This window comes from Mesorhizobium sp. M0217, assembly GCF_040321955.1.
Taxonomy (GTDB): Bacteria; Pseudomonadota; Alphaproteobacteria; order Rhizobiales; family Rhizobiaceae; genus Mesorhizobium.
Genome location: NZ_JAMYSN010000006.1, coordinates 171365 through 286707 on the forward strand (window position 1 = coordinate 171365; position 115343 = coordinate 286707).

99 protein-coding genes, 1 tRNA gene, 1 other RNA gene and 3 pseudogenes (2 of these 104 running past the window's edge) are annotated in these 115343 nt (G+C 63.1%); 54 read left to right on the forward strand and 50 right to left on the reverse strand.

Annotated features, from left to right (window positions below):
• The 3 genes from NKJ18_RS13140 to NKJ18_RS13150 all read left to right on the forward strand — a co-directional run.
• Positions 1-682, forward strand: partial view of a glycosyltransferase family protein gene (locus tag NKJ18_RS13140; RefSeq protein ID WP_023725833.1) — the 3' portion only. 500 nt of this gene lie to the left of the window's left edge; the window shows 682 of its 1182 coding nt (coding positions 501-1182); the start codon falls outside the window, past its left edge; its stop codon occupies positions 680-682.
• Positions 683-826: 144 nt separating this feature from the next.
• On the forward strand, positions 827-3106 hold the full coding sequence (locus tag NKJ18_RS13145; RefSeq protein ID WP_352758375.1) for an NADP-dependent malic enzyme: 2280 nt from the start codon (positions 827-829) through the stop codon (positions 3104-3106).
• A 207-nt stretch (positions 3107-3313) separates the two neighbouring features.
• A complete protein-coding gene (locus tag NKJ18_RS13150) occupies positions 3314-4387 on the forward strand; it encodes a diguanylate cyclase domain-containing protein (protein WP_352758376.1) in 1074 nt (357 codons plus the stop codon).
• 98 nt (positions 4388-4485) lie between these two features.
• Here the strand turns inward: NKJ18_RS13150 and NKJ18_RS13155 are convergent, their stop codons facing one another.
• The 3 genes from NKJ18_RS13155 to NKJ18_RS13165 form a co-directional block, all read right to left on the reverse strand.
• A complete protein-coding gene (locus tag NKJ18_RS13155; RefSeq protein WP_352758377.1) occupies positions 4486-5652 on the reverse strand; it encodes a porin in 1167 nt (388 codons plus the stop codon).
• Positions 5653-6032: 380 nt separating this feature from the next.
• Positions 6033-6737, reverse strand: coding sequence for an antitoxin Xre/MbcA/ParS-like domain-containing protein (locus NKJ18_RS13160; protein ID WP_023806134.1), 705 nt, complete (start codon positions 6735-6737; stop codon positions 6033-6035).
• 390 nt (positions 6738-7127) lie between these two features.
• A complete protein-coding gene (locus tag NKJ18_RS13165) occupies positions 7128-8120 on the reverse strand; it encodes an adenosine kinase (protein ID WP_352758379.1) in 993 nt (330 codons plus the stop codon).
• A 215-nt stretch (positions 8121-8335) separates the two neighbouring features.
• Here NKJ18_RS13165 and NKJ18_RS13170 point away from each other — a divergent pair, with 215 nt between their 5' ends.
• Complete coding sequence (locus NKJ18_RS13170) at positions 8336-9238, forward strand: DMT family transporter (RefSeq protein ID WP_023672873.1); 903 nt, start codon at positions 8336-8338, stop codon at positions 9236-9238.
• Positions 9239-9436: 198 nt separating this feature from the next.
• Positions 9437-10137 (forward strand): annotated as a pseudogene (locus NKJ18_RS13175) (sulfate transporter family protein).
• A gap of 5 nt (positions 10138-10142) precedes the next feature.
• On the opposite strand, the gene NKJ18_RS13180 reads toward NKJ18_RS13175, so the two are convergent.
• The 6 genes from NKJ18_RS13180 to NKJ18_RS13205 form a co-directional block, all read right to left on the reverse strand.
• Positions 10143-11141 carry a proline racemase family protein gene (locus NKJ18_RS13180; RefSeq protein WP_352518561.1) on the reverse strand — a complete coding sequence of 333 codons (999 nt, stop codon included), beginning with the start codon at positions 11139-11141 and terminating at the stop codon, positions 10143-10145.
• Positions 11142-11153: 12 nt separating this feature from the next.
• Positions 11154-11957, reverse strand: a complete 804-nt coding sequence (locus NKJ18_RS13185) for an isocitrate lyase/PEP mutase family protein (protein WP_023672876.1) — start codon at positions 11955-11957, stop codon at positions 11154-11156.
• Positions 11958-12033: 76 nt separating this feature from the next.
• On the reverse strand, positions 12034-12750 hold the full coding sequence (locus tag NKJ18_RS13190) for a hypothetical protein (RefSeq protein WP_352758380.1): 717 nt from the start codon (positions 12748-12750) through the stop codon (positions 12034-12036).
• Between the two features lie 85 nt (positions 12751-12835).
• A complete protein-coding gene (locus NKJ18_RS13195) occupies positions 12836-13495 on the reverse strand; it encodes an HAD family hydrolase (RefSeq protein WP_023713561.1) in 660 nt (219 codons plus the stop codon).
• Between the two features lies 1 nt (position 13496).
• Positions 13497-13982 carry a dUTP diphosphatase gene (gene dut, locus NKJ18_RS13200; RefSeq protein WP_023672879.1) on the reverse strand — a complete coding sequence of 162 codons (486 nt, stop codon included), beginning with the start codon at positions 13980-13982 and terminating at the stop codon, positions 13497-13499.
• 85 nt (positions 13983-14067) lie between these two features.
• Positions 14068-14538 (reverse strand): Lrp/AsnC family transcriptional regulator, encoded by a 471-nt coding sequence (locus NKJ18_RS13205; protein WP_023672880.1) that lies wholly within the window; start codon positions 14536-14538, stop codon positions 14068-14070.
• A 113-nt stretch (positions 14539-14651) separates the two neighbouring features.
• On the opposite strand from NKJ18_RS13205, the gene NKJ18_RS13210 reads away from it, so the two are divergent.
• The 3 genes and pseudogenes from NKJ18_RS13210 to NKJ18_RS13220 all read left to right on the forward strand — a co-directional run bounded on the left by NKJ18_RS13210 (position 14652) and on the right by NKJ18_RS13220 (position 17393).
• Positions 14652-14906 carry a DUF6356 family protein gene (locus tag NKJ18_RS13210; RefSeq protein ID WP_023685117.1) on the forward strand — a complete coding sequence of 85 codons (255 nt, stop codon included), beginning with the start codon at positions 14652-14654 and terminating at the stop codon, positions 14904-14906.
• 15 nt (positions 14907-14921) lie between these two features.
• A pseudogene (locus NKJ18_RS13215) lies at positions 14922-15718 on the forward strand (class II glutamine amidotransferase).
• A gap of 301 nt (positions 15719-16019) precedes the next feature.
• Entirely contained in the window at positions 16020-17393 is a 1374-nt protein-coding gene (locus NKJ18_RS13220) for an amidase (RefSeq protein WP_023816919.1), read from the forward strand.
• Here NKJ18_RS13220 and NKJ18_RS13225 read toward each other — a convergent pair.
• Positions 17387-18460 carry an NAD(P)/FAD-dependent oxidoreductase gene (locus NKJ18_RS13225; RefSeq protein WP_352758382.1) on the reverse strand — a complete coding sequence of 358 codons (1074 nt, stop codon included), beginning with the start codon at positions 18458-18460 and terminating at the stop codon, positions 17387-17389. The genes NKJ18_RS13220 and NKJ18_RS13225 overlap by 7 nt on opposite strands.
• A 140-nt stretch (positions 18461-18600) precedes the next feature.
• Between NKJ18_RS13225 and NKJ18_RS13230 the strand changes: the two genes are divergently transcribed.
• Positions 18601-20193, forward strand: a complete 1593-nt coding sequence (locus NKJ18_RS13230) for a peptide chain release factor 3 (protein WP_023692644.1) — start codon at positions 18601-18603, stop codon at positions 20191-20193.
• 163 nt (positions 20194-20356) lie between these two features.
• Here NKJ18_RS13230 and NKJ18_RS13235 read toward each other — a convergent pair whose 3' ends face one another.
• Positions 20357-20842: a VOC family protein gene (locus tag NKJ18_RS13235; RefSeq protein ID WP_023715581.1), complete on the reverse strand. Its 486-nt coding sequence runs from the start codon at positions 20840-20842 to the stop codon at positions 20357-20359.
• Between the two features lie 271 nt (positions 20843-21113).
• Between NKJ18_RS13235 and ilvD the strand changes: the two genes are divergently transcribed.
• Complete coding sequence (gene ilvD, locus NKJ18_RS13240; protein ID WP_023702645.1) at positions 21114-22958, forward strand: dihydroxy-acid dehydratase; 1845 nt, start codon at positions 21114-21116, stop codon at positions 22956-22958.
• Between the two features lie 68 nt (positions 22959-23026).
• On the opposite strand, the gene NKJ18_RS13245 is transcribed toward ilvD, so the two are convergent.
• Entirely contained in the window at positions 23027-24784 is a 1758-nt protein-coding gene (locus NKJ18_RS13245; protein WP_352758384.1) for an ABC transporter ATP-binding protein, read from the reverse strand.
• A 175-nt stretch (positions 24785-24959) separates the two neighbouring features.
• Here NKJ18_RS13245 and NKJ18_RS13250 point away from each other — a divergent pair, with 175 nt between their 5' ends.
• The gene (locus NKJ18_RS13250) at positions 24960-26240 is read left to right on the forward strand and encodes an amidohydrolase family protein (RefSeq protein WP_352758386.1); all 1281 of its coding nucleotides are present in this window, start codon (positions 24960-24962) and stop codon (positions 26238-26240) included.
• Positions 26241-26312: 72 nt separating this feature from the next.
• Entirely contained in the window at positions 26313-27236 is a 924-nt protein-coding gene (locus tag NKJ18_RS13255) for a DMT family transporter (protein ID WP_352758387.1), read from the forward strand.
• Between the two features lies 1 nt (position 27237).
• Here NKJ18_RS13255 and NKJ18_RS13260 read toward each other — a convergent pair whose 3' ends face one another.
• A complete protein-coding gene (locus NKJ18_RS13260; RefSeq protein ID WP_023692640.1) occupies positions 27238-28140 on the reverse strand; it encodes a phosphotransferase family protein in 903 nt (300 codons plus the stop codon).
• 106 nt (positions 28141-28246) lie between these two features.
• On the opposite strand from NKJ18_RS13260, the gene NKJ18_RS13265 reads away from it, so the two are divergent.
• Entirely contained in the window at positions 28247-28879 is a 633-nt protein-coding gene (locus NKJ18_RS13265) for a class I SAM-dependent DNA methyltransferase (RefSeq protein ID WP_023692639.1), read from the forward strand.
• A 12-nt stretch (positions 28880-28891) separates the two neighbouring features.
• On the opposite strand, the gene NKJ18_RS13270 is transcribed toward NKJ18_RS13265, so the two are convergent.
• Entirely contained in the window at positions 28892-31345 is a 2454-nt protein-coding gene (locus NKJ18_RS13270; RefSeq protein ID WP_352758390.1) for a GcvT family protein, read from the reverse strand.
• Complete coding sequence (locus NKJ18_RS13275; RefSeq protein ID WP_023703531.1) at positions 31342-32226, reverse strand: phosphotransferase family protein; 885 nt, start codon at positions 32224-32226, stop codon at positions 31342-31344. Before NKJ18_RS13275 ends, NKJ18_RS13270 begins: the two co-directional genes overlap by 4 nt.
• Before the next feature lie 420 nt (positions 32227-32646).
• On the opposite strand from NKJ18_RS13275, the gene NKJ18_RS13280 reads away from it, so the two are divergent.
• From NKJ18_RS13280 to NKJ18_RS13320, 9 genes are all read left to right on the forward strand, one after another.
• A complete protein-coding gene (locus NKJ18_RS13280; protein WP_352758391.1) occupies positions 32647-33411 on the forward strand; it encodes a DeoR/GlpR family DNA-binding transcription regulator in 765 nt (254 codons plus the stop codon).
• A 406-nt stretch (positions 33412-33817) separates the two neighbouring features.
• Positions 33818-34429: a DedA family protein gene (locus tag NKJ18_RS13285; RefSeq protein ID WP_023685101.1), complete on the forward strand. Its 612-nt coding sequence runs from the start codon at positions 33818-33820 to the stop codon at positions 34427-34429.
• 79 nt (positions 34430-34508) lie between these two features.
• Positions 34509-35420 (forward strand): LysR family transcriptional regulator, encoded by a 912-nt coding sequence (locus tag NKJ18_RS13290; RefSeq protein WP_023673412.1) that lies wholly within the window; start codon positions 34509-34511, stop codon positions 35418-35420.
• Positions 35421-35631: 211 nt separating this feature from the next.
• Positions 35632-36786 (forward strand): ABC transporter substrate-binding protein, encoded by a 1155-nt coding sequence (locus NKJ18_RS13295; RefSeq protein ID WP_023692632.1) that lies wholly within the window; start codon positions 35632-35634, stop codon positions 36784-36786.
• Between the two features lie 210 nt (positions 36787-36996).
• Positions 36997-37995 carry an ABC transporter ATP-binding protein gene (locus NKJ18_RS13300; RefSeq protein ID WP_352543461.1) on the forward strand — a complete coding sequence of 333 codons (999 nt, stop codon included), beginning with the start codon at positions 36997-36999 and terminating at the stop codon, positions 37993-37995.
• 220 nt (positions 37996-38215) lie between these two features.
• Complete coding sequence (locus tag NKJ18_RS13305; RefSeq protein WP_023749986.1) at positions 38216-39181, forward strand: ABC transporter permease; 966 nt, start codon at positions 38216-38218, stop codon at positions 39179-39181.
• Positions 39171-39986, forward strand: coding sequence for an ABC transporter permease (locus tag NKJ18_RS13310; RefSeq protein ID WP_023703527.1), 816 nt, complete (start codon positions 39171-39173; stop codon positions 39984-39986). Before NKJ18_RS13305 ends, NKJ18_RS13310 begins: the two co-directional genes overlap by 11 nt.
• A 105-nt stretch (positions 39987-40091) precedes the next feature.
• Positions 40092-41519, forward strand: coding sequence for a gamma-aminobutyraldehyde dehydrogenase (locus tag NKJ18_RS13315; protein ID WP_023702661.1), 1428 nt, complete (start codon positions 40092-40094; stop codon positions 41517-41519).
• Positions 41520-41672: 153 nt separating this feature from the next.
• On the forward strand, positions 41673-42371 hold the full coding sequence (locus tag NKJ18_RS13320; RefSeq protein WP_023738142.1) for a hypothetical protein: 699 nt from the start codon (positions 41673-41675) through the stop codon (positions 42369-42371).
• Positions 42372-42399: 28 nt separating this feature from the next.
• On the opposite strand, the gene NKJ18_RS13325 is transcribed toward NKJ18_RS13320, so the two are convergent.
• From NKJ18_RS13325 to NKJ18_RS13370, 10 genes are all read right to left on the reverse strand, one after another.
• On the reverse strand, positions 42400-42714 hold the full coding sequence (locus tag NKJ18_RS13325) for a hypothetical protein (protein ID WP_023738143.1): 315 nt from the start codon (positions 42712-42714) through the stop codon (positions 42400-42402).
• A 55-nt stretch (positions 42715-42769) separates the two neighbouring features.
• Positions 42770-43132, reverse strand: a complete 363-nt coding sequence (locus NKJ18_RS13330) for a nuclear transport factor 2 family protein (RefSeq protein WP_023688799.1) — start codon at positions 43130-43132, stop codon at positions 42770-42772.
• Between the two features lie 76 nt (positions 43133-43208).
• Positions 43209-43688, reverse strand: coding sequence for a carboxymuconolactone decarboxylase family protein (locus NKJ18_RS13335; protein WP_023688798.1), 480 nt, complete (start codon positions 43686-43688; stop codon positions 43209-43211).
• 110 nt (positions 43689-43798) lie between these two features.
• A complete protein-coding gene (locus tag NKJ18_RS13340; protein ID WP_352758392.1) occupies positions 43799-45352 on the reverse strand; it encodes an alpha/beta fold hydrolase in 1554 nt (517 codons plus the stop codon).
• 134 nt (positions 45353-45486) lie between these two features.
• Positions 45487-45801 carry a formate dehydrogenase subunit delta gene (locus tag NKJ18_RS13345; RefSeq protein WP_023688796.1) on the reverse strand — a complete coding sequence of 105 codons (315 nt, stop codon included), beginning with the start codon at positions 45799-45801 and terminating at the stop codon, positions 45487-45489.
• The gene (fdhD, locus tag NKJ18_RS13350) at positions 45791-46621 is read right to left on the reverse strand and encodes a formate dehydrogenase accessory sulfurtransferase FdhD (protein ID WP_031244879.1); all 831 of its coding nucleotides are present in this window, start codon (positions 46619-46621) and stop codon (positions 45791-45793) included. Before fdhD ends, NKJ18_RS13345 begins: the two co-directional genes overlap by 11 nt.
• 346 nt (positions 46622-46967) lie before the next feature.
• The gene (gene fdhF / locus NKJ18_RS13355; protein WP_023688793.1) at positions 46968-49880 is read right to left on the reverse strand and encodes a formate dehydrogenase subunit alpha; all 2913 of its coding nucleotides are present in this window, start codon (positions 49878-49880) and stop codon (positions 46968-46970) included.
• A gap of 10 nt (positions 49881-49890) precedes the next feature.
• The gene (locus tag NKJ18_RS13360) at positions 49891-51447 is read right to left on the reverse strand and encodes a formate dehydrogenase beta subunit (RefSeq protein ID WP_352758393.1); all 1557 of its coding nucleotides are present in this window, start codon (positions 51445-51447) and stop codon (positions 49891-49893) included.
• Positions 51444-51923, reverse strand: a complete 480-nt coding sequence (locus NKJ18_RS13365; protein ID WP_352758394.1) for a formate dehydrogenase subunit gamma — start codon at positions 51921-51923, stop codon at positions 51444-51446. Before NKJ18_RS13365 ends, NKJ18_RS13360 begins: the two co-directional genes overlap by 4 nt.
• Before the next feature lie 193 nt (positions 51924-52116).
• On the reverse strand, positions 52117-53016 hold the full coding sequence (locus NKJ18_RS13370) for a LysR family transcriptional regulator (protein ID WP_023688790.1): 900 nt from the start codon (positions 53014-53016) through the stop codon (positions 52117-52119).
• A gap of 158 nt (positions 53017-53174) precedes the next feature.
• Here NKJ18_RS13370 and NKJ18_RS13375 point away from each other — a divergent pair, with 158 nt between their 5' ends.
• The 3 genes from NKJ18_RS13375 to NKJ18_RS13385 all read left to right on the forward strand — a co-directional run bounded on the left by NKJ18_RS13375 (position 53175) and on the right by NKJ18_RS13385 (position 56092).
• Complete coding sequence (locus NKJ18_RS13375; RefSeq protein ID WP_023755757.1) at positions 53175-53816, forward strand: DUF47 domain-containing protein; 642 nt, start codon at positions 53175-53177, stop codon at positions 53814-53816.
• A 3-nt stretch (positions 53817-53819) separates the two neighbouring features.
• A complete protein-coding gene (locus NKJ18_RS13380; protein WP_352758396.1) occupies positions 53820-54824 on the forward strand; it encodes an inorganic phosphate transporter in 1005 nt (334 codons plus the stop codon).
• Between the two features lie 77 nt (positions 54825-54901).
• The gene (locus NKJ18_RS13385) at positions 54902-56092 is read left to right on the forward strand and encodes an Mrp/NBP35 family ATP-binding protein (protein ID WP_352758397.1); all 1191 of its coding nucleotides are present in this window, start codon (positions 54902-54904) and stop codon (positions 56090-56092) included.
• 161 nt (positions 56093-56253) lie between these two features.
• Here NKJ18_RS13385 and NKJ18_RS13390 read toward each other — a convergent pair whose 3' ends face one another.
• Positions 56254-56712 (reverse strand): SRPBCC family protein, encoded by a 459-nt coding sequence (locus tag NKJ18_RS13390; RefSeq protein WP_023688787.1) that lies wholly within the window; start codon positions 56710-56712, stop codon positions 56254-56256.
• 143 nt (positions 56713-56855) lie between these two features.
• Here NKJ18_RS13390 and NKJ18_RS13395 point away from each other — a divergent pair, with 143 nt between their 5' ends.
• The 3 genes from NKJ18_RS13395 (at position 56856) to NKJ18_RS13405 (ending at position 60947) form a co-directional block, all read left to right on the forward strand.
• Positions 56856-58661 (forward strand): IlvD/Edd family dehydratase, encoded by a 1806-nt coding sequence (locus NKJ18_RS13395; RefSeq protein WP_023806313.1) that lies wholly within the window; start codon positions 56856-56858, stop codon positions 58659-58661.
• 331 nt (positions 58662-58992) lie between these two features.
• Complete coding sequence (locus NKJ18_RS13400; protein WP_023745243.1) at positions 58993-60474, forward strand: flavin monoamine oxidase family protein; 1482 nt, start codon at positions 58993-58995, stop codon at positions 60472-60474.
• A gap of 110 nt (positions 60475-60584) precedes the next feature.
• On the forward strand, positions 60585-60947 hold the full coding sequence (locus NKJ18_RS13405; protein WP_081727415.1) for a hypothetical protein: 363 nt from the start codon (positions 60585-60587) through the stop codon (positions 60945-60947).
• Positions 60948-60964: 17 nt separating this feature from the next.
• Here the strand turns inward: NKJ18_RS13405 and NKJ18_RS13410 are convergent, their stop codons facing one another.
• Together NKJ18_RS13410 and pdxR are read right to left on the reverse strand one after the other, a co-directional pair.
• Complete coding sequence (locus NKJ18_RS13410) at positions 60965-62584, reverse strand: trimethylamine methyltransferase family protein (RefSeq protein WP_023816158.1); 1620 nt, start codon at positions 62582-62584, stop codon at positions 60965-60967.
• Between the two features lie 206 nt (positions 62585-62790).
• Entirely contained in the window at positions 62791-64284 is a 1494-nt protein-coding gene (gene pdxR, locus NKJ18_RS13415; RefSeq protein WP_023669484.1) for a MocR-like pyridoxine biosynthesis transcription factor PdxR, read from the reverse strand.
• A gap of 391 nt (positions 64285-64675) precedes the next feature.
• Between pdxR and pgi the strand changes: the two genes are divergently transcribed.
• Both pgi and NKJ18_RS13425 read left to right on the forward strand, forming a co-directional pair.
• Complete coding sequence (pgi, locus tag NKJ18_RS13420) at positions 64676-66319, forward strand: glucose-6-phosphate isomerase (RefSeq protein ID WP_502903045.1); 1644 nt, start codon at positions 64676-64678, stop codon at positions 66317-66319.
• A complete protein-coding gene (locus tag NKJ18_RS13425; protein ID WP_352500256.1) occupies positions 66316-67047 on the forward strand; it encodes an HAD family hydrolase in 732 nt (243 codons plus the stop codon). Before pgi ends, NKJ18_RS13425 begins: the two co-directional genes overlap by 4 nt.
• A gap of 136 nt (positions 67048-67183) precedes the next feature.
• Here NKJ18_RS13425 and NKJ18_RS13430 read toward each other — a convergent pair whose 3' ends face one another.
• The 3 genes from NKJ18_RS13430 to NKJ18_RS13440 all read right to left on the reverse strand — a co-directional run bounded on the left by NKJ18_RS13430 (position 67184) and on the right by NKJ18_RS13440 (position 70569).
• On the reverse strand, positions 67184-67489 hold the full coding sequence (locus tag NKJ18_RS13430; RefSeq protein WP_023669488.1) for a hypothetical protein: 306 nt from the start codon (positions 67487-67489) through the stop codon (positions 67184-67186).
• Between the two features lie 352 nt (positions 67490-67841).
• On the reverse strand, positions 67842-68549 hold the full coding sequence (locus tag NKJ18_RS13435) for a class I SAM-dependent methyltransferase (protein WP_031251211.1): 708 nt from the start codon (positions 68547-68549) through the stop codon (positions 67842-67844).
• Positions 68550-68577: 28 nt separating this feature from the next.
• Positions 68578-70569, reverse strand: coding sequence for a long-chain fatty acid--CoA ligase (locus NKJ18_RS13440; RefSeq protein WP_023746668.1), 1992 nt, complete (start codon positions 70567-70569; stop codon positions 68578-68580).
• Between the two features lie 476 nt (positions 70570-71045).
• Here NKJ18_RS13440 and NKJ18_RS13445 point away from each other — a divergent pair, with 476 nt between their 5' ends.
• The 5 genes from NKJ18_RS13445 to NKJ18_RS13465 are packed head-to-tail and all read left to right on the forward strand — an operon-like array spanning position 71046 to position 76285.
• Complete coding sequence (locus NKJ18_RS13445) at positions 71046-72644, forward strand: ABC transporter substrate-binding protein (protein WP_023669491.1); 1599 nt, start codon at positions 71046-71048, stop codon at positions 72642-72644.
• 47 nt (positions 72645-72691) lie between these two features.
• Positions 72692-73699, forward strand: a complete 1008-nt coding sequence (locus NKJ18_RS13450) for an ABC transporter permease subunit (protein ID WP_023669492.1) — start codon at positions 72692-72694, stop codon at positions 73697-73699.
• Positions 73700-73725: 26 nt separating this feature from the next.
• Complete coding sequence (locus NKJ18_RS13455; protein WP_050485757.1) at positions 73726-74610, forward strand: ABC transporter permease subunit; 885 nt, start codon at positions 73726-73728, stop codon at positions 74608-74610.
• Positions 74610-75455 (forward strand): ABC transporter ATP-binding protein, encoded by an 846-nt coding sequence (locus NKJ18_RS13460; protein WP_023688781.1) that lies wholly within the window; start codon positions 74610-74612, stop codon positions 75453-75455. The genes NKJ18_RS13455 and NKJ18_RS13460 overlap by 1 nt, the downstream gene beginning before the upstream one ends.
• Positions 75455-76285, forward strand: coding sequence for a dipeptide ABC transporter ATP-binding protein (locus NKJ18_RS13465; protein ID WP_023688780.1), 831 nt, complete (start codon positions 75455-75457; stop codon positions 76283-76285). The genes NKJ18_RS13460 and NKJ18_RS13465 overlap by 1 nt, the downstream gene beginning before the upstream one ends.
• Before the next feature lie 123 nt (positions 76286-76408).
• Here NKJ18_RS13465 and NKJ18_RS13470 read toward each other — a convergent pair whose 3' ends face one another.
• The 6 genes from NKJ18_RS13470 to NKJ18_RS13495 form a co-directional block, all read right to left on the reverse strand.
• Complete coding sequence (locus tag NKJ18_RS13470) at positions 76409-78205, reverse strand: ABC transporter ATP-binding protein (RefSeq protein ID WP_027049321.1); 1797 nt, start codon at positions 78203-78205, stop codon at positions 76409-76411.
• Positions 78205-79251, reverse strand: a complete 1047-nt coding sequence (locus tag NKJ18_RS13475; protein WP_352671712.1) for a glycosyltransferase family 2 protein — start codon at positions 79249-79251, stop codon at positions 78205-78207. Before NKJ18_RS13475 ends, NKJ18_RS13470 begins: the two co-directional genes overlap by 1 nt.
• Entirely contained in the window at positions 79248-80360 is a 1113-nt protein-coding gene (locus tag NKJ18_RS13480; protein ID WP_023669498.1) for a glycosyltransferase family 2 protein, read from the reverse strand. The genes NKJ18_RS13475 and NKJ18_RS13480 overlap by 4 nt, the downstream gene beginning before the upstream one ends.
• The gene (locus tag NKJ18_RS13485) at positions 80357-81538 is read right to left on the reverse strand and encodes an acyltransferase family protein (RefSeq protein ID WP_023740784.1); all 1182 of its coding nucleotides are present in this window, start codon (positions 81536-81538) and stop codon (positions 80357-80359) included. The genes NKJ18_RS13480 and NKJ18_RS13485 overlap by 4 nt, the downstream gene beginning before the upstream one ends.
• On the reverse strand, positions 81538-81726 hold the full coding sequence (locus tag NKJ18_RS13490; protein WP_023682045.1) for a hypothetical protein: 189 nt from the start codon (positions 81724-81726) through the stop codon (positions 81538-81540). Before NKJ18_RS13490 ends, NKJ18_RS13485 begins: the two co-directional genes overlap by 1 nt.
• Positions 81727-82218: 492 nt before the next feature.
• A tRNA-Thr gene (locus NKJ18_RS13495) sits at positions 82219-82294 on the reverse strand.
• Positions 82295-82366: 72 nt separating this feature from the next.
• Between NKJ18_RS13495 and NKJ18_RS13500 the strand changes: the two genes are divergently transcribed.
• Together NKJ18_RS13500 and NKJ18_RS13505 are read left to right on the forward strand one after the other, a co-directional pair.
• Entirely contained in the window at positions 82367-82588 is a 222-nt protein-coding gene (locus NKJ18_RS13500; RefSeq protein ID WP_155921595.1) for a hypothetical protein, read from the forward strand.
• Between the two features lie 57 nt (positions 82589-82645).
• Positions 82646-83869 carry a hypothetical protein gene (locus tag NKJ18_RS13505; protein ID WP_023669501.1) on the forward strand — a complete coding sequence of 408 codons (1224 nt, stop codon included), beginning with the start codon at positions 82646-82648 and terminating at the stop codon, positions 83867-83869.
• Between the two features lie 7 nt (positions 83870-83876).
• On the opposite strand, the gene NKJ18_RS13510 is transcribed toward NKJ18_RS13505, so the two are convergent.
• Both NKJ18_RS13510 and NKJ18_RS13515 read right to left on the reverse strand, forming a co-directional pair.
• Positions 83877-85475, reverse strand: a complete 1599-nt coding sequence (locus NKJ18_RS13510; protein WP_352758402.1) for a cisplatin damage response ATP-dependent DNA ligase — start codon at positions 85473-85475, stop codon at positions 83877-83879.
• Positions 85476-85719: 244 nt separating this feature from the next.
• On the reverse strand, positions 85720-86730 hold the full coding sequence (locus NKJ18_RS13515) for a ligase-associated DNA damage response exonuclease (protein ID WP_023708191.1): 1011 nt from the start codon (positions 86728-86730) through the stop codon (positions 85720-85722).
• Positions 86731-86835: 105 nt separating this feature from the next.
• Between NKJ18_RS13515 and NKJ18_RS13520 the strand changes: the two genes are divergently transcribed.
• Together NKJ18_RS13520 and NKJ18_RS13525 are read left to right on the forward strand one after the other, a co-directional pair.
• Complete coding sequence (locus NKJ18_RS13520) at positions 86836-87768, forward strand: class I SAM-dependent DNA methyltransferase (protein WP_352758404.1); 933 nt, start codon at positions 86836-86838, stop codon at positions 87766-87768.
• A 104-nt stretch (positions 87769-87872) separates the two neighbouring features.
• A complete protein-coding gene (locus tag NKJ18_RS13525; protein WP_352758405.1) occupies positions 87873-88229 on the forward strand; it encodes a hypothetical protein in 357 nt (118 codons plus the stop codon).
• Positions 88230-88241: 12 nt separating this feature from the next.
• Here the strand turns inward: NKJ18_RS13525 and NKJ18_RS13530 are convergent, their stop codons facing one another.
• From NKJ18_RS13530 to NKJ18_RS13560, 7 genes are all read right to left on the reverse strand, one after another.
• Positions 88242-89183, reverse strand: coding sequence for a 2-hydroxyacid dehydrogenase (locus NKJ18_RS13530; RefSeq protein ID WP_352758407.1), 942 nt, complete (start codon positions 89181-89183; stop codon positions 88242-88244).
• A gap of 19 nt (positions 89184-89202) precedes the next feature.
• Positions 89203-90831 carry an ABC transporter ATP-binding protein gene (locus NKJ18_RS13535; protein ID WP_352758408.1) on the reverse strand — a complete coding sequence of 543 codons (1629 nt, stop codon included), beginning with the start codon at positions 90829-90831 and terminating at the stop codon, positions 89203-89205.
• Entirely contained in the window at positions 90828-91967 is a 1140-nt protein-coding gene (locus tag NKJ18_RS13540) for an ABC transporter permease (RefSeq protein ID WP_023682037.1), read from the reverse strand. Before NKJ18_RS13540 ends, NKJ18_RS13535 begins: the two co-directional genes overlap by 4 nt.
• Positions 91967-93064, reverse strand: a complete 1098-nt coding sequence (locus tag NKJ18_RS13545) for a microcin C ABC transporter permease YejB (protein ID WP_352758409.1) — start codon at positions 93062-93064, stop codon at positions 91967-91969. Before NKJ18_RS13545 ends, NKJ18_RS13540 begins: the two co-directional genes overlap by 1 nt.
• 174 nt (positions 93065-93238) lie before the next feature.
• Positions 93239-95107: an extracellular solute-binding protein gene (locus tag NKJ18_RS13550; RefSeq protein ID WP_352758411.1), complete on the reverse strand. Its 1869-nt coding sequence runs from the start codon at positions 95105-95107 to the stop codon at positions 93239-93241.
• A complete protein-coding gene (locus NKJ18_RS13555) occupies positions 95107-96984 on the reverse strand; it encodes an extracellular solute-binding protein (RefSeq protein WP_352758413.1) in 1878 nt (625 codons plus the stop codon). Before NKJ18_RS13555 ends, NKJ18_RS13550 begins: the two co-directional genes overlap by 1 nt.
• 151 nt (positions 96985-97135) lie before the next feature.
• Complete coding sequence (locus NKJ18_RS13560; RefSeq protein ID WP_023669512.1) at positions 97136-97801, reverse strand: c-type cytochrome; 666 nt, start codon at positions 97799-97801, stop codon at positions 97136-97138.
• Between the two features lie 193 nt (positions 97802-97994).
• On the opposite strand from NKJ18_RS13560, the gene NKJ18_RS13565 reads away from it, so the two are divergent.
• On the forward strand, positions 97995-98720 hold the full coding sequence (locus tag NKJ18_RS13565) for a 3-deoxy-manno-octulosonate cytidylyltransferase (protein ID WP_023669513.1): 726 nt from the start codon (positions 97995-97997) through the stop codon (positions 98718-98720).
• Between the two features lie 23 nt (positions 98721-98743).
• Positions 98744-99607, forward strand: coding sequence for a prephenate dehydratase (locus tag NKJ18_RS13570; RefSeq protein WP_023682034.1), 864 nt, complete (start codon positions 98744-98746; stop codon positions 99605-99607).
• 7 nt (positions 99608-99614) lie between these two features.
• Here the strand turns inward: NKJ18_RS13570 and NKJ18_RS13575 are convergent, their stop codons facing one another.
• The 3 genes from NKJ18_RS13575 to NKJ18_RS13585 all read right to left on the reverse strand — a co-directional run bounded on the left by NKJ18_RS13575 (position 99615) and on the right by NKJ18_RS13585 (position 101392).
• On the reverse strand, positions 99615-99920 hold the full coding sequence (locus tag NKJ18_RS13575; RefSeq protein WP_023669515.1) for a Dabb family protein: 306 nt from the start codon (positions 99918-99920) through the stop codon (positions 99615-99617).
• A gap of 75 nt (positions 99921-99995) precedes the next feature.
• Positions 99996-100937, reverse strand: a complete 942-nt coding sequence (nudC, locus tag NKJ18_RS13580; protein WP_023751922.1) for an NAD(+) diphosphatase — start codon at positions 100935-100937, stop codon at positions 99996-99998.
• A gap of 35 nt (positions 100938-100972) precedes the next feature.
• The gene (locus NKJ18_RS13585) at positions 100973-101392 is read right to left on the reverse strand and encodes an HIT domain-containing protein (RefSeq protein ID WP_023669517.1); all 420 of its coding nucleotides are present in this window, start codon (positions 101390-101392) and stop codon (positions 100973-100975) included.
• Between the two features lie 157 nt (positions 101393-101549).
• Between NKJ18_RS13585 and ffs the strand changes: the two genes are divergently transcribed.
• From ffs to NKJ18_RS13645, 12 genes are all read left to right on the forward strand, one after another.
• Positions 101550-101646: signal recognition particle sRNA small type (ffs, locus tag NKJ18_RS13590), an RNA gene on the forward strand.
• Between the two features lie 204 nt (positions 101647-101850).
• Positions 101851-103662, forward strand: a complete 1812-nt coding sequence (locus tag NKJ18_RS13595) for a DNA polymerase III subunit gamma/tau (RefSeq protein WP_023669518.1) — start codon at positions 101851-101853, stop codon at positions 103660-103662.
• A 31-nt stretch (positions 103663-103693) separates the two neighbouring features.
• Positions 103694-104017, forward strand: coding sequence for a YbaB/EbfC family nucleoid-associated protein (locus NKJ18_RS13600; RefSeq protein ID WP_023669519.1), 324 nt, complete (start codon positions 103694-103696; stop codon positions 104015-104017).
• 215 nt (positions 104018-104232) lie between these two features.
• Positions 104233-105201, forward strand: a complete 969-nt coding sequence (locus tag NKJ18_RS13605; RefSeq protein ID WP_352758415.1) for a cell wall hydrolase — start codon at positions 104233-104235, stop codon at positions 105199-105201.
• 112 nt (positions 105202-105313) lie between these two features.
• On the forward strand, positions 105314-105919 hold the full coding sequence (gene recR / locus NKJ18_RS13610; protein WP_023669521.1) for a recombination mediator RecR: 606 nt from the start codon (positions 105314-105316) through the stop codon (positions 105917-105919).
• Positions 105920-106094: 175 nt separating this feature from the next.
• Entirely contained in the window at positions 106095-107372 is a 1278-nt protein-coding gene (locus NKJ18_RS13615) for a lytic murein transglycosylase (protein WP_352758416.1), read from the forward strand.
• A gap of 264 nt (positions 107373-107636) precedes the next feature.
• Positions 107637-109280, forward strand: a complete 1644-nt coding sequence (locus tag NKJ18_RS13620) for an ABC transporter substrate-binding protein (protein ID WP_023682026.1) — start codon at positions 107637-107639, stop codon at positions 109278-109280.
• Between the two features lie 19 nt (positions 109281-109299).
• Positions 109300-110367 carry an ABC transporter permease gene (locus tag NKJ18_RS13625; RefSeq protein ID WP_023669524.1) on the forward strand — a complete coding sequence of 356 codons (1068 nt, stop codon included), beginning with the start codon at positions 109300-109302 and terminating at the stop codon, positions 110365-110367.
• Positions 110364-111284, forward strand: coding sequence for a nickel transporter permease (gene nikC, locus NKJ18_RS13630; RefSeq protein ID WP_023682024.1), 921 nt, complete (start codon positions 110364-110366; stop codon positions 111282-111284). The genes NKJ18_RS13625 and nikC overlap by 4 nt, the downstream gene beginning before the upstream one ends.
• Before the next feature lie 10 nt (positions 111285-111294).
• The gene (locus tag NKJ18_RS13635) at positions 111295-112131 is read left to right on the forward strand and encodes an ABC transporter ATP-binding protein (RefSeq protein WP_023682023.1); all 837 of its coding nucleotides are present in this window, start codon (positions 111295-111297) and stop codon (positions 112129-112131) included.
• Positions 112128-112877 carry an ABC transporter ATP-binding protein gene (locus NKJ18_RS13640; RefSeq protein WP_023692596.1) on the forward strand — a complete coding sequence of 250 codons (750 nt, stop codon included), beginning with the start codon at positions 112128-112130 and terminating at the stop codon, positions 112875-112877. The genes NKJ18_RS13635 and NKJ18_RS13640 overlap by 4 nt, the downstream gene beginning before the upstream one ends.
• A 14-nt stretch (positions 112878-112891) precedes the next feature.
• Positions 112892-113230, forward strand: a complete 339-nt coding sequence (locus NKJ18_RS13645; protein ID WP_023736153.1) for a hypothetical protein — start codon at positions 112892-112894, stop codon at positions 113228-113230.
• A 10-nt stretch (positions 113231-113240) separates the two neighbouring features.
• Here NKJ18_RS13645 and NKJ18_RS13650 read toward each other — a convergent pair.
• A pseudogene (locus tag NKJ18_RS13650) lies at positions 113241-114017 on the reverse strand (efflux RND transporter permease subunit); the annotation flags it as partial.
• Positions 114018-114212: 195 nt separating this feature from the next.
• Between NKJ18_RS13650 and NKJ18_RS13655 the strand changes: the two are divergent.
• On the forward strand, positions 114213-115343 hold the 5' portion of the coding sequence (locus tag NKJ18_RS13655; RefSeq protein ID WP_023692593.1) for a 4-aminobutyrate--2-oxoglutarate transaminase. Its footprint extends 147 nt past the window's final position; 1131 of the gene's 1278 nt are visible here — the first part of the coding sequence; it begins with the start codon at positions 114213-114215; the stop codon falls past the right edge of the window.

A 115343-nucleotide genomic window follows, 5' to 3' on the forward strand; every position in this document is an offset into this window, starting at 1 on the left:
GGAGGATATATTCCGGCCGCTGCCGGACGTGCCGGTCGAATTCGACGCGGTCTACAATGGCCGCATCTCGCCGATCAAACGCCATCACCTGGCCTTCGACATAGAGCGGCTGGCCCACATCACCTATTCGATCGGCGAATTGCCGCCGGTTGCCGCCCGCGCCTTTGTTCGGCGACTGCAGGCGCGTTCGCCGCTCCACCAGATCGCCAATCCGCTCGTCGACGGCTGGCCGGGCAAGCTGACGGCGCAACAGGTCAACCGCGTCTACAACCAGGCCGCCGTCGGGCTGTGCCTGTCGGCCCTGGAAGGAGCGATGTACTCCTCGATGGAATATCTGATGGCCGGCCTGCCGATCGTCAGTACGCCGAGCCTTGGCGGTCGCGACGTCTATTTCGATCCGGATTATTGCATCGTCGCCGATCCGGAACCGGCTGCCATTCGCCGCGCGGTCGAGACGCTGCGAGATCGTGCCATACCGCGTCAGCACATCCGCCGCCGCACGCTGGAGAAGGTTCACGCCCAGCGCATCGAACTCATGGCGTTCCTGACTGCATTGCTGCGGCGCAAGGGAAGTCGTGCGCCACCCATCGAGACGTGGCCTTTCCCCGGCACAGACGGCATGATGCGACGGGGAACGGTGCGCGAAATCGCTGCTTTCGTCAGCGAGCCAGAGCCGACGTGACGTCATCCGACCCTCGGGAGATTTCGCTGCGGGCGTGAAGATCGCTTGGCGATTTACAGCGGTGGCGTGTAGCCTTAATTCGGAAGTTTCAAAAACACGCACCCGTCTCAAGGGGGCGACACCGGCGAGGAAATCAAAAGCATCATGGCCAAGAAAACCGAAAATAGCGGCCCCTCCGTCAGCGCCGAGGAGGCGCTGGAATTCCACGCCATGGGCCGCCCCGGCAAGCTGGAGATCGTCGCCACCAAGCCGATGGCGACGCAGCGCGATCTGAGCCTCGCCTATTCGCCGGGTGTCGCGGTTCCTGTGCTGGCCATTGCCGAAGACCCCAGCCGCGCTTTCGACTACACGACGCGCGGCAACATGGTCGCCGTCATCTCCAACGGCACCGCCATTCTCGGCCTCGGCAATCTCGGCGCGTTGGCCTCCAAGCCGGTGATGGAAGGCAAGGCGGTGCTGTTCAAGCGCTTCGCCGATGTCGATTCCATCGATCTCGAGGTCGACACCGAGGATGCCGACGAATTCATCAATTGCGTGCGCTTTCTCGGCCCGTCCTTCGGCGGCATCAACCTGGAAGACATCAAGGCGCCGGAATGCTTCATCATCGAGCAGCGGCTGCGCGAACTGATGGACATCCCGGTCTTCCATGACGACCAGCACGGCACCGCCATCATCTCGGCCGCCGGGCTGATCAACGCGCTGGAGATCACCGGCCGCGACATGAAGACCACGAAAATGGTCTGCAACGGCGCCGGCGCCGCCGGCATTGCCTGCATCGAACTGATGAAGGCGATGGGTTTCGCCCCGGAAAACATCATCTTGTGCGACACCAAGGGTGTCGTCTACCAGGGCCGCACCGAAGGCATGAACCAGTGGAAGTCGGCGCATGCGGTCAAGACCGCCACGCGCAGCCTGGCCGAGGCGCTGGATGGCGCCGACGTCTTCCTCGGCCTGTCGGCCAAGGGCGCATTGACCACCAGGATGGTGCAATCGATGGCCAAGAACCCGATCATCTTCGCCATGGCCAATCCCGACCCGGAGATCACGCCGGAGGAAGTGGCCGAAATCCGCACCGACGCCATCATGGCCACCGGGCGTTCCGACTACCCCAACCAGGTCAACAATGTGCTGGGCTTTCCCTACATCTTCCGCGGTGCGCTGGATGTCAGGGCCACCACCATCAATGACGACATGAAGATCGCCGCAGCGAGAGCGCTGGCCGACCTGGCGCGCAAGGACGTGCCCGACGATGTCGCCGCCGCCTATCAGGGCAACCGGCCGAAATTCGGCCCGAACTACATCATCCCGGTGCCGTTCGATCCGCGCCTGATCTCGGCCATCCCGCTCGCGGTGGCCAAGGCGGCGATGGAGTCGGGCGTCGCCCGCAAGCCTATCCTCGACCTCGACCGCTACGCGCAGGAGCTGTCGGCCCGCCGCGACCCGATCGCTTCGACCTTGCAGCGCATCTACGATCGCGTCCGCCGCCAGCCCAAGCGCATCGTCTTTGCCGAGGGCGAGGAAGAACAGGTGATGCGCGCCGCCGTCTCCTATGTGAACCAGAAGCTCGGCACCGCGATCCTGCTCGGCCGCGACGATGTAATCAAGGAAAACGCCAGGCACGCCGGCATCGACCTGAACAAGCAAGGCATCGAGATCATCAATGCCAGGCTTTCGCGCCGCAACGGCATCTACACCGATTATCTCTACGAGCGCATGCAGCGCAAAGGCTTCCTGTTCCGCGACTGCCAGCGGCTGATCAACAACGACCGCAACCATTTCGCTGCCTGCATGGTGGCGCTGGGCGATGCCGACGGCATCGTCACCGGCGTCACCCGCAACTATTCCACGGCGCTTGACGATATCCGCCGCGTCATCGACGCCAAGCCCGGACACCGCGTCATCGGCGTCTCCATCGTGCTCGCGCGGGGCAAAACAGTCCTCGTCGCCGATACCGCCGTGCACGACATGCCCAATGCCGAGCAGATCGCCGACATCGCCGAAGAGGCGGCGGGATTTGCCCGCCGCATGGGCTACGAGCCGAGGCTCGCCATGCTTGCCTATTCGACCTTCGGCCACCCGCAGGGCGAACGTTCCGAGCGCGTGCAGGAAGCGGTGCGCATCCTCGACAAGCGCCGCGTCGATTTCGAATATGACGGCGAGATGGCCGCCGACGTGGCGCTCAACGCCCGCGCCATGGCGCAATATCCGTTCATCCGGCTGACCGGCCCTGCCAATGTGCTGATCATGCCGGCGTTCCACTCGGCCTCTATCTCGACCAAGATGCTGCAGGAACTCGGCGGCTCCACCGTCATCGGCCCGCTGCTGGTCGGCTTGAACAAACCGGTCCAGATCGTCTCGCTCAACGCCAAGGATTCGGACATCGTCAACATGGCTGCGATCGCGGCGTATACGGCGGGTGCTTGAGGGGCGGTCCGCGCCGCGGACTGTCTTTTTCCTGCTTGGGCGGAGTCGCTGGCGTTGCAGCGGCTCGTGTCGCCGAACGCTTGCACCGATGGCCTATTCGCGCCACCCCATAAGAGATTGATAACATTCACCTGATATAGAACCCCTCTCGCCGACCTGCCGTAACGGCATTTATGGCGCGCTCAGACCGCTAACGGGGGTGCGGCCATGAAGCATGACGGGGTTTCTGCATCCGCGGTTGGCCAGGGGGTCTACCACGACGAGCGGCTAGACGCGCTGCTCAGCATCACCGGCCGCATGGACGGTTATCTCTACCGTTGCCGCAACGATGCGTCCTACACCATGCTCTACATCAGCGACGGCATCTTCACCGTCAGCGGCTACCGGCCGAGCAATTTCATCCACAACGCGGTGCGCGACTATGTCTCAGCCATCCACCCGGACGATCTCGCCGCCGTCTATGCCGCCGTCGACACCGCGATCGAGGCGCGGTGTAACTGGAATGTCGACTACCGCATCGTACCGCAGGTCGGCGAGCCGCTCTGGGTCCGCGAGATCGGTGGCGGCGTCTGGGATGAAGCCGGCGAACTGGAATTCCTCGAAGGCTTCGTCGTCGACATCAGCGACCGCAAGGTCGTCGAGGATCTCAACGCCGAACTGCTTTTGGAGCTGAAGGCTGCCAATGAGGAGCTGTCAGCGCAAAAGCGCGAGATCGAGCTGGCCAAGCAGCAGAGCGACCATTCGGCCAACCACGACGCGTTGACCGACCTGCCCAACCGGCGCGCCTTCCACAACGAACTCAAATTGGTGATCGACCGTTGCGCCGGCACCGGCGATGCAGCCGGTCTTCTGTTCATCGACCTCGACCGGTTCAAGCAGGTCAACGACACGCTCGGCCACGAGGCTGGCGATGCGCTGCTGCAGCGCGTGTCGGACAAGCTGCGCACGATCCTGCGCAGCGCCGATTTCGTCGCGCGGCTCGGGGGTGATGAGTTTGCCTTCCTGTTTTCGGGGAACGCGGAGCAGGCCAGGGAGAAGGCCGTGCGCGTGGCGGAGCGCGTGCTGGAGCGGCTGCGCATCAAGGTTCCCGCTCCGGGTGGCGACATCCATGTCGGCTGCACTGTCGGCGTTGCGATCTATCCGACGGAGGCTGCCGATCCGGATGCGCTGGTCGCGCTCGCCGACCGGCTCATGTACATCGGCAAGAAAAACGGTCGCGACCGGCTGGTCACCACCGACGCTTTGGGGCTCGAAGCCGGCGAGCTTCGCCAGTCCGCCTGAACGAAGCGCTCATCGCGACGACACAGCGACGCCCGGTGCTCGAATGAAAAAGGCCCACAGCGTGCGCTGCGGGCCTTTTCCTATGATGGGTCGGTAGATCAGAACGAGCGCTGGAAGCGGAGGATGCCGCCAAGGCTGCTCTTCTTGTTGGCCTTGGTCCAGTTGTTGAAGTCAGCGTCGCCGAATTTTCCGGCATTGAGGTAATCGACTTCAGCCGTGACGGTAAAGCCAGGCACGACGGTATAGGCAACGTTAGCGGCGACGCCGAGGTTCTTCCAGTCGTCATAAGAGACCTGAGCGTTGAACGACGTCTTGTCGTTGAACTTGTAGGTGCCGCCACCCCAGATTGCCCAGTTGCCGCCCCACTGCTTGTAGAAGCCGCGACCGTGAGCATCGATAGTGTTGCCCGCGTCGTCGGTGAGGTTGTCATCGGTGCCGTAGCCGCCCATGACGAAGAGCGTGAACTCCTTGCTGACATTGACGTCCAAGCGGACCTTGCCTGCCACTTCCTCGTAGTTGCTGTCATAGGCGACGACGCCCGTGACCGAACCCCAGTCGCTCTTGTACTTCAGGCCGCCGACGACATGCGGAACGTAGCTGTCGATGGTGCCAACCGCGCCCGCGCCTTCTTCGAGAGAGACCACGGCGGAGAAGCCATTGCCTGCGTCGAAGTAGTACTGAACGACGTTGCTCTCCTGTCCGCCATACGGAACCAGCGTGTCCTGGATGACGGCGCCGGCATAGTTGGTGAACGTATCGAAAGCCGTGTCGTCCTTACCGACGCGCAGGCCACCGAGCTGAATGTAGGCGTAACGCAGCGACAGCGCCTTGTTGCGGCCCTGCCAGTCGTTAGCATTGGAAGAGGCTTGATTAAGATAGTCGCCATTGCTGTTGCCGAAATTGAAGCGGGTCTCGGTGTAGGTCTTAAAGGTGCCGAGTTCGGTTTCCTGGCCGGTCCAGGTCTTCAGCGTGAAGCGGGCGTTCTTGGAGAAACTCGAATTCGTACCGTCCTCATGGTCAGGGACATGGTTGGCACCATCGAATGAGCCGGCATCGCCGGCGCCGATGTCGTAACGGACGTAGCCGGCGATGCGCAGGCAGGTCTTGGTGCCGGGGATGTAGAAATAGCCCGAGCCGTAGACGTCGCAGATCTTGACGTATTCGGCCGGTTCCGGCTCGGCGACGACGACCGCGTCGGCGGCGCGTGCGCCCGAAACCGCGATCAGTGCCGCGGCGGAGCCGAGCAGAAGGCTCTTGATGTTCATTTTCTTGAATCTCCAGTCAAAGGTTCAAATCAGGTCGGACATGGCTCTGCGGCCTGCCGCTTCACCCCATACTGAAAGCCGCGCATCGCGCCGTGCTCCCGCCTCCGACATGGCCCATGCCGAGGCGGCGATCAACAGAGATTGTGTCGGGAAAGCGCCTTTCCGACTCTTCAAAAAGTATTGTTGCGCAATTATCACGTCATGTTTCTGACATGATGGCACATGTGGCACAATCGGTACATAAAGGACGGTGATATATAGAATTATGGAGTAGAATTTGATCTGCGAAGCCGGTTATAGTTCGCTTTGACGCTTATTTACCCGACTTACTATTTCCCGAGGCTAATCGGTGGGGGATCGATCGAAATCCCCACGGAAAATCAGACCGGCGAAAAATCGCGTGCGGCCAGCACGACCTGCTGCACCATGTCCTGTTTGAGCATGTCGATCGGGATGCGGCCGCCGAGTTCCGGCGCGGCGCGGTTCAGCCAGAACCAGGCAAGCCTTGGATTGGCGATCGCCGACAGCACCTCGCTGATTCCCGTAGCTGGCCTGCCGTCGACGAACTGGGCCAGCGGGAAGACATGCTTGCGGCCGCCCTTGCGCAGCGCAATGACCTCGCCCCGTCTTTGCCAGCGATGCAACGTCGAGCGTGGAATGCGGAATTTCTCTTCCAGATAGGTCGACCCGGCGACTTCGCCGGCCCAGTCCTCGATCAGCATCGATTGAAGCATGCGCTCGCCCGGCGGGTGGGATGCCACCTTGCCGGGTTCGGCTGCCGTCGTCGGCTCGTCAACCGCGACGATTGCCGCGTCGCGGCGCGTCGCCTTGCCGGCAATAGACTGGACGAAGTCGGTGGCGAGCGCAGTCCACTCGCCTCGGAAGGCATCGACCGCAAGCAGCTGCGCCTGCGAAAGGAAAGTCAGCGCGGCGGCAACGCTGCCGGCAATGGCGCCGGCCGAAGCCAATGCCTGCGGGTCCATGGCTATGCCGTGCTGGACCAGTGCCTGCTGCACCGCCTCGGCCACGAGGCCTGCCAAGGCCTCCTGCGAAATCCCGTCCGTCTGGTTCTGAAATCTGGTCATGCATCTGTCTTGCTGGCCACACGCTCCTCCCAGGCTGTGGCCGGTTGGTTGAACGGCTATAGCGGAGAGCTGAAAGCGCGGCGACAACAGACGCAGCGACCCGACAGGTTGCTGTCTTGCATTTTGACACCCCAACGGTCTGTGGGCGCTTCGAAATGTCAGTCGCGAGACGCCTCACTGTGCGTGTAGGTCTGCTCTGTGACAAGCGCACGACAGGTGGGCTTCTTCCTTCTCCCCTTGTGGGAGAAGGTGGATCGGCGCGGAGCGCCGAGACGGATGAGGGGTGTTCCAGCTTGGCGCCAGCTTACCCCTCACCCGGATTGCCAGCCGATTTGTGAAGGACAAATCGGGGCAATCCGACCTCTCCCACAAGGGGAGAGGTAAGAGGCGCTATAGCAGTCCGGCCAGTTGGGCCGCGCTGCGCAGGTTCTGCCGCGGCCGTGGCCCGAGCTGCTGGATCACCAGCCCGGCGGCCAGCGAGCCGAGATCGCCGCAATCCTGCAGGCTGCGCCCCGAGGTGTAGCCGTAGAGGAAACCGGCGGCGTAGAGGTCGCCGGCGCCGGTGGTGTCGACCAGTTCGCGGATCGTCGTCGCCTGGATGGTGACAGTCTCGTCGCCGCGCACGATCACCGAGCCTTTTTCGGAGCGGGTGACGGCGGCGATCTTGCAGTCTTTGCGGATCGCCGCCAGCGCCTCGTCGAAGGATTTGGTCTGGTAGAGCGACTTGATCTCGTGGCTGTTGGCAAAGACGACGTCGACAGTGCCCGAGCGCATGAGGTCGAGGAACTCGTCCCGGTAGCGGTCGACGCAGAACGAATCAGACAACGTCATCGACACTTCGCGCCCGGCCTCGTGTGCGAGCTTCGCCGTCTGCCGGATCGCCTCCTTGGCGCGCGGCGGATCCCACAGATAGCCCTCGAAATAGGTAACCTTGGCGCCGGATGCCTTGTCGGCCTCGACGTCTTCCGGCCCGAGTTCGATGCAGGCGCCGAGATAGGTGTTCATCGAGCGCTCGCCGTCGGGGGTGACGAAGATCATCGAGCGCGCCGTCGGCGGCTGGCCCTCGAGCGGCCGGGTGTCGAAGGCGACGCCCTGGGCATGGATGTCATGGGCGTAGATTTCGCCGAGCGGATCGTTCGACACCTTGCCGAAGAAGGCGGCGCGGCCGCCGAAGCTGGCAATGCCCGCCGCCGTATTGCCGGCGCTGCCGCCGGAGGCCTCGATCGCCGGCCCCATGCGGCTGTAGAGGAGCTCGGCGCGCTTGGTGTCGATGAGGTTCATCGCACCCTTGATGATGCCGTTGGTCTCGAGAAAAGCGTCGTCGCACTGGGCGATGATGTCGACAATGGCATTGCCGATGCAAAGCACGTCATAATCCGGCATCAATGTCTCCGCCCTGGAACCTGCCGGCTTTCTGCCGCGCCCGGGCGGGTCTACAGCATCACCCCGAAAAATGGCAACCGATTTCCATCCTTTGCCGGCCCAAGCCGGCGCGCGCCTCTGGGACGAGGCTCCATCACAGTTCGACCGTGGCCGAAGCATCTGACCGCCGGGTCGCCTACAAGCTTGGCGTCAAATCAAGCGCTGGAAGCACCCGCATGCAAGCAAAGACCGACATGACCACCGAACTGGCGCTGCTTGGCGTGCTGGCCGCCCTGTGGGGCGCGTCCTATACCTTCATCAAGATCGGTGTCGAGACGATCCCGCCGATATCCTTCATCGCTGCCCGCACCTTGATTGCCGGCGCCATCCTGCTCGCGCTGATCCGCTGGCGCGGCCTCGCCATGCCCAAGGACAGCGCGACCTTGTGGCGGTTCATGGTCCAGGCCTGCCTCAACAGCGTCGTGCCGTTCACGCTGATCGCCGCCGCCGAGCGCTCCATCGACGCCGGTCTGGCCACCATTCTCAACGCGACCTCGCCGATCTTCACCTTCCTGCTGACCGCGCTTATCACCCGCCATGAATCCGTGACCGCACGCAAGCTGTTCGGTGTCGGTGCCGGCATCGCCGGCATTTGCCTGATCGTCGGCACCCAGGCGCTTGGCGGGCTCGGCCATCAATTGTGGGCGCAGCTTGCCGTCATTGCCGCCACGGTCTGCTATGCCGGCGCCGCCATTTTCGGCCGCAGCTTTAGGGGACTCGACCCGATGCTGCCGGCCGCCGGCTCGATGCTGTGCGGCGCGGTCATCCTCGTCCCCTTGAGCCTGGCCTTCGACCGCCCGTGGACGCTGTCGCCTTCAATGGCGTCGATACTGGCCTTGTTGGCATTGTCGGTGTTCTCCACGGCGCTGGCCTTCTGCATCTTTTTCCGCCTCATCCACACGCTTGGTTCGGTCGGCACGACGTCGCAGGCCTATCTGCGCGTGCCGATCGGCGTCGGCATCGGCGTCCTGTTCCTCGGTGAAAGCCTTGGGCCGACAGCTTTCTGGGGCATGGGCTGCGTCGTCGCCGGCGTTGCGGCAATGACCATCCCCGCCCGCTCCCGGGCGCTGGCGCGCTAGATCGTGATGAGATTTGGTTGAAATCTCATCATGATCTAGCCCTTTGTTGGAGCATGATCTTTTCCAAAAACCGGTACCCACTTTTTGGGATCATGCTCTAGTTCCCGTCCGGAATTGCGCCCGCTCCAGCAGGCTTGCGGCTGACAGGGTCTCCGCCTATGTCGGAGATATCCGTTTGTTCCTGGGGGTGGAAACGCCGTGATCTCCAACGCTGCCCGCGCCGCCTTCAGCCGGCTGTTTTCTCCCGAATTCCGCGCGGTTTTCCTGAAGACGCTGGGCTTGACCGTCCTGGCGCTGGTCGCCTGTGGTTCGTCTTGACCGGGCTTGTCGATTGGCTGGCCCTGCCATGGGTTCACTCCTTGCTGCCCGGCCTGCCGTCCTGGGCCGGATGGCTGAGCGGCATCATCGCTGCCATCGCGCTTGCCTTCGGGATGGCGCTGCTGATCGCGCCGGTGACGGCAATCGTGGCGGGCCTGTTTCTCGACGACATCGCCGAAGTGGTCGAGCGCACCGACTATCCGGCCGATCCCGTCGGACGCGCCATGCCGGCGCTGCGCTCGCTCGTGTTGTCGGTGAAATTCTTCGGCGTCGTCATCCTGGGCAACATCGTCGCCTTGCTCCTTCTGTTGGTTCCAGGCGTCAACATCGCCGCCTTCTTCATCGTCAACGGCTATCTGCTCGGACGTGAATTCTTCGAATTCGCCGCCATGCGCTTCCGCCCGGAAGATGAGGCGAGGGCGTTGCGCCGGAAATATGCCGGCACCGTCTTTCTGGCCGGGCTGCTCATCGCTGCCTTCCTCGCCGTGCCCCTGCTCAACCTGCTGACGCCGCTCTTTGCCGCCGCCATGATGGTGCATCTGCACAAGGCGGTCGGCGCGCGGGAGAGCGCCGGGCGATAGGCCTATCAACGCAGAAGAAAACCGCGTCCCAATTCGTCATCCGGCTCGACGGTGAATTCCGCCCGGCCCGAATAGTAGGCGCGGCCGCCGACGCGGGCGATGATCGCATCATGCGGGCCGGCCATGGTCGTGCGCGCCACCGCTCCGGAAAAGCGCGAGCCGGCGATGCTTTCGAAGGACCGCTCCTGACCAGGGTTGATTTCACCCTTGGCATGCATTGCCGCCAGCCGCGCGGTGACGCCGGAGCCGGTCGGCGAGCGGTCGACCTCGGCATCGGCAAAGACGCAGATGTTTTTCGTTGCCTCGCTGGAGAACGCATCTCGTCCATCGGTGAGGATGGTGCCGTAGAGGAAAGCGAGATCGGCATGGTCGGGATGCGATAGAGGGAACTCCGCCTTCAGCCGCTCGGTCAGCGCGGTTGCCGCGTCGACGAAATCGCGCACCCGGCTGCGGCCGAACTCCAGGCCGAATTGATGGCAGTCGGCCAGCGCGTAGAAGGCGCCGCCATAGGCGATGTCGAACGCAATCTTGCCGTATCCCGCCAATTCGATTTGTTGGTCATGGGCAAACAGAAAGGCCGGCACGCTTTCGAACGACACGGATCCCGCTTTGCCGTCCTTGACCTCCACCGAAGCGACGACCATGCCGCACGGCGCCTCGATGTTGACCATGGTGATTGGCTCCTGTTTCGCCACCAGTCCTTCGTCGACGGCGTAGCGGCCAAGCGCGATGATGGCGTGGCCGCACATGGTGGAATAACCCTCATTGTGCATGAACAGCACGGCCAGGTCGGCGCCGGGCAGGTCGGGCTCCACCAGCAGCGCGCCATACATGTCGTAGTGGCCGCGCGGCTCGAAGATCAGCAGCTTGCGCAAATGGTCGAGGTGGTCGCGCACATAGGCGCGCTTTTCCAGGATCGTGCCTTTGGGAATGTCTGGATAGCCGTCCGTGACGATCCTGACCGGCTCACCGCCGGTGTGCATGTCGACGACGGTGAGCGTCATGCGCCGGGACCCCTACCCTGAGGATTTGGAAAACAGCGCCTGCAATTTGCCGAACGGCATGGCGGCGCGGGTGAAGCCGAACGTGCCGTCCTGCTGGATCTCTCGCGCCGCGGTTTCCAGCATGCCGAAGGCGAAATTGGTCAGCCACGGCCCAAGCGAGATGCGCTTGACCCCGGCCATGGCGAGGTCGGCGATGGTGAAGGCCGGGAGTGCCATGACATTGACCGGCCTGCTCACTGCCGAGCAGACGTTCCGGATGGTCTCGACATCTTTGAGGCCCGGCGCATAGAGCACGTCGGCGCCGGCCTTTTCGAAGGCCTGCAGCCGCTTGATCGTGTCGTCGAGATCCGGTTTGCCCCAAAGGAAATTCTCGGCCCGCGCGGTGAAGACGAAATCATGCTTGAGCGCCCGTGCGGCTTCAGCAGCAGCTGCAACGCGCTCGACGGCGTGTGAAAACTCATAGATGGGCTTGTCGGGATCGCCGGTATGGTCCTCGATCGAGCAGCCGGCGAGACCTGCCGCTTCGGCCGCAAAAACCGTCTCGGCGGCACTCGTCGCGCTGTCGCCCTTGCCTTTCTCGAGATCGGCCGACACCGGCAGGCTGGTTGCCGCCGTCAGCTCGCGGCAATGGTGGATCATCGCCTCGAAGGTCACTGCGCCATCGGGCAGGCCGCGCGAGAAGGCAAAACCGGCGCTGGTGGTCGCCAGCGCCTTGAAACCGAAGGACGCCAGGAGCTTGGTCGTGCCGACATCCCAGGGGTTGGGCATGACGAAGGTCGAGGCGTGCAGGTCGCGAAAGATCTTGCCCTTGTCCATGAGTGCTCCCTTCAGATGCGAAATGCCGGCAGATTCTATCGTGCAGCAATGCACCGAGCAAACGAATGCGGTTGGCTCAGAAGCGTTTGGCGTTCTCTCCTGCCAATCTGTCCAGCGCATCGGAATCCTTGACATAGTGCAACGTTTTTTTGTCCCAATGATAGGTGACGGAAATTGCGTGGGCTTCAGGCTTGGGCGGCTGGTCGTCGCAGCTCTCGCCGTTGAGCACCGTGGCGTCGGTCACCGTCACTTTGACCGCGGCATAAGGCTGTCCGTCAGCGATCGTCTGGAAAGCAACGTCCTGCTTCCGGCTGTAGGCGCACAGGTTCTCATCGAAGGTGAAGATCATGTCGATCAGTTGGAATTTGTCGTCGCGCACCATGATCAGCGGCGTGATTGCGTAGTTTTGGCTTGAATTGAAATGCGCGCTCATGGTGATCACGATGTCGTCGTTCGGCCCAACGGAAAGCTTGCCCGGTTCACGGAAATAGGTGCCGCGGTCGAGCGCGACATTGACGGCGTCGAGCAGCTTCGGCTTGTCTGTGATGTCGTAGAGCGCCAGCACGGCATAGCCTTCGGCGCTGTCGGGAGAGTCGCCGAGGTCGTAGAGCATCGCCAGCCGGTCCTTGCCCCCGGCCTTGATGGCGAGCACGCCGGCGTTGGAGAGGCCCGATGTCTCAGGCGGCGAACCGCCGCCATCCGGTCCCTCGATGTGGCGCATCTCGATCGGCAATCCACCCCGGTAGAAACCGTTGCTGTAAAACAAAAAGATAGAGCGGTTCGCCGTTTCCATGAAACGGTGAAACGCTTTAGGATGGAGCGAAGCAGGTTCGTTGGCATGGGCGCCTCAGGCTGGCCGCGCGGAACCTAACACAGCTTCAGTGGATCGGCACCAGCCCGGCAAGTTCGCGCATGTCGTCGAACAGGACGCCGCCGGCGCTGGCCAGGCCATCGCGGTCGGAATAGGGATCGCCATGATAGGAATAGACACGCATGCCGGCGGCAATGCCGGCCTGCGTGCCGGCAACGCTGTCCTCGATGACGATGCAGTCGGCGGGCACAAAGCCCATGGTCTTTGCCGCATGCAGGAACAGGTCCGGGAACGGCTTGCCGCGGCTGACCATGGTCGAAGAGAACATGCCATGCTCGAACAGCGGCAGCAGCCCGGTCTGGCCGAGCGTGATGTGCATCTTCGAGATACGCGCGGAAGTGGCGACGCAATAGGGAATGCCGGCCGCGCGAACCGCCTCGATGAAGTCGCGCACATAGGGGATCGCCTCGACGCCATGCGCAAACAGATCGGGCAGGCCGGCATTCCAGCGATCGACGAAATCGGCGCCGAGCCGCACCGTGGTCGTCTCTTCGATTTCCTTCTGCACCGAAGCCATGCTGCGGCCGGAAAAATATTTACGGCAATATTCGAATGTGGTGGGATAACCGGCGGCAACAAACCACTCGGCAAGCCGCCGGTTGGCAAGGTTCTCGGTGTCGACCAGGATGCCGTCGCAGTCGAAGATGACCAGTTTCGGTATGCTCATTTCAGGCGGTGCCGGTCGATCCGAACCCGCCCGCGCCGCGCGTCGTGGCGCCGGCCAGCGAGCGCTCCTCAACCGTCACCTGCGTCACCGCGGCAAAGACGATCTGGGCAATGCGCATGCCGCGCGTCACCGCGAAATCCTCGTCGCCAAGGTTGATCAGCAGCACCTTGACCTCGCCGCGATAGTCGCTGTCGACCGTGCCCGGTGAATTGAGGACGGTCAGCCCATGCTTGAAGGCAAGGCCGGAGCGCGGCCGCACCTGGCCTTCCATTCCTTCGGGAATTTCCAGGATCAGACCGGTCGGCACCAAGGCGCGCTTGCCAGGCAGGATCAGCAGCGGCCGGTCTTCCGGCACCGCGGCGCGCAGATCCATGCCGGCGGCGCCGGTGCTTTCATAGGCGGGAAGGGGAAGTCCATCTCCATGCGGCAACCTGACGAAGCCGACAGTGGGACCAATGACGGAGGAATTTTGGAAGGCTGCGCGCATAAAATCGATCCTATCGGCGCGAACGGCGATTCGGTCAACTCGTCCGCAGGCCTATCAACGGCTTTCTTTCAGGCGTCAGTGTGACCTAGCGCAATTCCATCGGAACGACGGTCGTCTCCTTGATCTCCTCCATGACGAAGGAGGCCGAAACGTCCGACAGCGCCACCTTGGCGATCAGCCGCTGATAGAGCCGGTCATAGGCCTTCATGTCAGCGACGCGGGCGCGCAGCACGTAGTCGAGATCGCCGGACATGCGATAGACCCCGGTGATCTCGGGAAAACCGGTCACCGCCGCACGGAACTTCTGCAGCCAGTCCGGGTCATGATTGGAGGTGCGGATCAGGATGAACACCGAAAGTCCGAGCCCGAGCTTGTCGGCATCGACCAGCGCCACCCGTCCGGTGATGACGCCGTCCTCTTCCAGCCGCTTGACCCGGCGCCAGCAGGCGTTGCGCGACAGCGACACTTTTTCGGAGAGCTGATCGACCGATAGTGTGCCGTCGCGTTGCAGCTCGGCCAGCAATCTTCGGTCGATTTCATCAAATTCAAGCGCCATGTGGGATGAATGTCCCGAACCACGGCGTTAGACAAGGACAAATTGAGACCGATGAACCTTTACCCCGTGGCAGGATACCCACATCGGGGCTTATCCCGGCAGGAGGGATCACCATGACGACGCTGTTTTCGAAGCTGTTCACCTCTCACCCGGCCAAGGTGGGCGAGACCTATTTCAGCCATATGGCCTTTGCCGCCTGGTTCTGCTCGCGCCTCCTGATGGCCGCTGGTGCGGCACTCGTTCACGCTTTCTTGCCGTTTCTCTTCGAAACTACGGCAAGCCGAATCGTTCGCGAACTCTACGAGCGGACGCACAACAGAGGCTCGCACGCGGTCAAGGAGCCCCAGGCTCTCTTGGATCGCGCCTAGGATTGGTTAGAAGCCATGTGCCGATGGGCGGCCTATCTGGGTGAAGCGGTCTTCCTCGAAGACGTCGTCACCGCACCTTGCCACTCGCTGATCGCCCAGAGCCATTGCGCCCAGGAAGCCAAGTCGCCGACCAATGGCGACGGTTTCGGCCTTGCCTGGTATGGCGACCGGCCCGAGCCCGGCCTCTACCGCGACATCCTGCCGGCCTGGTCGGATCCCAATCTGAAAAGCCTATGCCGGCAGATCAAATCCGGCCTGTTCCTCGCCCATGTCAGGGCGTCGACCGGCGGCGCCACCAGCCGCATGAACTGCCATCCCTTCATCTCCGGCAACTGGTCGTTCATGCACAACGGCCAGATCGGCGGCTTCGAAAAGATCCGCCGCGCGCTGGAGAACTCGCTCTCTGACGCCGTCTTCGACCAGCGCGAGGGCACCACCGATTCCGAATTGTTTTTCCTGGTGATGATCGACGAGGGTCTTGCTGGCGACCCGCAAGGGGCAGTATCGCGCGCCACCGCTCGGGTTCTCTGGAGGCGTCACGCCACGCCGGTCTCGAACCGGCCTTGAAACTCACTGCAGCCCTTTCCGATGGGCGCGCGCTCTATGCCGTGCGCTACGCAAGCGATGCCCACGCACCGACGCTGTACACGTCGCTCCGCAACGGCGGTCGTTGCATCGTGTCCGAACCCTTCGACCGCGAAGGCGGCGACTGGCAGGCGATCCCGCCGGCGAGTTTTGTCACGATCACTGGCGATGGGATGAGCATTCGGCCGTTCGTGCCGGCTGTGGCAAGGCTGGCACTGGTCGTCTAGGCACTAGTCTAAGCCGCATTCCTTCGCGCCCCCCTCTGTCCTGCCGGACATCTCCCCCACGAGGGGGGAGATTGGAGGTCACGGCGGCCTTCGCCAATTTTCAACGCAGGAAAAGGGGCGCCGAAGCCAAAGCTGCCAATCTCCCCCCAAAGTGGGGGAGATGTCCGGCAGGACAGAGGGGGGCGCCGTAGAGCGCCAACCTCAACCGACCGGCAAGCGCAATTTTGATCAAGCGCCGATGATCTCCGAATGCTGAACTTGGTTTTAAACCGCGATACGTTTGGCAGCAGCCGGAGCAATCATGGACCTCGCCTTTTCCTCTACCATCGATCTCGCCGCCGCAATCGCGGCGCGAAAGATCTCCGCCGTCGAAGCTCTGGACGCCCATCTGGTCCAAATCGACCGACACAACGAGGCCGTCAACGCCATCGTCAATCTCGACCTCGAAGGCGCCCGTGAGCGCGCTGAAAACGCCGACGTGGCATTGGCGCATGGCGATGCGCTCGGCTCGCTGCATGGCGTGCCCTTCACCCTGAAGGATACGCACGAAACGGCCGACATGAAGACCACGGTTGGTTTCGCACCATTCGCCGACTATGTGGCAAAGGCAGACAGCCCGGTCGTCGCCCGATTGAAAGCCGCAGGCGGCATCCTGATTGGAAAGACCAATGTCGCGACGATGCTGGGCGACTGGCAATCGGACAATCCGCTGTTCGGTCGCACCAGCAATCCGTGGAACCGATCGCGCACGTCAGGCGGGTCCAGCGGTGGCGCAGCGGCAGCGGTGGCGACCGGCATGACGCCGTTCGATGTCGGCACCGACATGCAGGATTCGATCCGCCTGCCGTCGGCTTTTTGCGGCGTCTACGGGTTGAAACCGACCGAGCACCGCGTGTCCCTGGCCGGCGCCTTCCCCGATCCGAACGGCGCGGCGCGTAGCGTGCGGCTGATGTCCTGCCTCGGCCCGCTGGCGCGCAGCGTGGAGGATCTTGCGCTGATCTACAAAATCATCGCCGGCCCGGACGGAGCAGACACCGACCTCGCGCCGGTGCCCGTAGAGGCCATGCCCAGGCTCGACCTCAAGACATTGCGCATCGCCGTCGCGCCCTCCTTCCCCGGCTTTCCGGTGGCTGGTAAAATCGCTGCCGCGGTCGAAAGCCTGGCCAAGCGGTTGCAATCAGCAGGGGTGATTGTGGAAGAAGCGAACTTGCCTGAGATCGATCTGCATGACGATCTGGAGCAGGGCGGCGATCTGATCGGCATGATGCTGGAGGCAGCGCAGCCCGAACCGCCGGAGCAGCCAACGCCGATCACCAATTGGTTCGAGGCGCTCGCTCGCCGCGACCGCTCGATCCTGGCCTGGGACAGGTTCTTCGAAACCTGCGATGCCTTGCTGTGCCCGGTCGCCATGACCACGGCCTTCGCGCATTGTGAGCCCGGCACGCCGATCGAAGTCGACGGCAAGGAGCAAAGCTATTGGATGCTACCGGCCTATGGCGCGGTCTTCAATTATTCCGGCCATCCGGCACTCTCGCTGCCCTGCGGGCAAGACCGCGACGGCCTGCCTATCGGCCTGCAACTGGTCGGCAAGCGCTGGTCGGAATCGCGGCTGCTCGGCATCGCCAAGGCGATCGAAGCGCTGACCGGCGGCTTCAAGCGTCCGCCGGGCTACTGAGCAAACCGACCCAACCCATAAGGCGTCAGCAGCGGATCACGCTCGCCGTCGAGAATTTCGCGCGTGGCGAACAGCCCGACCGCGGGCGCCAGCGTTATGCCGGAATGCATGACGGCGACATAGAGACCTTCCGTGCCCTCGGCGCGGCCGATGATCGGAAAGCCGTCGATCGGCGTCGGCCGGTAGCCAACCGTGTGGAAATCGAATTCCAGTTCGTCGGCGCCGCGCAAAGCCGCCTTCATTGCTGCAAACAGCTCGCGCGCCGTGGCGTCGGGATTCTCACCGGGATCGCTCCCCGCGAAATCCGAGCCGGCGATGATGCGGCCCTCCGCCGTCTGGCGCATATGCAGCTTTTCGGCATGCACCAGCCCGTTGAGGAGCTTCTTGTAGGGCTGCGAGTGGACGATCAGACCGGGCGGCGTCTCGATTGGCAGCTTGATGCCGGCGGTAGCGGCAATATCGGGCGCCCCGACACCGGCTGCGATCACCACCTCTTCGGCTGGCATCAGCCCATGCGATGTATCGACACCGGCAATCCTGCCATCGGTCTGGACAAGTGCGGTTACAGAACTGGAGAGAACGCGCGCACCTTGCCGTTCTGCGTGGGCCAGCAGCGCCTTGGCCGCTGCGACCGGTTCGGCCACGCCTTCCTCCGCGACATAGACAGCGAATTCCGGCGGCTCGACGAGATTGGGCTCGATTTGCGCTGCCCGCCCGGCGTCGACGCGTTCGATGCCGTAACCCCAGCAAGCGTGCTCAGCCGCGTAGGCTTCGAGCCTGTCGGCCGGCAGATCCCAGCACAGCCCGCCGCACCAGGCGAGCGGCAGGCCGGGCAGCTCGTTTGCCAGCCGCTTCCATTCGGCCATCGCACGGATGCGCAGCCGGAAATAGATTTCGGGATTGCCCCAGCTGGCGTTGATCCAGGCAAAGGAGTTTGGCGTGGCGACGCCGCCGGCACCACTATCGGAAATCACAGTCACCCGCGCCCCGGCCTTGGTCAGGTGCCAGGCGATGGAAGCGCCGACAATGCCGGCGCCGATGACGATGACTTCTTTAGCGCTGCTCATACCGGACCTCTCAAAATGGGCTCCTCTGATGCCACCGCAGCGGGTTAAGCTCAAGGGCGGTCGAGGCCTGCCGGCCCGAAACGGTCGACAGGCTGGCAATGCGCTGCTAGAAGCCCGCGCCACAGACAGGATTCCAGAAATTGGCTGAAGACATCGAACAGGCGGTATCGCGCCGCCGCACTTTCGCGATCATCGCCCACCCCGACGCCGGCAAGACGACGCTCACCGAAAAGCTGCTGCTGTTCGGCGGCGCCATCCAGCTTGCCGGCGAGGTCAAGGCCAAGAAGGACCGCATCCAGACCCGGTCCGACTGGATGAAGATCGAGCGCGAGCGCGGCATTTCGGTCGTCACTTCGGTGATGACCTTCGAATACGAGGACAATGTCTTCAACCTGCTCGACACGCCAGGTCACGAGGATTTCGCCGACGACACCTATCGTACGCTCTCGGCGGTCGACTCGGCCGTCATGGTCATCGACGCCGCCAAGGGCATCGAGCCGCGCACGCTGAAACTGTTCGAAGTCTGCCGGCTGCGCGACATCCCGATCATCACCTTCATCAACAAGATGGACCGCGAAAGCCGCGACCCGTTCGAAATTCTCGACGAGATCGAGCAGAAGTTGGCGCTGGACACCGCCCCCATCACCTGGCCGATCGGCCGCGGCAAGACTTTTGCCGGCACCTACCACCTGGCGCTCAACGCTGTGCGCAGGGGCGATGCCGAGAAAGACCGCACGCCGGTCAACGGCCCCGACTCCAACCGCGTCGCCGGCCTGCTGCCGGAAAACGAGCGCGAGGCCTTCATCGAGGAGCTGGAGCTCGCGCGCGAAGCTTGCCGCCCGCTCGACATCGACGCCTTCCGAGAAGGCCATCTGACACCGGTCTATTTCGGCTCCGCGCTGCGCAATTACGGCGTGCGCGACCTGATCGAGGCGCTCGGCGCCTTCGGGCCGCCGCCGCGCGCGCAGGAGGCAGACACCCGCAAGGTCGAGGCGACGGAGGAGAAGATGACGTCCTTCGTGTTCAAGATCCAGGCCAATATGGACCCCAACCATCGCGACCGCATCGCCTTCGTGCGCGTCTGTTCGGGCAAGCTCGAGCGCGGCATGAAGGCCAAGCTGGTGCGCACCGGCAAGCCGATGAGCCTGTCGGCGCCGCAGTTCTTCTTTGCCCGCACCCGCGTCACCGCCGACGAAGCGTTTGCCGGCGATGTCGTCGGCATTCCCAACCACGGCACGCTGCGTATCGGCGATACGCTGACCGAAGGCGAGGAGATACTGTTCCGCGGCGTACCTAACTTCGCGCCGGAAATCCTGCGCCGTGTGCGCCTCGGCGACGCGATGAAGGCGAAAAAACTCAAGGAAGCGCTGCACCAGATGGCCGAGGAAGGCGTCGTGCAGCTGTTTTCGCCGGAAGACGGCTCACCTGCCATCGTCGGTGTCGTCGGCGCGTTGCAGCTCGACGTTTTGAAGGAGCGGCTGAATTTCGAATACACGCTGCCGGTCGAATTCGAAATGTCGCGCTTTTCGGTCTGCCGCTGGATTTCGGCCGACGACAAGGCCGAAACACTTCGCTTCATCGAAGCGCATCGCGGCGACATCGCCCGCGACCTCGACAACGACCCTGTGTTTCTGGCCCAGCACGCCTTCTCGCTGAACTACGAAGCCGAACGCTGGAAGGCGATCCGCTTCGCCACCATCAAGGACTACCAGGTCCGCGACAAGGCGGCGTAAGGCGCCCCTTTTCCTTCTGCCCGCTTACGCGGAGAAGGTGCCCGAAGGGCGGATGAGGGGCAGCGCCGACCTTGAAGGGTCAATTGGCTCCAACGCGCGCCGGCCGTTCGCATGGCTCAGGGCGTTCGAAGCTCGAAAAGCCAACCAATTGGCTTTTCGTCCGCTACGCGGACCCCTTCTCACCCTCCGCAGCTTCCTCGATCTTGGCAATATCGATCTTGCTCATCTGCATCATCGCCGACATCACCCGCCCGGCCTTGGCCCGGTCCGGATCCAGAAGCAAGCGCGGCAGTTGCTCCGGCACGACTTGCCAGGAGACGCCGAACTTGTCCTTCAGCCAGCTGCATTGCGACGGTTCGCCGCCGCCTTCGATGAGCTTGTCCCAGAAATAATCGACCTCTTCCTGGGTCTTGCAGTCGATCGACTGTGACATCGCCTCGTTGAACTTGAATTGCGGTCCGCCGTTGAGTGCCTGGAACTGCACGCCGTCGAGTTCGAACGTGGTCACCAGCGCCTTGCCGGCATCGGCATGGCCTTCGGGCCAACGCAGCACGCTCAGCACCTTCGAATTCTTGAAGATGGAGACGTAGAAATTCATCGCCTCTTCGGCCTGGCCATCGAACCACAGGCAGGTGGTGATCTTTTGCATGTCATGCTCCTCGGGGTGTTTTGTTGCGGTTACAGGTGAAGCGGCTGACTTATAGAAATGGTGCCATTCCCTTGCCGTCGTCCCAAGGACGAATGCCGGGCTAGCGATCCGACACTGGCCGGCAATCTTTTTCGAACCCTGATTTTCAGCGAGACTCTGGCGCATTGCAAAAATGTGGTCAGACCATACTTGCCGGTCTATAAACCCTGCGATCCAAGTTCCGCGCCGCCACGCTCCGCACCGGGCGCAGCCAGCCAGCCAAGGAAAATTCATGCCTGCCTATCGCTCCCGCACCACCACCCACGGCCGCAACATGGCCGGCGCCCGCGGCCTGTGGCGCGCCACAGGCATGAAGGATTCGGATTTCGGCAAGCCGATCATCGCGGTGGTCAACTCCTTCACCCAGTTCGTGCCCGGCCATGTGCATCTGAAGGACCTTGGCCAGCTGGTGGCGCGCGAGATCGAGAAGGCCGGCGGCGTCGCCAAGGAATTCAACACCATCGCCGTCGATGACGGCATCGCCATGGGCCATGACGGCATGCTCTATTCGCTGCCGTCGCGCGAGCTGATCGCGGACTCGGTCGAATATATGGTCAACGCGCATTGCGCCGATGCCATGGTCTGCATCTCCAATTGCGACAAGATCACGCCCGGCATGCTGATGGCCTCCTTGCGCCTCAATATCCCAAGCGTCTTCGTCTCCGGGGGGCCGATGGAAGCCGGCAAGGTGGTGCTCGCCGGCAAGACACAAGCGCTCGACCTGGTCGACGCCATGGTTGCCGCCGCCGACGACAAGATCTCCGACGAGGACGTCAAGGTCATCGAACGCTCAGCCTGCCCGACCTGCGGCTCGTGCTCCGGCATGTTCACCGCCAATTCGATGAATTGCCTGACCGAGGCGCTCGGCCTGTCGCTACCCGGCAACGGCTCGACCCTGGCAACCCACGCCGACCGCAAGCGGCTGTTCGTCGAGGCCGGCCATCTCATCGTCGATCTCGCCCAGCGCTACTACGAGCAGGATGATGAGTCGGCACTGCCGCGCAGCATCGCCTCCAAAGGCGCCTTCGAGAACGCCATGACGCTCGATATCGCCATGGGCGGCTCGACCAACACCGTGCTGCATATCCTGGCCGCCGCCCATGAGGGCGAGGTCGATTTCACCATGGAAGACATCGACCGGCTGTCACGCCGCGTTCCGGTGCTGTGCAAGGTCGCACCGGCCAAGTCCGACGTGCATATGGAAGATGTCCATCGTGCCGGCGGCATCATGGCGATCCTCGGCCAGCTCGACAATGCCGGGCTGCTCAACCGCAACCTGCCGACGGTGCATACGGCAAGCCTCGGCGAAGCGCTCGACCATTGGGACATTTCCCGCACCTCAAGCCAGAGCGTCCGCGACTTCTTTCTCGCCGCTCCGGGTGGCGTGCCGACACAGGTCGCCTTCAGCCAGGACCGCCGCTGGGACGAGCTCGACCTCGACCGCGAGAAGGGCGTCATCCGCTCAGCCGAGACGCCGTTCTCGAGAGACGGCGGCCTTGCCGTGCTGAAAGGCAATCTGGCGCTCGACGGCTGCATCGTGAAGACGGCCGGCGTCGACGAGTCGATCCTGAAGTTCACCGGCCCGGCCCGCGTGTTCGAAAGCCAGGACGCTTCCGTGAAGGCGATCCTGTCCAACGAAATCAAGGCCGGCGATGTCGTCGTCATCCGCTATGAAGGACCGCGCGGCGGTCCCGGCATGCAGGAAATGCTCTACCCCACCAGCTATCTGAAGTCGAAAGGCCTCGGCAAGGCCTGCGCGCTGGTCACCGACGGCCGCTTCTCCGGCGGCACATCAGGCCTGTCGATCGGCCATGCCTCGCCCGAAGCAGCGGAAGGCGGCACGATCGGACTGGTGCAGGAAGGCGATACGATCGAGATCGACATCCCCAACCGCACGATCCGGCTTGCTGTCAGCGACGCTGAACTCGACGCGCGCCGCGCGGCCATGGAGGCAAAGGGCGCCATGGCCTGGAAGCCCGAGGAAAAGCGCAAGCGCAAGGTGACGACCGCGCTGCGCGCTTACGCCGCCTTCGCCACCAGCGCCGACAAGGGCGCGGTGCGGCACGTGCCGGAGTGAGGGGTGCGGCGCCGACCCCTACCCCGCCGCTGCGTAGCGACCCTCCCCACAAGGGGGGAGGGTAAAGCTCACGGCATCAGCTGATACTCATAAAGCTTCTGATACAGCCCGCCCTGGTTGAGCAGCGTGCGATGCGCGCCGCTTTCCACCACCTTGCCGGCCTCCAGCACCACGATCGTGTCGGCCTGGTGCACGGTCGACAGGCGGTGGGCAATGACGATGGTGGTTCGCCCGACCGTCAGCTGCTGCAGCGCGTCGCGGAACAGCGCCTCGGATTCGGCGTCGAGTGCGCTGGTCGCCTCGTCGAGCAGCAGGATCTCCGCATTGCGCAGCATGGCGCGCGCGATCGAGATGCGCTGGCGCTGGCCGCCTGACAGCAGCGCGCCATTCTCGCCGACATCCGTGTCGTAGCCTTTCGCCTGGGCGCTGATGAAGTCATGTGCATTGGCGGCCCTTGCGGCGGCCATTACTTCCTCGTCCGTGGCGCCCTCGCGCCCGAGCCTGATGTTGTGCATGATCGTGCCGGCAAACAGGAACGTGTCCTGGCTGACATAGGCGATCTTTTCCCTGACCGAGGTGAGCGTGGCACAAGAAATGTCCTGCCCGTCGAACATCACCTTGCCGACCTGCGGGTCGTACATGCGCATGATCAGGTTGAGGATGGTCGACTTGCCACTGCCCGAGGGCCCGACGAGCGCCGTCATCTTGCCGGCGGCAAGCGTCAGGTCCAGTCCCTCGAACACCGGCGCGCTTTCCGGGTAGGCGAAGCTGACATCGTCGAAATGAATCTCGCCCGGCCCGGCCCGCAGCGGCTTTGCATCCGGCTTTTCGGCCAGCGTCAGCGGCCGGTCGGCGAGCTGGAACATCATGCGCACGCCGACAATGCCGGTTTCAAGCGAGATGCGTACGCGGGCCAGGCGCTTGGCCGGCTCATAGGCCAACAGCAGCGCCGCGATGAAGGCCATGATGTTGCCCGGCATCTGACCGCCGCCGCCCAGAACCAGGAAGCCGCTGACAAAAACGGCGCCAGCGATGGCCAGCCCCGCAAGCGTTTCCATAACCGGGCTGGTGGCGGCCTCCAGCGTGGCGATGTTGTTGGCGCGGCTCTCCACGTCCGACACGGCCTTGTACATGCGCTTGCGCATGGCGCCTTCGAGGCCGAAGGATTTGACGACGCGCACGCCGATCGCCGTTTCCTGCATCACCTGCACGATCTGGCCGAGCGAACGGAATTCTTGCGAGGCAATTTTTCGGACACGCTTCAGGATACGATTGACGCCGTAAATGGCGATCGGCCCGATCACCAGACAGATCAGGGACAGCGCCGGCTGCTGCCAGACCATCACCCCCACCAGCGCAGCCAGCGTCACCAGGTCGCGAACATAGGACGTGACGATTTGGTCGAGCACGCTGCGCGCGGCCTGGGCATTGTTCGTCATGCGCGAAATCAGTTCGGACGAAGAGGTCGAATGATAGAATTCGATGCCTTGCGCGAGAATGCTGTCATAGATCTTGCGCTGCCGGTCGGCGATGATGGCATTGCCGACCCTGCTCATGAAGTAGGCCTGGATGAAGTTTGCGAAGCCCTTGAGAATGAAAATCGCTCCGGTCGCCGCCGCGATCAGATTGACCTGCTCAATCCTCTTGTAAACCACGAATTCATTGGTGATTTCGCGCAGCATATAGGCGCTGGCTGCTGTCGTTGCCGCCACAACCAGCATCGACAGAATGGCCGCAGCGTAGCCAAATCTATGCGCGTGAAAGGATTCCCGCAAAAGCCTTGCGATAAGGCGCTGGTTTTCCGTCGAACGGAAGAAGCGAAACAAATGGCCGATCCCATGCCTGACTGACGAATTTCGGATTCGCCACCGGGGCGAAAGGCGGCTTATAGAGCGAGTTGTGGCCGGATGGAACCTTTCGCTGTCGCGGAGACAATCGGCTGCGGCACGGTGTCTTTTGCGCCACGATTGCGGCGACTGATCTGCAGGGAGATGACGACAGATGGATTTCGACCTTGTTGTACGTGGCGGAACGCTGCCCGACGGCACCGTCGCCGACCTCGGCATCATCGGCGAGACGATCGTCGCCATCGAGCCCGAACTGCATGTCAGCGCCGGCACGTCGATCGACGCCCGTGGCAATCTGATCTCGCCGCCCTTCGTCGATCCGCATTTCCATATGGATGCGACGCTGTCCTACGGCATTCCACGCATCAACGCTTCGGGTACGCTGCTGGAAGGCATTTCGCTGTGGGGCGAGCTGAAGCCGCTCCTGACGCATGACGCGGTTCGCGAGCGGGCGCTCGCCTATTGCGACTGGGCGGTCTCGATGGGCCTGCTCGCCATCCGTACCCATGTCGATGTCTGCGATGACAGGTTGCTCGCGGTCGAGGCGCTGCTCGACGTCAAGAAGATTGTCGCGCCCTATATCGACCTGCAATTGGTCGCCTTCCCGCAGGACGGGTTTTATCGCTCGCCGACGGCGCGCCACAACACCATCCGCGCGCTCGACATGGGCGTCGACATCGTCGGCGGCATCCCGCATTTCGAACGCACCATGGCCGACGGCACGCGCTCGGTGACCGAATTGTGCGAAATCGCGGCTAAGCGCGGGCTGATGGTCGACCTGCATTGCGACGAGACCGACGATCCGCTGTCGCGCCACATCGAGCAGCTTGCCTATGAGACCCACCGCCTTGGCCTTCAGGGCAAGGTGGCCGGCTCGCACCTGACTTCCATGCACTCGATGGACAATTATTACGTCTCCAAGCTCTTGCCGCTGATTGCCGAGGCCGGTGTGTCGGCGATCCCCAATCCGTTGATCAACATCATGCTGCAGGGCCGCCACGACACGTTTCCCAAACGCCGCGGGATGACCCGGGTGAAGGAGATGCTGGCGCTCGGCATCCGCGTCGGTTGGGGCCAGGATTGCGTTCTCGACCCCTGGTATTCGCTGGGCACCGCCGACATGCTCGACGTCGCCTTCATGGGGCTTCACGTCGCTCAGATGTCGAGCCCTGCCGACATGGCACGCTGCTTCGACATGGTCACCAATGTCAACGCCGCCATCATGGGCCTCGATCATCTCGGCCTTGCCTCGGGCAAGCGCGCCAGCTTCGTCATCCTCGATGCCGGCAACCCGATCGAGGCCTTGAGGCTGCGTGCCGAACGGCTGTGCGTCGTCGCCAGGGGCAAGGTGGTGGCCGAGCGCACGAAGCAGGAGACACGGCTGTCGATCGCCGGCCGTCCCGGACAGGTGAACCGGCGGCACAAAACTGCGTAGAAACAGCCGATTTCCGCCGCTGGTCTTACCGATTTGCCTCGTCAAAGCGGCCGCTTGCAGCTAGGGAGCCGCATGGCCCAGTCGCTCGTCCGCACCTTTACCATCAGGAACGTGCTTTTGGCCGGCATCCTTTTGATGCTGGCCGGCGACTTCATGTTCGCGCTGAACGACGCGATGGGCAAATGGCTGGTCGCCAGCTTCTCGGTGGGGCAGGTGGTGCTGATCCGATCGATCGGGGCCTTCATCGTGCTCGGCCCGATGATCGCCAACCAGGGCGCCGGCAGACTGTTCCAGATGGAGCGGCCGGTCCTCCAGATTCTGCGCGTGCTGGCGACCACGGTGGATACAGCCTTGTTTTACGCGGCCGTCGTCTATCTGCCGCTGGCCGATGTGATGAGCTTCTACATGGCCGGGCCGATCTATGTGGCGGCGCTGTCGCATTTCCTGCTCGGCGAAAAGGTCGGCTGGCGCCGCTGGGCCGCCATCATGGTCGGCTTCTGCGGCGTGCTGATCATCTTGAAGCCGTCTTCGGCGGCGTTCTCGCAGTCCTCGCTGTTCGCACTGGTCGGCAGCATTGCCTTCGCCTTCGCCATCATCCTCAGCCGCCGCCTGCGCGGCACCAGCGACACAACGCTGGTCACCTGGCAGACTATCGGCACGCTGCTGGTCGGCGGCGTGATGACCATAGGCGCCTGGCAGACGCCCTCGGCACTCGATTTCGGCGCCATGCTCCTGCTCGGCATCGTCTCCTGCAGCGCGCATCTGATGATTACCAGGGCGCTGAAACTGGCCCCTGCCTCGACGCTGGCGCCGCTGCACTACAGCCTGCTTCTATGGGCGGTGATCTTCGGCCTGGCCTTCTTCGGCGACCTGCCGGGACCGCGCATCCTGATCGGCTCGGCCATCGTCGTGCTCGCCGGCCTGTTCATCTTCCACCGCCAGAAGGTGGTCGAAACAGTCGTGCCGCCGGAGAACGTGCCGAAAGGCGTGAATTGACCTAACCTTGGCGCACCGCCGCCAGATGCCGCAAAAACTCAGGCGTTTCCATCAGCGCCTTGCAACGGGCGAAGCGGCCGTCGGCATAGGCGCGGAAGTCCTCGACCGGGTTGTTGTTGGCAAGCTGGATCAGCCCCCACAGCGTCCACAACAGGTCGCACATCGCCTTGTAGATAACGACGCGGCCGCGCTCGGCCGGTTTCGCCTCGCCGCCGAAATAGGCGCGCATCATCTCTTCCTCTTGCGCGGTGTGGAACCGGCCTTCGACCGAGAGGTCGCCGAGGTCCCAGAGCGGATCGTTCATCCCCGAATATTCCCAGTCGACGATCCACATCCGCTCGCCCGTATCGAGAAAATTCTCGCACAGCGGATCGCAATGGCAGGCCGCAAGCGGCAGTCTATGCGCGGCAAGGGCGGCACGCACGGTGTCGGATTCGCGCACCACGTCGTGGTAGCCCGGCGGCAAGGCGACGTCCTTGGTCGATAAGACCTTGAGATAGTCGTCGATCATCGCAAACAGCTCGAAGCGGAACGGAAACACCGCACCGGACGCGTGCAGCCTGCGGAAGGCTTCGCCGGCGCGGGCCGGGCTGCCGGCGCGCAGCTTGAACTTTTCCGGCGACATCGTCACGGCGCCGGCAACGAAGCGGCTCGCCAGCACGCCTGTCGCGGGGTCGACATGCAGCACCTCGGGACTGACGCCCGCTTTGGCCGCCTCACGCGCCGCCACCGCCTCATTAGCGCGGTTGATATACTCCTCGGTGCCTTTGCCGGGGATACGCAGGCAGATATCGCCGGCCCGAAAGACGAGATTGGTCATCCCGCCCAGCCGCTCCAGCGGTCCGTCGTAGCCCGCTAATGCCGGAATTGCCGCAAGTGTTGCGCGTGCCTCGTCGGTCCCCATGCCTGTTGCCCCTGGCGTGTTATTTCTTGCGACAACGGTTCCACAGTTTTCGCCGTTTGGCTATCATCCGATCGAGGGTGAGCAGCGAGCTGGCGGAGAAACAGCCATGGCGGGCAACAAGGATCATGGCGGGCTTGGCGCCGCCTATGCGGCGCAACGGCCCGAGGACGTCGCCGCGATCTATGACAGTTGGTCGGAAACCTACGATGCCGACATGTCGGCCGCCGGCTACCGCCATCCGACGATCTGCCTGGCCCTGCTCGCACGGCATCTGCCGCGCGGCGCCGCACCGCTTCTCGACGCCGGCGCCGGCACCGGGCTGATCGGCGAGTGGCTGGCCATCACCGGCTATCCACAGGTCGAAGCGCTCGATATTTCGCAAGGCATGCTGTCTAAAGCGGCGGCAAAGGGCGTCTATTCGGCGCTGCATTGCCTGGCGCTCGGCGGGCCACTGCCCTTTGCCGACAATGCCTATGCCGGCATCGTCTCGGCCGGCGTTTTCACCTCCGGCCATGTCGGCGCCGAGGGGCTGGACGAACTGATCCGCGTCTGCCGTCCCGGTGGCGTCATCGTGCTGACCATCAAGAACACGCTGTGGAACGCCGGCTTTGCCGATCGCATCGCTGCGCTCGAGGCTGAGGTCAGGGTCGTTCGTGCCGAGGAGACTGCGCCTTATGTTTCGATGCCGGGCGAGGCTGACACCGTGCCCAGCCGCGGCCTTGTACTCCGTGTGAGCTAATCCAGGTTTCGTCTACGCCTTGATCCTGCTCATCGAAGAATCGTACATCGGTTCGAGATGAATGTTGGCCGGCGTCCGTTCCATCGCCACCACCAGCTCATAGTCGCCTGAGCTGAGAAAATCGTCGCTGACGCCATCGGCGTTGCGGACATAGCCATAGCCGATGTTCTTAGCCAGCGTGTAGCCATATCCGCCGCTGGTGAGATAGCCGACCGGTTCGCCATTGCGCAAAATCGTCTCGCGCCCGACCAGCACGATATCGGGATCGTCGACCGTGAAGCCGGCAAAGCGTTTCTTCAGGTCGGCGCCGCTGATCTTTTCGAGCGCCCGCCGGCCGACGAAATCGGTGTTCTTCCTCAGCTTCACCGCCCAGCCGAGGCCGGCCTCCTGAGGCGTGTCGTTGGGGGTGATGTCGGAGCCCCAGGCGCGGTAGCCTTTCTCCAGCCGAAGTGATTCCAGCGCCCGGTAGCCGATCGGCCGGATGCCGTGCGGCTTGCCTGCCGCCATCAGCGTGTCGAAAATCTCGCCGGTGGCGGCGATCGGCACATGCAATTCCCAACCAAGCTCGCCGACATAGGTGACGCGCAGCGCCCGAACCGTATGGCCGGCAGTCGTGATCTCGCGGATATGGCCGAACGGGAAGGCGGCGTTCGAGACATCGGCATCGGTCACGGCAGCCAGAACGTCGCGGGCCCGCGGTCCCATCAGTGACAGCGTGCCGAAATCCTCAGTGACATCTTTCAGCGTCACGTCGAGACCCTTGCCGACATGGTCGCCGATCCAGGAGAGATCATGCGTGCGGAAGCCGGTGCCGGTCACGATGTAGAATTTGTCTTCGGCGAGCCTGGCCACCGTCAAATCGGCCTCGATGCCGCCGCGCGTGTTGAGAAGCTGCGTGTAGGTCAGCCGTCCCACCGGCTTGGCGACATCGTTGGCGCAGATCCAGTCCAGCGCCTTGGCCGCATCCGAACCCGTCATTTCGTATTTGGCGAAGGACGACTGGTCGAAGATGCCGACTTTCTCGCGCACATGGCGATGCTCCTCGCCGACCGGGCCAAACCAGTTCTGCCGGCCCATGGAATAAATGTCTTCGGGTCTGGCGCCCTGCGGCGCGAACCAGTTCGGCCGTTCCCAGCCGAGCTTGGAGCCGAACACCGCGCGGTGCGCTTTCAGCCGCTCGTAGAGCGGCGAGACGATGCGCGGCCGGCCCGAGACGTACTCCTCATGCGGAAAGCCGATCGTGTAATGCTTGCCATAGGCTTCCAGCGTGCGATCGCTGACCCATTGCCGGTCGCGGTGCAAATTGGAAAAGCGCCTGATGTCGACCACCCAAAGGTCGAGCGGCGCTTCACCATCGACAACCCATTGCGCCAGCACCCAGCCGGCGCCGCCGCCGGAAGCGATGCCGAAGGCGTTGAAGCCGGCGCCGACGAACATGTTGGCGCATTCGGGCGCGACACCGAGGATGAAATTGCCGTCCGGCGTAAAACTCTCCGGCCCGTTGATCATCTGCTTGACGCCGACCGTCTCCAGCGCCGGCACGCGCGCGATCGCCTGGCTCATATGCTGTTCGAAATGATCGTAGTCGTCGTCGAACAGGCGGAACTCCCAGTCATCGGGGACATCGCCGCCGGGCAGGCCGGTCGTCCAGGCTTGTGGGTTCGGCTCATAGCCGCCCATCACCAGCCCGCCGACCTCTTCCTTGAAATAGGTACGGCGGTCGGGATCGCGGATTGTCGGCGCGTCGGTCGCCAGCCCGTCGATCTTCTCGGTGATGATGTACTGGTGCTTGACGGGTTGCAGCGGCACGGAAATGCCGGCCATCGCGCCGACCTGGCGCGCCCATTGCCCGGCACAGTTCACCACCTTGTCGCAAGCAATGTCGCCCTTGTTGGTCTTCACCGCGGTGATGTGCCCGTCCGTCATGTCAAATCCGGTGACGCGGACATCCTCGAACAGCTTCGCGCCATGCATGCGCGCGCCCTTGGCCAGCGACTGCGTGATGTCGGAGGGGCTGGCCTGCCCATCGGTCGGCAGCCAGGAGGCGCCGACGAGGTCGCTGGTCTCCAGCAGCGGCCACACCTTTTTGACCTCCCCCGGCGACAGCAACTGCATGTCCATGCCGAAGCTCCTGGCCGTCGTCGCCAGCCGTTTATATTCGGTCCAGCGGTCGGCATTGGTCGCAAGCCTGAGGCACCCGGTCATCTTCCAGCCGGTAGCGAGCCCGGTCTCAGTCTCCAGTCCCTTGTAGAGCTCGACCGAATATTTGAGCACGCGGGTGATCGAGGCCGACGAGCGCAACTGGCCGACCAGCCCGGCCGCATGCCAGGTCGAGCCCGAGGTCAGCTTGCCCTGTTCCAGCAGCACGACATCGGCCTTGTGGTCGCGCGCCAGGTGATAGGCCGTCGAACATCCGATAATCCCGCCGCCGATGACGACGATGCCGGCATGCGTGGGCAAGCTCATGACTGTGTCCCGTATTTCGTGCGGTAATTGTCCAGCGCCGCGTCAAGCCGCGTCAGGTTCTCCGCGGTGTAGGCGACGTAGTCGATGCCGGGCGCGTCGAGGTAAAGTTCGGAAACCATGCTCCACATCGCCTCGCGCAGCAGCGAGGCGCATTGCATGGCGGCGTGCGAGCGGCGGATCGCCTCATCCGGCTCGCGCATGAAATACGCCGTGAGGAAAGTGAAGGACTCTGCGTCGCTCATCTCGGCGTTGGAGGCAACGCCGGCAAGATCGAACATCGCGGTGTTGAAACCGGCATATTCGAAATCGATGAGCCACAACCTGTCGCCATCGTCGAGAATATTTGCCGGCAAAAGATCATTGTGGCCGAAGACGATCGGCAGCAGTTTCTGGGCCCGCTCCAACTCGTCGGCCAGAGCCAGCAGCCTGGGCAGCTCGTCGCGCTTGCGGCTGCCGCCTTCGCTCAGCGTTCGCGCATAGTCGCGGATGACATGGAAGACCCAGAACATGAAGCCGGCGCCGGAGATGTGATTGGGCATCTCGCGATGGAACCCGCGCATAAGCGCTGCGACGCGGCCGATATTGGCGCGCACATCCTCGGCGACATAGGTCTTCGCGCCGAGGAATTCCGTGACCATGATGCCGGGTTCGGAATGGCGGACCGCCGGCGCGAAGCCTGCGGCGTGCGCCGCGCGGGCCGTCATCACCTCGCGGTCGCGAAAGACGTGGTGAAATGGATAGTCCTGGCCGAAGCGCACGACATGCCGCCCGGCCGCGTCCTTGACCAGATAGTTGGCGTTGCTGAGGCCGCCCGGCAGCGGCGCAATGTCGATGCTGCCATTCCAGCAAGGCAAGGCCCGGATGCGGTCTTCAGCAGTCACGGGGCCATCCCTGACTTTTGCGGAGCTTTCCTGGGCGCCATGCGCCGCGCAACGAGCGTTGGGAAACGCAAAAAATCTCGTCGGTGCGGGACGCAGGAACTCCTATCCCGCGCCGCACCGACGAGCCCCTCTGGCCAGGTTTTGATACCCGGTCTCCGCCCCCGCGGATTTGAGAAACTTTTGTGCCAGTTCAAACCCAGACGGTCTGGCCAGACGGTCCGGTCCGTGAATTGCGGCTCTGCCATCACCCTCCCGTGGCAGTTCCGAAGCTGTCACGCCGTCAATGTCACGCCAGTGCTACCTAACTGTCAATGAAATGTTGTGACTTTTTTTGGGTGTTTTGCCCGAAACCACGAGCAATTCCTTTAAAAACGGCGGCATTGCCCTAAAACCGGGCAGGCCGCAAATTCAGGAAGCCAGATGATCCATTCGAAACGGCATGGCGAAATCCTCCGCCTCCTCAAGGAAGAGGGCACCGTCACCATTGCCAGCCTCGCCGACCGGCTGGGGGTTTCGCTTGAAACGGTGCGCCGGGATGTCAAGCCTTTGACCGGCAATGGCTCGGTGCTCAAGATGCATGGCGCCATCGGCCTGCCGTCGATGGCCGGCGAAGCGCCGTTCGAGCGGCGCATGCGCGACAATGCGGAGGCCAAGCGGCTGATCGCCCGCATGGTCGCTGCCACCGTTCGCGACGGTGAATCGGTCATGCTGGACACCGGCACCACGACCTCGTTCCTGGCCCGCGAACTGCTCGGCCACCGGCGGCTGACCGTGGTCACCAATTCATCCGACATCGCCCGCACGCTGGCCACCGTCAACGGCAACAAGGTCTATATGGCCGGCGGCGAATTGCGCAGCGATTCCGGAGCCGCCTTCGGCGCCTCGGCGATCGATTTCGTCAGCCGCTTCTCGGTCAGCCATGCGGTGATTTCGATCGGCGCCGTCGATGCCGCCGCAGGCCTTGCCGACTACGATCTGGAAGAGGCGGAGTTCGCCCGCATGGTGCTGTCGCGCGGCCAGCGCTCGCTGGTCATCACCGACCACACCAAGTTCGGTCGCCAGGGTCTAGTCCAGGTCTGCGGCTTCGACGGTTTTTCCGAACTCGCCACCGACCAGCCGCCGCCGCGCGACATTGCCTCGGCACTTGCCGAGGCTGGAGCGCGCCTCAGCATCGCTGCGGCCTAGCCAAACACCAGCGACTGGCGCGCCGCGATCCCGGCCCATGCCGCTACCCGATACCACGAAGGCGATGTTGTGCATCATGCGAGCCGCGTCGCCGGCCGCATAAGATGTCGTTCTGGTGAAAAATTGTTTTTCAATCATCCCGCTCTTCGCAATGTCCATGCAACTTGGCAGCCGCAAACAGCGCCTCGTCGAAATGCGGGCCGGGCGAATCGCCCGCATCAGCAATGAGGTCACCATGCTGCAAACGATGCCTTGTCTTTCCTCATGGCCTGGACGCTTGCGCGCTCCGACCTGGAAGCGGACCCGGCTTGGCCGGACATTCCGCAACTTTCCGCCAGCGACGGTGTATGACGGTGTATAAGGTGTCCAGGATCAAGAACCTCAAAACCTATGACTGGCGCTTCGCATGACTGATCCACTGTCGGCGATCCTGGGGTTCGGCCTGCTCGGCGTCGCCTGCCTCGCCTTCACAGAAAAGATCCTGCCGCTGCCGCCCTCGCATGTGCTGCTGCTGTTCCTCGGCATGACGGCAGCCTCCGATCTCCTGGCGCTGGCGATTCTGCTCCTGGTGACGACGCTGTCCGCCATCACAGGCTGCCTTGTCTGGTATAGTGTGGGCCGTAGGATTGGATTGGATCGTGCCGACAGGCTGGTCGAGCGTTTCGGCAAATATGTCTGCTTGCGCTATGCGACCTACAGCAAGCTTGGTCAGGCCTATCGCCGCCATCATGTCCGGGTCTCCTTGCTGGCGCAGTTCATCCCGACGGTTCGCAACTATCTGCCGATCGCGGCCGGCGCGCTCCGTCTGCCACTCTTGCCCTTCGCGGCGGCGACGCTGCTCGGCGCCACGCTATGGAACACCGGCTTCCTCGTCACCGGCTACCTTATGCGCGGCAGCGGCCGGGATTCCTATGCCATCGGCTTTCGCATCATCGTCATCGTTTTGGCGCTGGAGACGGCTTTCATGCTCGCGCTTCGCTACGGTCCTGCCTGCCGGCGGCGCCTCGGCTTCGGCTGACAGGAGGCGCCTCAAGCCGTACGGGTAAAAGGCTCGCCTTCGGCTTTCCTTCCCCGTCGCGCCGGTGTTTAGTCCGGCCATGGCTTTCACCATCCGTCAGCTGCAGTTCTTCATTGCCGTCGCCGAGCAAGGCACGGTGTCGGGCGCCGCACAAAACCTCTCCATCTCGCAATCCTCGGTCACCGAGGCGATCAAGGAGCTGGAGAGCGATCTCGGCGTCGAATTGTTCGAGCGCCATCCGCGTGGCCTCAACATTACCCACAAAGGCCACCAGTTCCTGCGCCATGCGACCAAGATCCTGGCCGACGTCTCCGACGCGCGCCGCGCTTTTTCCGACGACCAGGTGGTGGCCGGCGGGCGGCTGCAGCTCGGCGTCACCTCGCTGGTCGCGGGCTATGTGCTGTCCGATCTGCTGGCGCGCTACCGCCGCGCCTATCCCGGCGTCGATGTCTCGGCCATCGAGGACAATGGCGACTATCTCGAACATCTGCTGATCGGCGGCAAGCTCGACATTGCCGTCATGGTCACCTCCAATTTGCGCGACCGCACCGCGCTGCAGTCGGAAATCCTCGAGGTCTCGGCCTACCGGCTGTGGGTCCCGCTCGGCCACAAGCTGGCCAGCGCCGACATTATCGGCATAGGCGACATTGCCGGCGAGCCGCTGATCATGCTGACCGTCGACGAGATCGAGGAGAACACCGGCAAGCTTCTGGCGGCGATCGGCGCCAGGCCGCATGTCGCCTTTCGCACCCGCTCGGTCGAAGCCGTTCGCAGCCTCGTCGCCACAGGTGCGGGCGTGGCGTTGCTGCCCGACCTAGTCTACCGGCCGTGGTCGCTGGAAGGCGACCGCATCGAATCGCGCGACATTTCGGGTTCCCTGCCGGTCGTCCAGGTCGGCATGGTCTGGCGCCGCGGCTCCGGTCTGCCGCAGGCGTCGCGCGACTTCATCGGCCTTGCCCAGTCGCAGCGTATGGTACGCCAGCAGCGTTGATAGGGTGCGTGGTTATCTATCGGAAAAACCGATATCGCGTTTCTGATAAATGAATTTGCGAAACCGGAATTTTCCGAGCACTTTTGATGTCAGGGACGAAAGCCGCCATCAGAGCGGCAACGTGCCATCGGATGAACTGACGCTTTTCAGCCTGCGGCTGACCGCGGCGGCGACTCGCTTCGCAGTCAGGCGCCAAAATGGGAGATTGACGATGAATTCATTCCTGAAGACGTGCACCGCCTTGACGGTCGCGCTGACCTTTTCCGGTCAGGCCGTCGCCCAGGTCAAGGAACTTGGCAAGGGCGAAGGGGAGGTCAGCATCGTTGCCTGGCCGGGGTACATCGAGCGCGGCGAAACCGACAAGGGCTATGACTGGGTGACCTCCTTCGAGAAGGAGAGCGGCTGCAAGGTCAACGTCAAGACCGCCAACACCTCCGACGAGATGGTCTCGCTGATGAATGAGGGTGGGTTCGATCTAGTCACCGCTTCGGGTGACGCATCGCTGCGCCTCGTTGCCGGCAAGCGCGTGCAGCCGATCAACACCGATCTCATCCCGAGCTGGAAGGCGGTAGACGACCGTCTGAAGGATGCGCCCTGGTTCACCGTCGACAAGGTGCATTACGGCGTTCCCTATCAGTGGGGCCCGAACATCCTGATGTACAACACCGATGTCTTCAAGGAAGCGCCCAAGAGCTGGAACGTCGTCTTCGAGGAAATGAACCTGCCGGACGGCAAGTCCAACAAGGGCCGCGTCCAGGCCTATGACGGCCCGATCCACATCGCCGACGCCGCCAACTATTTGATGTTCCACAAGCCGGAACTCGGCATTAAGGACCCGTACGAATTGAACGAAGACCAGTACAAGGCAGCGCTCGAGCTGCTGCGTGTTCAGCGGACGCTGGTCGGCCGCTACTGGCATGACGCCGCCATCCAGGTCGACGATTTCCAGAACGAAGGCGTCGTCGCTTCCGGTTCGTGGCCTTACCAGGTCAACACGCTGGTTGCCGCCAAGAAGCCGGTCGCCTCGACCGTGCCGGAAGAAGGCGTCACCGGCTGGGCCGACACCACCATGATGGAGGCCGACGCCGCGCATCCCAACTGCGCCTATATGTGGCTTGAGCATTCGCTGTCGCCCAAGGTCCAGGGCGATGTCTCGGCCTGGTTCGGCTCGCTCCCCGTGGTGCCCGCTGCCTGCAAGGGCAACGAGCTGCTCGGCGAGGAAGGCTGCAAGACCAACGGCTACGAGAACTTCGACAAGATCAAGTTCTGGAAGACCCCGGTCTCCAAGTGCGCAACCCAGAACGACCAGTGCGTGCCTTACTACCGCTGGGTGTCCGACTATATCGGCGTCATCGGCGGGCGTTGAGCTCCCTTTAACCCACCCCCTTGTGGGGAGGGTCGACGCGCAGCGTCGGGGTGGGGGCAGCGCTGACGTCCGGTGCTAGTCACCCCCACCCGCGGCTTCGCCGCGACCTCCCCATCGAGGGGGAGGTGAAGTGCCGTGCCCGCTGGCCTGATTGGTGGCGGCAAGAGCTATTTCGACGAACCACAAACCGGCAACAGATCAGGACAGCCCATGACCTCGGCCGTTTCCTTCCAGAAAGTCTCTCGCCATTTCGGCAGCGTGCGCGCCGTCGATGCGGTCGATCTCGACATCGTGCCGGGCGAGTTCTTCGCCATGCTTGGTCCGTCGGGGTCCGGCAAGACTACCTGCCTGCGCCTCATCGCCGGCTTCGAGCAGCCGACATCGGGCTCGATCTCGATCTTCGGCGACCGCGCCGAGGGCGTGCCGCCCTATCGCCGCAACGTCAACACGGTGTTCCAGGACTACGCGCTGTTCCCGCATTTGAACGTGCTGGACAATGTCGCCTACGGGCTGATGGTCAAGGGCATCGCCAAGCCGCAGCGGCAGAAGGCGGCGGAAGAGGCATTGTCACTGGTGCGGCTTCCCGGCTATGGCGCCCGCCGTCCCGGCCAGCTCTCCGGCGGCCAACGCCAGCGCGTCGCGCTGGCCCGTGCGCTGGTCAACCAGCCCAAGGTGCTTTTGCTCGACGAGCCGCTCGGCGCGCTCGACCTCAAGCTGCGCGAGAACATGCAGGAAGAGCTGAAGTCGCTGCAGAAGGCGCTCGGCATCACCTTCGTCTTCGTCACCCACGACCAGGGCGAAGCGCTGTCGATGGCCGACCGCGTCGCCGTCTTCAATGACGGCAAGATCATGCAGATCGGCACGCCGGAAGACATCTACCAGCGGCCGAAGACCCGCTTCGTCGCCGATTTCGTCGGCTCCTCCAATGTGTTGCCGCCGGATTTCGTCCAGCGTTATTCCGGCCAGGACCGCTGGGGCAGCTTGCGCCCCGAATCGATCCGCATCGGCAGCATTGCGAAAGGCGAAGGGGTTGCCGCGCGCCTGGTCGGAACCAACTATCTCGGCGCCACGACCAGGCTGGCGCTCGACGCCGACGGCTTGAGGCTGCACGCCATCGTGCCGGTCGGGACAAAGCTGCCGGCGGAAGGCGAAGCGGTGGTGCTGACGTTCAACCGCGAGCATTTGCATTTGATGGACGAGCCGGCATGATTGAGGTTTGCGCCAAGCACCCCCCTCTGTCCTGCCGGACATCTCCCCCTCAAGCGGGGAGATTGGCTGTTCCTCCCGGTTTCGCCAATCTTCAACGTTGGGGATTTGGCGAGGCAGCGAAACTGCTGATCTCCCCCCTTGAGGGGGAGATGTCCGGCAGGACAGAGGGGGGTGTGAAGGAACCCGGCTTCTCAGGGTTCCTTCAGCACGCGGTCTCCCCATGACCATCGCCGCGCTCAACTCAACCTCCGCCCCCGCCATCCTGCCCGGCAGCGGCGGCGTGCGCGGTGCGCTGTCCGACCTGTTCTGGCGCAAGCCGCAACTGCTGCTGTTCCTCATGTTGGCGCCGCCGGTGCTGTGGCTCGGCGTCGTCTATATCGGTTCGCTGTTCGCGCTCTTGGCACAGAGTTTCTTCTCGATCGACGAATTTTCCGGCCTCATCAACCATGAGTTCACGCTGAAGACCTATGGCGACCTGTTCCAGCCCGCCAATCTCGACATCATCCTGCGCACGGTGACGATGGCGGTGCTGGTCACGCTGGCCTCCGCCGCCATCGCCTTCCCGATCGCCTATTATGCGGCGCGCTATGCCCGGGGCCGGTGGAAGGCGCTTTTTTATCTCGGAATCATGCTGCCGCTGTGGTCGAGCTACCTCGTCAAGATCTACGCTTGGAAGTTGATCCTCGCCAAGGAAGGCATTCTGACCTGGCTGCTGGCCAAATTGCATCTGCTTTGGATGCTCGATGGCTGGCTGTCGCTGCCGGTCGTCGGCGGCAATTCCCTGTCGGTCTCCGCCACCGGAACCTTCATCGCCTTCGTCTATGTCTGGCTGCCGTTCATGATCCTGCCGGTGCAGGCGGCGTTGGAGCGCGTGCCCGGCAATCTGGTCGAGGCGTCCTCCGATCTCGGGGCGTCGCCGGGCCAGACCTTCCGCAACGTGCTGTTCCCGCTGGCGCTGCCCGGCATCGTCGCCGGCTCGATCTTCACCTTCTCGCTGACGCTGGGCGACTACATCATCCCGCAGATCATCGGCACGTCGCGGCTGTTTATCGGCCAGGCCGTCTATTCGCAGCAGGGCACAGCCGGCAACATCCCGCTCGCCGCCGCCTTCACCGTCGTGCCCATCGTCATCATGGGTTTCTATCTCTGGGGCGCCAAGCGCATGGGGGCCTTCGATGCGCTCTGACGGTTCGCAATCCGCCCCGCTCGGCCTCAAGATCGCAGCCGCTTGCGGCCTGCTCTTCCTGCACCTGCCGATCCTGCTGATCTTCGTCTATGCCTTCACCACGGAAGAGAAGAGCTTCGTCTGGCCGCCGCCGGGGCTGACCACACAATGGTTCGCCGCCACCTGGAACCGGCCGGATGTCTGGCAGGCGCTGTCGCTTTCGGTCCGTGTCGCCGCCATCTCGACCGCGATTGCCTTGATACTGGGCACGCTGTGCGCCGCCGCCGTGTCACGGACGAAATTCTTCGGCCGCGAGACGATCTCGCTGCTCGTCATCCTGCCGATCGCACTGCCCGGCATCATCACCGGCATCGCGTTGCGCTCGGCCTTCTCGCTAGCCGACATCCCGTTCTCGTTCTGGACGATCGTGCTCGGCCACGCCACCTTCTGCGTTGTCGTCGTCTACAACAATGCGGTCGCCCGTTTCCGCCGCACTTCCGGCTCAATGATCGAGGCCTCGATGGATCTCGGCGCCGACGGCTTCCAGACCTTCCGGCACGTCGTGCTGCCCAACATCGCCACCGCTCTGCTTGCCGGGGGGATGCTCGCCTTCGCGCTCTCCTTCGACGAGGTCATCGTCACCACCTTCACCGCCGGCCAGCAGCAGACCGTGCCGATCTGGATGCTGGAAGAGCTGATCCGCCCACGCCAGCGTCCGGTCACCAATGTCGTCGCCATGGTCGTGGTGCTGGTGACGCTGCTGCCCATCCTTGCCGCCTATTACCTGACCCGCGACGGCGACCAGATCGCCGGTTCGGGCAAATGAAGAACAGCGAATAGGGAGTAGCGAACAGCGAATAGGGGAGATTGCACGACCAGCCCTATTCGCTACTCGCTATTCGCTACTCGCTCCTGACCGAGGAGAACCTGCATGGACACCCAGATGCTGATCGGCTCGAGCTTCGAGAACGGCACCGAGACCGAGGAGCCGATTCTGAATCCAAAGACCGGGGCGACCATTCTCAATTTGCCTGAAGCCAGCCAGGCGCAGATCGAGGCGGCTGTTACTGCCGCCGAGCGAGCGTTCGTCTTGTGGTCACGCACAACGCCGGCGCAGCGCTCCGGCTATCTCCTCAAGATCGCCGACCGCATCGAGGCCAACGCGCGGGAGTTCGCGGCGCTCGAGGCGCTGAATTGCGGCAAGCCGATCAACGCCGTGCTCAATGACGAGATCCCGGCGATCGTCGACTGCTATCGCTTCTTTGCCGGCGCTGTGCGTTCGATGCCGGGCGTGGTCGCCGGCGAATACATTCCCGGCCACACCTCGATGGTGCGGCGCGACCCGATCGGCATCGTCGCTTCCATCGCGCCGTGGAACTATCCACTGATGATGATGGCCTGGAAGCTGGCGCCGGCCATTGCCGGCGGCAACACCGTCGTCTTCAAGCCGTCGGAGCAGACGCCGCTGACGGCGCTGAAGCTGGCCAGGATCCTGGCCGAGGTGCTGCCCGAGGGCGTCGTCAATGTCGTGCTCGGCCGCGGCGACAGCGTCGGCAACACGCTGATCAATCACGCCAAGGTCAACATGATTTCGATCACCGGCGACGTCGCCACGGGCAAGAAGGTGCTGCAGGCCGCCGCCAAGTCGGTCAAGCGCACGCATCTGGAACTCGGCGGCAAGGCGCCGGTCATCGTTTTCGACGATGCCGACCTCGGCGCCGTGGTCAACGGCCTGCGCGCTTTCGGCTACTACAATGCCGGGCAGGATTGTACAGCCGCCTGCCGCATCTATGCCGGCAAGAAGATCTACGACAAGCTCGTCGCCGATCTCTCATCTGCCGTCTCGACCATCAAATACAACCAGCCCGACGACACCGAAAACGAGATCGGGCCGCTGATCTCGCGCCGCCAGCGCGATCGAGTCTCGAGCTTCGTCGAGCGCGCTTCGGAACTGAAGCACATCGAGATCACCACCGGCGGCAAGCCGGGCGAAGGCTCCGGCTTCTATTACCAGCCGACGGTGGTTGCCGGCGCGCTGCAGGAAGACGAGATCGTGCGCCGCGAAGTGTTCGGTCCGGTCGTCTCCATCACCCGCTTCTCCGAAGTCGATGAAGCCGTGAACTGGGCCAATGACAGCGACTACGGCCTGGCATCCTCGGTGTGGACCAAGAACGTCTCGCGCGCCATGGCGACGGCCGCCCGTCTGCAATATGGCTGCACCTGGATCAACACCCATTTCATGCTGACCAACGAGATGCCGCATGGCGGGCTGAAGCAGTCTGGCTACGGCAAGGACATGTCTCTCTATGCGCTGGAGGATTATACCGCCGTTCGTCATGTGATGGTCGCGCATGGGTAGAGGCTGCCAATATCTCTAAAATGTTCGCCAACCCGTTTTCTGTACATCAAGCGAGAGTTACTTTTGCGGTACGGCGGGAGTTCACGATTTACTGAATATTCAACCTGAACGAGCAGCCTCTTGCCGGGAAACCGCGCGGCGAGGGGTTTGCGCATGAACACGACCAAGATCAAGCTGGTACTCATTGGCGGCTTCTGTCTGCTGATCGCTGTGTTCGGCGGCAAGGACATGATCAAGAAGAGCGGCTGGCCCGAGGCGCCTGCTGAAATCCTCGCGGTCAATGTCGAATGCGACATGGAATCGACCGCCCACAAGATTGTCTACAAGACCGTCAGCACCGCCACGATCCCGTGCGAACTGGTGGATGCGTTCAAGACGGTTCATGCTGACAAAGAGTGGAAGGTGACCCAGAAATTCACCGGCACCTTGCGCGTCGGCACCGGCGCCGACGCCGTCGAGGCCACGATGGAGCTGAACAAGAACGGTGCCCGCGAACCGCAGGTCGGCGACAAGCTCACCGTCGTCCAGAACCCCGTCAACCCCACCCAGATCGAACGCACCGGCATGACCGGCACGCGTTTGACGATCGTCATTGGGGCTGGACTGCTCGGCGCGTTGCTTCTCTATCTTGCTTTCAAACCCCGCCGGCGGATGTCGACCTCCGCCGTGGCGGGCAACCCTGCCGGAGATGCCGGCGCGGACCAGCGCGCGCGCCAGGCCGACGCCTTGATAGCGGCGGCCCTGGCCAAGCAGGCCACATTGCCCAATCAGCCGGCACGTGTCGCGGCTGCCGGATCGGCCAGGGAAGGGCGGTTTTCCGGGCAGCGGACGAGTTTCGGCCGCCGCAACTGATGGCCGAAAACTGCTGCACCTGCCACGGCTACTCCACGATGCGGTAGATGTTCCAAAGGCTGGTGCCTGAAACGACGTAGGGCTCCATCTCCTTGCCCCATTTGGCGTGCGCGTCGATCTTGCCGATCCTGGCGAAGAATCCCTCCAGCTGGGCAAGGCTTTCGACCTGATGATGCGATTCGACCGTCGCTTCCCGAGCTCCGACCGAACCGGTCATGATCTGGAACTCGAGATCGGCAATGCCGACCTGAGAGCCGATCTCGCGTTCCCATTTCTTCAACAGGTCGAGCACGGTCTGCTTGTGCCCGAACTTGGCGTCGATCTGCCATCTGGCGCTGAACATTTTTGTCTCCTCCAGTTTTGCGGCCCAAACCGCGGTTGATCTTTCCGCGGTGGAACTACTCGTCCCAGGCCTGCACGACGGTCTGTCGTGCAATCCGCCCATTCTTCAGCTCCAGCATCGCCGCGCAGAACACTTTCGTTCCGTCCGGATAGGCGCAGGCCTGGGTGAAGGCGAGATTGTCGCCATCGGCGATGGTGGTGTCGACCTTGTGGGTCATCGCCCGGCTGCAGATGTCGTCCCAGAAGGTGCTGATCGCCGCCCGGCCGCGGATCTCGCGCGGCTTGCTCGGCGGATTGTTGCGGTCGATCACCCGCACCAGTGCGTCGTCGGCATAGAAGCTAGCGAGCATCCTGCCGTCCCGTCCTTCGATCGCTTTCTTGATCGCCGCGCCGTCCACGCTTTGCGTCTTGGTCAGCATCTTCTCCTCCATGGCCCGTTGATCGGGCGGTTGAATGATCACAAGCAATGCCCGGCGCACCGCCCGGCATTTTCTTTCACTGCGACTTGGCTTTGACGGCTGCGAACACGCCGTCGGTCTGTTGTTTGAAGGTCGCGAAATCGACCTGGCTGCCGTTGAGCATCGTCGACCAGTGGCGCACGATCGCCGCCATCGCGATCGCCTCCTTGATCTCCTCATCGGTCGCGCCATTGAGCTTGGCGGCCTCGGTGTGGAAATAGATGCAGTACTGGCAGGGGATCTGCGAGGCGACGGCCAGCCCCAGCAGTTCCTTGGTCTTGCCGTCGAGCGCGGTCTTGGGGTTGAGCTGCACACCCTTGATCTCGGCCCAGGCGCCGGCAACCGCGACATCGGGCAGCGTCTTGAACATGTCCGGCACTGAGCCGAGCGTCGCCTCGATGTCCTTGTAGGCGGCGGCCGCCGAGGCATCCTCGGCTCTGGCGGGAGCGATCGTGAACAACGCGCCAACGCCTGCCGCTATCACCAGCGATTTGATCGACCTGTTTGACTTCAGCATTGCATCCTCCATCCGCAGTGCCTTTCCCGGCGACATCCGCCTGGCCTGCATGGAGAGAATTGGTACGCCTCGACCCCACCTGGCCGCTTCGCCCGAAAGCGCCATGGTCCCTATGGCCCGTCCGGGCCAACCTGCCTGGCGGAAAATGCCGCTGCCGCCGCCCGTGACGGCAAATCGAGCTTCAGCAATATGTTGGCGACATGACGCTTGACCGTATGCTCGCTGAGCCTCAGCTCGGCGGCGATCGCGGCATTGCTCTTGCCGTCGGCGATCAGGATCACCACCTCGCTTTCGCGCGCCGTCAGTTGAGCCGGCTCGGCGGGTTTCGCCTTGGGGCGGCAGGCCGGCTCCAGGTGCTGTTCCGACGTTGCCTGAACCAGCGCCAGCGGCTCGTCCAGCTCATCCACCGTGACACGCCCGGCATCGATGAAATGCAGGCCGGACCCCGCCGCCAGATCGGCGGCCAGCCGCGACGCCAGAATATCGCCGCGCCCGGCATGGGCGGCGATCTGCATCGTCACCCGTGCCATCAGCCCCACCGGCGGCCCGCGCATTTCGACCTCACCGACATGGGCGCCCTGGGCGCTTGCAATGCCCACATGTTGCGCCGCATCGCGCAGTGCCGCCGCGCAGCGTATGGCCCGCGCCGGCCCGTCGAAGCGCGAGATCATCAATTCGCCATGGATGCCGGCGACGCGTCCGCCATGACGGCCGACCAGCTGCTGCCAGCTCTCCTGGAAGCGCTCGCTACGTTCGCTCCACATGCGGTCGCCAACCCGCGCCGTGTCGTAGATGCGTGTCGCCAGAAGAGCGGCAAGCACGCGCTCCGCTTCGGCCACGGCACGCTCGCCGGTCAGGAATTCCTCGATCAGGTCGGCCACCCGGTCGACATCGCCGGTCCAGATCGGGTGGTCGCGCCCGGGGACCTCGACCAGTCGCGCATTCGAGATGTTTTTCGCCAGAAAGCGGCTGGCTCCGGGGTCGACCCGCGCGTCGTTGCGGCGATGGATGAGCAGGGTCGGTGCGCCGATCGCCGAAAGCACGCCGCGCACGTCGATCCCGGCATTCATTCGGGCAAGAGCGGCCGCTGCCGTCGGACTGGCCGACAGCCGCTCGAAGCGGGCCCACCACTGGGTGAAATGCGCATCATCTACCCGGCCGGGAGCGAAGTTGGGCAGTGTGGCGCCCGTGCCCCATTCCGTGCCGGCCGTCGCGATGAAGGCCTCGAGGCGCTCCGGCGACATCACCCATTTGTGGAAATGCGCATAACCGCCATAGAGCGCCAGCGCTCGTGTCCGTTCCGGATAGGTGGCGGCAAACAACATTGCCATCGGCGCGCCTTCCGAAGCGCCGAGCAAGGCCGCGCGGCCGCTGCCGGTGGCATCCATCACCGCGCGCACATCGTCCATGCGGGTTTCGAGGCTCGGCAGGTGGCGTGGGTCGACGCGGTCGGACAGGCCGGTGCCGCGCTTGTCGAACAGGATCAGCCGCGAGAACGCCGAGAGCCGTTTCAAGAGCCTGGCGTAGCCCTCGTCTTCCCAATGCAGGTCGAGATTGGAGATGAAGCCGGGCACGAAAACCAGGTCGAACGATCCCTGGCCGACCACCTGATAGGCGATCCGCACGTCGCCGCTGAGGGCATATCGCGTCTCGATCGGCCTCACGTTGCTATCCCGCCCGGCCAGACGATTTCTGATCGCCGACCATAGCAGACGCCCGGCGGATGCGGCAGCCAAACTTTAGAAGACAGGAATATAGCCCGCGGCGAACCGTGTTCGCCCGCCATTTCTGGGGGAGGCTATTTCTGGGGAGCGGCGCTCTCTGCACCCGTGGGTTGGACGTAGCCGATGCTCACATCGGCCTGCTCCTCGGTCTTCGGCCGCTTGATCCTGGCCGAGGCCACGACGACGAGTTCGTCAAAACCTTCGCCGCCACTGTCCAGCATCTCGAAGAACTGCCGGCGCATCCTGGGCTCCCAGAACTTGTTGATGTGCTCGGCCACGCCCGCCACACCTTCCTCGCGGGGCCTTGAATGGAAGAAGGCGGCGATCTGGTTGGCCATGCGCACCAGCTTTTCCCCGGTGCTCGTGATGTGTTCTTCGTCATGCGACATGCTGGGCAACTCCCAAGACCACCCGTTCCGGGTGGGTGAAAACATCGAAATCGTCGCCGCGCACCAGCGCCACCAGCGTCATGCCGGCCTCTTCGGCGGTGCGGATGGCAAGGGCTGTCGGCGCCGACACGGCGATGATGAAGGCGGAGCCGATCGCCGCCGTTTTCTGCACCATCTCCACCGAGACGCGTGATGTCACCACCACCGCGCCCGATGCACTGTCAATGCCGGCCTTGGCCAGCGCGCCGGCCAGTTTGTCCAGCGCATTGTGCCGGCCGACATCCTCGCGCGCCATGACGATGCCTTTGCCGGGGATGTAGAAGCCCGCTGCATGAACTGCACCGGTTTCCGAATGCAGCGGCTGCACCTTCGACAAAAGCTTGACCGAGCGAACGATGTCGTCAGCTTCAAGCGTAAGCTTGGACGCACCAACCTTGTCGACCGAGCGCATCGCTTCCTCGATCGATTCGATGCCGCATAGCCCACAGCCGACCGGACCGGCCAATCGCCTGCGTCGCGCCTCGAAGCGCGTATTGGCCTGGTCCTTCAACCGGATCTGGATATCGATCCCGGCGCCATGGTCCTCGACCTCGATCGCCTCTATCTCGTCAGGCAACGCGATGATGCCTTCGGTCAGCGAGAAGCCGAGCGCAAAATCCTCGAAATCGGCGGGGCTCGCCATCATCACCGCATGTGTGGTGCCGGCAAACGAGAACGCCACCGGCGTCTCCTCCGGCACCATGCGGTTGGCCGATGTCGTGCCGCTGGCGCGGTGGGCAAGGCGAGAGATTTGGGTGGTGGCTTGGCGTTTTCGGGTCACGAGGCGCGCCCCTCTGCCCTGTTCGTCCTTAGCAGTAGCTGTGGAGGCTCGCGCCTTTCCTCTCCCCCGTCGACCGGGGGAGAGGTGTCAAGCGAAGCTTGACGGAGTGGGGGTCGACTGCTCGCCAGATAGGCCGGTTTGCCTGCTCTTTGGGTTGTGCGCGACTTTCGACGGCTGCGTGTTGCGGGGCCGGCTTCCCCCACTCCGTCGCCGCTTCGCGGCGCCACCTCTCCCCCCTCCGGAGGGAGAAGAAAGGCGCCAGGCGGCTTAAGCTCTCCTTCCTGACGGAGTGGGGGTCGACCAACCGTCAAGATTGAAGCTCTTATTGTCGAACGCCGTGGCAAGACTACTCCGCCGCCTGTAGCGGAGCGATGCGGCGGCTCTGCTCGGCCTGCTCGTTATAGTCGCGCTGCCAGTCCGAAGGTCCGTTCGACGCGCCGACCTGCACTGCGGTCACCTTGTACTCTGGACAATTGGTCGCCCAGTCGGAGAAGTCGGTGGTGATGACGTTGGCCTGCGTGTCCGGATGGTGGAAGGTGGTGTAGACCACGCCCGGCGACACCCGGTCGGTGATCAGCGCACGCAGCGTCGTCTCGCCCGAACGGCTGGTCAGCCGCACCCAGTCGCCATCGCGCAGGCCGCGGTTCTCGGCGTCGTGCGGATGGATCTCCAACCGATCTTCCGAGTGCCACATGACGTTTTCGGTGCGCCTTGTCTGTGCACCGACATTGTACTGGCTGAGAATGCGGCCGGTGGTCAGCAGCAACGGGAAACGCGGCCCGGTCCGCTCGTCGGTCGCGACATATTCAGTGCGGATGAACTTGCCCTTGCCACGCACGAAGCCATCCATATGCATGATCGGTGTGCCGAGCGGCGCCTTCTCGTTGCAGGGCCATTGCACGGATCCGACACGGTCGAGCAGCTCGAAGGACACGCCGGCGAAGCTCGGCGTCGTTTTTGCAACCTCGTCCATGATCTCGGAGGGATGCTGATAGTTCCAGTCCAGCCCGATCGCACGGGCAAGCTCCTGTGTCGCTTCCCAGTCGGCGTAGCGCGCCTTCGGCTCCAGAACCTTGCGCACCATGTTGATGCGGCGCTCGGCATTGGTGAAAGTGCCGTCCTTCTCCAGGAAGGTCGAGCCCGGCAGGAAGACATGCGCGTAGTTGGCGGTCTCGTTGAGGAACAGGTCGTGCACGACCACGCATTCCATCGCCGCCAGGCCGGCCGCGACATGCTTGGTATCAGGGTCCGACTGCAGAATGTCCTCGCCCTGGATGTAGATGCCCTTGAACGAGCCGTCGACGGCGGCATCCAGCATGTTGGGGATGCGCAGGCCGGGTTCGTCGTCGAGCTTCACCCCCCAAAGGCTCTCATAGATGTCACGCACCGCCTCGCCCGAGATGTGGCGGTAGCCTGGCAGTTCGTGCGGGAATGAGCCCATGTCGCAGGAACCCTGCACGTTGTTCTGGCCGCGCAGCGGGTTCACGCCGACGCCGGGACGGCCGATATTGCCGGTCGCCATGGCAAGGTTGGCGATAGCCATAACCGTGGTCGAACCCTGGCTGTGTTCGGTGACGCCAAGGCCATAATAAATCGCGCCATTGCCGCCCTTGGCATAGAGGCGCGCAGCACCCCGGATCAGTTCGGGGTCGACGCCGGACAGCTTGCCGACGATTTCGGGGCTGTTTTCCGGCAAGGCGACGAAAGAAGCCCAATCCTGGAACTCCGCCCAGTCGCAGCGATCGCGGATGAAGGCTTCCTCGAAAAGCCCTTCGGTAACGATGACATGCGCCAGCGCCGTCAGCACCGCCACGTTGGTGCCGGGCTTCAGCGGCAGGTGATAGTCGGCCTCGATATGCGCTGACTTGACCATTTCGGTGCGGCGCGGATCGAGCACGATCAGCTTGGCGCCCTGGCGCAGCCGCTTTTTCAGCCGCGAGGCGAACACCGGGTGCGCGGAAGCCGGATTGGCGCCGATGATGACGGCGACATCGGTGAAGTCGACGGAATCGAAATCCTGCGTGCCGGCCGAGGTGCCATAGGTCTGGCCGAGGCCGTAGCCGGTCGGCGAGTGGCAGACGCGGGCGCAGGTGTCGACATTGTTGTTGCGGAAGCCTTGGCGCACAAGCTTCTGCACCAGATAGGTCTCTTCATTTGTGCATCGCGAGGACGTGATGCCGCCGATCGAGGTGCGGCCGTATTGATACTGGATACGGCGGAATTCCTTGGCCGTATGGGCGATGGCCTCTTCCCAACTCACTTCGCGCCAGGGATCGCTGACCTTTTCCCGGATCATAGGCGACAGGATGCGGTCCTTGTGGGTGGCATAGCCATAGGCGAAACGGCCCTTCACGCAGGAGTGGCCGTGGTTGGCCTTGCCGTCCTTGTAGGGCATCATGCGAATGACTTCGTCGTCCTTCACTTCTGCCTTGAACGAGCAGCCGACGCCGCAATAGGCGCAGGTGGTGACGGCGGAGCGCTCGGGCATGCCTTTCTCAAGCACGGTCTTTTCACGCAGCGCATCGGTCGGACAGGCCTGCACGCAGGCGCCGCAGGATACGCATTCGGAGGCGATGAAATCCTCGTGCATGCCGGCGACCATGCGCGATTCGAAACCGCGGCCCTCGATCGTCAGCGCGAAGGTGCCCTGCACCTCCTCGCAGGCCCGCACGCAGCGCGAGCAGACGATACATTGCGCCGGATCATAGGTGAAATATGGGTTGGACTCGTCGCGGGCGATGTAGTCGACCGCCAGCGAGCCATGGCCGGGCGCGACGCCGTTTTCCTGCTTGACGTGGTTGCGGCCCTCGATGCCGAAGCGGTTCTCGGTCAGGCCGACCGATTTCGCCACAACGTCGAACTCGCTGGCGCCGGTGCCGGCCTTCTCGTCCCAGCCGGTCGGGTGGTCGGAGACGTAAAGCTCCATGACACCGCGGCGGATGGCGTCGAGCCGCTCGGATTGCGTGCGCACCACCATGCCTTCGCCGACGGGCGTCGTGCAGGATGCCGGCGTGCCGCCGCGCCCGTCGATCTCGACCAGGCAGACGCGGCAGGAGCCGAACGAGTCCAGCATGTCGGTAGCGCAGAGTTTTGGGATCTCGACCCCGCCTTCCATCGCCGCGCGCATGATCGACGTACCCTCCGGCACGCTGATGCTGCGGCCGTCGACGATCAGCGTAACCTGCTTTTGCGCCTTCGATTCCGGGGTTCCGTAATCGAGTTCTTCGATGAGTGTCGGGAAGTCGGCCTTGATATTCATCTGCCAGCTCCTATTCAGCAGCCACGCGCGCCGGCGCGGGCTTGAAATCTTCGGGGAAATGGGTGATCGAGCTCATCACCGGATAGGGCGTGAAGCCGCCCAGCGCGCAGAGCGATCCGAACTTCATCGTGTTGCAGAGATCGGTGACCAGTGCCAGGTTCTTCTCCGGCTCGATGCCGGCGGCAAGCCGGTCGATGGTCTCCACCCCGCGTATCGAGCCGATGCGGCAGGGCGTGCACTTGCCGCAGCTTTCGATGGCGCAGAACTCCATGGCAAAGCGCGCCTGCTTCAGCATGTCGGCCGTGTCGTCGAACACGGTGATGCCGGCATGACCGATCAGTCCGTCGCGCTTCGCGAACTCTTCGTAGTCGAACGGCGTGTCGAACAGGCCGCGCGGGAAATAGGCGCCGAGCGGGCCGCCGACCTGCACCGCCTTCACCGGGCGACCAGTGGCCGTACCGCCGCCGATATCGTCGACGATCTCGCCCAGCGTCATGCCGAACGCCGCTTCGAACAGGCCGCCGAACTTGACGTTGCCGGCGATCTGTATCGGGATCGTGCCGCGCGAGCGGCCCATGCCGAAATCCTTGTAGAAGGCAGCACCCTTGTCCATGATGATGGGCACGGAGGCCAGGCTGATGACGTTGTTGATCACCGTCGGCTTGCCGAACAGACCCTGGATTGCCGGCAGCGGTGGCTTGGCTCGCACCACGCCGCGCTTGCCTTCAAGGCTGTTCAGCAGCGACGTTTCCTCGCCGCAGACATAGGCGCCGGCGCCGACGCGGATTTCCATGTCGAAGGCGTTGGGCGAACCCAGCACGCTGACGCCGAGCACGCCTGCCTTGCGGGCGACCTCGACAGCCTTGTTCATGACAGCCACCGCATGCGGATATTCCGAGCGGATATAGACGAACCCCTTGGTCGCCCCGGTGGCGATGCCGGCAATCGCCATGCCTTCGATGAGCACGAAGGGGTCGCCCTCCATGATCATGCGGTCGGCAAAGGTAGCGCTGTCGCCCTCGTCGGCATTGCACACGATGTATTTACGATCGGATGCCGTATCGAGCACCGTCTTCCACTTGATGCCGGTCGGGAAGCCGGCGCCGCCACGGCCGCGCAAGCCCGATTCCGTGACCTGTTTGACGATGTCGACCGGCGCCATGGCCACCGCGTTCTGCAGGCCCTTCAGCCCGCCCAGTGACTTGTAGGCGTCGAGCGATAGCGGGTCGTTGATGCCGCAACGCGCGAACGTCAGGCGCGTCTGCTTGGCCAGGAACGGGATTTTGTCGGGCGCGCCCAGCCAGCGCTTGTGATGCCCGCCGGTGAGAAAGCCGCTGTCGAACAGGCTCTTGACGTCCGAGGGCTTGACCGGCCCGTAAGCGACCCGGCCCTTTTCGGTCGCGACCTCGACCATCGGTTCGAGGAAATAGGCGCCGCGCGAACCGTTGCGGACGATCTTGGCCTCGACGCCCCGTTCGGCCAGTTCCGCACGAATAGCCTTGGCGACCTTTTCGGCGCCGAGCGCCAGCGCGCCGGAGTCACCTGGAATGTAGATGCGCGGGATCATGAGCGTACCTCCGCGACGATCTCTTCGATCTTCTCGTCATCGAGCCGCCCGATCACCTCACCATCCAGCATCGCCGACGGTGAACAGGCGCACAGCCCGAGGCAATAGACAGGCTCAAGTGTAACCGATCCGTCGCGGGTGGTCTCATAGAAATCGATGCCGAGCAACTGCTTGACCTTTGCGGCGATCGCATCCGAACCCATCGACTGGCAGGCTTCCGCCTGGCAGAGCTTGAGCACGTGCCGGCCGGCCGGCCGGGCACGGAAATCATGATAGAAGGTCACAACGCCGTGCACCTCGGCCCTCGACAGGTTCAGCCCATCGGCGATGACGGGCACGGCGTCCTGCGGCACGTGGCCAAATTCTTCCTGGATCTCGTGCAGGATCGGCAGCAGCGGGCCTTCGAGGCCCTTCAACTGCTGGATGATCGCCGCCGTGCGCGACTGTATCTCGGTGCTTGCTGGCTGCATCGTCACGCAGCGCCCTCCCTATCGTAGCGATCGATGCATATATCGTCCAAAAGCATGAAGCGGTTTTGGAACAACGACATGCCTACGCCGCTTAATCGCTAAGTCCTTAAGAAATCAGAGAAAACCTCTGAAATCAATAAAGCGGTTTCGTTGCACGATAGAAAATTTCTATCGCGCCGATTGACCAGTTATGACTAGCTCAGCGATTGGCACGGAAATCGTCTGCCAGCGCCATCGCCTCGTCCAGCAGCGCCTGCACCAGCGGCGTGTGCGGTTCGCGCGGCGCGGCGACCAGCCCGACCGTGTGGCTGGCATCCGGTTCGACGATCGGAATGGCCCGGATCGGCTCGGAAAAACCGAATGTTTCCGCCAGGTTGAGCGGCATGATCGACGACCATTTGCCTGTCCGTATGTGGGAGAACAGCACGATCATCGAGTTGGATTCCAGTGTCGGCCGCACCTGCACGCCGGCCTCGGCCAGATGCTGGTCGATGATGCGGCGGTTCTGCATGTCCGGCGTCAACAAGCAGAGGGGCAGCTGGCTGATTTCGGCCCATGTCACTTTGTCGCGATCCGAATAAGGATTTCCGACCGCCGTGATCAGCTGGTAGCGCTCGTCATAGAGCGGCACGCTGGTCACCCGTCCGAGAGGCTCGTTGTCGAGATAGGTGATGCCGGCATCGACGTCGAAATTGCCGAGCAGCGACAACACCTCGATCGAGGTGCGCGACAGGATAGAGAAGGTGACGCCCGGATGCTTCTCGCGAAATGGCGTCGTAAGCCGCGCCACCATGGCGAGGGCGGTTGGGATGGCGGCAATACGGATACGCCCGGACAGGCCATGTCGCGCCGCCCGCATCTCTTCGCGCATGGTCCTGGAATCGCCGACGATGCGACGCGCCCACACCAGCACCTGCTTGCCTTCCGGCGTCAGCCCCTGAAAGCGCGAACCGCGATTGACCAGCATGACGCCGAGCTGGCCCTCCAGCTGCTTGATCCCGGCCGACAAGGTCGGCTGCGTGACGCCGCACGCTTCCGCCGCCCGGCCGAAATGCTCCTCCTTGGCCAGCGCGATGAAGAATTCGAGCTTGTCGATCATACCATCCGTCCGTTCGTTGCACGCAAGGTCGGGGAAATTGCCTTTCGCCGCAAGCTCTACCCGCAATTGGCCATGCATCCACATCTTTGGGCCGGCTGGCTGTTTCCCCCGGCCGAACACGGCGCTATGTGGTTGGATGGAATACGAGGAGATCGGACATGCTGGGCTGGTTCCGCAAGCTTTTGCCGCGCGAAGATCGCTTCTTCGACCTCTTTGAACGGCATTCCCGCACCGTGGTCGGCGGCGCCGAGGCGCTGGAGCAGCTCCTGCAGGGCAAGGACATCGATCGTTGGTGCCAGAAGATCATCGATCTCGAGGACGAGGCCGATCATATCACGGCCGAAGTGCTGCTGGCGGTGCGGCGTTCCTTCATCACGCCCTTCGATCGCGGCGACATCAAGGACCTGATCCAGTCGATGGATGACGCCATCGACATGATGCACAAGACCGTCAAGACGGTGAAGCTGTTCGAAAAGAAGGAATTCGACCCGCTGATGCAGGAGATGGGTGGCGTCATCGTTGCCGCCTCCAAGCTGGTTGCCGAAGCGATCCCGCTGCTCAGCAAGGTCGGCACGCACACGGTACGCCTCAACGCCATCGCCGAAGAGGTGATGCGCGTCGAAAGCCGCGCCGACGATCTGCATGAGCAGGGATTGAAGGACCTGTTCAAGCGGCATGGCCGCAGCGATCCGATGGCCTACCTGATCGGCTCGGAGATCTACGGCCAGCTGGAGAAGGTGGTCGACCGCTTTGAGGACGTCGCCAACGAGATCAGCGGCATCGTCATCGAGAACGTTTAGGCAATGGAAGCCACCATCGCCTTTCCCGTGCTGATCGGCCTTGTCGCCGTCGCGCTGTTTTTCGATTTTCTCAACGGCCTGCACGATGCAGCGAACTCCATCGCCACCATCGTCTCCACCCGCGTGCTGAGACCGCAATATGCGGTCCTGTGGGCGGCTTTCTTCAATTTCATCGCCTTCATGTTCTTCGGCCTTCACGTGGCTGAAACTGTGGGAAAAGGTATCGTCGACGTCAGCATCGTCACGCCGGCGGTGATCTTCTCGGCGCTCGTTGGCGCCATCGTCTGGAACATCGTCACCTGGATTGCCGGCATCCCGTCCAGCAGTTCGCATGCCCTGATCGGCGGGCTCGTCGGCGCCGGCGTTGCAAAGGCTGGGCCCGGCGCCATCGTCTGGACCGGGCTTGGCAAGACGGTCGCCGCAATCGTCGTGTCGCCGGCGACAGGGTTTGTTCTGGCGCTGGTCCTGATCCTGGCCGTTTCCTGGCTGTTCGTGCGCCAGACACCGTTCGCCGTCGACAGCACCTTCCGCGTCATGCAGTTCTTTTCGGCCTCGCTTTATTCGCTAGGGCACGGCGGCAACGACGCCCAGAAAACCATGGGCATCATCGCCGTGCTGCTCCATTCGCAAGGTATGCTCGGCGGGACGTTCTACGTGCCGCTGTGGGTCGTCCTCACCTGTCAGACAGCACTGGCGCTCGGCACTTTGTTCGGCGGCTGGCGCATCGTTCACACGATGGGCTCGAAGATCACCCGGCTGAATCCGATGCAGGGCTTCTGCGCCGAGACCGGCGGCGCCATCACCCTGTTTGCCGCCACCTGGCTCGGCGTCCCCGTGTCGACCACCCATACCATCACCGGGGCCATCATCGGTGTCGGCGCCGCCCGCCGCGTCTCGGCCGTGCGCTGGGGCATTGCCGGCAACATCGTCATCGCCTGGATCGTCACCTTGCCGGCCACGGCTGCAATTTCGGCGCTCACCTACCTAGCGGTTGGCCTGGCAGGGTGAGGCGGACACCGGTGGTGCTTGGAGTCGCTGCCAATCTGCACTATCTGAGCCGCAGCCAAACGCCTAGGGAACAATGCATGTCCGTCACCAAGGAAATCGTCACCGAGCGTCTGAAGTCGGTCAACGGGCCGGACTTCACCGGCAACATCGTCGACCTCGGTATGGTTTCGGAGATTTTCATCGCCGATTCGAAAGTGTTTTTCTCGATCACCGTTCCCGCCGCCCGCGCACAGGAGATGGAGCCGCTGCGCGCCGCAGCCGAGCGTGTCGTCAAGGCGATCCCTGGTGTCGCCGGCGCCGTCGTCGCGCTGACGGCGGAGAAGAAGGGCGGCGGCATGGAGGCTCCGGTTGCGTCGCGTCCCGCGCCCAGGCCCGCACCGCCGGCTGCGCCAGGCGGGCCGCGCCCAACTCCACACACTCCAGCCCCGCACGCCTCGGCCTCGCAAAGCTCGGGCAAGCGCGGCGTGCCCGGAATCGAGGCGATCATCGCGGTGGCGTCCGGCAAGGGCGGCGTCGGCAAGTCGACCACCGCTGTCAACATCGCGCTTGGCCTCGCCGCCAACGGTTTGCGTGTCGGCGTGCTCGATGCCGATATTTATGGCCCGTCCATGCCCAGGCTGCTCAACATCCATGGCCGGCCGCAGACCGTCGACGGCAAGATCCTGAAACCGATGGAGAATTACGGCCTTAAGGTGATGTCGATGGGCTTCCTCGTCGACGAGGAGACGCCGATGATCTGGCGCGGTCCGATGGTGATGTCGGCGCTGACGCAGATGCTGCGTGAGGTCGAATGGGGCCGCCTCGACGTGCTCGTCGTCGACATGCCGCCCGGCACCGGCGACGCCCAGCTGACCATGGCCCAGCAGGTGCCGCTGGCCGGCGCGGTCATCGTCTCGACGCCGCAGGACCTGGCGCTGATCGACGCCCGCAAAGGATTGAATATGTTCAAGAAGGTCGACGTGCCGCTGCTCGGCATCGTCGAGAACATGAGCTATTTCATCGCCCCCGATACCGGCAAGCGCTACGACATCTTTGGCCATGGCGGGGCGCGGCGCGAGGCCGAGCGCCTCGGCGTGACCTTCCTCGGCGAAGTGCCGCTGGAAATGGGCATTCGCGAAAGTTCTGATGAAGGTGCTCCGGTGGTGGCGTCGAAGCCAGACAGCGCCGAGGCGAAGATCTATCGCGGCATTGCTTCGAAGGTCTGGGACCGGGTCAACGAAGAACGCGGCGCGGCCGAAGCGGCGGTGCCGAACATCGTGTTCGAGTAGCTCGGATATCCCTCCCCCTTGAGGGGAGGGTGGCCCGAAGGGCCGGGTGGGGTCCGCGGTGACACGCTCGACGCTATTTCTTTACAAGTCGAGGCAGCTCAACTCACGTTGAGGCAGTTGAGGCGACCCTCACCCGCCTCGCTTCACGAGGCACCCTCCCCTCAAGGGGGAGGGGAACCCACCTTCTCGCCAAAGCTTGAAAAGAACTGCAAGGCCAGCTTCTTCGAAGTCGATTCGATGAGCCGGCTGCCGAGTTGGGCGATCTTGCCGCCGACTTCGGCTTTGGCCGCGTATTTGAGGACCGTCGCATCCGGCCCGTCCGCCGTCAGCGTCACGTCGGCGCCACCCTTGGCGAAGCCGGCAATACCGCCCTTGCCCTCGCCCTGGATGGTGTAGGAGTGCGGCGGCTTCAGGTTCTTCAACGTCACCTCGCCGTTGAATGTCGCCTTGATCGGACCGATCTTCAACACCACCGTCGCCGCCATTTCGGTCGGCGATTTCATCTCCAGGTGCTGGCAGCCGGGAATGGTCGCCTGCAAAACCTTCGGGTCGTTCAGCGCGTCCCACACTTTCTGCAGGGGGGCGGCAATGCGTTCCTCGCCTTCGATCACCAAAGCCATCGACACCTCCCGGACAGACTTCGAAGGCCTAACGCACGGTCTGGTCTGTGTCTATCGCACCAAAGTCCGGTTGCGACGGTGCGCCCTCTTGCCTGCTTCCGCGCGTTGCCATATCGATTTGTCTTACAAATACGGAGACCATGATGGCAGGCGCCCCCACCGGAAAGAAGAAGTTTCGCTCGCAGGAGTGGTTCGACAATCCCGACAATCCAGGCATGACCGCGCTCTACCTCGAGCGCTACCTGAACTACGGCCTGACGCGGGCCGAGCTGATGTCGGGCAAGCCGCTGATCGGCATCGCCCAGACCGGCTCGGATCTGTCGCCATGCAACCGCCACCATATCGAACTGGCCAAGCGCGTGCGCGAAGGCATCGTCTCGATGGGCGGCATCCCCTTCGAATTCCCGTGCCATCCGATCCAGGAGACCGGCAAGCGCCCGACCGCGGCACTCGACCGCAACCTTGCCTATCTCGGCCTGGTCGAAGTGCTTTACGGCTATCCGCTCGACGGCGTCGTGCTGACCATCGGCTGCGACAAAACCACGCCGGCGCTGCTGATGGCGGCGGCCACCGTCAATATTCCGGCCATAGCACTTTCGGTCGGACCGATGCTCAATGGCTGGCACAAAGGCAAGCGCACGGGATCCGGCACCATCGTCTGGGAATCGCGCCAGCGGCTCTCCGCCGGCGAGATTGACTATGACGAGTTCATGGACATCGTCGCCTCATCGGCGCCGTCGACCGGCTATTGCAACACCATGGGCACCGCCACCACGATGAACTCGCTGGCAGAGGCGCTCGGCATGCAATTGCCGGGTTCGGCCGCCATTCCCGCACCCTACCGCGAGCGCGGCCAGATCTCCTATGAGACCGGCAAGCGCATCGTCGAGATGGTGCATGAGGATCTGAAGCCGTCCGACATCATGACGCGCAAGGCCTTCGAGAACGCCATTGTCGTCAATTCGGCGATTGGCGGCTCGACCAATGCCCCGATCCACCTCAACGCGATTGCCCGTCATCTCGGCGTGCCGCTCACCAATGACGACTGGCAGACGGTCGGCCTCCATGTGCCGCTCATCGTCAATCTGCAGCCATCGGGCGAATATCTCGGCGAAGACTATCACCATGCCGGCGGCGTGCCGGCTGTGGTGGCCGAGTTGATGAAGGCCAAGCTGCTGCCTTATCCCGAAGCGATGACCGTCAATGGCAAGACTATCGGTGACAATTGCAAGGGTGTCGCCAACGAGAACACCGACGTCATCCGCACCGTCGCCGAGCCGCTGAAGGCCAATGCCGGCTTCATCAATCTCAGCGGCAATCTGTTCGATTCCGCAATCATGAAGATGAGCGGCATCTCGCCGGAATTCCGCGAGCGCTATCTCTCCAACCCGAACGACCCGGAAGCCTTCGAAGGCAACGCCATGGTCTTTGACGGTCCGGAGGACTACCACGCCCGCATCGACGATCCGGCGCAAGGCATCGACGAGCACACCATCCTGTTCATGCGCGGGGCCGGCCCGATCGGCTATCCCGGCGGCGCCGAGGTGGTCAACATGCAGCCGCCCGCCTATCTCATCAAGAAGGGCATTCACGCGCTGGCCTGCATCGGCGATGGCCGCCAGTCGGGCACATCGGGCTCGCCCTCTATCCTCAACGCTTCGCCGGAAGCCGCCATTGGCGGCGGCCTGGCGCTGCTCAAGACCGGCGACCGTGTGCGCATCGATTTACGGAAAGGCACTGCCAACATCCTCGTCACCGACGAGGAAATCACGCGCCGCCGTGCCGAACTGCAGGTCGATGGCGGCTATCATTATCCCAAGCATCAGACGCCATGGCAGGAGATCCAGCGCTCCATGGTCGACCAGTTCTCGGAGGGCATGGTGCTGAAGCCGGCGGTGAAATACCAGGACGTCGCCCATACCAGCGGCGTGCCGAGGGACAACCACTGAGCACCCGCTTGATATGAAAATGCCGGCCTGATCGGGCCGGCATGAAAGCCTTGGCGTAAGCTTGTTTGGATGGCGGCCTCAGGGTGGAGGCGGGCCGGACGAAGCGGCGATGGCTGTGATGCCGGAGAGTCGTCCTGCCTTGCGGATGACTGGTGTGTGATACTGTTTCTTCATGGGACCCGTTGCCCGTTTAGATCACTGCTCGCACGCCAACTGATCCCACCTGTCAGTATGACATTGCAGTCCTCGTCAGTTTCGGGTTTTTTGACACGAAATCAAGAGGGGTCCAGAGAGTCGTCCATGATGATGGTTTTCCGCCACGGGCGTATCCTTGCCGCCTAGCCCGATCGACATTGCCCCGGTCGACATTGCTATTGTCGGCGCGGGCATGGCCGGTCTCTTCCTGGCGTGGCGCTTGTCCCAAAGTGAAAAGCCCGCAAGGATCGCTGTTTTCGAATCCGCCGGTCGCGTCGGCGGTCGGGCCTCCACGGTCTCATTTCCCGGAGAGCCGAACTTCGGCATCGATCTCGGCGCGATGATGCTGATGCCGCAACATCGGCTGCTCAAAAAACTCATGGCGACGCTGGATGTAAAGCTGTCGGGTATGGACGTCGTCACCGGCGCCAACCGGCTCCATCTGCGCGGTAGGAGCCTGCCCTACGCCGCTATATCGCGCTTTGCGCCGCGCCGCCTGTTTGCCTATGACGTGACGCGTCGGCTGCAGGAAAAAGGCCCGTCCCGCCTGCTGCGAAAGGCGGCAGCACTGATCCTGCCGGGTTCGGAGGCCTTCGGCAGCGCCGAATGGAACGGCGCCGCAGGCTTCGTTTATCGCGGCCGCAAGCTGGCGGATTGGGCGACTTGGGATGTGCTGGCGACGGTCTTGACCCCGGAGGAAATGGCTTTTGCCGAGGACGCGGTGGGCTATTCGTTGCTCCTGCGTGGACCCAACGCCGCCGAGACGTTCAGGCTTGCGCTCGGCGAGCTGAGCGGCGGCCGCTCCTATTGTTCCCCCGATGGCGGGTTCCAGCCGGTTGCGGAGCGAATGGCCGGGCGGATCGCTGTCAGCGGCGGCGCCGTCCATCTCGATCACACCGTGACCGCCATCGCCCGCTCGGCGCAAGGGATGGTCTTGTCTGTCGAGGGGCAGGGCGGGACGGTCGAGGCGCGCAAGGTCGTGCTGGCGTTACCGGTCCGCCCCCTGCGGACCCTGCTGGAAAAGTCCGGCATCGAGCAGCCCAGCGATCTGCCGGCACCGGAACCCTGGCCGATGCTCACGCTGGCCGCCTGCTATGCCAGCCCGTGGTGGGCTCGAAACGGCATCGCGGCCGGCCACAGCGTGACCGATCTGCCGGCTCGCCAGATATGGCAGTTCACAAAAGCGGACGCTCGCGACGCGACGATTCGTCGGAGCGTCGCCATGGCCTATTGCGATGGCAAGCACATGGTATTCTGGCGCTCACTGCTGCCTGAGCTCGCTCGGCGCCACGGCTTTGCGGTTTTGGCCGAGGGACATTCCGCGCTCGAGGCCTTTCACGGCCAGATGGTCGAAGTCCATGGCAAACACGGCGCCATCTCGAAACCCATCGGCGGGTTTGCGCAGGATTGGGGTGCGCCGGCCTATGGCGGCGCGTCGCATGTCTGGGACCGTGGCATAGATATCTCCGGTATAAAACTGGCGAGCCATACGCTCGCTCCGGGCATTCATGTCTGTGGCGAAGCGTGGTCCAACAATCACGGCTGGATCGAGGGCGCGCTGGAAAGTGCGGAAGACCTGTTGCAGCGGGAATTCGGGCTCGACGCCTGGTTTGCCTGAGACTCCGGAAAGGCGATGAAAAACGATCCTACATTCCCATATGAGTGGTCGGCTATCGGACGGAAAGTATCAACGTGACTAAACGGCGCTCTTCCCTCGGTTTCCTCGGCATGTTCGGCCGCTCGGGTGACTTGCGGGAACTGGACAACGCGCTGCGCGGCGCCGACCTTCACCCGGCACTGGTGCCAGAGGGAGTAAAGCTCACCATCGTCAATCTGATGAAGGATCACTGGCCGGACGAGCCCCCGCCAGAGGCTTATCGGTCCGTGGCGCAGCTGTTTGGTTATTGCATCGCAGGCCCACAAACCTTTGAGCAGGCCAATGGGCCGGAGCGGGGGCTGGACGCTGAGCGCCGCATCGAGGCAGCGCTTGAAACCGGCGACAGCCTGGATGCCCAGATCGTGCTGATGGCGCTGCATGGCAAGCTGATCAGCGCCGAAGTCGTCGAGCGCTTTGGGCTAAGTGCGGACTGACCTTCGTAAGGTGAAGCTTACCCGCCCATGCCGCTGCGTGGCAGCTTGATCATCTCGCCGAAGCGGGCGCGCAATTTGTCGTCTAGCAGCTTCGGCACATGGCGCGGGAAGCGCTCGGCAAGCACGCGCTTCTTTTCGATGATCGCCCGCTGCAAGATGTCGGGCCGGCCCTTCTCGTTCCATTCCTTGGGCGAAAAGCGGTCGCCGACGGCCGGATAAAAATACTCGGTCTGCATCAGGCGCAGCGTCTGCTCGTTGCCGAGATAGTGGCCTGGGCCATTCATGCAGACTTCGGTGATGGTGTCGATCGACAGCGCTTCGTCGGTCACTTCGATGCCCCGCACGCAGCGCAGGCAGTGGCCCAGCATGTCATTGTCTATGATCAGGCTCTCCAGGCAAAAGCCGAGCAGCGAGGCGTGCATGCCCGCCGATTCATAGACCAGATTGAGGCCGGCAAGACCGGCCATCACGTCGGTGATCCCCTTTTCATAGCCGGACTGGATGTCGGGCAGTTTCGAATCCGTCATGCCGGCGGCCGAGCCGCCCGGCAGGTCGTAGAACTGCGCCATCTGCGCGCAGGCCGAAGTCAGTACTGCCTGCTCGGCCGAGCCGCCCGACATGGCGCCGGTCCTCAGGTCGGAGACGAACGGCCAGGTGCCGAAGATCGCCGGATGCCCGGGCTTGATGGCGTTGACGTAGATGAGGCCGACCAGCACTTCGGCCACCGCTTGCACCACAGCGCCGGCAATCGCCGCGGGAGCGGTGGCGCCGGCCTGGCCGGCCGATAGAAGCAGGATCGGGATGCCGCCGTCGACACAGGCTTCGAGCACGCCGCAGGCGTCCTCGGCAAACTTCATCGGCGGCACGACGAAGCAATTGGAGTTTGACACGAACGGCCGGGCGCGAAAGTTCTCCTCGCCGCCGGCGATCGCATAAAGCATTTCCAGCGCCGGCTGCACGTTCTCGCGCACCGTGAACGAGGTGCCGACATGCTTCGACGTGCCCATCACGCAGGCGTAGAGCGTGTTGAAGTCCATTTCGAGCGGATCGGGAATGTCGCGCGGCACCATCGGCCGCTGGAAGAAATGGATGTTGTCGAGCCCTTCGACGAGGCGAGCGGCATCATAAATGTCCTGCACCAGCGACTCGCGGTATTCGCGCTTTTCGACATCGACCAGATGCACCGCCGCACCCGCCGTGCCGTAATGCACGCGCTTGCCCTGGATCAGCATGTCATGCCTGGGGTCCTGGCCGTGCAGCGTAAAATTTCGCGCGGCTCGTCTGATCGTGTCCATCACAAGCCCGCGTGGGAAACGGACGCGGCCGTCATCGCCGTAAACGGCGCCGACCCCGGTCAGCGCCTCGACGCAGGAGGGAATGGCATTGGCGAAGCCGACGGTCTCCAGCAGCGTCAGCACCGCTTCATGGATGCGCTCCTGGTCGTTCCGGTTGAGCGGGCCGTAACTGCCGCCTTCAAGCCCGGCACGTACCGGCCTGATGTCGTCGGCCAAAGGTGCTGCCCGCATGGCGCGGCGCGCTTCGCGCCCGCCGGATCGTCGCGAACGCTGGTCGGCTGATGTATCTTTAGGAGCCGCATCCTTAAGAGCCGCATCCTGCTGCTCAACAGCCGCTGACATGGGGGGCACTCCACCTTTAGCTTGCGAAACACGACGCGGTGATTGGTCCACCGTCGGCCTGCTTCGTCCCTCTGTCAGCCGACTATGCCGTTGCCATTGGCCCAGCCTATGGGCCAGTCAACGCAGCCGAGTATGCCAGAGAGCTAATGCAGAATGTTGGTGATCATGCCAAGGGCCGGGCTGTTCAAAGCCCCGGCACAGGCAAATCAGGCTGCAGCGGGCCTGCGTCCGGCTGCGGTCGCGAGCTCGCGAATACCCGGCTCGATGTGCTGCAGTGCGATCGAGGAAATGCCCAAGCGCATGAAACGCGACGGCTTTTCGGTGCGATCGAAGAAGCGATCGCCCGGCTCGATGATGACGCTGCGCGAGGCCGCGGCCTCGGCCAGTCCACGTGAATCGGTGCCGCGCGGGCCTTCCAGCCAGAGCGATGTGCCGCCGGCCGAATCGGTCGAGCGCCATTCCGGCAGGAATGCGGAAATCGCATGGACCAGACGCTTGCGCCGCTCGTCGAAGGCCGACGACAGCCGCCGCACCAGGGCTTCGTGATGGCCGAGCGACAGGAACAGCGCGACCGCGCGCTGGTTGTTGGCCGGCGGGTGCCTGAGCATGAAGCGACGCAGCGCCCTGAGCTCGGAGATTAGTCCAGCCGAAGCGACGATGTAGCCAAGCCGCAGGCCCGGAGCCAGCGTCTTCGACATCGAGCCGACATAGACGACGCGACCCGAGCGATCGAGGCTCTTCAGCGCCTGCTGCGGCGCCTCGTCGAGAAGCTGGCTGTCATAGCCGTCCTCGATGATGATCTGGTTGTGGCGGTTGGCGCGCGCCAGAAGGTCCTGCCGCCGCTCCGCCGACAGCGGCACCATGGTCGGGCAGTGGTGGCTGGGGGTGACGAAGACAAAGCCGGAATCGTTGGGAATGGACGAGGTGACGATGCCGGACTGATCGACCGGAACCGGCTGGATTTCGGCGCCTGCCAAGCGGAAGATCGAGCGCGCGTCGGGGTATCCCGGGTCTTCCATCGCGACCTTGGAGCCCTTTGTCATCAGCAGTGTCGCCAGCATATAGAGCGCGTTCTGGGCGCCCAGCGTGACGATGATCTCGTCCGGATTGGCGAAGATGCCGCGCCGCGGCAACAGCCGCGCCTGGATCTGCTCGATCAAGAGCGGATCGTCACGATCGACCATGTCGGAGGCCCAGTTGCGGATTTCGAGCACGGCCAGCGCCATGCGGTTGCACTCGCGCCATTCGGCTGTCGGGAACAGCGCCGGGTCGAACTGGCCGTAGACGAAGGGGTAGGAGGACTTGATCCAGTTGTCGTGCTTGGCCGGTGGCGGCATGTCGCTGGCGGCGATCTGCCGGCGTGCCTTCCAGTCGATCTCGTTCTGCTGGTCGGGCGCCTTCTGGTGCGGCTTGGCGGGGGTGGCCAGCACATCCGGATTGACGAAATGGCCGCGCCGTTCGCGCGCCACCAGGAAACCTTGGTCGACCAATTGCTGGAACGCCAGCACCACAGTGCCGCGCGCGACGCCGAGTTTTTCAGCCAGGATGCGGCAGGACGGAAGCGGCATCGAAGCGGCGATCTGCCGGTCGAGAATGGCGGCGACGATCGCCTGACGGATCTGCGCCTGCAGGGTCTGGCCCGATTCCGCCGAAATCCGGAACAGGCCGGACCATATGGCCGTGTCGTTACGCTGTGGCATGGAAGGTGTTCCTCGATGGCCAGTCTTTTTTGCTTGGCTGGACCAGCGGAAGGTAACCGTGGCACAAGGGGTTGCGCCAATCAATTTTTCTGATCGCTGGGATTTATGCCAGTGATCTATGCGCGACGCGCAGCGTCGTCGCATCCCCGGGTGACGCTTGCGTCATCCCGCAGCGCGGACGCCCGCGCGATGCGAAGCGTCGTCGCTACTCCCATCAAATCATCCAGGGCGGCGCGCAGCGTCATAGCTCCATCACATCGCACTATGCTGCACTGCGTCATCCCCACGCATTGAAACATGCGGAATTCGGCTCGATAACGTCACCCCGACGACACGCGCCGGAAACATCCGGTCTGATAAGATGTCGTGAAAAAACTATCAGGAGCCGGCAGTGGATCATTCCTCCTTCGACAAACAGCTTGTCGCCTTGCGTGCTGCGCGCGCGGCGGCATCGGGCACGATGCGCGAGGCTTTTGCCGCCGACCCCAAGCGCTTCGAGACATTTTCGGCCAGCGACGGCGACCTTTTGCTCGACTGGTCGAAATGCGCGGTCGACCGGCGCACGATGGAACTGCTCGAGAAGCTCGCCGCCGCCGCCGATCTCGAAGGTCGCCGGGCCGCAATGTTTTCCGGCAAGAAGATCAACATCACCGAAGACCGCGCCGTGCTGCACACGGCGCTACGCAACCTCGCGGGCAAGGGCGTCACGGTCGACGGCCAGGACGTCAAGGCGGATGTGCTGTCCGTGCTCGACGCCATGGGCGCTTTCGCCGATGCCATTCGCTCCGGCAAGGCCGCCGGCGCCACCGGCAAGAAAATCACCGATATCGTCAACATCGGCATTGGCGGCTCCGATCTCGGCCCGGCCATGGCGACGCTGGCGCTGGCGCCCTATCACGACGGCCCGCGCGCGCACTACGTCTCCAACATCGACGGCGCCCATATCCACGACACGCTGAAGGGCCTGTCGGCCGAAACCACCCTGTTCATCATCGCCTCGAAGACCTTCACCACGGTCGAGACGATGACCAATGCCGAGACGGCGCGCGAATGGGTGCAGAAGGCGCTCGGCAAGGAAGCCGTCGGCAAGCATTTCGCCGCCGTCTCGACCGCGCTCGACCTGGTTTCCAAGTTCGGCATCGAAGCGGATCGCGTGTTCGGCTTCTGGGACTGGGTCGGCGGCCGCTATTCGCTGTGGGGCGCCATCGGCCTGCCGGTGATGATCGCCATCGGCCCGCGCAACTTCCGCGCCTTCCTCGATGGCGCGCATGAGATGGACGAGCACTTCCGCACCGCACCCCTGCAGAAGAACCTGCCGGCGCTGCTGGGGCTGGTCGGCTGGTGGCATCGCGTGATCTGCGGTTATCCGGCGCGTGCGGTCATCCCTTATGACCAGCGCCTTTCCAGGCTGCCGGCCTATCTGCAGCAGCTCGACATGGAATCGAACGGCAAGGGCGTCACCCTCGACGGCACGCCGGTGACGACGCCGACCGGACCGCTGGTCTGGGGCGAGCCCGGCACCAATGGCCAGCACGCCTTCTTCCAGCTGCTGCACCAGGGCACCGATTTCATCCCGGTCGAGTTCCTTGCCGCTGCCGTCGGCCATGAGCCGGATCTGAAGCACCAGCACGATCTACTGCTTGCCAATTGCCTGGCCCAATCGGAAGCGTTGATGAAGGGCCGCACGCTGGACGAGGCTCGCGCGCAGATGCTGGCCAAGGGCATGAAGCCGGCCGATGTCGACAGAATAGCCCCGCACCGCGTCTTCTCCGGCAACCGCCCCTCGGTGACGATCCTCTACCGCAAGCTCGACCCGCGCACCTTCGGCCGGCTGATCGCGCTTTACGAGCACCGCGTCTTCGTCGAAGGCACTCTGTTCAACATCAATTCCTTCGACCAATGGGGCGTCGAGCTCGGCAAGGAGCTGGCGACCGGCTTGTTGCCAGTCGTGGAAGGCAAGGAGAGCGCCGCCAAGCGCGACGCATCGACGGCCGGGCTGGTGGCGCGCATCCAGCAACTGCGGGGGGCTCAATGAAAAATCCGGCCGACATCAAGGGCATCTTGTTCGACAAGGACGGCACGCTTGTCGATTTCAACGCGACCTGGCTCGGCATCGCCGATTTCATGGCCATGGATGCCGCCGAGGGCGATCGCTGGAAAGCCGACAGGCTGCTTTCAGCGGCGGGCTTCGATTTTGTCGCCAAGCGCTTCAAGCCGGATTCCATCTTCGCCTCGGGCACCAATATGGATGTCGTCGAACTGTGGTTCCCGCGCCTGTCCGACGAGGACCAGATGCTGGCCGTCGCCCGCTTCAACGAGATCACCTCGGTGCAAGGCTCGTCGATGGCGGTGGCCTTGCCCGGCGTCGTCGCGGCGCTGACGGCTCTGCACAAGCGTGCCTACCGGCTCGGCGTCGCCACCAACGATTCGACCGCCGGTGCCGAAAAGACCATGGTCACGCTCGGCGTCGCCCAGCTGTTCACCGCCGCCTATGGCTATGACGCGGTCGCCAATCCGAAACCGGCGCCGGACACGATCGTCGCCTTTTGCGACCTGACCGGGCTGAGGCCGTCAGAGATCGCCATGGTCGGCGACAACCGCCACGACCTGGAGATGGCGCGTGCCGGCGGCTGCGGCCTGGCGGTCGGCGTGCTCTCCGGCACCGGCACGCGTGAATCGCTGTCGGCGATCGCCGATGTCGTTTTGGATTCTGTTGCCGACCTGCCGGACTTTCTGTCGGCGCGGGTCAAGGAGGCGATCTGACGGGGGAAGTTAGGGCAAGGCGAAAGTCAGCTGGGCTTTCCCGCCAATGGCCGAGATTGGTGGAAAGCGGAACGGCCGATTTCGGATTGGTTAAAGAAGAAGCAGTCTTCAGTAGCTCAACGCTTTCCCGGTTCCCCTAGCGGCGGCGTCCGCGCTCCGAATGCTTGTCGAAGGTTTCTTTGAATTCACGGTATTGGTGATAGAGCTTCGCAACGTATTTCTCATGGTGGCGCAGCAGGTAGAGCACAAAGAGACAGAACGCGACCGAGCCCGCCCAGAGCAAAATGCCAGTCGAATAGCACCAAAAGGCCTCGCATGTCCTCCAGCTAGTGAACCTGCCTTTCCATCGGCCGGTTGTGACAAGCAATATGAGCCGCCAGCTGGAGAAGGCGAGAACCACCAGAACCACGGCGTAGGAGATGATCTTCGCTCTCTTGGTCATCCGACTGCCCCCTCTATAGTATGGCCCCGAAAGCAATTGCCAAGGCCGGGCTCCGGTTCATGACATAGCCCGGGCCGAAGACGGCGGCGAGGGCGTCGGGATCGACACAGCGCACACTGGTACAGGAACCACCTCGCGAAACCGTAAAGATCGCAGTCGGAATCCGAGTTATCAGCGGCGGCGTGCGGGCGGCTGAAGGATTCGCATATTTCTCGAAACTTGCGACAGATATGATCCAAGATACCAGTAAGCTGCAAGGTCCGCTTTAAGCGTCCTTGCCTCCGGCCATGAACGGCAGAGATGGGGGCGAACTCACTCATTTCGACTGATCTGTTTTTGATCCGGGCGCTAGCTAGCAGTCTTCCTGCTCGAACGAAAACACCCCGCTCGGCCTGGTCACAGCACCCCTCACGTCGCCGAAATCCAGCACCTGATATTCGGCCAGCAACCGCAGCCGGGCTAGCGGCAGGTCGGCGCGGCGGGGATCGCCGACCAGCACCTCGATGCCGGCTGCCAGGCAGCGGTCGAGGAACGGGATCACCCGCAGAGCAACCTCGCGGCCGTAGAACACGTCGCCGGCAAGCACGAGGTCGACGGCCGGCGGCGGGCCTGTGGTGATGTCCTTGTCGACAATGGTGATCTCGACGCCGTTGGCCGCGGCATTGATGCCGATCGCGGCGACGCCGTTGCGGTCGATCTCGGCCGCGATCACCGCGCTGGCGCCGGCCTTGGCGGCGGCGATGCCGACAAGGCCCGAGCCGGCGCCGAGGTCGAGCACGCGGCGGCCGGCCACGCTTTGCGGATGGTCGAGTATATAGCGCGCAAGCACGGCGCCGCCGGCCCAGGCATAGGCCCAGTAGGGCGGCTGCGGCTCAGCTTCGTGCTCCTTGGTTTGGCTGCCGTCTTCCGGTCCATGAGCTCGCCACTCGACAAGCCGCCTCAGGCCGCTGCCGGAATGAGCCGTATAGAGCTGGATTTCACGAAGGGCGGGAACGGGCGCAAGCCGCAGGTTCGCCTTGATGAACACTACTGCATCGGGACGCCGACTATCGTCCGCCATCCCGCCGTCGCCAGGCTCGCCGTTCAAACTATTCCCGCAGCGCCCGGCGCAAAATCTTGCCCACCGGCGTCTTCGGCAGCTCGGTCCTGAACTCGATGTATTTGGGTCGCTTGTAGCCGGTCAGGTTCTCGCGGCAATAGGCGGTCAGTGCCTCGACGGTCAGCGCCGGGTCCTTCTTGACCACGAACAGCTTCGGCACCTCGCCCGAATGCTCGTCCGGCACGCCGACCGCCGCCACTTCGAGCACGCCCGGATGCTGGGCGACGACTTCCTCGAGTTCGTTGGGATAGACGTTGAAGCCGGAGACCAGGATCATGTCCTTCTTGCGGTCGACGATCTTGGTGTAGCCGCGCTCGTCCATGAAGCCCATGTCGCCGGATTTGAAAAACCCGTCCTTGGTCATCACCTTGGCGGTCTCGTCCGGCCGGTTCCAGTAACCGGCCATGACCTGCGGCCCGCGAATGCAGATCTCGCCGACCTCGCCGAGCGGCAGGTTGTTGCCGTCATCGTCGCGGATGACGATCTCGGTCGACGGCAGCGGCAGGCCGATCGTGCCGGTGAAATTGCTGTCGCTGAACTTGTTGGCGGTCGCCACCGGCGAGGTCTCCGACAGCCCGTAGCCCTCGGTGATCGAATTGCCGGTCAGCGCCTTCCAGCGCTCGGCAACCCCCTTCTGCACCGCCATGCCGCCACCCAGCGTCATGATCAGCGGCTTGAAGTCGAGCTTGCGGAAATCCTCGTTGTTGAGCAGCGCGTTGAACAGCGTGTTGAGGCCGGGGAAAATGTGCATCGGGTATTTCTGCAGCTCCTTGACGAAGCCGGGAATGTCGCGCGGGTTGGGAACGAGCACGTTCTGGGCGCCCTGCTGCATGCCCATCAGCGCGTTCACCGTCAGCGCGAAGATATGGTAGAGCGGCAGTGCGCAGATGAAGTTGAGATGCGCCGGTTTCGGCTTGATCGCGTAGGCGTCCTGCAGCCATAGCGTGTTCTGCGCGACATTGGACAGCACATTGGAGTGCAGCAGCACAGCACCTTTGGAAATCCCCGTGGTTCCGCCGGTATATTGCAGGAAGGCGATGTCGCCGGCCTCCATCTTGGCCGGTTTGAAGGCGATGCCGGCGCCGGCTTTCACCACCGCATTGAACTTGACATGGCCGGGCAGCGACCAGGCCGGCACCATCTTCTTCACCCGGCGCACGACGAGGTTGACGAGCGTGCCCTTGAGGCCGCCGAGCATGTCGCCCATCGCCGCGACCACCACATGCTTGACCGCCGTCCTGGCAATCACCGCCTCCAGGGTGCTGGCGAAATTCTCCAGAATGACGATCGCCTGCGCGCCGGAATCCTTGAGCTGGTGTTCGAGCTCGCGCGGCGTGTAGAGCGGATTGATGTTCACCACGACATAGCCGGCGCGAAGCACGGCCATCATCGCCACCGGATATTGCAGCACATTCGGCATCATCAGCGCCACGCGTGCGCCTTTCTGCAGGCCCTTCGATTGCAGATAAGCGCCGAAAGCGGCCGATTGCCGCTCGAGTTCGGCATAGGAGATCGACTTGCCCATGCAGACGTATGCCGGCTGGCCGGAAAACTGCTTGCAGGCGCCGACGAGGAAGTCGCCGATCGAACTGTAGGGCAGGGCGCCGATCTCCGCCGGCACGACTTTCGAATAGCTTTTTAGCCATGGCTTTTCCGGCAAGCCCGCGGCAAGCGCCGTCAGCGTATTCGGCAGTTTTTTGGCCGCGCCCGGCGACGGCTTCGAGGCGGGCTTCGCCGCGGCTGTCTTGGCGGCTGGCGGCTGGGCGGGCTTTGCAGCAGGTGCTGTCTTCGCCGCGCGCTTGACCGCAGGTTTCGCCGCCGGCTTGGCGCTTGCCTTCGCCGGCGTCGAGATTGCCGTTGGCTTGACGGCGGGAGTGGCTTTGGCCGGTGGCGCTTTCGACTTGGCGGCAGCGGCGGCCGGTTTTGAAGCTTTCGCCGCTTTTGCTTTCGCCGGGGCCGTTGTCTTTGTTGCTTTCGCCACCTCTAGCCTCCCTCAGTCGTTCTGTTGCCTGCTCCATGCTGCGCCGCCTCGATGTGGTGAGGCGTCCTCCGCTGCAGCGATGTCGCGGATTCCCGGAAAATCCAGCGTGTCACCTATCTATTGCGACTATCGGCGGCCGTGCAAGTCTTGCCCCAGCGGCAGGACGGCAAAGATTTGCCGTCGAAATCCTTCCCGCGACGCCGGCTCGGCAATGCCGTCCTGTCGTGTCGGTGGCGAAACCCAGGCTTGTGGATTTTTGGCTTACGATTGCTGCGATCAATGAAAAAATGCGGTCGTTAACAATCCCGTGATTAGCAGATTTTGCTATTTGTTTCTGCAGTTCGTCAAAGACCGAGAAATATTTTCTGCTTACGGTGGGGTAGGCAAACAGGGTGTTCCAAAGCCGGAAAAACGGTGCTTATATGCGCGCTTCGCGAGCCTATAGAGGGGCTTGGAAGAACATCAGGGAGTGCTCAATGAAAAAGAAACTGACTTTTGCAGCCGCGTTGCTGGCTGCAAGCGTCCTCGGCGGTGTGGCCAATGCCAAGACGCTGGTCTATTGCTCGGAGGCCTCGCCGGCCAACTTCGACCCGGGTACCACGACGGGCGGCAACGACTTCGACGCCTCGTCGCGCACCGTCTATTCGCGCCTGGTCGAGTTCAAGCATGGCGGCACCGAAGTTGTGCCCGGTCTCGCCGACAAATGGGAGATTTCGGACGACGGCCTGGTCTATACTTTCCACCTGCATCCGGGCGTGAAGTTCCAGACGACAGATTTCTTCAAGCCGACGCGTGATTTCAATGCCGACGACGTCGTCTTTTCGTTCGATCGCCAGTTCAACAAGGAAAACCCCTGGAACGGCGAGAAGTACCTGCCGAACCTGACCTGGGACTACTACACCGGCATGGACATGCCGAAATACGTCGCCAAGTGGGAAAAGGTCGATGACCTGACCGTGAAGCTGACGCTGACCGAGCCGAACGCGCCGATGCTGGCCAATCTCGGCATGGACTTCGCCTCGATCGTGTCGAAGGAATATGCCGACCAGCTGGAAAAAGACGGCAAGATGGCCGACTTCTCGACCAAGCCGGTCGGTACAGGTCCGTTCCAGTTCGTCGACTACCAGCTGGATTCGGTCATCCGCTATGCGGCCAACCCGGACTACTTCAAGGGCAAGGAAAAGATCGACGATCTCGTCTTCGCGATCACGCCTGACGCCACCGCCCGCATCCAGAAGGTGCTCGCCGGCGAATGCGATATCGCGCCCTATCCGAATCCTGCCGACATCGGCACGATCAAGGCCAACGCCGACGTGACCCTGATGGATCAGGCTGGCCTCAACATCGGCTATATGAGCTACAACACCACCATCCCGCCGCTCGACAAGCCTGAAGTGCGCCATGCGCTCAACCAGGCGATCGATCGGGAATCGCTCATCAAGTCGCTGTTCCAGGACGCCGGCGCCACGCCGGCCGTAAACCTGATCCCGCCGACCATGTGGTCGTGGAACAAGGACGTGAAGTCCGACGCCTATGATCCGGAAGCCGCCAAGAAGGTGCTGGCCGATGCCGGATTGAAGGAGATCCAGCTTTGGGCCTCCGACCGCGTCCGTCCCTACAACCCGAACTTCCAGCGCGCCGCCGAACTGATCCAGGCTGACTGGGCCAAGGTCGGCGTCAAGGCGGAGATCGTCAGCTACGAGTGGACGAAGTACCGCGAAGAAGGCAAGAAGAAGGAGCGTCCGGGCGCCTTCCAGATCGGCTGGACCGGTGACAATGGCGATCCGGACAATTTCTTCGCCACGCTGTTCGCCTGCTCGGCCATCGGCGTGTCGAACTACTCCAGCTGGTGCGACAAGGACTTCGAGGATCTGATCCAGAAGGCCAAGAAGACCAGCGACCAGGCCGAACGCACCAAGCTCTATGAAGAGGCGCAGGTTGTCTTCCAGAAGCAGGCTCCGGCCTTCCTCATGGCACACAGCCAGGTCTACGCAGTCGTGCGCAAGAATGTCAGCGGCTTCATGATGGACCCGCTCGGCATTCATCGCTTCGACGGCGTCGACAAGGCCGAATAGAACTGTTAGGCGGGCGGCGCGCAATCAGGCGCCGCCCGCTTTTCAAGATGCTCCGATATCTCCTAAACAAAATCGTCTTGGTGCTGCCGACGCTGATCGGCATCACCATCTGCGCCTTCGCTTTCGTCAGGCTGCTGCCCGGCGATCCCATTCTTGCCATGGCCGGCGAGCATGGCGTGTCGCCCGAGCGTTACGCGGAACTGAAGGAACAGTTCGGCTACAATTTGCCGATCTGGCAGCAATACGCGCATTATGTCCGCGATGCCGCGACCGGCAATTTCGGCGTGTCGATTTCGTCCAAGCGGCCGGTCATCGAAGATTTCATGACGCTCTTCCCGGCAACCATCGAGCTCTCAGTCTTCGCCATGATCTTCGCCATGGTGCTGGCCATCCCGGCCGGCATCATTGCTGCGGTCAAACGCGGCTCCTGGTTCGACCAGGGGCTGATGGGCACCGCCCTTGTCGGCTATTCCATGCCGATTTTCTGGTGGGGTCTGCTGCTGATCATCTTTTTCTCCGGCTATCTCGGCTGGACCCCGGTTTCAGGACGCATCGGCCTTCAGTTCTTTATCAAGCCGATCACCGGCTTCCTGACCCTCGACAGCCTGCTCTACGGCAAATGGGATGCTTTCCGCTCGGCATTGAGCCACCTGGTGCTGCCGACAATTGTGCTCGGCACCATCCCGCTGGCGGTGATCGCGCGCCAGACGCGCTCGGCCATGCTCGAAGTGCTGGGCGAAGACTATGTGCGGACCGCCCGCGCCAAGGGCCTGTCGTCGTCCCGCGTCATCGGCGTGCATGCGCTGCGCAATGCGCTGATCCCGGTGGTCACCACCATCGGCCTGCAGGTCAGTACCCTGCTCGCCGGCGCCATTCTCACAGAAACCATCTTCGCCTGGCCGGGCATCGGCAAGTGGATGGTCGAATCCATATCCAAGCGCGACTATGTCGTCGTGCAGTCAGGCTTGCTGCTGATCGCCCTTATCGTCATGGCGGTGAACCTGATCGTCGACGTGCTTTATGCCGTCATCAACCCGCGCATCAGGGCGGCGTGATGAGCCAGTCCACCGAAATCGCCCCGATGGCCGCCGGCAACCCTGACCGTCTGACCGGCTTCAGGACCTTCTGGCACTATTTCTCGGTAAACCGCGGCGCCGTCATCGGCCTGTTCGTCTTCATCTTGCTGGTGCTGGCCGCGCTCTTTGCACCGCTGCTGGCGCCCTATGCGCCCGACATCCAGGACAAGACCGCTTTCCTGCGTCCGCCGGCCTGGCAGGCGGGCGGCAGCATGGAATATCTGCTTGGCACCGACGCGGTCGGCCGCGACATGCTCTCGCGCCTGCTCTATGGCGCGCGTTTCTCGCTGCTCATCGGCGCCGTCGTGGTCACACTGGCGCTTGTCGGCGGCATCACGCTCGGCCTTTTGGCCGGCTATTTCCGGGGCTGGGTCGACGTGGCGATCATGCGCGTCATGGATCTGATCCTGTCCTTCCCGTCGCTGCTCTTGGCGCTGGTTCTGGTCACCATCCTCGGCCCCGGCCTGTTCAACGCCATGCTGGCCATCGCGCTTGTCCTGCAACCCCACTTTGCCCGTCTGGTGCGCGCTGCCGTCATGGCCGAAAAGAGCCGCGAATATGTGGTCGCCGCCAAGGTCGCCGGCGCCGGCCATATAAGGCTTATGCTGCGCACCATCCTGCCCAACTGCCTGGCGCCGCTGATCGTCCAGGGCACGCTGTCCTTCTCCAACGCCATCCTGGAGGCGGCCGCTCTCGGCTTTCTCGGCCTTGGCGCCCAGCCGCCGACACCGGAATGGGGAACCATGCTCGCCTCGGCGCGTGAATTCATCCTGCGCGCCTGGTGGGTGGTGACCTTCCCCGGTCTGGCCATCCTCATCACCGTGCTTGCCATCAACCTGATCGGCGACGGTCTGCGCGATGCGCTCGATCCGAAGCTGAGGAGGTCGTAATGGCGCTGCTCGACATCCGCAATCTCGTCGTCGAGTTCCAGACCGCATCCGGCCCGTTCCGCGCGGTCGATGGCGTCTCGCTCCATGTGAACGAACGTGAAGTGCTGGCCATCGTCGGCGAATCCGGCTCCGGCAAGTCGGTGTCGATGTTGGCTGTGATGGGGCTGTTGCCGTGGACGGCGACGGTCACTGCCGACGAGATGAGCTTCAACGGCCGCGATCTCCTGAAGATGAGCCCGGCCGACCGGCGCAAGATCGTCGGCAAGGACATGTCGATGATCTTCCAGGAGCCGATGGCCAGTCTCAATCCGTGCTTCACCGTCGGCTTTCAGATCGAGGAGGTGCTGCGCTTCCATATGGGCATGGACAAGGCCCAGCGTCGCGAGCGCGCCATCGAATTGCTGACGCAGGTCGGCATTGCCGAGCCGGCCGAACGGCTGAACTCGTTTCCGCACCAGATGTCGGGCGGCCAGTGCCAGCGCGTGATGATCGCCATCGCCATCGCCTGCAATCCGAAGCTTCTGATCGCCGACGAGCCGACCACCGCGCTCGACGTCACCATCCAGAAGCAGATCCTCGACCTGCTCGTGTCGCTGCAGGTCAAATACGGCATGGGCCTGATCATGATCACCCACAATATGGGCGTGGTCGCCGAGACGGCCGACCGCGTCATTGTCCAGTACAAGGGCCGCAAGATGGAAGAGGCCGACGTGCTGTCGCTGTTTGAATCGCCGAAGAGCAATTACACCCGCGCGCTTTTGTCGGCGCTGCCGGAAAATGCCGTCGGCGACCGGCTGCCGACCGTCTCGGACATGCTGTTCGAACCGGCTGCCGGGAGCGTCTGATGGGCATCAAGGTCGTCGAAGGCAAGGACATCGTGCGCGACTATCACGTCGGCGGCGGCCTGTTTCGCGGCGCGCGCACCGTGCATGCGGTCAAGGGCGTCTCGTTCAGCGTCGACAAGGGCAAGACGCTGGCCATCGTCGGTGAATCGGGCTGCGGCAAATCCACGCTGGCGCGCATCATCACGCTGATCGATCCGGCAACGTCGGGCGAGCTGTTCATCGACGGCAACAAGGTCGACATCGCAAGGAACGGCCTGACCAGGGAGATGCGCCGCAAGGTGCAGATCGTCTTCCAGAACCCTTACGGATCGCTCAATCCGCGCCAGAAGATCGGCGACGTGCTGGGCGAGCCGCTGCTCATCAACACCGACAAGCCGGCCGAAGAGCGGCGCGACCTCGCCATGAGGATGCTGAAGAAAGTCGGCCTCGGAACCGAGCACTACAATCGCTATCCTCACATGTTCTCGGGCGGCCAGCGCCAGCGCATCGCCATTGCCCGCGCGCTGATGCTGAACCCGAGCCTGCTGGTGCTTGACGAACCGGTCTCCGCGCTCGATCTTTCGGTGCAGGCGCAGGTGCTCAACCTGCTCGCCGACCTGCAGGACGAATTCCAGCTGACCTATGTCTTCATCAGCCACGATCTGTCGGTCGTGCGCTACATCGCCGACGATGTGATGGTGATGTATTTCGGCGAAGCCGTCGAATACGGCTCGCGCGAGGAGGTCTTCGCCGACCCCAAGCACAACTACACCAGGACGCTGTTCGCCGCGACGCCGCGCGCCGACGTCGCCTCGATCAAGGCGCGGCTGGCGAAGAAGAAGGCCGCCTGACCTCTCACCGAGAATTGTTTTTGAACAATCGGAAATGCGTCGCGGCGGTGGTTTGCCGGCAGGATTGATCGCGATCTGCGAGCTGCCGGGCGCAAGCCGCGTCGCAGGTTGGGGTGCGCCCCATCACTCACCCGCTCCGTGCTGGTAAAGCTCGTCCATGCTGAGCATTGCCAGGGTTGCGAAGGGGGCCTGTTTTTTCACCCGACCGCGGCTCAAGATCACCACGTCGTCGCAGAACGATATGGTGCTGTAATGATGACTGATGACAATGGTGGTGCGGCGGCCGGCCCGCGATTTCAGCGTCTCGACAATAGCGGCTTCTGACAACCCATCCACCGCACTGGTGGCTTCGTCGAGGATGAGAATATCGGGATCGCGCACCAGCGCCCGCGCCAGGGCGATCCTTTGCCTTTGTCCGGCTGACAGGTTGATGCCCCGGTATCCGACCAGTGTCGCGTAGCCCTGCGGCAGGTGCTCGATGAATTGATGTGCCTCGGCCAGCCTTGCGGCGCGCATGGCGTCGCTGGCCGACGCCGTGTCGTAGCCGTAGATAATGTTTTCAAAAATGGTGCCATCGACCAGTTCCAGCTCCTGACTGGCCAGGGCAATGTTCCGCCGCCACTGGCTTGGGTCGACTTCATCGAGCGGTGCCCCATCGACGAGGATCCTGCCGCTGTCGGGTTTGACGAAGCGGCACAGGAGATTGACGATCGTTGTCTTGCCGGCGCCCGAGCGGCCGATCAGCGCCGTCGAGCGGCCGCTGCGGATGTCGAACACCGCCTTATGCAGCACCGCCTCGCGCGCGTCGGGGCCTGACAGGGGACCGGAATAGGCGAAGCTCACATCATCGAAGCTGATCCCTTGGCGCAAGCCGTCGAACGGCAGGCTGCCCTGCGGCGCCTCGGGCTTGTCGGAAGGATCGAGCAGCCATTGTACCTCCTCCAGCGAGCCGCTCATGCCTTGCAACTGACTCCAGGACATCTGCAAGGCGCGCATATGCGGCTGCAGTCGGTAGAGCAGGATGAGGAAGGCGACGGTCAGCGGGAAGCTTACATTCGCCAGCCAGGCTCCGATCACCACCGCCAGGAACAGCATCGCGTGCAACACCTCGGTCAGTGGCGGCAAGACGCCCTGGCGGATTGAAAGCACGAAAGCCGCCCGCCGCACCCCGTCGGACGCTTTGGCGAAGACTGCCTTTTCGCGGTTCTCCTGCCCGAAGATGCGAATTAGGCGCCCGGCATGCACCAGATGCAGCATCTGCGACGCCAGTGCGCTGTTGCGCGAGACGACGCTGCGGCTCGGCGCCTTCAGATTGGACGACAAAACCCCGTGCGCCAGCTGGACGAGCGCCAGCCCTAGCGTCACCAGCAGCGTCATCTGCCAAGAGAGGAGCAGGAGGAAGGCGAGCAGGATGACGGCGGCCGAGGCACTGACGATCGCGCCGAGCAGGGCCTGGATAGCGTCGGATGCTCGCCACGATTCGTTGGAGATGATGTTGAGCAGCCGCCCGGGGCTTTGCTGCAGGAAAAAGGGGTAGCCGACCCTGAGCAACTGCTCCGACAGTGCGCTACGGATCGAATAACCTGCCTTGCCGTAGATGTAGCTGGTCAGCAGCGTGTTGGCGAAGGCAAAGACATTTTTCAGTACGATCGAACCGAGGATCGCGGCCGAAATGGCGATCAGCCGCTGGCGCTCGCCGAGGTCCGCTCCAACCTGCTGGAGGAGGGCGGAGAAACCGGCCATGCCTGATGTTTCGCCACGTCCCATAATGATGCCAAGCAGCGGAATGATGAGACCGATGCCGAGGCCTTCCAGCGCGGCGCCCGCAAGCCCGAGCCCCACCACGACGGGAACGAGCCGCAACAGCCTGCCACCAAGCGCGCGGCGCAGCATTGGCAGGGCTGACGGAATCAGTGACATTATCGCGCTCTGGCCTCCGCATTGGCTTCGCTGGCTTGTCGGTCGTGGCGCAGCGGCAGCCGTTTTGGCCATCCCATCATGACGAGCAGCGCAAATCTGGCGGCACCTGCCAGATTCATAACGACAATAGGCCAGTGCGACAGATCGAGGTCGCGGTCAAAGCGAGGACGGCCCGCCAGTTCCCTGAACGCGGCCCGCGCGGACCAATAGACATGGCGAAGCAGCCAAGGGGCGTGGCGGACATGTTTCAGGCACAGCGCACCATTACCGAGGCTATAGTCGCGGTGCAGCCTGTCGATCGATTTGCGGTCTCGCCGGCCGTGATGATGCAAGACCGTCATGTCGGGCACATACTCGACCGGCATGCCGAGCAGCATCGCCCGCACGAGATAATCAGTATCTTCAGCCGAGCGTAGCGGGCCGCCAGCGCCGAAGCGTTCGTCGAACGAGCCGATGCGGGCCGCGACGTCGCGGTGCATGGTCATGTTGCAGCCGAGCACGAAGCCGCCGGGGTGGACCGCCGGGGTCAGCCGCTCGCTTGCCTCGCGGAGCTTTATGGTGAAGGGCAGATCCCGGGCATCACCGAGCTCGACCCGGCCGCCGCGGATCAGCCACTTCTCGCCACTCCGGTAGTGCCGCTCCAGGTCGCGGAGGTAGTCGCGGTCGAGCTTGCAGTCGTCGTCGACGAAGACCAGCACGCGGCCTCGCGCTCGCGCCAATCCGGCATTGCGGGCAGCGGCTAGTCCGGGGCGAGTCTCCGAGACGGCTGTGACTGGGATGTCGGAAGTTTCGGCGATAGCGGCCAGCCGCTTTGACGTGCCGTCCCGTGAACCATTATCGACCACCACCAACTCTGCCGCGAAGGTGGCGTGCACCCGGCATGCGGTCTGGATCGAGGCTATGCAAGCCTCCAGCACAGCGGCGCGGTCGCGCGTGCAGACGATGAAACTGACCTCGAGCGACGGCCGCTCCGATCGGGGAGATGTCGGGACAGGTGCACTCGCAAACTGGTGATCGCGCAGGAGCGGGTGGGGCCTGTCGGTCATACCAGTCCCCGCTGATAACGCGCAAGCACCGCTTCGGCCGGCGTGGTTTTGAAGAAGTACGCCACCGCGTCCGCCCGCTTTCCGGCCCTTATCGAGAGCAGGCTGAGCCAAGGCGCCCAGACGCCGGGACGCAGCGCATATTGTTCGCGGCGCCGGATGAAATTCCATCTCGCCGTCCGCGTGAGCAATTCGTGGGTCAGCGGCGGTTCTCCTTCGTCGCCGACGAGTTGGTAGAGAAAATAGAACAGGTTCAGCGCGCCTGCCTCGAAGCTTGGCCGTGTGTCGGTCGGCAGCTCGGAAATCCGCTCTTCGAGCGCACGGATGAAATCGGCTGCGCGCGAAACCGTGTCGAAAGAGACGGCCTCGCCGATGTCGCGCAGATCCGCTGTGGTTTCCGCAAGCCCCTCACGCTCGAGATTTTCGGCCACGATCCGCAAATGCGTCCTGCGCATTTCCTTGGCATGCCGCATGGTCACGCTTCCCGCATGGATGCGATAGACGAGCAGGCTATCGGGCAATATGGTCGCCGGGAAACGGCCGGCAAGCCGTCTGAAGAGATCGAAATCCTCGGCATGCCTATATTTTGGATCGTAATAGAGATCGTTGTTCCCAATGACATTCCTGTTATAGATCACCGTCGGATGTAAGAATATCGTAAAGAACATCGACAATATGTCGAGCCGGCCGAGCCGGAACACCGGGTCTAGCCTGCCTTTGGCGATACGGCCGTGAAGCAAGGTATCGACGCAGGCGCCGCAGAAGCCGAGATCGGGCCGCCGCTCGAACAGTGCGACCTGGCGCGAGAGGCGCCGGGGATAGGCGACATCGTCCGCATCCATTCGCGCAACAAGCTCGCCCTGGGCCAGTCGTAGCCCTTCATTGAGGGTGGCGACGAGGCCGCGGTTCTCACGCGAGATGACAGAAACGCGATTGTCTGCCCGGCGGTATCGTTCGAGAATCTCGAGCGAGTTGTCAGTCGATCCGTCATCGATAGCGATGACCTCCAGGCGATCGTAGTCTTGCCGCAGAATGCTCTCCAGCGCAGCGGTGAGATAAGGCCCGGCATTGTAGACCGGCAGCAGGACGGAGACGAGCGGCGCGGTGGTCATCTCTGCGCATCCGTTCGCCGGAGTTCGAGTGCGGCGCGGCCATCGGGGGATCCGCCGGGATAGGCGTCCGCCGCCCTGCCGAGCCAGCCGGCATCGCCAGAGCGTGCCTGGGAGCGGCGGCGCGCTACATAGGGGAAGCGGCGCTTGAGGCCGTTGAGCGGCTTTTCGAAAGCCGTCCACGAGATCGAAGCGACGGCGATCGTGGCGGTGCTCGCGACCAGGAAACGCCCTGGCCCCTGCTCCGAGACATTGAGCGGGATCCAGGGCTGTGACTTGACGGCGAGCGAAAGAAGGATCGGATGGTAAAGATAGACGCCGTAGCTGATGCGGCCCAGTGACAGCAGCGGTGGCAGTTCGAAAACCCTGCCGAGGACGCCGCCAAGGCCGGCTGAACAGGCGGCGACAACGGCCACCAGCGGCACTAGGGGCAGGATCTGCAGTAACGCCCAGCGGGCCCATTCCAGCATAGGATCGGCCGGCGCAGGGATAAGCCACTCAATCGCCAGGAAGACAGCCGCAAGGGCTGGCCAGCCTAGCCGCATCCATTGCGGCAGGCCGGCGCCTCTGGTCCGCCGGCAGGCAAGCAAAGCACCAAACGCCAGCGCGTCCATCGATGCTGGCGGCAGCAGGTCGCGCGCTAGCGCCGGGGTGGCGGTGATCGGCCAGTAGAAGCGATAGGCCAGCGACAACAGGATGACGCCGATAGTGATCGCTTCCACCCGCCGGCGGGGTGCGAGAAGCACGACCAGCGGCCAGGCGATATAGAACTGCTCCTCGATGCTCAGGCTCCAGAAATGGCAGAGTAGCCAGGGCGTCCATTCGTTGCGCAGCGCGTACCAAAAATTCGACAGGTAAAGCGCATGCCAGACGAGCGATCCACTGGACTGCTCCAGATCGGTCAGCCAGACGAACCCAAGCACGGCGAAATAGGGCGGGAATATGCGCAGCGCGCGCCTGATGTAGAAGGAACTCAATGCAGGGCCGGCTTTGAATTCGGCCGCGGCGCGCGCTTCGAGCAGCAGTCGTGTGATCAGGAAGCCGCTCAGCACAAAAAAAAGCCGCACCCCGATGTGGCCCCAAAAGGAGGACCCGTTGGGTGCAAGGAAATGGGAATAGAGAACCATCGTGACAGCGATGGCGCGCAGAGCGTCCAACTGATTGTCACGCGCGACCGCCATCAGCCATTTCCGCCGGTCTGAAATCTCCGATGAAGCCAGCGGCCCTGCATTCCGGGCCTCAGGTCGAGGCCTGCCAGCGTCGAGAGTGCGCCGACAACATCAAACCCGCGCCTTGTGCGCGGGGCAGCCTCGAAATCGGTGCTGGCCAGCGAAAAATTCAAGCTGATCAACTTGGCGGAATCCTCCACGGCGCACTTCCCAGTACCAAATCCCCCAAGAAATGGTGCAACCGGGCAATGGTGCAGTGCAACACAGAATATCTATCGAGCTGTAATATTTGTGTGAGTTAGTGCTAAAAATGGGTATGATTTGCGAGTGCGTTGCGTCGATCAGGGTTTTTCACGTCCGCAATGCTGCATGAGCAGTAGTACCATGTCAGAAAAGGCACGGTTTAATTACACAACTATAATCCGGAGTGTCTGATATAGGTCAAAATTGACGAAGATTATTCCAAGATAGTGGTTTTGTATCTTATAAATTATGCTTGTATTGTCGGGTTCTCTAGGCTGTCGATCTTGCGCGATGCAGCATAGTCGATGGTCAAGCGTCTGACGACGCAATCCTGTGGCGGCGGCCATATGGCGCATGTCGACGAGGCAGACAGGAAGTGCCGGTGTTGGCGTAGGGAGTGACGTGCATTAGCCTTGCACCTGCCGTCACGCTTGCGTCGGATGGAGAACTGGTGCCGCTTAGGTGACTCGAACACCTGACCCCATCATTACGAATGATGTGCTCTACCAACTGAGCTAAAGCGGCCCAGGAAGCGCGAAGCCTCCAGGATCGGCTGGGTGATAGACTCAACCGGCCGCTAATTCAAGATGGGCAACCGTGATTTCAAGGCTGGATCCGGCAATTCGTCCCGTCATTTTCCATTGGCGCGGAATAAGCCATCGCCTCGTTTGCTTTTTCGATTACGCGGAGACGTCGCGCCGGACTGCGCGCAAATCGCCCGGCAAGGCGGCAAACGGACTGATTTTATTGCTAAAAGGCATCGAAATGGGCGTTGAACAGGCCTGTAAGGCAGAATGCGGGCGCTCGCCCGTTGATTGATTGGTCGCCTGCGGCTAACGATCATGGCAATGTAAGCGAACGGACAGGGGAATTCGCTTGGACGCGATCGAAAAAGCGATCCGCAACGCCTTCGAGAAAGGCAACGCCGAGGACCGGGCATTTCGCGAGCGGGTCTATCGGTCGGCTTTCGCGGCGCTCGACCGCGTGCTCCAGGCCAATCCCGGCGTGACGGTGGAAGCCGCCATCAAGCGCCGTAAGGCGGTGCAGGAAAAGATCGCCGAGATCGAATCCGAATTCCTGCCCGCGGTCCCCGATGTCGCCGCGCAGACGCAGAGCGCTGCGCAGACACAAGATACCGCGCTGACGCAACGCGTTGCGCAGCCGCAAGACGCCGTACAGGGCGCCGCCGAAGCGCCCGCGGTCGATGCCCCGACAGGTGTCGCGGCCGGACCGTCGCCGGCGATCGTCGTTGATGAACCGGTTCAGCCCGAGGCATCCGACGCGCCGCGTTCGCGCGTGCTGCCGGTCGTCCCCGACATCATGCCTGACGCCACGCTGCCCGGCGCCCCGGCGATCGATATGGCCGATTCCGCGCCGGCCGAGGCCGCGGCGGAAGTGGCGCCTGACCGTGATGAAAGGCGGATAAGGGGCCGCCGCCTGCCGCTGACGGCGATCTTCTTTGGCGTGACGTTGCTCGCCGCCGCCGGCATCGGCCTCTATTTCGCCGTGCAGACCGGGGTCTTCAAGACGCCGGCGCAGCTCGACACGGCGCCGCCCGAAGCGCCGCCGACCGTCGACGATGACGACTTCACGCCGCCTGCCGATACAACTGAGCCGCAGCAGCCTGGCGCGCCGCAGCAGCCTGGTGTCGCCGAACAGACGCGCGACTGGATCAACGTGTTTACACCCACCGATCCAACGCATGTGGCGACCCCGTCCGACGCCAAGGCCGATGTCGTGCAGGACGACACCGGCTCCTTCCTGCGCATCCGCTCCGGTGCTTCCGGCTCGGCCATCAGCTTCGATGTCGGGCAGGGCGTGCTGGAGAAGCTTGCCGGCAAACATGCCGTGTTCGACATCGTCGCCCGCGCCGAGGACGGCAAGGACACGCAGATCTCCGTCGACTGCAATTTCGGCGATCTCGGCGACTGCGGCCGCAAGCGCTATGCGGTCGGCCAGCAGCGTAACGAATATCTGTTCGACGTGAAATTCCCCGACAAGCCCCCGGGCGCGGCCGGCAGCATCGCCATCAACTCCGACTTCGACAAGCAGGGCAAGGCGGTCGACATCTACGAGATCCGCGTTTCGATCGAACCGTAAGCGCCGCCTAGCGATCAAGCAGCGCCTGCAGCGTCTCGATGCGGTCGGCTTCGGCGGTCGGCTTGTCCCAGCGCAGCCGTGAGATGCGGGGAAATCGCATCGCAACGCCGGATTTGTGGCGGGTCGAACGGTTGAGACCTTCGAACGCCACCTCCAGCACCAGGCCTTGGCTGCGGTCGGCGCGCACCGAGCGCACCGGGCCGAAACGCTCGACCGTATTGTCGCGGACAAATTTGTCGATCTGCTTCAACTCCTCGTCGGTGAAGCCGAAATAGGCCTTGCCGACCGGCACCAATTCCTCCGCGCCTTCCGGCCCCGACCAGACGCCGAACGTATAGTCGGAATAAAAGCTCGACCGCTTGCCATGGCCGCGCTGCGCATACATCAGCACAGCATCGACCCTGTGCGGATCGCGCTTCCACTTGAACCACGGCCCTTTCGGCCGTCCCGCGAGATAGGGCGAATCCCAGCGCTTCAGCATCACGCCTTCGATAATCGGGTGCGGCGGCGCGCGGCGCAGTTCCTCCAGCGTTTGCCAATCCCGGAATTCGACGAATGGCGACAGATCGAAACGGTGCGGGTCCAGCGTTGTGATGAAGGCCTCAAGACGGGCCCGCCGCTCGCGGAAAGGTAGCGCGCGCAAATCTTCGCCGTTGATCTGCAGCGCATCGTAGCAGCGCATGAAGGCCGGGTATTGCTGCTGTATCTTCGGGGCCACGCTCTTGCGATTGAGCCGCTGTTGCAGGTCCGAAAACGTGCCGGTTGCCGCGGGCTCGCCGACCAGCAATTCGCCGTCGAGCGCGGCGGAAAAATTCATCGCCTGGGCGAGATCGGGGAATGCGCCGGACACATCGTCGCCGGTGCGCGAATAGAGCCGGCGCACGCCGCCCTCGCACACCGCCTGAACGCGGATGCCGTCCCATTTCCATTCCGCGGCATAGGCGGCCGGATCGAGCTTTTCGAGGTCGCCGTCGCCGACCGGGTTCGACAGCATCACCGGACTGAACAGGGCAAGTGCGGTCCGCTTCGGCTTCTCGGCCTTGCCTTCCAGCCACGCGAACAGCGAGATATAGGGCGGCGTCAGCCCGTGCCACAGCTCCTCGATCTCGGCGACATCGACCTTGCCGAAATCGGCCAGCGCCTGTTTGGCCAGCCGCGCCGAAACGCCGATGCGCAAGCCGCCGGTGACCAGCTTGATGATGGCAAAGCGCGCCGAAATGCCGGCGCTGTCGAGCAGCCCGGCCAGCACCTTGGGTCCGTCGGAGCGGCTCGCCGCCTGCAGCGTCGCCACGACATCGCCAAGCGTCGGCTCCCGGTTGGGGATATGTCCCGGCGTTTGCGGCCAAACCAGCGAGACGGTTTCGGCAAGGTCGCCGACATAGTCGTAGGAATAGCCGAACAGCACCGGATCCATGCGCTCGGTGACCAGCGTGCGCAGCATCGCCGGCTTGACCGCCGCAATGTTGAGGTCGCCAGTGATAGCCGCCAGCGCCAGCCCGCGGTCGGGGTCCTCGACGCTGCGGAAATAATCGACGAGCAGTGTCAGCTTGCCATTGCGCGACGGCGTCAGCACCAGACGGTCGAGGAGTTCGGCAAAGCGGTTCATGGATGCAAGGACCGCGTTGACGGCAGAGGTTTGCGCTCTGGCACACCCCCCTCTGTCCTGCTGGACATCTCCCCCGCAAGGGGGGAGATTGGCAGCCTTGATCTTGCCGCCCATCTTGCGAGGTTGGCGATTGGCGAAAGCGGAGGTGACATCTGATCTCCCCCCTTGCGGGGGAGATGGCCGGCAGGCCAGAGGGGGGTGGGAAGGATCGCCGCGCCGGCGATTTCTGGATCAAAAATCACCATCAATCGCCCTCGTCCTCATAGCCCACAAGGTGCAGTGGCCTGGCGGCGATGCCTTCCAGCTCGCACCAGCGCACCAGCGCTTCCTCGCGGCCGTGCGTCACCCAGATTTCGCCGGCGCCCGTCTCCTTGACGGTAGCGGTCAGTTCATCCCAGTCGGCATGGTCGGAAATGATCAGCGGCAGTTCGACGCCGCCTTGCTTGGCGCGCTGGCGGATGCGCATCCAGCCCGAGGCGAAGCATGAGATCGGGTCGGGAAAGCGCCGCGCCCAGCGGTCGGCGAAGGCCGATGGAGGGCCGACAATGATGGCCCCAGTGAAATCCTGCTTGCCGCCGCTGTCGACGGTTGCCGGCTCCAGCGTGCCGAGGTCGATGCCCTGGCTCTGGTAATATTCGCTGAGCTTGGCCAGCGCGCCGTGGATATAGATCGGCCTGTCATAACCGGCATCGCGCAGCAGCCGCATCACCCGCTGTGCCTTGCCCAGCGCATAGGCGCCGACCAGATGCGATCGCTCGGGAAACTGCGCCGCCGATTTGAGCAGCCGGGCGATCTCCTCCGTGTCGGGCGGATGGTGAAACACCGGCAGGCCGAAGGTCGCCTCGGTGATGAAGACGTCGCATTGGACCGGTTCGAACGGTGCGCAGGTCGCGTCCTTCTGGCGCTTGTAGTCGCCGGAGGCGACGATGCGCCTGCCCTTGTGCTCGACCGCGATCTGCGCCGAGCCCAGCACATGGCCGGCCGGATGGAAGGTGACGCTGACATCGCTCAGCGCCATCGCTTCGCCAAGCACGGCCGCTTGCGTTGTCCCGGCAAAATCCTCGCCATAACGCAACCCCATAATGTCGAGCGTCTGCTGCGTCGCCAGCACCGAACGATGGCCGGATCGGGCATGGTCGGAATGGCCATGCGTGATCAACGCCCGGTTGACTGGCCGCACCGGGTCGATGAAGAAATCGCCGCATGGGCAATAAAGGCCTTCAGGCCGGGGATGGAGCAGGTCGCTGGCGCGCATCCAGTCAAGATAGTGCCTAATTCCAGCGCGGGAAGCCTGTTGCAAGAGACTGCTGACTCGGCCTACAGCCAGCCACCGGCCGCATCAGCCGGCGGGGCCATCGCCATGCAACCGCTGAAAATCTCGTCCGGCGACCTGACCGCCGACCGTCGCGCCGACTATGCCGAGATGCTTTTCGGCTCGGGCGAGCACGCGGCAGCGGCGGAACTGCTGCTCGGCGCGCTGGAACTGGCGCCGCAATGGGCGGCGGGCTGGTTCCGCCTGGGCGAGATGCAGGAGGCAACGGGGCTGCTCGACCTGGCGACGCAGGCCTGGGCGACGGTGCTGAAACTGGACCCGGCGGATCGCCTGGGTGCTGCGCTGAAGCTGCAGCTGATCGGCAAGGCGCCGGCTGCCGCAGCGCCACCCAGCGCCTTCGTCGAGACGCTGTTCGACCACTATGCCGAGACTTTCGAGGACTCGCTGGTCGACAAGCTCGGCTACCGGCTGCCGGAGTTTCTCGATCGCGCCATTCGCGCGGCAAGACCGGGCCGCTTTTCGCTGGCGCTCGATCTCGGTTGCGGCACCGGTCTGATGGGCGAGAAACTGCGGCCGGTCGCCGAACGGCTGGAGGGCTACGATATCTCCGCCGCCATGCTGAAAAAGGCCCGCGCCAAGGGCGTCTACGACCTGCTCGCCAAGGCCGATCTGCAGCATTTTGCCTATGCCGGGCCGAAAGCCGATCTGGTGGCGGCGGCCGACGTGTTCATCTATGTCGGCGCGCTCGATCGCGTGGTGAAGACCGTCGCCGGCATTCTGGCCACCAATGGCCTGTTTTCCTTTTCCGTCGAAACGCCAGCCAAGGGCGGGGCGGGCGGCGACGCCGGTTTCGCGCTGCAGCCGTCTCGTCGCTACGCCCATTCTCAAGCCTATGTCGAGCGGGTGCTTGCCGCAAACGGCCTGTCGGTGCTGTCGATGCAGCCGACCGTCATCCGCTGGGATCGCCGCCAGCCGGTCGACGGGCTTGCCGCGCTGGCGGTGCCCTCGTCCAAGGGTTGATGTCTCGTCTTGTTCGAAAACGTGAATAGGATTTTTGCGGCTGGCGCGGCATCAGGTAGGATACAAGCCGAGAAAAGCCCTCGGCAGGCATTGAGGAGGAACACATGCGCTGGAACATGATGGTCTTGGTGTCTTGCCTGGCGATGACCGGCTGCAGCAGTTCGATGTCGGAGCGGCAGGACCAGGACGTACAATCGTCGCTGCAGTATGACAATGTGCCTTGCGACCAGTTGCTGGCGCAGCGCAACGAACTGGCGCAGCAATACCATCTGTCGACGGACGCCAAGCCGAGCTTCTCCAATCCGGCGATGGGCTTCGGCCCGTTTACGCCGGATATGCGCTCCAAAAGCAAGCGCGATACTGATCTGGCTAGTGGCAAGATCGACGCCATGAACCGCTCGATCGTCCGCCGCGACTGCGGCAAGCCCAACAAGCAGAAGAAGTTCAGTCTGCCGAGCTGAACCTGAACTTCCTCAGTACCCCGCCTTGCGGTCGACCACGTTATCAAGCTTTTCGCCGCGCTCGAAGGCATCCATCTGCCGCAACATGCTCGGCGCCAGGTGGACAGGGTCGGAGGTCGCCGCCGCGTGCGGCGTCACGAACACTTTCGGGTGACTCCATAGCGGACTGGTCTTCGGCAGCGGCTCGACCTCGAACACGTCGAGGCTCGCCTCCTTCAGCGTGCCGTCGCCCAGCGCGCGCAATATGTCGGCGTCCTTCTGCAGCCGGCCGCGCCCGGCATTGATCAGCACCGAGCCGCCGAGGCCGTTGCGCTTGCGCAATTCCTTCAGCACGCCGTAATTGATGATGCCGTGCGTATCCGGCGTCAGCGGCAGCAGCACCACCAGTATGTCGGTGGCGTTGAGGAAGGGGATCAGCCCGGCCTCTCCGGCATAGGTCGCAACGCCTATCATGGCCTTGTCGCTGCGCGACCAGCCATTGACGGCAAAGCCGAGCGACAACAGCACCGACGCCGCGGCGCGGCCGAGATTGCCGAGCCCCATAATGCCGACCGAGATGTCGCCGGCCGGCCGCTGCGGCGGTTCGTGCCAGGTCTTCTTCGGCTGCTGGGCACGATAGAGCATGCCCTGGCGATGATGGTCGAGCACCCGCCAGACGACATATTCGGTCATGTATTGGGTGAGGTTGTCGGCTACCACTTTGACGATCGGCACATCGGGCAGGCCGGGATCGGCGAAGATATGGTCGACGCCGGCGCCGATCGAGAAGATTGCGCGTAGATTGGGCAGCGATTTCAAGAGGTTCGGCTTCTGCTTCCACACCACCGCATAGGTGATCGACGGATCCGAAGCGCCGTCCGGCTCCAGCACCACTTCGCGCTCGGCCGACAGCAGCTCGCGCCAGCGCTGCGGATGAAAGCCGGTGACGGCAAGCAGGATTTTGCCTTTTTCCATTTGCGGATTGTATTCCCTGTTATTCGCTGACGATACCGACCGGCGCCGTCTCGATCTTGAACGCGGCCGAGATCAGCGCCTTCGTATAGTCGGTCTGCGGCCGCTCGAAAATCTGTTCGGAAGGGCCGGCTTCGACGATCTTGCCATTGCGCATGACGATGACGTCATTGGCAAGGGCGCGAATGACTTTCAGATCGTGGCTGATGAACAGATAGGCAAGGTCGTGCCTGGCCTGCAGATTGCGTAAGAGGTCGACCACTTGCGCCTGCACGCTCATGTCGAGCGCCGAGGTCGGTTCGTCCAGCATGACGAAGCGTGGATTGAGCACCATGGCGCGCGCAATGGCGACGCGCTGGCGCTGGCCGCCGGAGAATTCATGCGGATAGCGGTTCCTGGTCGCCGGATCGAGCCCGACCTCCTTCAGCACGGCGACGACCTTGTCGTCGCGTTGGTCGGGCGACAGCTTCGGCTCGTGGATCTTCAAGCCTTCCTCGATGATCTCCGAGACCGACATGCGCGGGCTGAGCGAGCCGAACGGGTCCTGGAAAACGATCTGCAACTCGCGGCGCAGCGGCCGCATGGCGTTGAAGGAAAGCTGGTTGATGTCGCTGCCATTGAACTGGATGGTGCCGGTCGATGAGATCATCCGCGCCAGCGCCAGCCCGAGCGTCGTCTTGCCGGAGCCGGATTCGCCGACGACGCCTAGCGTCTGGCCGGCGCGTACGGTGACGTCGATTCCGTCAACAGCCTTCACATTGTCGACGGTGGTGCGAAAGAAACCCTTTTTGATCGGGAACCAAACCTTGATGTCCTTGCCGGTCATAACCGGTTTGGCGGCGTCGTTGGTGGCCGGCGGCTTGCCCTTCGGCTCGGCGGCGAGCAGGTGCTTGGTATAAGCGTGCTGCGGGTTGGCGAAGATGTCCCTGGTCGGCCCGGTCTCGACGATCTTGCCTTTGGTCATCACGCAGACGCGGTCGGCGATCTTTCTGACAATGCCGAGATCATGGGTGATGAACAGCATTGACATGCCCTTGCGGCTCTTCAGCCCCGCCAGCAATTCGAGGATCTGCGCCTGGACAGTGACGTCGAGCGCCGTCGTCGGTTCGTCGGCGATCAGCAGTTCAGGCTCGTTGGCCAGCGCCATGGCGATCATGACGCGCTGGCGTTGGCCGCCGGACAGCTGGTGCGGATAGGCGTTGAGCCGCTTCTCCGGTTCGCGTATGCCGACCTCGTTGAGCAGCGCCAGCGTGCGCGCCTTGGCCTGGCGGTCGCCCATGCCCTGGTGCAGCGCCAGGATCTCGACGATCTGCTGCTCGATCGTGTGCAGCGGATTGAGCGAGGTCATCGGCTCCTGGAAGATCATGGTGATCTTGTTGCCGCGCACGCTGCGCAACTGCTTTTCGTTCATCGCCAAAAGGTCGGCGCCCTGGAACAGGATCTTGCCCGAGGGATGGCTGGCCGTCGGGTAGGGCAGAAGCTTCAGCACCGACAGCGCCGAGACCGATTTGCCGGAACCGGATTCGCCCACAAGCGCCACCGTCTCGCCCTTGGCGAGGTCGAAGGAGATGTGGTCGACGGCGGTCGACTCGTTGCCGCCTTGGGTGAAGGCAACGCTGAGATCGCGGACGGAGAGCAGGAGTTCGCTCATCGGAACGCCTTGCGCGGGTCGAAGGCATCGCGCGTTGCTTCACCGATGAACACCAACAGCGACAGCATCAGCGAGATGACGATGAAGCCCGATATACCGAGCCAGGGGGCATTGAGGTTACTCTGCGCCTGTTTTAGCAGTTCACCGAGCGACGCGGTGCCGGGCGGCAGGCCGAAGCCGAGATAGTCGAGCGAGGTCAGTGTCGAGATCGAGGCGCTGACCAGGAAAGGCATGAAGGTCAGCGTCGCCACCATGGCATTGGGCAGAAGATGGCGCAGCATGATGGTGCGGTTGGACACACCAAGCGCGCGGGCCGCGTTGACATATTCGAAGTTGCGTGCGCGCAGGAATTCGGCGCGCACCACGCTGACAAGCGACGTCCAGGAGAACAGCAGCATCAGCCCGAGCAGGATGAAGAAGCCCGGCGGCAGGATGGCGGCGACGATCAGCAGCAGATACAGCAGCGGTATCGCCGACCAGATTTCTATGAAGCGTTGAAAGAGAAGGTCGGTCCAGCCGCCGAAATACCCTTGCAGCGCGCCGGCGGCGACGCCGATAACCGACGAACCCGCGGTCAGGATCAACCCGAACAGCACGGAAATCCTGAACCCGTAGATGATGCGCGCCAGCACGTCGCGCGCCTGGTCGTCGGTCCCCAGCCAGTTCCAGTTGCCGACAATGCAGTCAGGATCGGCAGCGCCTTGCGGATATTGGCTGCATCGCCTCTGCGCGTCGTATTCCCATGACGGTTTTGCGGGAGCGGCGTCGGGGATCGCATTGTTGACGGTGCGGTAGGAATAGCGGATTGGCGGCCAGATCATCCAGCCATTGGCGTTGATCTCGTCGCGGATGACCGGGTCGCGATAGTCGGTGACGGCGTAGAAGCCGCCGAATTTTTCCTCGGGGTAGGCGACCGCCACCGGGAACAGGATCTCGCCTTTGTAGTAGGCGACGATCGGTCTGTCGTTGGCGATCAGTTCGGCAAACAGCGACAGCACGAACAGAGCGAGGAATATCCACAACGACCAGTAGCCGCGCCTGTTGGCCTTGAAGTTCTGCCAGCGCCGCTTGTTGAGCGGCGACAGCCAGGGGCGGGCGATCCTTGTCGGTGTGATCTCGGCTGCAGCCTGCGTCATCAGACGTCTCTCCGCTCGAAATCGATGCGCGGATCGACCCATGTGTAGATCAGGTCGGACAACAGCGTCACGAACAGGCCAAGCAGCGAAAATATATAGAGGTTGGCGAACACGACCGGATAGTCGCGCGCCAACACGGACCTGAAACCGAGCAGCCCGAGACCGTCGAGGGAAAAGATGTTCTCGATCAAAAGCGAGCCGGTGAAGAAGGCCGAGATGAAGGCCGCTGGAAAGCCGGCAATGACGATCAGCATTGCGTTGCGGAACACATGTCCGTAAAGCACCCGCCGCTCCGACAGGCCCTTGGCACGGGCCGTCACCACATACTGTTTGCGTATCTCTTCCAGGAAGGAGTTCTTGGTCAGCAGCGTCGTCGTCGCGAAGGCCGACAGCACCAGCGCCGTCAGCGGCAAGGTCATGTGCCAGAAATAATCGACGATCTTGTCAGGCCACGACAATTGGTCCCAATTGTCGGAGACGATGCCGCGCAGTGGGAACCAGTCCCAGAACGAGCCGCCGGCGAAAAGCACCATCAGCAATATGCCGAACAGGAAGGCCGGTATGGCATAGCCGACGATGATCACGCCGCTGGTCCAGATGTCGAAGGCGGAGCCGTCCTTGACCGCTTTGCGGATGCCAAGGGGAATCGAAATCAGATAGGAGAGCAGCGTGATCCACAGCCCGAGCGAGATTGAAACCGGCATCTTCTCCAGGATCAGGTCAAGTACCGAAATGTCACGGAAATAGCTGTCGCCGAAATCGAAGCGGGCGTAGTTCCACAGCATCATGCCGAAGCGTTCGAGAGGCGGTTTGTCGAAGCCGAACTGCTTTTCCAGCTTCTTGATGAATTCAGGATCGAGCCCTTGCGCGCCGCGGTACTTCGAACCGACATCGCCGGCCACATCGAAATTGCCGCCACCTCCTGCATCGCCGCCGCCACTGCCGAGCCGATCGTTGCCGCCCTGGTTGGTCAGGCTGGCAATGACCTGCTCGACCGGTCCACCCGGAGCGAATTGAGTGACGACGAAAGCAACCGCCATGATGCCGAACAGGGTCGGTATCATCAGCAGGATACGGCGCAGTATGTAGGCGCCCATCAGCTTTCACCCTCCCCCTTGTGGGGAGGGTCGATCCGCGAAGCGGAGCGGGGTGGGGGTAGTCTCGATCCGGCGTACGCCGTCACACCGCCACCCCGGTTCGCCATTCGTGCTGCGCACGAAGTGCTCACCGACCCTCCCCACGAGGGGGAGGGTAAAGTGCCGCGCAACAGCCTACCCTTTGCCAATTTTTGCCGCCTTGCCCTTGTCGACCCACCACAGCGCTTCGACCGGGAAGTCGAAATCGGGTTTCCGCTCGGGAAAACCGAACATGTCCCAATAGGCGCTTCGATGATTCGCCAGGAACCAACTTGGAATCCAATCCCTCCGTGCACGCAAGACCCGGTCGAGCGCGCGCATGGCAATTGTCAGGCTTTCGCGACCCTCGGCGGCACCTGCGGCGTCAACCAGGGCGTCGATGGCCGGGCTCGACGTTCCCGGCAGATTGCGAGAGCCCGATACGGTAGCTGCTCGCGAATGGAAAATGGTTTCGAGGTCATCACGGGTTGGCGTCGCCGGAAACGAGGCCGCGACCGAGACGAGGTCGTAGTCGAACGAATTCTGCCGCAGCTGATATTGCGCGGCATCCACCAGCCGGATCGAGGCATCGATGCCGACCGCCTTCATGTTTTCGACCCAGGGCGAGTAGACCTGTTCGAAGACTTCGTCGTCGACAAGAAACTCTGCGGACAACCGACCACCCTTGTCGTTCACGACGAAATTGCCGGACCGTTTCCAGCCGGCCTCGGCCAGAAGCTTGGCCGCCTTGCCAAGCAACTGCCGGTCGCGGCCGGAGCCGTTCGACGCGTCCTGGATCACGGCTTCGCCAAAAGCCTCGGCGGGAATCTGCTCACGCAGCGGCTCAAGAAGAGCCAATTCTTGTGGCGACGGTCTGCCCTCGGCGCGAAATTCGGATTTCTCGAAGCAGGATTGCGAGCGCTCATAGGAACCGTAGAAGAAATTGCGCCGCGTCCATTCGAAGTCGAAGCACAGCCCGATCGCCTGCCGCACGCGCGAGTCGCGAAACTGCTCGCGCCGCTGGTTGACGGCGGTGCCCTGCATCGAAGGCACCGTTTCGGCCGGGAATTCGTGCTTCACCACCTTGCCGGCAGTGAAGGCTGGGAAGTCGTAGCCGGTCGCCCAGACGCGCGAGGTGAATTCCTCCCTGTAGAGGATTTCTCCCTTCTTGAACGCTTCGAAGGCAACGCTACGGTCCTGATAGAACTCAACGCGAATCCGCTGAAAATTGTTCTGGCCGCCATTGACCGGCAGGTCGTTGCCCCAATAATCAGCCACACGCTCATATTCGATCCAGGCCCCTGCCGACCAGCGACCGACCTTGTAGGCGGCTGACCCCAACGGCGGGTTCATCTGCGAGGAATCGAACGGGTTGGTCGTGTAGAACGCCTTCGACAGGACCGGGAACTCGACGACGTTGAGGATGGTGCGGCTTGTCTGCTTGCCGGAAAACCTAAGCTGCAGCGTGTGGGCATCCACGGCAATCCCGTCATCCAGATGCGTTAGCGGCAGGGAATAGTACGGGTGCCCCTTGTCCTTGAGCAGCTTGAAGGTGAAGGCGGCATCCTCTGCGGTCAATGGCGTGCTGTCATGGAAGCGGGCCTGCGGGCGCAGCGAGAAGGTGAAGTCGTTGCGGTCGTCGGAAATCGTCACGCCGTCAGCGATCAGCCCGTAAACGGCGTCAGGTTCGTCGTACGCTCTCACCATCAGTGAATCGAAGCACATCTCCGTGCGCTGGGGCGAATCGCCTTTGGGGACGAACGAATTCAGCGTGTTGAAGGTCAGCGGCGTCTGGTTGGCAAGCCAGTTGCGCGGCAGGAAGTTGAAGACGCCACCTTGCGGCGCATCGACATTGACATAGTCGAAATGAGTGAAGTCCGGCTTGTATTTGAGGTCGCCGAAAGCCGACAGTCCATGCAGTTTCACGCCGGTTGGGCTGGCGGCGAAAGCCTTGCCCGGCAGCAGCGCAGCAACAGCCGCGGCGCCACTGAGGGCCAGGAAATCGCGGCGAGGGAGCCCCGCCATCAATTGCTGCCCTTGTACTTGGCGGCCAGGGCCTTTTCCTTGTCCGCATCGATCCACCAGGAATCGATATCGGCGCCACGGTAGCCGGGCTGCTTTTCCGGGATGCCGAACTTGTTCCAGTAAGCCAGCCACACAACGGCGCGATAGTATTGCGGCACCACATAGTAATTCCACAGCAGCACGCGATCGAGCGCATGGGTGGTGGCGACGAGGTCATCGCGATCCGTGGCAAAAATGATGCGGTCGACAAGGGCGTCAACGACCGGGTTCTTGATGCCGGAATAATTGCGCGATGCCGGTGTGTCGGCGGACTTGGAGCTCCAAAAATCGCGCTGCTCGTTGCCGGGCGATTCCGACTGTTGGAGCTGTCCTGTGATGACGTCGTAATCGAAATTTCTGACGCGGTTGGTGTACTGGCTCGGGTCGACGATGCGCAGTGTCGCATCGACGCCGATCTTGCGCAGATTGGCGATCCAGGGGCTGGAAATGACCTGGTCGGTTTCATTCGAGCCTAGGATTTCAAACTTGAATGGCTCGCCGGTCTTGGCGTTGACCATCTTGCCGCCCTTGATCACCCAGCCGGCCTGGGCGAACAGGTCGACCGCCTGCTTCAGATATTTGCGCTCCGCCTGCGGCGAATCGTAGACCGGCAACTTGAATTCCTGGGTGAATACTTCCGGCGGCAGCTTGTCGCGGTACTTCTCCAGGATCTCCAATTCCTTGCCTTGCGGCAAGCCGCTAGAGGCTAGGTCCGTGCCCTGGAAATAGCTGTGGGTGCGAGTGTTGAAACCGAAGAACAGCGTGCGGTTCATCGATTCGAAATCGAACGGGTAGGTGAGCGCGGCCCTGACCAGACGATCGGCAAAGAGCTTGTGTCTCTGGTTGAGCATGAAAGCCTGCATCGGCTCGGGCGAGGTGGTCTTGAACTCCTGCTTGATCACATCGCCGGCCTTGATCGCCGCGAAATCATAAAATGTCGCCCAGCGCTTCGAGCTGTTTTCCGGCTTGATATCGTCGAGGCCACCTTTCTTGAACGCCTCCCAGGAGGCGTTGTCGTCAAGAATGTAGGTGAAGTGCTGCGTGTCGAAATTCTCCCGACCGATCTTCACAGCCAGCTTGGCGCCCCAATAGTCGGGGACGCGCTGCCAGACGATTTCCGACCCCGCCTTGAAGCTGGCGATCTTGTATGCAGCCGAGCCCAGCGGCGGCTCCAGCGTCCCCTTGGTGATGTCGCGCTTCTTGCCATTGGCGTCGGTGCCTTCCCACCAATGCTTGGGCAGCACGACAAGGTCGCCGAGGATCTTGGGCAGTTCGCGATTGCCCTTCTGGTCGAAGTGGAACTCGACCTCACGGTCCGAGACAGCGACGGCGTCGGTGACGTTTTCGAAATAGCGGCTGTACATCGGGCTGTTGGCCTTCAGCACCTGGAACGACCAGATCACGTCGTCGACTGTGATCGGCTGTCCGTCATGCCATTTCGCCCGCGGGTCGAGCCGGTAGGTGGCCGAGGAATAGTCGGTCGGGTACTTGTAGGCATCGGCGACGAGCGGGTGGCTGACGCTACCTTCGTCAGTCGCCTGGTCCATCAGCGTGTCGTAGAGCAGGCCGCCGCCAAATGGCTGCAGGCCGGCCGCCGGCGATCCCTGAACGATATAGGGATTGAAGCTGTCGAACGTGCCGGAAACGACCGAATTGTAGGTACCGCCCTTCGGTGCATCCGGATTCACATAATCGTAGCGCTGGAAGTTCTCGCCATATTTGGAGGGGCCGATCAGCGAAGAGGTGGTGTGCCATTCCTGGGGGAAGGATGCCTGCAGGCCGCCTGCGAGGGCGCCCACAACCAGAAAGGACCTCAGAAGCGTTCGGCCAACCGTCATGCGTTCTCCTCGTCGCGATGCCCGGCAATCCTAAATGATTTGACGCCGGTGAAAACCGCCATGCGGCGGCTTTGTCGCCGCATATGCGATTTTCCTAACAAAAAGCCGGGCTGAACCCGGCTTTTTTGAGGTCATGGAGATGACAATTCGGTTATTTGGCGGGCGCCGGTGCCGGCGTCGCAGGGGCTGGAGCTGCACCTTCAGCCGGCTTGGCCGGAGCGGCACCCTCGGCCGGCTTGGCCGGCGCCGTTGCATCGGCGGCGGCACCTGGCGTCGGCAGCGGCTTCGGGCTATCCGACAGCGTGCGCAGATAGGCAATGACGTTGGCGCGGTCCTCGTCCTTCGGCAGGCCGGCAAAGCCCATCGCCGTGCCCTTCACGAATTTCTTCGGCGAGGTGATGAAGTGGTTGAGATTGTCATAGGTCCACTTCTCGGCGCCGCCCTTGGAAAACTCCTTCATGCCGGCCGAATAGGCAAAGCCCTCATGCTCGGCGACGGGGCGGTCGACGATGTCCCAGAGATCCGGGCCGACCTTGTTGGGGCCGCCTTTTTCGCCGGAATGGCAGGCCTGGCATTTCTTAAAGACGGCCGCACCTTGCTCGACATTGGCGGTGGCCAAAAGGTCGGCGATCGGCTTCGCCTCTGCTGCGGGTCCGGCGGCGCCGCCTTCGGCAGGCTCCGTCGCCTCGATGGCAAAGCCGGGTTTTTCCGGCGCCGGCGAGGCAAACAGGGCGTCGGACACCAAACCGACCGAGAAGACGACGAAACAGGTTCCAAGCAACCCGGCGAGCAGTTTGTTGACTTCGTTGGAATCCATACGCCCCAGGGCTCCCTTTTCCGGCGGACCTCTCCGTCCACTCCGTCCGTCGGTATCGTGACCCACCCCGTCGAGCCGGTCAAATCGGGCGGAAACTAGGTCTTTTGCTTGGGCGTTGCAACACCTATAAGGGCGCTTCCAGTGAGACCTTTTGCCACTTTCCCCATCCTCTTTCGAACGCCTTGCAACCTCGATGTCCACGCTCATCCTGATCCCGGCCCGCATGGCCTCGACGCGCCTGCCGGGCAAGCCGCTGGCCGACATAGCCGGCGCGCCGATGATCGTCCATGTCGCCCGCCGCGCCGCTGAGGCTGGGCTTGGCCGGGTAGTGGTGGCAACCGACACGCGCAACGTGGCCGAAGCGGTGCGCGCGCACGGTTTCGAGGCGGTGATGACGCGCACCGACCACGAATCCGGTTCCGACCGTATCTTCGAGGCGCTGACCGCCCTCGACCCCGATCGCAAGGTCGAAACCATCGTCAATGTGCAGGGCGACCTGCCGACCATCGATCCCAAGATCATCGGTGCGGCGCTGAAACCGTTCGAGGACGCTGCGGTCGACATCGCCACGCTCGGCGTCGAGATCGTCCGCGACGAGGAAAAGGCCAACCCCAACGTCGTCAAGATCGTCGGTTCGCCGTTGTCGGCGACGCGGCTGAAGGCGCTCTATTTCACCCGCGCCACCGCGCCCTGGGGCGAGGGGCCGCTCTATCACCATGTCGGCCTCTACGCCTATCGGCGCTCAGCCCTCGAACGCTTCGTCGCGCTAAAACCTTCGCCGCTCGAACGGCGCGAGCGGCTGGAGCAGTTGCGGGCGGTGGAGGCCGGTATGCGCATCGATGCCGAGATCGTGCAATCGCTGCCGCTGGGCGTCGACACGCCGGAAGACCTCGAACGCGCCCGACAAATTCTTTCCTGAGACCTTCAACCTGAGATATCGGCATGCCTGACAAGACCAACAGAATAGCCTTCCAAGGCGAACCGGGCGCCAATTCCGACACCGCCAGCCGCAACATGTTCCCTTCGATGGAGCCGTTGCCGTGCCCCACCTTCGAGGATGCCTTCAACGCGGTCGAGACCAACAAGGCCGACCTCGCCATGATCCCGATCGAAAACACCATCGCCGGCCGCGTCGCCGACATTCATCATCTCTTGCCGGAATCGAAACTCCACATCGTCGGCGAGTATTTTCTGCCGATCCACTTCCAGCTGATGGTGCTGCCAGGCGTCAAACGCGAAGAGATCAAGACCGTGCACAGCCATATCCATGCGCTGGGACAGTGCCGCAAATACATCCGCAAGAACGGTTGGAAGCCGGTGATCGCCGGCGACACGGCGGGCTCTGCGAAGCTGGTCTCGGAGCTCAAGGACCGCACCATGGCCTCGCTCGCCCCGGCGCTAGCCGCAGAACTCTACGGCCTCGACATCATCGAGAAGAACGTCGAGGACACGGATTCGAATGTCACCCGCTTTGTCGTGCTGACCAAGGACAAGCGATTGGCCGAACGGCCCTCGGCCGACACCAAGATGATGACGACCTTCATGTTCCGTGTCCGCAACGTGCCGGCTGCGCTCTACAAGGCAATGGGCGGTTTCGCCACCAACGGCGTCAACATGACGAAGCTGGAGAGCTATCAGTTGGGCGCCTTCACCGCGACGCTGTTCTACGCCGATATCGAGGGCCATCCCGACGATCCACTGGTCAAGCTGGCGCTGGACGAACTGCGCTTCTTCTCGCGCGAAGTGCGCATTCTGGGTGTCTATCCCGCCAGCGAGTCGCGCGAGCAGTGGAAGGTCGCGGACTAAGGTTCCCCTAAACCAGCAGGGTCAGCGGCACATAGTCGATTTCCATGAAGGTTTCGACTTCCGGGATCCAGCGGTCGCGCACGAAGGCAACGTGGTCGGGATGCTCGTTATATCTGGTGTAGGCGGCCTGATCGACGAACTCCATCGAGAAGCCGAAGTGATAGTCGTTCTTCGGGCTGACTTGCCGCAGCGGCTCGAAATGGGTGACGCCCTTGATTGCGCTGAGAATGCGCTTGGCATCGGAGAGGAACCGCTTTTCCTCCAGCGAGTACTGCGGGTGCTTCAGGGTGAAAACCACGGTGTGACGGATCATTTTTTGCTCCCGTTAAGCAATTCCAGGAAAAGTGTGAAGCGGTTTTCCGTCCGGAATTGCGTAAAATAACAAGTCTTATTCGCTGTCGACCCAGGCGCGGATCAGATGATGCGCGATCGCGCCTTTCGGCGGCGTGACCAGATTGTCCTTGTGCGTCCTCTCCAGCATGGAACGCACCTCGTCGCGAAAAAACCAGCGGCAATCTTCCAACTCGTTGAGATCGGCCTGAATGTCGTCACTGAGCGGTTCGCCGAAACAGCCGATCATCAGCGAATAGGGGAACGGCCAGGGTTGGCTGGCATGGTAGACAACGCGGCCGAGCCGGATGCCGGCTTCCTCCAGCGTTTCGCGGCGCACCGCCGCCTCGATCGTCTCGCCCGGCTCGATGAAGCCGGCAAGCGCCGAGTACATGCCGGGCCCGAAATGCCGGCCGCGGCCGAGCAGGCATTTTTCCCGCGTCGCCGTCAGCATAATCGCCACCGGATCGGTGCGTGGAAAGTGCTCGGTGCCGCAATTTGGGCAATGGCGCTTGTAGCCGCCGGCCCGCATTTGCGATTCATGGCCGCATTTGCTGCAGAAGCGATGGGTGGCATGCCAGGCAAGCAGGGCGGCGCCTTGCGCCAGCGCGCCCGCTGCCGCCTCGTCGATCAGCCCCTGCATATAGACCGAGCGATAATCGATCGCCTTCATGGTCTCCGGCAGCTGTTCGGGATCGAGGCCGACCGGCACGGCAAGTACCGGGCCGCTCTCGGCAAAGCCAAGCAGCACGCCTTGTGCGAGTGATGGCTGCAGCTTCTGGCTCTCAGCCAGATCGAACCAAGGGTCGAAGCTGCCATCGTGCAATTTCAGATACAGCCGTCCGCCATGCATCGGCAGAAGACGTGCCGAGGGATCGGCCAACGCCCTTTCGACGGAATCGTCGGCGCGGTTCTCGGATTGCCGATCAATCGTGTTTCCGGCGAAGCCGACGAACTGGCTCGGTTCGCGCAAGGGCGCGTCAAAAAGGCGAAGGGTCATGGAAGCTCGAACGTCTAGGGATGGACACAGGCGGCTTATAGCGCCGCCTTGATCTGTTGCGCAAACTGGCGGATGCCTGAACGCTCATAGGGCTCGCGCATGCCGTGCCCCCACACCGGCCCCGGCCAGCCCGGATCGCCTTCCGAGCGGGCGATGACGTGGACATGCAATTGCCGAACGATGTTGCCGAGCGCGCCGGTGTTGATCTTGGTGCAGCTCGTGGTTCTTTTCAGCGCCTGCGCCACCATGTTGGTTTCGAAGGTCAACATCGCCTGGTCGAGCGGCGTCATGTCGTGGATTTCTTCGGCCCCCGGCCGCTGCGGCACCAGGACCAGCCATGGCCAGCGGCTATCGTTCATCACCCTGAGCTCGCACAGGCCGAGCCACATCAGCTGCTCGCTATCCGCCTCCAGCCTGGAGTCGAGCGTGAATCCGGCCTTGAGGCCCGGTAGCATTGGCGTTTCCCTTGCGCTTCTCGCATTATTCCCAAACTCATCACGCTAGAGCGGCTGCACGGGGGCTGCAAGCGATTCATTGAGCGGCGGAGTTCACGGGCATCCGATTCTCAATGCACCCTTGCATTTGATCGCTGAATTGCCGATATGGAACGCGGGAGGTTGGTGGTGGACGATCCACTCGCCAACCGGGTCAGGTCCGGAAGGAAGCAGCCCTAACGAGCCCGGAACGGGTCATTGTTCCAGCCTCCCACCTCATCGGCCCCTCTCGCGACATTGACGACGCATTGCAGCGCGGGCGAGACTATTGGAGCAATTCCAGGGAAAGTGTGAGCGGTTTCCCGTCCGGAATTGCGTTAAAGCAAAGGGTAGAGCGGTTTGCCGTTTCAGAAAACGGTGAAACGATCTAGCAGGAATCGGCTACGCTGAGACGCGGCCTTTTGGAGCTTTACGGGCGAATGAGCGAAGCCGGAAATTCGGACCCCGAAAACCTGGAGAAGCAAAAGGCCGTCGCCTATCGCGTGCTGGCGCGCAAATATCGTCCGTCGAATTTCTCCGAACTGATCGGCCAGGAGCCGATGGTCCGCACTTTGACCAACGCTTTCTCCACAGGCCGCATCGCCCAGGCCTGGATGCTGACCGGCGTGCGCGGCGTCGGTAAGACCACGACGGCGCGCATCCTGGCGCGGGCGCTCAACTACAAGACGCCGACGGTCGACCATCCCTCGGTCGACCTCGCCCTCCTGGGCGAGCACTGCCAGGCGATCATGGAAGGCCGCCATGTCGACGTCATCGAGATGGACGCCGCGTCGCATACCGGCATCGACGACATCAGGGACATTATCGAGCGCGTGCGCTATGCCCCGGTGTCGGCGCGCTACAAAGTCTACATCATCGACGAAGTGCACATGCTCTCCACCCAGGCCTTCAACGGCCTGTTGAAGACGCTGGAAGAGCCGCCGCCGCACGTCAAATTCATCTTTGCCACCACCGAAATCCGCAAAGTGCCGATCACCGTGCTGTCGCGCTGCCAGCGTTTCGACCTGAGACGCATCGATGCTGGCGCACTGGTCGCGCACCTCTCCTCGATTGCCGGCAAGGAAGGCATATCGGTCGACGACGACGCGCTGGCGATGATCGCGCGCGCCGCCGAAGGCTCGGCCCGCGATTCGCTCTCCATCCTCGACCAGGCGATCGCCCATGGCGGCGGCGCCGTCAGCGCCGAAGCGGTGCGCGCCATGCTGGGTCTCGCCGACCGCGCCCGCATCGTCGACCTGTTCGAACATGTCATGAAGGGCGATGTGGCGGCCGCCCTTGCCGAATTCCGCAACCAGTACGACACCGGCGCCGATCCGGCTGCCGTGCTGACCGATCTGGCCGAATTCAACCACCTCGTCACCCGGCTGCGCTTCGTGCCGACGGCTGCCGACGACGCTTCCCTGTCCGAGGATGAGCGCCGCCGCGGCGCCGACTTCGCCAGCACGCTGTCGGTCAAGGTTCTGTCGCGGACCTGGCAGATGCTCTTGAAAGGCATTCCCGAGGTGCAGTCGTCCAACCGCCCGGTCAGCGCCGGCGAGATGGTGCTGATCCGCCTGGCGCATGCCGCCGACCTGCCGACGCTGGACGAGGCGCTGAAATCTCTAGAGAGCGGCGCTCCGGCGTCCGGTGGTGTGTCACGCCCGAATGGTGCGCCGGTAAATGCCGGCAATGGCGGCGGCGCCAGCGCGGTAGCGCAGACCCGGATGCCGTCCGGGCCAGCCGGTGCGCAAACCATGCGATTGGTCGACGCGCCCCCGGTCGCCTTTGTCGCGCCTCCGCAGCCGGTCGTCGAGCCGCAATCGCCGCCGCTGAAATCGCTGGCCGATATTGTCGCTCTTGCCGACGCGCAGCGTGACATCGCCTTCAAGGTGCTGGTCAAGAGCTGTATTCGCCTGGTGCGCATCGAGCCCGGCCGTATCGACGTCGGCCTGACCGCCGATGCGCCCAAGATGCTGCTCAACGACTTGACGACGAAGCTGCGCGCCTGGACCGGCCGCAACTGGCTGGTGTCATTGTCGAAGGAAGAGGGCGGCCAAACGCTGGCCGAGATGGAATCGACCAGGCGCGAGACTGCTTTCTCCGACGCGAAAAGCGATCCGGCTGTGGCCGCCATCCTGGCGCGCTTTCCCGGCGCCAAGATTATCGACGTGCGCATTCCCGACGCGCCGGAAGTCGACACCGACAAGGCCGAAGCGCCGGTCGAGCCGCCATCCGACGACGACGAAACCTGACCATAGCCACGAATCCGCAAAGGACCCGACCATGAAAGATCTTCTCGGCCTGATGGGCAAGGCGAAGGAAATGCAGGCCAAGTTCCAGGCCATGCAGGACGAGATCGCGACGATTGAAGCAAGCGGGCAGGCGGGCGGCGGGCTGGTCAATGTCACGCTGACCGGCAAGTTCGAAATGAAGTCGCTGAAGATCGATCCGTCGCTGTTCAAGGAGGACGAGGTCGAGATTCTCGAAGACCTGCTGCTGGCCGCTCACAATGACGCCAAAAATAAGGTCGAGCAGATTATGCAGGAGAAGACCAAGGCGCTGACGGCAGGCTTGCCGATCCCGCCCGGAATGAAATTGCCGTTCTGAGCCGGCCCAACCAGTTAATTGATTATGAAGGGAAATCGGCTGCGGAGGCTGTTGTTAAGACTTTCTCGGGCTTTGCTCACGGACATATCCGGGCATTTATAAAGTTTTACCTATGCTGCACGAAAGCTAATCCTTTAGCCATCTTTTTGCCTTTAAGAGTCTCATTCTTGCCACATCTCGGGGCGAGCTGGCATCTGGACAATGAGGCATTTTTGTTGATCGCTACGCGATGGAAGACGCCGCTTCTGCTCGGCATTATCTTCTCTCCTGTGTTCCTGGCCGGTTGCAGCCAGACCACGTCTTCGCATGGCCTGTCGGTCGCCAGCCTGACCGACGCCATCACGCCCAGCTTCCTTTCGACGCGCGCCTACCGCAACACGCCGAAGGAGAAGGAATGCCTGGAGCGGGCGATGTTCTTCGAGTCCAACCGCTCGAGCCGTGACGGCATGATCGCCGTCGGCACGGTGGTGATGAACCGGCTGCGCTCCGGCAATCATGGCAGCACCATTTGCCAAGTGGTTGGCGAACCGGGCCAGTTCGCGCCCGGCGTGATGACGCGGGCGATGAATTCGAAAGCGATGCCCGATGTCGAGGAGGCCGCCGATGCGGTGCTCAAGGGCGAGCGCAAGGCCAAGCTGAAGAACACGATGTACTTCCACACCGCCGGACTGAGGTTCCCCTACAAGAACATGCATTACACCATGGTTGCCGGCGGCAACGCCTTCTACGAGAAGCGCGGTCGCAACTGGCAGCCGCTGCCGGATGAATCCACGACCATGGTTGCCTCGGCGCAGCCGCGCGCGCCTGTGCCTGAAGCGCCGTTGCAGGTTGCCTACGCCGAGCCGGTGGTGAAGACCATTGTCCGTCCAGATCCGGCCAAGCAGGCCGCGGCGGTTCGCGCAGCCAAGGCGACACGTGCCCCGGCCGAGCAGACCTATGTGACGGCTTCCGCGGCGCCCGCCAAGAGCGCCGGCGTCGCCGCCAAGCAGACGGAGGTGGCGATGCAGGAGCCGATGGCCGAGCCCGATGCCTCGCGTTTCGGCGGCACGCTGAACGCCCGCTACATCACCTCGGTTCCATCGGCAACGCAGGAAGCGTCGATGGGCTTCCAGTCGACGCCTGAGAACACCGACGCTATCGGCGCAATGATCGTCGATCAAACCCGGCCGCTCTCAGCCTACTGACGCCTAAAACAGTTTCCGAGCCCGCCATGGCAGCATGGCGGGCTCGGTGCGTATGCGCATGTTTCAAAGCGCGCGGATTTCAAAGCGCGCGGAAAAATCCTAGATCAGTGCGATGTCGAAGCGAATCGCCGGTCCCGAGATCGAACGCCTGATCCAGCTCCTGGCCAAGGTCCCGGGGCTAGGGCCGCGTTCGGCCAGGCGTGCGGCACTGCACCTCATCAAGAAGAAGGAGCAGCTTTTGTCGCCGCTCGCCGCCGCCATGGCTGAAGCCGCCGACAAGGTGCGCATCTGCACGACCTGCGGCAATGTCGATACCTCCGACCCTTGCATGATCTGCACCGATCCGCGCCGCGATGCCTCGACGCTGATCGTCGTCGAGGATGTCTCCGACCTCTGGGCGCTGGAGCGGGCGGCGGCCATGAATGTGCGCTACCATGTGCTCGGCGGCACGCTGTCGCCGCTCGACGGCATCGGCCCCGACCAGCTCAATGTCCGCTCGCTGGTCGACCGCGTCGCCGGCGGCGAGGTGAAGGAGGTGATCCTCGCCGTCAACGCCACCGTCGAGGGCCAGACGACGGCGCATTATCTCACCGACCAGTTGTCGGGCTTCGAGGTCAAGGTGACACGACTTGCCCATGGCGTGCCGGTTGGCGGCGAGCTTGATTATCTGGATGAGGGTACGCTGGCAGCCGCGTTGCGATCGCGGACGGCGTTTTGACGCAATTGGCGGGGATGCTCCGGAGATGACAGCATTCCTTCGGGCCCCCCTCTGTCCTGCCGGACATCTCCCCCTCAAGGGGGGAGATCAGCAGCTTCTCGGGCGGCATTCTTCTTTCAACGCTGGTGGTTGGCGAAAACCGAAGCGACAGCCAATCTCCCCCCTTGAGGGGGAGATGTCCGGCAGGACAGAGGGGGGCGCGACAGAACGCGGATCTTTCGGATTGGCGCTCGTTGCGCTCCTCGCATCCCTTGTTGCCCTGCTTTTTGTAGCCCCCGCCTCCGCTGCCAAAATCGATGACCAGTTCCGCGCCTGGCTGCAAACCGATCTCTGGCCGCAAGCCCAGACCAAAGGCATCTCCAAATCCACCTTCGACGCCGCTTTCGACGGCGTGAAGCCGAACCTCAAATTGCCCGACCTCGTCCTGCCCGGCGAGAAACCCAAAACTCCGCAAAAACAGCATCAGGCCGAGTTCGGTTCGCCCGGCGCCTATTTCGCCGAAAAGACGGTGCGCGCCGTCACGTCAGGTGGGCGCACGCGCGAGGCGGCCAACGCCAAGACGCTGGCTGCGATCGAAAAGCGCTACGGTGTCCCGGGCGAGATACTGTTGGCGATCTGGGGCCGCGAGACCGGCTTCGGCGCGGCGAAAATGCCCTACGACGCCTTCGAGGTTCTCGGCACCAAGGCGTTCATGTCGACCAAGAAGGACTTCTTCCGCACCGAGGTACTGGCGGCGCTCGAGATCGTCGAGCATGGGTTGGCGCCGGTCGGCGCCATGAAATCGTCCTGGGCCGGCGCGCTCGGCCAGCCGCAATTCATGCCGACCTCGTTCCTGAAGCACGCCGTCGACTACGACGGTGATGGGCACCCGGACATCTGGAATTCGACGCCGGACGTGCTGGCCTCGATCGCCAACTATCTCGTCCACTATGGCTGGGTGAAGGGGCGTGGCTGGGGTTTCGAGGTGACGGTTCCGGAAAGCGTTTCCTGCTCGCTCGAAGGTCCCGACCAGGGCAAGAAGATCTCAGCCTGGGCGGCGATGGGAATCAGCCGCGTCGGCGGCAAAGCCTTTCCGGCCAACGAACCGAAGGCGGAAGGGTTCCTTTTGATGCCGGCCGGACGCAGCGGTCCGGCCTTCATCGCCACGACAAATTTCTACGTGCTGAAGCAATACAACACCAGCGACCTCTACGCCCTGTTCATCGGCCATGGCGCTGACCGCATCGCCCATGGCGATGCTGATTTCGTCGGCAGCTGGGGTGCGGTCGGCGGCCTGCATCGTTCCGACATCGCCGCGCTGCAACGGGCGCTGGAGGCCAAGGGCTACGATGTCGGCAGCGCCGACGGCCTGCCCGGCTTCAAGACCCGCCGCTCGATCGGCAGCTGGCAGGAAAAGAACGGCCGCCCCGCCACCTGCTTCCCCGACGCCGATCTGGTTGCTGCCATCAAGTAACACCGAAAAGAGCAGATTTTTCCCCATCGGCGGCTGCAATTGGCTCGCCCATGCTTCGACGCGCACAGCATATTCCGGTCCAGTATGCCGGCTCGCAAAAATGCCCGTTGCCGGTTGGAGGGCTGCCGGATAGGGTGTTGACCAACTGGAAAAAAATCAACACGGTATGGGGTCTAACGGTCGTCCTCCGGCCGCGAAAAAGATTACTGCAGCCCTGAGCCGGGAACTCGGGGTCAACAATCAACAAAACAGGGAACAATCATCATGATGATGGAAAAGTTTGCTCTACGTTCGCGCGTCTGGCTCGCAGGTGCTGCCATGTCCGCTCTGCTCATTGGCGTCGCGCCGGCCTTTGCCGTGACCCCCGCCGACACGCTGGTCGAAGGTTTTGCCATCGACGACATCATCTCCATGGATCCGGGCGAGGCGTTCGAACTGTCGACCGCCGAAGTCACCGGCAACACCTATGATCTGCTGGTCCGCCTCGACCTCAGCGACACCTCCAAGGTCAAGGGCGACCTTGCCGAGAGCTGGACCGTCTCCGACGACGGCCTGGTCTATACGTTCAAGCTCAAGCCCGGCCTAAAGTTCGCTTCGGGCAATCCACTGACGGCCGCCGATGTCGCCTATTCCTTCGAGCGCGCCATCAAGCTGGATAAGCCGCCGGCATTCATCATCAACCAGTTCGGCATCAGCGGCGACAATGTTGCCGACAAGGCCAAGGCCGTCGACGATACCACCTTCCAGTTCACCGTCGACAAGGCCTATGCGCCGAGCTTCGTGTTAAACTGCCTGTCGGCAACGGTCGCTTCGGTCGTCGACGCAAAGCTGGTCAAGGAACATGTCGCCGCGGTGACGCCGAGTGCCGACTACAAATGGGACAACGATTTCGGCAACGCCTTCCTGAAGACCGGTTATGCCGGCTCCGGCGCCTACAAGCTGCGCGAATGGCGGGCCAATGAGGTCGTCGTGCTGGAGCGCAACGACAATTACAATGGCGAGAAGGCCAAGCTCGCCCGCGTCATCTACCGCAACATGAAGGAAAGCTCGGCACAGCGCCTGGCGCTCGAAGCAGGCGACATCGACGTTGCCCGCAACCTCGAGCCGAACGATCTCGACGCCATCGCCAAGAATGCCGATCTCACCACGACCAGCGCGCCGAAGGGCACGGTCTTTTACATCAGTCTCAACCAGAAGAATCCGAACCTCGCCAAGCCCGAGGTTCGCCAGGCGTTCAAATATCTGGTCGACTACGATGCGCTGAGCACGACCATCCTCAAGGGCATTGGCGAGATTCACCAGACCTTCCTGCCCAAGGGCGTGCTGGGCGAACTGGACGAAAATCCGTTCAAGTTCGACGTCGCCAAAGCCAAGGAACTGCTGACCAAGGCCGGCCTGGCCGACGGCTTCAGCGTAACCATGGACGTACGCACGGGACAGCCGACAACGGGCATGGCGGAATCGATCCAGCAGACGCTTGGCCAAGCCGGCATCAAGCTGGAAATTATCCCGGGCGACGGCAAGCAGACGCTGACCAAATACCGCGCCCGCAATCATGACATCTATATCGGCCAGTGGGGCCAGGACTATTTCGATCCGAACTCCAACGCCCAGACCTTTGCCTCAAACCCGGACAATTCGGATGAAGGCAAGACCAAGACGCTGGCCTGGCGCAATGCCTGGGACATCCCGGACCTGACAAAGCAGACCGAAGCAGCCTTGCTGGAGAAGGATGCCGGCAAGCGCGCCGATATGTACAAGAGTCTTGAAAAGACGATCCTCGACACCAGCCCCTTCGTCATCATCCACCAGCAATTGGAAGTGGCAGGCCTGCGCAAAAACCTGAAAGGCTTTGCGCTCGGTCCGAGCTTCGACACCAACTTCGTCGGCCCGGTCTCCAAGGAATAGCGCCGGCGGACGCGCCCTGATGAGCGCGATTGAAAACCAGGCGACGGCGGGGCAGGGAAGCGCCCGCGCCGTCGCTATCTTGTTGGCGATCGGCCGCTTCCTGGTCATCGCCGTCACCACCTATCTCGGCCTGCTCGCGGTGACCTTTTTCATCGGCCGCGTCATCCCGATCGATCCGGTGCTGGCGGTGCTCGGCGACCGCGCACCGGCCAATGTCGTCGAGCGCACCCGCCGCGAGATGGGGCTCGATCTTCCGTTGATCGAGCAATTCTATATCTATCTCAAGCATGCGCTGAACGGTGATTTCGGCACCTCTGTGCTGACCACCAATCCTGTGATGACCGACATCCGCCGTGCCTTTCCGGCAACGATCGAACTGGCGACTTTGGGCACTCTGATAGGCTCGTTGATCGGCGTGCCGCTCGGCGTGCTGGCAGCGGTAAAACGCGGCAGTCTCATCGACCAGATCGTTCGCATTGTCGGCCTGATTGGCTATTCCGTGCCTATCTTCTGGATCGGGCTTTTGGGGCTTGTCCTGTTCTACGCCAAGCTCCAATGGGTGGCTTTTCCTGGCCGCCTCGACATCGTCTACGAGTACACATTCACACCGATCACCGGCTTCTACCTGCTCGACGCCGCGCTGCAGGGCCAGTGGGATGTCTTCTACGACGCTTACCGCCACATCATCCTGCCGGCAGGGCTGCTGGGCTATTTCTCGCTCGCCTATATCAGCCGAATGACGCGCTCCTTCATGCTGAATGAGCTGTCGCAGGAATACATCGTCGCCGCGCGCGCCAAGGGCCTGTCTGAAACGCGAATCATCTGGGGCCATGCGCTGCGCAACGCCGCGGTGCCGATGGTCACGGTGATCGCGCTGTCCTATGCCGGGCTGCTCGAAGGTTCGGTGCTGACCGAGACGGTGTTCTCCTGGCCCGGCATCGGCCTCTACATCACCAATTCGCTGCAGAACGCCGACATGAACGCCGTGCTCGGCGGCACCATCGTCATCGGTTCGGTGTTCATCGGCATCAATCTCCTGTCCGACGTTCTCTACAAGGTGCTCGATCCGAGGACGAAGACAGGATGAGCGCCGAAGCAATCCAAACGCGCCGCGATTGGCTGCTCAGCGATCGGCCGGCCTCGCGCATGCAGGCACGGCTCGGCCGCGCCTACGTCGCTTGGCGGCGCTTTTCCGCCAACCGGCTGGCGTTTCTCGGCCTGCTCATCATCATCGCGCTGCTGCTGGTCGCCGCCTTTGCCGATGTGCTGGCGCCCTATTCGCCGACCATCGGCGATCTCAAGAATGCCCGGCTTTTGGCGCCGAGTGCGGCGCATTGGTTCGGCACCGACGATCTCGGCCGCGATATCTATTCGCGCATTCTTTTTGGCTCACGCTGGACCCTCTATGTCGTCATTCTTGTCGCTGTCATCGCAGCCCCCATCGGCCTTTTGGTAGGCACCGTCGCCGGCTATGCCGGCGGCTGGACCGATGCCATTCTGATGCGCATTACCGACATCTTCCTCGCCTTTCCCAAGCTGATCCTGGCACTGGCCTTTGTCGCCGCCCTTGGTCCCGGGATCGAAAACGCGGTGCTGGCCATCGCCATCACCTCGTGGCCGCCTTACGCGCGAATTGCGCGGGCCGAGACGATGACCGTGCGCAATTCGGATTACATCAAGGCGGTGCAATTGATGGGCGCCTCTCCGTTCCGCATCGTGCTGCGCCACATCATGCCGCTCTGCATCTCTTCGCTCATCATCCGGGTGACGCTCGATATGGCCGGCATCATCCTCACCGCCGCCGGCCTCGGCTTCCTCGGCCTGGGCGCCCAGCCGCCGCTGCCGGAATGGGGCACCATGATCGCGTCCGGCCGCCGCTTCGTGCTCGACCAATGGTGGGTGGCCGGCGCGCCGGGCTTCGCCATCCTCATCGTCAGCCTCGGCTTCAACCTGCTTGGCGACGGCCTGCGCGATGCGCTCGATCCCCGGAGTGGCGACCAATGAGTGGTGACCAATGAGCGGTGCACTTCTCGATGTCGACGACCTGCGCGTCACCTTCCCGACTCGGACCGGCCTCATCCAGGCGGTGCGCGGCGTCACTTTTTCGCTTGGCCGAGAGCGGCTGGGCATTGTCGGTGAAAGCGGCTCCGGCAAGTCGCAGACCGGCCGCGCCATCATGGGCCTGACGCCGCCGCAGGCTCTGGTGTCGGCCAAGAAGCTCGCCCTCGACGGCATCGACCTTCTGGCCATACCGGCCCGTCAGCGCCGGGCGCTGCGCGGCAAACGCATCGCCATGATCCTGCAGGATCCGAAATATTCGCTCGACCCCGTGATGAGCATCGGCCGCCAGATCGTCGAGACGCTGCGCACGCATGAAAAGGTCTCCAAGGCCGAAGCGCGCGAGCGGGCGCTGGCCATGCTGGAAGCTGTGCAGATCCGCGATCCCTCGCGTGTCTTCGACCTGCATCCGCACGAGGTGTCCGGCGGGATGGGCCAGCGCGCCATGATCGCAATGATGCTGATCGCCGGACCGGAACTGATGATCGCCGACGAGCCGACCTCGGCGCTCGACGTCACCGTGCAACTCGATGTGCTCGGCATCCTCGACCGCTTGGTCAGTGAGCGCGGCATGGGTCTGATCTTCATCTCGCACGATCTGCGGCTGGTCGCCTCCTTCTGCGACCGCGTCATCGTCATGTATGCCGGCAAGGTGGTCGAGCAGCTCAAGGCGTCGGAGCTGCGCGACGCCCAGCATCCCTACACGCGCGGCCTGCTCAACTGCATGCCCAGGATCGGTTACGAACGCCACCCGCTGCCGGTGCTCGACCGCAAGCCGGAGTGGGCGGCATGACGCCAGCCATTTCGATTGAAGGGCTGGAGGTGGTGTTCGACCGTTTTCGCGCGCTGAAAGGGGCGAACCTCGAGGTGAAGTCCGGCGAATCCTTCGGCCTGGTCGGCGAGAGCGGTTCCGGCAAGTCGACGCTGCTCAAAGCCATTGCCGGCCTGGTGCCTGTCGCATCCGGTACTATCACGGTCAATGGCAAGACGCTGGGAGCGCGCCGCGACAAGGCTTTTTATCGCGAAGTGCAGATGGTCTTCCAGGACCCCTATGGTTCGCTGCACCCGCGTCAGACCGTCGACCGCCTGCTACAGGAACCGCTCGCCATTCACGGCTTTGCCGATGGCGAGCAACGCATCCAGCGCGCCCTCGACGAGGTCGGATTAGGCAACGGTTTCCGTTTCCGCTACGCGCACCAGCTCTCCGGCGGTCAGCGTCAGCGCGTGGCGATCGCGCGGGCGCTCATCCTCGAACCGTCGATCCTGCTGCTCGACGAACCGACATCGGCGCTCGACGCTTCGGTGCAGGCCGAAGTGCTCAACCTGCTCGAAGAAATTCGCCGGCGGCGCAAGCTGACCTTCCTGATGGTCAGCCACGACCTCGCCATCATCACCCATATGTGCGAGCGCCTGATGGTGATGCAGAATGGCGAAGCGGTGGAAAATCTCACCGCGGGCCAGCTGATCGGGCATCGGGTGGAGAAGGATTATACGCGCAATCTGTTGAGGGCGAGCGAGGGGTTTGTGCGGACCGCTTGAATCTGGGGTTTCCTATGGCGGAATGGAAGTTCGAAGACCCACCCAATGTCGCGGTGTTGTCGGACAGAAGCATATTTAAACGTGGTGACTGGATCGCATACGTTGTGCATGAAGCTGATGACGACGATAACCACAACGATGAGGGTGGCAGTTGGCAATTTCATAGCAGCGACAAGCCAAATCGAGATGAACCCGAGATAATGCTCGTCAGCCTCCAGAATGTGGTTCAGCGGGATGAGAGCATCCTGGAATTGGCCGATTTGCCAAAAGGCTGGCATGCTTGGCGCACCTCAAAATTGTCGCCCTGGCAGCGCGCTAAATCACTCCCTGTACCCTCCAACGACAACGAGTGATGCAGCAGGGCTAAGTCGAGCTTTGCGCCAGTTCGCCGTTCTCCGGAACAGATGGTTCGTCCCCCTGCTTAGGCTCTTGATCCTGAACCACGTCACTTAAAGCGCCGGCAGGAACAGCAGCGTGATCGCCGTGCCGGCTATGATGCCGCCCATCATGGCGTAGGCCATCGGGCCCCAGAACACTTCGCGCGCGATCGGGATCAGCGCTAGGCTGGCGGCCGCGGCTGTCAGCGCGATCGGCCGCATGCGGTGCTTGGTCGCTTCGATCACGGCTTCCCAGCGGTCTTGGCCCTCGGCCACCAGATACCCGATCTGCACGATCAGGATCACCGAGTTGCGGATCAGGATGCCGATCAGCGCCAGGACGCCCAGAATGGCGACGAAGCCGAGCGGTGCGCCGCTCGGCACCAGGGCCGCGACCACGCCGATCAGGCCGAGCGGCGCCACCGCCACCACCAGGAACAGGCGCTGAAAACTTTGCAACTGGATCATCAGGATGGTCGCCATCACGAACAGCATCAGCGGCACCACCGCTGCGATCGGTCCCTGGCTTTTGGCGCTTTCCTCGACCGAGCCGGCGGTTGCAACGGAATAGCCGGGCGGCAGTTTGGCGATGAAGGCGTCGACCGACGGCTTCAATTCGTTGACGACGGTGGCCGGCAGCACGTCGCCAACGAGGCGCGAACGGTGATCGTCGGGATGCGGTTGCGCCGCCACACCGTCGGCTGTTCGAGGTCGTAGCGGAAGTCGCCACTGCCGCGAGCGGGATCGCTTCGCCGTTCCCGGTGACGGGTGAGCTGTCACGGACTGCCCCGTACGTGTATCGGTCGGCTGGTTAAGACCGGTCTGTCGAAGTGGCCCGCATCGACGACAGGCCCAATCGCCCGGCGGCGGTGCCAACTTGAGGAAAACGTGAAATAAGGTCAGAAGAGGCCTTGGCATTCATCTAACGAGAACGGGCGTCGGCCCGATGAGGGACGAAATGAAGAACGCAGCCATTTCCGAGCGCAAGAACCAGTCGATCTCGCGCGGCGTCGGCATGACGACGCAGATCTATGCCGACCGCGCCGAGAATTCGGAGATCTGGGATGTAGAAGGCCGCCGATACATCGATTTCTCCTCCGGCATCGCCGTCGTCAACACCGGCCACCGCCATCCCAGGGTGATCGAGGCGGTCAAGGCACAGCTCGACCGCTTCACCCATACCTGCCACCAGGTCGTGCCCTATGAGAGCTATGTGCGGCTGGCCGAACGGCTGAACGGCATGCTGCCCGGCAAGTTCGAGAAGAAGACCATCTTCGTCACCACGGGCGCTGAAGCCGTCGAGAACGCCATCAAGATCGCCCGCAACGCCACTGGCCGCCAAGCCGTCATCGCCTTTGCCGGCGGCTTCCACGGCCGCACCTTCATGGGCATGGCGCTGACCGGCAAGGTCGTGCCCTACAAGGTCGGCTTCGGCGCCATGCCGGGCGACGTCTACCACGCGCCCTTCCCGGTGCCGCTGCATGGCGTGTCGGTTGCCGATTCGCTTGCCGCGCTCGACAGACTTTTCAAGGCCGATGTCGATCCGGCTCGCGTTGCCGCCATCATCATCGAGCCGGTCCAGGGCGAGGGCGGCTTCTACGACGCGCCGCGCGAATTCCTGACGGCGCTGCGCAAGCTCTGCGACCAGCACGGCATGCTGCTGATCGCCGATGAGGTGCAGACCGGCTTTGCCCGCACCGGCAAGATGTTCGCCATGGATCATCATGAGGTCGCGGCCGACATTACCACCATGGCGAAAAGCCTGGCCGGCGGCTTCCCGCTGGCGGCGGTCACCGGCCGCGCCGACATCATGGATGCGCCCGGTCCTGGCGGGCTCGGCGGCACCTATGGCGGCAGCCCGATCGGTGTCGCCGCAGCACACGCCGTGCTTGACGTCATCGAGGACGAAAAGCTGTGCGACCGCGCCAATACGCTGGGCGCCCGGCTGAAACAGCGGCTGCAGTCGATCCGCGACGACGTGCCCGAGATTGTCGACATCAGGGGTCTCGGCTTCATGAACGCGGTCGAGTTCAACGACGTCAAGAAGGGCCTGCCGTCGGCCGAGATCGCCAATGCGATCCGGCTGAAG

Bases quoted from the DNA above. Each gene is read 5' to 3' on its own strand.
- NKJ18_RS13145 (WP_352758375.1), top strand. From the start codon at position 827: ATGGCCAAGAAAACCGAAAATAGCGGCCCCTCCGTCAGCGCCGAGGAG.
- NKJ18_RS13150 (WP_352758376.1), top strand. From the start codon at position 3,314: ATGAAGCATGACGGGGTTTCTGCATCCGCGGTTGGCCAGGGGGTCTAC.
- NKJ18_RS13155 (WP_352758377.1), bottom strand. From the start codon at position 5,652: ATGAACATCAAGAGCCTTCTGCTCGGCTCCGCCGCGGCACTGATCGCG.
- NKJ18_RS13160 (WP_023806134.1), bottom strand. From the start codon at position 6,737: ATGACCAGATTTCAGAACCAGACGGACGGGATTTCGCAGGAGGCCTTG.
- NKJ18_RS13165 (WP_352758379.1), bottom strand. From the start codon at position 8,120: ATGCCGGATTATGACGTGCTTTGCATCGGCAATGCCATTGTCGACATC.
- NKJ18_RS13170 (WP_023672873.1), top strand. From the start codon at position 8,336: ATGCAAGCAAAGACCGACATGACCACCGAACTGGCGCTGCTTGGCGTG.
- NKJ18_RS13180 (WP_352518561.1), bottom strand. From the start codon at position 11,141: ATGACGCTCACCGTCGTCGACATGCACACCGGCGGTGAGCCGGTCAGG.
- NKJ18_RS13185 (WP_023672876.1), bottom strand. From the start codon at position 11,957: ATGGACAAGGGCAAGATCTTTCGCGACCTGCACGCCTCGACCTTCGTC.
- NKJ18_RS13190 (WP_352758380.1), bottom strand. From the start codon at position 12,750: ATGGAAACGGCGAACCGCTCTATCTTTTTGTTTTACAGCAACGGTTTC.
- NKJ18_RS13195 (WP_023713561.1), bottom strand. From the start codon at position 13,495: ATGAGCATACCGAAACTGGTCATCTTCGACTGCGACGGCATCCTGGTC.
- dut (WP_023672879.1), bottom strand. From the start codon at position 13,982: ATGCGCGCAGCCTTCCAAAATTCCTCCGTCATTGGTCCCACTGTCGGC.
- NKJ18_RS13205 (WP_023672880.1), bottom strand. From the start codon at position 14,538: ATGGCGCTTGAATTTGATGAAATCGACCGAAGATTGCTGGCCGAGCTG.
- NKJ18_RS13210 (WP_023685117.1), top strand. From the start codon at position 14,652: ATGACGACGCTGTTTTCGAAGCTGTTCACCTCTCACCCGGCCAAGGTG.
- NKJ18_RS13220 (WP_023816919.1), top strand. From the start codon at position 16,020: ATGGACCTCGCCTTTTCCTCTACCATCGATCTCGCCGCCGCAATCGCG.
- NKJ18_RS13225 (WP_352758382.1), bottom strand. From the start codon at position 18,460: ATGAGCAGCGCTAAAGAAGTCATCGTCATCGGCGCCGGCATTGTCGGC.
- NKJ18_RS13235 (WP_023715581.1), bottom strand. From the start codon at position 20,842: ATGCAAAAGATCACCACCTGCCTGTGGTTCGATGGCCAGGCCGAAGAG.
- ilvD (WP_023702645.1), top strand. From the start codon at position 21,114: ATGCCTGCCTATCGCTCCCGCACCACCACCCACGGCCGCAACATGGCC.
- NKJ18_RS13250 (WP_352758386.1), top strand. From the start codon at position 24,960: ATGGATTTCGACCTTGTTGTACGTGGCGGAACGCTGCCCGACGGCACC.
- NKJ18_RS13255 (WP_352758387.1), top strand. From the start codon at position 26,313: ATGGCCCAGTCGCTCGTCCGCACCTTTACCATCAGGAACGTGCTTTTG.
- NKJ18_RS13260 (WP_023692640.1), bottom strand. From the start codon at position 28,140: ATGGGGACCGACGAGGCACGCGCAACACTTGCGGCAATTCCGGCATTA.
- NKJ18_RS13265 (WP_023692639.1), top strand. From the start codon at position 28,247: ATGGCGGGCAACAAGGATCATGGCGGGCTTGGCGCCGCCTATGCGGCG.
- NKJ18_RS13270 (WP_352758390.1), bottom strand. From the start codon at position 31,345: ATGAGCTTGCCCACGCATGCCGGCATCGTCGTCATCGGCGGCGGGATT.
- NKJ18_RS13280 (WP_352758391.1), top strand. From the start codon at position 32,647: ATGATCCATTCGAAACGGCATGGCGAAATCCTCCGCCTCCTCAAGGAA.
- NKJ18_RS13285 (WP_023685101.1), top strand. From the start codon at position 33,818: ATGACTGATCCACTGTCGGCGATCCTGGGGTTCGGCCTGCTCGGCGTC.
- NKJ18_RS13290 (WP_023673412.1), top strand. From the start codon at position 34,509: ATGGCTTTCACCATCCGTCAGCTGCAGTTCTTCATTGCCGTCGCCGAG.
- NKJ18_RS13295 (WP_023692632.1), top strand. From the start codon at position 35,632: ATGAATTCATTCCTGAAGACGTGCACCGCCTTGACGGTCGCGCTGACC.
- NKJ18_RS13300 (WP_352543461.1), top strand. From the start codon at position 36,997: ATGACCTCGGCCGTTTCCTTCCAGAAAGTCTCTCGCCATTTCGGCAGC.
- NKJ18_RS13305 (WP_023749986.1), top strand. From the start codon at position 38,216: ATGACCATCGCCGCGCTCAACTCAACCTCCGCCCCCGCCATCCTGCCC.
- NKJ18_RS13310 (WP_023703527.1), top strand. From the start codon at position 39,171: ATGCGCTCTGACGGTTCGCAATCCGCCCCGCTCGGCCTCAAGATCGCA.
- NKJ18_RS13315 (WP_023702661.1), top strand. From the start codon at position 40,092: ATGGACACCCAGATGCTGATCGGCTCGAGCTTCGAGAACGGCACCGAG.
- NKJ18_RS13320 (WP_023738142.1), top strand. From the start codon at position 41,673: ATGAACACGACCAAGATCAAGCTGGTACTCATTGGCGGCTTCTGTCTG.
- NKJ18_RS13325 (WP_023738143.1), bottom strand. From the start codon at position 42,714: ATGTTCAGCGCCAGATGGCAGATCGACGCCAAGTTCGGGCACAAGCAG.
- NKJ18_RS13330 (WP_023688799.1), bottom strand. From the start codon at position 43,132: ATGCTGACCAAGACGCAAAGCGTGGACGGCGCGGCGATCAAGAAAGCG.
- NKJ18_RS13335 (WP_023688798.1), bottom strand. From the start codon at position 43,688: ATGCTGAAGTCAAACAGGTCGATCAAATCGCTGGTGATAGCGGCAGGC.
- NKJ18_RS13345 (WP_023688796.1), bottom strand. From the start codon at position 45,801: ATGTCGCATGACGAAGAACACATCACGAGCACCGGGGAAAAGCTGGTG.
- fdhF (WP_023688793.1), bottom strand. From the start codon at position 49,880: ATGAATATCAAGGCCGACTTCCCGACACTCATCGAAGAACTCGATTAC.
- NKJ18_RS13360 (WP_352758393.1), bottom strand. From the start codon at position 51,447: ATGATCCCGCGCATCTACATTCCAGGTGACTCCGGCGCGCTGGCGCTC.
- NKJ18_RS13370 (WP_023688790.1), bottom strand. From the start codon at position 53,016: ATGATCGACAAGCTCGAATTCTTCATCGCGCTGGCCAAGGAGGAGCAT.
- NKJ18_RS13375 (WP_023755757.1), top strand. From the start codon at position 53,175: ATGCTGGGCTGGTTCCGCAAGCTTTTGCCGCGCGAAGATCGCTTCTTC.
- NKJ18_RS13380 (WP_352758396.1), top strand. From the start codon at position 53,820: ATGGAAGCCACCATCGCCTTTCCCGTGCTGATCGGCCTTGTCGCCGTC.
- NKJ18_RS13385 (WP_352758397.1), top strand. From the start codon at position 54,902: ATGTCCGTCACCAAGGAAATCGTCACCGAGCGTCTGAAGTCGGTCAAC.
- NKJ18_RS13390 (WP_023688787.1), bottom strand. From the start codon at position 56,712: ATGGCTTTGGTGATCGAAGGCGAGGAACGCATTGCCGCCCCCCTGCAG.
- NKJ18_RS13395 (WP_023806313.1), top strand. From the start codon at position 56,856: ATGGCAGGCGCCCCCACCGGAAAGAAGAAGTTTCGCTCGCAGGAGTGG.
- NKJ18_RS13405 (WP_081727415.1), top strand. From the start codon at position 60,585: ATGTTCGGCCGCTCGGGTGACTTGCGGGAACTGGACAACGCGCTGCGC.
- NKJ18_RS13410 (WP_023816158.1), bottom strand. From the start codon at position 62,584: ATGTCAGCGGCTGTTGAGCAGCAGGATGCGGCTCTTAAGGATGCGGCT.
- pdxR (WP_023669484.1), bottom strand. From the start codon at position 64,284: ATGCCACAGCGTAACGACACGGCCATATGGTCCGGCCTGTTCCGGATT.
- NKJ18_RS13425 (WP_352500256.1), top strand. From the start codon at position 66,316: ATGAAAAATCCGGCCGACATCAAGGGCATCTTGTTCGACAAGGACGGC.
- NKJ18_RS13430 (WP_023669488.1), bottom strand. From the start codon at position 67,489: ATGACCAAGAGAGCGAAGATCATCTCCTACGCCGTGGTTCTGGTGGTT.
- NKJ18_RS13435 (WP_031251211.1), bottom strand. From the start codon at position 68,549: ATGGCGGACGATAGTCGGCGTCCCGATGCAGTAGTGTTCATCAAGGCG.
- NKJ18_RS13445 (WP_023669491.1), top strand. From the start codon at position 71,046: ATGAAAAAGAAACTGACTTTTGCAGCCGCGTTGCTGGCTGCAAGCGTC.
- NKJ18_RS13450 (WP_023669492.1), top strand. From the start codon at position 72,692: ATGCTCCGATATCTCCTAAACAAAATCGTCTTGGTGCTGCCGACGCTG.
- NKJ18_RS13455 (WP_050485757.1), top strand. From the start codon at position 73,726: ATGGCCGCCGGCAACCCTGACCGTCTGACCGGCTTCAGGACCTTCTGG.
- NKJ18_RS13460 (WP_023688781.1), top strand. From the start codon at position 74,610: ATGGCGCTGCTCGACATCCGCAATCTCGTCGTCGAGTTCCAGACCGCA.
- NKJ18_RS13465 (WP_023688780.1), top strand. From the start codon at position 75,455: ATGGGCATCAAGGTCGTCGAAGGCAAGGACATCGTGCGCGACTATCAC.
- NKJ18_RS13470 (WP_027049321.1), bottom strand. From the start codon at position 78,205: ATGTCACTGATTCCGTCAGCCCTGCCAATGCTGCGCCGCGCGCTTGGT.
- NKJ18_RS13475 (WP_352671712.1), bottom strand. From the start codon at position 79,251: ATGACCGACAGGCCCCACCCGCTCCTGCGCGATCACCAGTTTGCGAGT.
- NKJ18_RS13480 (WP_023669498.1), bottom strand. From the start codon at position 80,360: ATGACCACCGCGCCGCTCGTCTCCGTCCTGCTGCCGGTCTACAATGCC.
- NKJ18_RS13485 (WP_023740784.1), bottom strand. From the start codon at position 81,538: ATGGCGGTCGCGCGTGACAATCAGTTGGACGCTCTGCGCGCCATCGCT.
- NKJ18_RS13510 (WP_352758402.1), bottom strand. From the start codon at position 85,475: ATGAACCGCTTTGCCGAACTCCTCGACCGTCTGGTGCTGACGCCGTCG.
- NKJ18_RS13515 (WP_023708191.1), bottom strand. From the start codon at position 86,730: ATGCGCGCCAGCGACCTGCTCCATCCCCGGCCTGAAGGCCTTTATTGC.
- NKJ18_RS13520 (WP_352758404.1), top strand. From the start codon at position 86,836: ATGCAACCGCTGAAAATCTCGTCCGGCGACCTGACCGCCGACCGTCGC.
- NKJ18_RS13525 (WP_352758405.1), top strand. From the start codon at position 87,873: ATGCGCTGGAACATGATGGTCTTGGTGTCTTGCCTGGCGATGACCGGC.
- NKJ18_RS13530 (WP_352758407.1), bottom strand. From the start codon at position 89,183: ATGGAAAAAGGCAAAATCCTGCTTGCCGTCACCGGCTTTCATCCGCAG.
- NKJ18_RS13535 (WP_352758408.1), bottom strand. From the start codon at position 90,831: ATGAGCGAACTCCTGCTCTCCGTCCGCGATCTCAGCGTTGCCTTCACC.
- NKJ18_RS13540 (WP_023682037.1), bottom strand. From the start codon at position 91,967: ATGACGCAGGCTGCAGCCGAGATCACACCGACAAGGATCGCCCGCCCC.
- NKJ18_RS13545 (WP_352758409.1), bottom strand. From the start codon at position 93,064: ATGGGCGCCTACATACTGCGCCGTATCCTGCTGATGATACCGACCCTG.
- NKJ18_RS13550 (WP_352758411.1), bottom strand. From the start codon at position 95,107: ATGGCGGGGCTCCCTCGCCGCGATTTCCTGGCCCTCAGTGGCGCCGCG.
- NKJ18_RS13555 (WP_352758413.1), bottom strand. From the start codon at position 96,984: ATGACGGTTGGCCGAACGCTTCTGAGGTCCTTTCTGGTTGTGGGCGCC.
- NKJ18_RS13560 (WP_023669512.1), bottom strand. From the start codon at position 97,801: ATGGATTCCAACGAAGTCAACAAACTGCTCGCCGGGTTGCTTGGAACC.
- NKJ18_RS13565 (WP_023669513.1), top strand. From the start codon at position 97,995: ATGTCCACGCTCATCCTGATCCCGGCCCGCATGGCCTCGACGCGCCTG.
- NKJ18_RS13570 (WP_023682034.1), top strand. From the start codon at position 98,744: ATGCCTGACAAGACCAACAGAATAGCCTTCCAAGGCGAACCGGGCGCC.
- NKJ18_RS13575 (WP_023669515.1), bottom strand. From the start codon at position 99,920: ATGATCCGTCACACCGTGGTTTTCACCCTGAAGCACCCGCAGTACTCG.
- nudC (WP_023751922.1), bottom strand. From the start codon at position 100,937: ATGACCCTTCGCCTTTTTGACGCGCCCTTGCGCGAACCGAGCCAGTTC.
- NKJ18_RS13585 (WP_023669517.1), bottom strand. From the start codon at position 101,392: ATGCTACCGGGCCTCAAGGCCGGATTCACGCTCGACTCCAGGCTGGAG.
- NKJ18_RS13595 (WP_023669518.1), top strand. From the start codon at position 101,851: ATGAGCGAAGCCGGAAATTCGGACCCCGAAAACCTGGAGAAGCAAAAG.
- NKJ18_RS13600 (WP_023669519.1), top strand. From the start codon at position 103,694: ATGAAAGATCTTCTCGGCCTGATGGGCAAGGCGAAGGAAATGCAGGCC.
- recR (WP_023669521.1), top strand. From the start codon at position 105,314: ATGTCGAAGCGAATCGCCGGTCCCGAGATCGAACGCCTGATCCAGCTC.
- NKJ18_RS13615 (WP_352758416.1), top strand. From the start codon at position 106,095: ATGTCCGGCAGGACAGAGGGGGGCGCGACAGAACGCGGATCTTTCGGA.
- NKJ18_RS13620 (WP_023682026.1), top strand. From the start codon at position 107,637: ATGATGATGGAAAAGTTTGCTCTACGTTCGCGCGTCTGGCTCGCAGGT.
- NKJ18_RS13625 (WP_023669524.1), top strand. From the start codon at position 109,300: ATGAGCGCGATTGAAAACCAGGCGACGGCGGGGCAGGGAAGCGCCCGC.
- nikC (WP_023682024.1), top strand. From the start codon at position 110,364: ATGAGCGCCGAAGCAATCCAAACGCGCCGCGATTGGCTGCTCAGCGAT.
- NKJ18_RS13635 (WP_023682023.1), top strand. From the start codon at position 111,295: ATGAGCGGTGCACTTCTCGATGTCGACGACCTGCGCGTCACCTTCCCG.
- NKJ18_RS13640 (WP_023692596.1), top strand. From the start codon at position 112,128: ATGACGCCAGCCATTTCGATTGAAGGGCTGGAGGTGGTGTTCGACCGT.
- NKJ18_RS13645 (WP_023736153.1), top strand. From the start codon at position 112,892: ATGGCGGAATGGAAGTTCGAAGACCCACCCAATGTCGCGGTGTTGTCG.